At 68.4% G+C, this 110,304-nt stretch carries 106 protein-coding genes and 1 pseudogene (1 of these 107 only partly in view); 50 read left to right on the forward strand and 57 right to left on the reverse strand.

Going from position 1 to position 110,304, the window contains the following annotated elements; all coding sequences use genetic code 11:
- Positions 1–201 precede the first annotated feature (201 nt).
- The 3 genes from AC3WQY_RS05100 to AC3WQY_RS05110 all read right to left on the reverse strand — a co-directional run bounded on the left by AC3WQY_RS05100 (position 202) and on the right by AC3WQY_RS05110 (position 2,290).
- Positions 202–597, reverse strand: a complete 396-nt coding sequence (locus AC3WQY_RS05100; RefSeq protein WP_492706359.1) for a barstar family protein — start codon at positions 595–597, stop codon at positions 202–204.
- A 105-nt stretch (positions 598–702) separates the two neighbouring features.
- Positions 703–984 (reverse strand): hypothetical protein, encoded by a 282-nt coding sequence (locus AC3WQY_RS05105; RefSeq protein ID WP_492706362.1) that lies wholly within the window; start codon positions 982–984, stop codon positions 703–705.
- Between the two features lie 952 nt (positions 985–1,936).
- Positions 1,937–2,290 carry a hypothetical protein gene (locus tag AC3WQY_RS05110; protein ID WP_492706364.1) on the reverse strand — a complete coding sequence of 118 codons (354 nt, stop codon included), beginning with the start codon at positions 2,288–2,290 and terminating at the stop codon, positions 1,937–1,939.
- 270 nt (positions 2,291–2,560) lie between these two features.
- Between AC3WQY_RS05110 and AC3WQY_RS05115 the strand changes: the two genes are divergently transcribed.
- Positions 2,561–3,616 (forward strand): integron integrase, encoded by a 1,056-nt coding sequence (locus AC3WQY_RS05115; protein WP_492706625.1) that lies wholly within the window; start codon positions 2,561–2,563, stop codon positions 3,614–3,616.
- A 267-nt stretch (positions 3,617–3,883) separates the two neighbouring features.
- Here AC3WQY_RS05115 and AC3WQY_RS05120 read toward each other — a convergent pair whose 3' ends face one another.
- Together AC3WQY_RS05120 and AC3WQY_RS05125 are read right to left on the reverse strand one after the other, a co-directional pair.
- On the reverse strand, positions 3,884–4,684 hold the full coding sequence (locus AC3WQY_RS05120) for a glutathione S-transferase family protein (protein ID WP_492706366.1): 801 nt from the start codon (positions 4,682–4,684) through the stop codon (positions 3,884–3,886).
- Between the two features lie 70 nt (positions 4,685–4,754).
- Positions 4,755–6,413 (reverse strand): aminotransferase class III-fold pyridoxal phosphate-dependent enzyme, encoded by a 1,659-nt coding sequence (locus AC3WQY_RS05125; protein ID WP_492706368.1) that lies wholly within the window; start codon positions 6,411–6,413, stop codon positions 4,755–4,757.
- Between the two features lie 52 nt (positions 6,414–6,465).
- On the opposite strand from AC3WQY_RS05125, the gene asd reads away from it, so the two are divergent.
- Together asd and AC3WQY_RS05135 are read left to right on the forward strand one after the other, a co-directional pair.
- On the forward strand, positions 6,466–7,416 hold the full coding sequence (asd, locus tag AC3WQY_RS05130; RefSeq protein WP_492706371.1) for an archaetidylserine decarboxylase: 951 nt from the start codon (positions 6,466–6,468) through the stop codon (positions 7,414–7,416).
- A complete protein-coding gene (locus AC3WQY_RS05135; protein ID WP_285233640.1) occupies positions 7,385–7,882 on the forward strand; it encodes a 3'-5' exonuclease in 498 nt (165 codons plus the stop codon). The genes asd and AC3WQY_RS05135 overlap by 32 nt, the downstream gene beginning before the upstream one ends.
- On the opposite strand, the gene AC3WQY_RS05140 is transcribed toward AC3WQY_RS05135, so the two are convergent.
- Positions 7,860–10,496 carry a PAS domain-containing protein gene (locus tag AC3WQY_RS05140; protein ID WP_492706374.1) on the reverse strand — a complete coding sequence of 879 codons (2,637 nt, stop codon included), beginning with the start codon at positions 10,494–10,496 and terminating at the stop codon, positions 7,860–7,862. The two genes, AC3WQY_RS05135 and AC3WQY_RS05140, sit on opposite strands and share 23 nt — an antisense overlap.
- A 96-nt stretch (positions 10,497–10,592) precedes the next feature.
- Between AC3WQY_RS05140 and AC3WQY_RS05145 the strand changes: the two genes are divergently transcribed.
- Positions 10,593–11,027: a universal stress protein gene (locus tag AC3WQY_RS05145; protein WP_492706376.1), complete on the forward strand. Its 435-nt coding sequence runs from the start codon at positions 10,593–10,595 to the stop codon at positions 11,025–11,027.
- A 76-nt stretch (positions 11,028–11,103) separates the two neighbouring features.
- Here the strand turns inward: AC3WQY_RS05145 and AC3WQY_RS05150 are convergent, their stop codons facing one another.
- The 5 genes from AC3WQY_RS05150 to AC3WQY_RS05170 form a co-directional block, all read right to left on the reverse strand.
- Complete coding sequence (locus AC3WQY_RS05150; RefSeq protein ID WP_492706378.1) at positions 11,104–11,604, reverse strand: outer membrane beta-barrel protein; 501 nt, start codon at positions 11,602–11,604, stop codon at positions 11,104–11,106.
- A 133-nt stretch (positions 11,605–11,737) separates the two neighbouring features.
- On the reverse strand, positions 11,738–13,012 hold the full coding sequence (locus AC3WQY_RS05155) for an alanine racemase (RefSeq protein WP_285233636.1): 1,275 nt from the start codon (positions 13,010–13,012) through the stop codon (positions 11,738–11,740).
- Complete coding sequence (locus AC3WQY_RS05160; protein ID WP_492706380.1) at positions 12,999–14,411, reverse strand: D-arabinono-1,4-lactone oxidase; 1,413 nt, start codon at positions 14,409–14,411, stop codon at positions 12,999–13,001. The genes AC3WQY_RS05155 and AC3WQY_RS05160 overlap by 14 nt, the downstream gene beginning before the upstream one ends.
- Positions 14,408–14,749: a c-type cytochrome gene (locus AC3WQY_RS05165; RefSeq protein ID WP_492706382.1), complete on the reverse strand. Its 342-nt coding sequence runs from the start codon at positions 14,747–14,749 to the stop codon at positions 14,408–14,410. Before AC3WQY_RS05165 ends, AC3WQY_RS05160 begins: the two co-directional genes overlap by 4 nt.
- A 4-nt stretch (positions 14,750–14,753) precedes the next feature.
- Positions 14,754–17,177: a TonB-dependent receptor gene (locus AC3WQY_RS05170; protein ID WP_492706384.1), complete on the reverse strand. Its 2,424-nt coding sequence runs from the start codon at positions 17,175–17,177 to the stop codon at positions 14,754–14,756.
- A gap of 103 nt (positions 17,178–17,280) precedes the next feature.
- On the opposite strand from AC3WQY_RS05170, the gene AC3WQY_RS05175 reads away from it, so the two are divergent.
- The 3 genes from AC3WQY_RS05175 (at position 17,281) to AC3WQY_RS05185 (ending at position 18,767) form a co-directional block, all read left to right on the forward strand.
- Positions 17,281–17,976 (forward strand): TetR/AcrR family transcriptional regulator, encoded by a 696-nt coding sequence (locus tag AC3WQY_RS05175; protein ID WP_285233632.1) that lies wholly within the window; start codon positions 17,281–17,283, stop codon positions 17,974–17,976.
- Positions 17,977–18,051: 75 nt separating this feature from the next.
- The gene (locus AC3WQY_RS05180) at positions 18,052–18,528 is read left to right on the forward strand and encodes a VOC family protein (RefSeq protein ID WP_492706387.1); all 477 of its coding nucleotides are present in this window, start codon (positions 18,052–18,054) and stop codon (positions 18,526–18,528) included.
- Positions 18,529–18,560: 32 nt separating this feature from the next.
- Positions 18,561–18,767 (forward strand): hypothetical protein, encoded by a 207-nt coding sequence (locus AC3WQY_RS05185; protein WP_285233630.1) that lies wholly within the window; start codon positions 18,561–18,563, stop codon positions 18,765–18,767.
- Positions 18,768–18,786: 19 nt separating this feature from the next.
- Here the strand turns inward: AC3WQY_RS05185 and AC3WQY_RS05190 are convergent, their stop codons facing one another.
- Genes AC3WQY_RS05190 through AC3WQY_RS05205 form a run of 4 tightly spaced genes read right to left on the reverse strand, consistent with a single transcriptional unit; the run spans position 18,787 to position 22,861 of the window.
- On the reverse strand, positions 18,787–18,999 hold the full coding sequence (locus AC3WQY_RS05190; protein WP_492706389.1) for a cysteine-rich CWC family protein: 213 nt from the start codon (positions 18,997–18,999) through the stop codon (positions 18,787–18,789).
- Positions 18,996–20,537 (reverse strand): malonate--CoA ligase, encoded by a 1,542-nt coding sequence (locus AC3WQY_RS05195; RefSeq protein WP_492706391.1) that lies wholly within the window; start codon positions 20,535–20,537, stop codon positions 18,996–18,998. The genes AC3WQY_RS05190 and AC3WQY_RS05195 overlap by 4 nt, the downstream gene beginning before the upstream one ends.
- 7 nt (positions 20,538–20,544) lie before the next feature.
- Positions 20,545–21,540, reverse strand: coding sequence for a Bug family tripartite tricarboxylate transporter substrate binding protein (locus AC3WQY_RS05200; protein ID WP_285233627.1), 996 nt, complete (start codon positions 21,538–21,540; stop codon positions 20,545–20,547).
- Between the two features lie 28 nt (positions 21,541–21,568).
- Positions 21,569–22,861 carry a malonyl-CoA decarboxylase domain-containing protein gene (locus tag AC3WQY_RS05205; RefSeq protein ID WP_285233626.1) on the reverse strand — a complete coding sequence of 431 codons (1,293 nt, stop codon included), beginning with the start codon at positions 22,859–22,861 and terminating at the stop codon, positions 21,569–21,571.
- A gap of 121 nt (positions 22,862–22,982) precedes the next feature.
- Between AC3WQY_RS05205 and AC3WQY_RS05210 the strand changes: the two genes are divergently transcribed.
- Positions 22,983–24,539: a sigma-54 interaction domain-containing protein gene (locus tag AC3WQY_RS05210; protein ID WP_492706394.1), complete on the forward strand. Its 1,557-nt coding sequence runs from the start codon at positions 22,983–22,985 to the stop codon at positions 24,537–24,539.
- A gap of 124 nt (positions 24,540–24,663) precedes the next feature.
- Positions 24,664–26,214, forward strand: coding sequence for a methyl-accepting chemotaxis protein (locus tag AC3WQY_RS05215; protein WP_492706396.1), 1,551 nt, complete (start codon positions 24,664–24,666; stop codon positions 26,212–26,214).
- Here the strand turns inward: AC3WQY_RS05215 and AC3WQY_RS05220 are convergent.
- Positions 26,205–27,071: a hypothetical protein gene (locus AC3WQY_RS05220; protein ID WP_492706398.1), complete on the reverse strand. Its 867-nt coding sequence runs from the start codon at positions 27,069–27,071 to the stop codon at positions 26,205–26,207. The genes AC3WQY_RS05215 and AC3WQY_RS05220 overlap by 10 nt on opposite strands.
- A 273-nt stretch (positions 27,072–27,344) precedes the next feature.
- On the opposite strand from AC3WQY_RS05220, the gene AC3WQY_RS05225 reads away from it, so the two are divergent.
- From AC3WQY_RS05225 to AC3WQY_RS05250, 6 genes are all read left to right on the forward strand, one after another.
- Entirely contained in the window at positions 27,345–28,535 is a 1,191-nt protein-coding gene (locus AC3WQY_RS05225) for a substrate-binding domain-containing protein (protein WP_492706627.1), read from the forward strand.
- Positions 28,536–28,611: 76 nt separating this feature from the next.
- Positions 28,612–29,370 (forward strand): ABC transporter ATP-binding protein, encoded by a 759-nt coding sequence (locus AC3WQY_RS05230; RefSeq protein ID WP_492706400.1) that lies wholly within the window; start codon positions 28,612–28,614, stop codon positions 29,368–29,370.
- Positions 29,367–30,104, forward strand: a complete 738-nt coding sequence (locus AC3WQY_RS05235; RefSeq protein WP_492706402.1) for an ABC transporter ATP-binding protein — start codon at positions 29,367–29,369, stop codon at positions 30,102–30,104. Before AC3WQY_RS05230 ends, AC3WQY_RS05235 begins: the two co-directional genes overlap by 4 nt.
- A 9-nt stretch (positions 30,105–30,113) precedes the next feature.
- Positions 30,114–31,145, forward strand: coding sequence for a branched-chain amino acid ABC transporter permease (locus AC3WQY_RS05240; protein ID WP_492706404.1), 1,032 nt, complete (start codon positions 30,114–30,116; stop codon positions 31,143–31,145).
- Between the two features lie 11 nt (positions 31,146–31,156).
- A complete protein-coding gene (locus tag AC3WQY_RS05245) occupies positions 31,157–32,323 on the forward strand; it encodes a branched-chain amino acid ABC transporter permease (protein WP_492706406.1) in 1,167 nt (388 codons plus the stop codon).
- Positions 32,320–33,165 (forward strand): alpha/beta fold hydrolase, encoded by an 846-nt coding sequence (locus AC3WQY_RS05250; RefSeq protein WP_285233617.1) that lies wholly within the window; start codon positions 32,320–32,322, stop codon positions 33,163–33,165. The genes AC3WQY_RS05245 and AC3WQY_RS05250 overlap by 4 nt, the downstream gene beginning before the upstream one ends.
- 6 nt (positions 33,166–33,171) lie before the next feature.
- On the opposite strand, the gene AC3WQY_RS05255 is transcribed toward AC3WQY_RS05250, so the two are convergent.
- Positions 33,172–33,819 carry a calponin homology domain-containing protein gene (locus AC3WQY_RS05255; protein ID WP_285233616.1) on the reverse strand — a complete coding sequence of 216 codons (648 nt, stop codon included), beginning with the start codon at positions 33,817–33,819 and terminating at the stop codon, positions 33,172–33,174.
- A gap of 31 nt (positions 33,820–33,850) precedes the next feature.
- Positions 33,851–34,363 carry a response regulator gene (locus AC3WQY_RS05260; protein ID WP_285233615.1) on the reverse strand — a complete coding sequence of 171 codons (513 nt, stop codon included), beginning with the start codon at positions 34,361–34,363 and terminating at the stop codon, positions 33,851–33,853.
- Positions 34,364–34,678: 315 nt separating this feature from the next.
- Between AC3WQY_RS05260 and uvrA the strand changes: the two genes are divergently transcribed.
- Together uvrA and AC3WQY_RS05270 are read left to right on the forward strand one after the other, a co-directional pair.
- Positions 34,679–40,330 (forward strand): excinuclease ABC subunit UvrA, encoded by a 5,652-nt coding sequence (uvrA, locus tag AC3WQY_RS05265; RefSeq protein WP_492706409.1) that lies wholly within the window; start codon positions 34,679–34,681, stop codon positions 40,328–40,330.
- Positions 40,323–41,159 carry an SIR2 family NAD-dependent protein deacylase gene (locus AC3WQY_RS05270; RefSeq protein WP_492706411.1) on the forward strand — a complete coding sequence of 279 codons (837 nt, stop codon included), beginning with the start codon at positions 40,323–40,325 and terminating at the stop codon, positions 41,157–41,159. The genes uvrA and AC3WQY_RS05270 overlap by 8 nt, the downstream gene beginning before the upstream one ends.
- Here AC3WQY_RS05270 and AC3WQY_RS05275 read toward each other — a convergent pair.
- Together AC3WQY_RS05275 and AC3WQY_RS05280 are read right to left on the reverse strand one after the other, a co-directional pair.
- A complete protein-coding gene (locus AC3WQY_RS05275) occupies positions 41,153–41,449 on the reverse strand; it encodes a hypothetical protein (RefSeq protein ID WP_285233612.1) in 297 nt (98 codons plus the stop codon). The genes AC3WQY_RS05270 and AC3WQY_RS05275 overlap by 7 nt on opposite strands.
- A 148-nt stretch (positions 41,450–41,597) precedes the next feature.
- Positions 41,598–42,011 carry a hypothetical protein gene (locus AC3WQY_RS05280; protein ID WP_492706413.1) on the reverse strand — a complete coding sequence of 138 codons (414 nt, stop codon included), beginning with the start codon at positions 42,009–42,011 and terminating at the stop codon, positions 41,598–41,600.
- A gap of 151 nt (positions 42,012–42,162) precedes the next feature.
- Between AC3WQY_RS05280 and AC3WQY_RS05285 the strand changes: the two genes are divergently transcribed.
- The gene (locus tag AC3WQY_RS05285; RefSeq protein ID WP_492706415.1) at positions 42,163–44,847 is read left to right on the forward strand and encodes a S9 family peptidase; all 2,685 of its coding nucleotides are present in this window, start codon (positions 42,163–42,165) and stop codon (positions 44,845–44,847) included.
- 9 nt (positions 44,848–44,856) lie between these two features.
- A complete protein-coding gene (locus tag AC3WQY_RS05290) occupies positions 44,857–45,924 on the forward strand; it encodes an adenosine deaminase (protein WP_492706417.1) in 1,068 nt (355 codons plus the stop codon).
- Here the strand turns inward: AC3WQY_RS05290 and AC3WQY_RS05295 are convergent.
- Entirely contained in the window at positions 45,894–46,517 is a 624-nt protein-coding gene (locus tag AC3WQY_RS05295; protein ID WP_285233608.1) for a UPF0149 family protein, read from the reverse strand. The two genes, AC3WQY_RS05290 and AC3WQY_RS05295, sit on opposite strands and share 31 nt — an antisense overlap.
- 30 nt (positions 46,518–46,547) lie before the next feature.
- On the reverse strand, positions 46,548–46,787 hold the full coding sequence (locus tag AC3WQY_RS05300) for a hypothetical protein (protein ID WP_285233607.1): 240 nt from the start codon (positions 46,785–46,787) through the stop codon (positions 46,548–46,550).
- Positions 46,788–46,843: 56 nt separating this feature from the next.
- Between AC3WQY_RS05300 and AC3WQY_RS05305 the strand changes: the two genes are divergently transcribed.
- Positions 46,844–47,719 carry an ion transporter gene (locus AC3WQY_RS05305; protein ID WP_492706420.1) on the forward strand — a complete coding sequence of 292 codons (876 nt, stop codon included), beginning with the start codon at positions 46,844–46,846 and terminating at the stop codon, positions 47,717–47,719.
- Here the strand turns inward: AC3WQY_RS05305 and AC3WQY_RS05310 are convergent, their stop codons facing one another.
- From AC3WQY_RS05310 to AC3WQY_RS05320, 3 genes are read right to left on the reverse strand one after another with little or no spacing between them, the layout of a single operon-like run.
- Positions 47,720–48,058 carry an EF-hand domain-containing protein gene (locus AC3WQY_RS05310; RefSeq protein WP_492706422.1) on the reverse strand — a complete coding sequence of 113 codons (339 nt, stop codon included), beginning with the start codon at positions 48,056–48,058 and terminating at the stop codon, positions 47,720–47,722.
- Positions 48,055–49,599 carry a S10 family serine carboxypeptidase-like protein gene (locus tag AC3WQY_RS05315; RefSeq protein ID WP_492706424.1) on the reverse strand — a complete coding sequence of 515 codons (1,545 nt, stop codon included), beginning with the start codon at positions 49,597–49,599 and terminating at the stop codon, positions 48,055–48,057. The genes AC3WQY_RS05310 and AC3WQY_RS05315 overlap by 4 nt, the downstream gene beginning before the upstream one ends.
- Before the next feature lie 58 nt (positions 49,600–49,657).
- Entirely contained in the window at positions 49,658–50,596 is a 939-nt protein-coding gene (locus tag AC3WQY_RS05320) for a DUF808 domain-containing protein (protein WP_492706426.1), read from the reverse strand.
- A gap of 70 nt (positions 50,597–50,666) precedes the next feature.
- On the opposite strand from AC3WQY_RS05320, the gene AC3WQY_RS05325 reads away from it, so the two are divergent.
- From AC3WQY_RS05325 to AC3WQY_RS05335, 3 genes are all read left to right on the forward strand, one after another.
- Positions 50,667–51,146, forward strand: coding sequence for a thioredoxin family protein (locus AC3WQY_RS05325; protein WP_492706428.1), 480 nt, complete (start codon positions 50,667–50,669; stop codon positions 51,144–51,146).
- A gap of 90 nt (positions 51,147–51,236) precedes the next feature.
- Entirely contained in the window at positions 51,237–52,118 is an 882-nt protein-coding gene (locus tag AC3WQY_RS05330) for a transposase (RefSeq protein ID WP_285233601.1), read from the forward strand.
- Entirely contained in the window at positions 52,108–52,968 is an 861-nt protein-coding gene (locus AC3WQY_RS05335; RefSeq protein WP_492706430.1) for an amidohydrolase family protein, read from the forward strand. Before AC3WQY_RS05330 ends, AC3WQY_RS05335 begins: the two co-directional genes overlap by 11 nt.
- Before the next feature lie 3 nt (positions 52,969–52,971).
- On the opposite strand, the gene AC3WQY_RS05340 is transcribed toward AC3WQY_RS05335, so the two are convergent.
- The 12 genes and pseudogenes from AC3WQY_RS05340 to AC3WQY_RS05395 all read right to left on the reverse strand — a co-directional run bounded on the left by AC3WQY_RS05340 (position 52,972) and on the right by AC3WQY_RS05395 (position 64,956).
- Positions 52,972–53,502 carry an SRPBCC family protein gene (locus tag AC3WQY_RS05340; protein ID WP_285233599.1) on the reverse strand — a complete coding sequence of 177 codons (531 nt, stop codon included), beginning with the start codon at positions 53,500–53,502 and terminating at the stop codon, positions 52,972–52,974.
- A 359-nt stretch (positions 53,503–53,861) separates the two neighbouring features.
- A complete protein-coding gene (locus AC3WQY_RS05345) occupies positions 53,862–54,362 on the reverse strand; it encodes a hypothetical protein (RefSeq protein WP_492706433.1) in 501 nt (166 codons plus the stop codon).
- A gap of 142 nt (positions 54,363–54,504) precedes the next feature.
- Entirely contained in the window at positions 54,505–55,893 is a 1,389-nt protein-coding gene (glmU, locus tag AC3WQY_RS05350) for a bifunctional UDP-N-acetylglucosamine diphosphorylase/glucosamine-1-phosphate N-acetyltransferase GlmU (protein WP_492706435.1), read from the reverse strand.
- A 50-nt stretch (positions 55,894–55,943) separates the two neighbouring features.
- The gene (locus tag AC3WQY_RS05355; protein WP_285233596.1) at positions 55,944–56,564 is read right to left on the reverse strand and encodes a DUF4136 domain-containing protein; all 621 of its coding nucleotides are present in this window, start codon (positions 56,562–56,564) and stop codon (positions 55,944–55,946) included.
- A 71-nt stretch (positions 56,565–56,635) separates the two neighbouring features.
- A complete protein-coding gene (gene ttcA / locus AC3WQY_RS05360) occupies positions 56,636–57,586 on the reverse strand; it encodes a tRNA 2-thiocytidine(32) synthetase TtcA (RefSeq protein ID WP_492706437.1) in 951 nt (316 codons plus the stop codon).
- Positions 57,587–57,591: 5 nt separating this feature from the next.
- Positions 57,592–57,960 carry a dihydroneopterin aldolase gene (locus AC3WQY_RS05365; protein WP_285235524.1) on the reverse strand — a complete coding sequence of 123 codons (369 nt, stop codon included), beginning with the start codon at positions 57,958–57,960 and terminating at the stop codon, positions 57,592–57,594.
- Between the two features lie 231 nt (positions 57,961–58,191).
- Positions 58,192–58,947: pseudogene (locus AC3WQY_RS05370) on the reverse strand (FAD-dependent oxidoreductase); the annotation flags it as partial.
- 86 nt (positions 58,948–59,033) lie between these two features.
- Positions 59,034–59,654, reverse strand: a complete 621-nt coding sequence (gene msrQ, locus AC3WQY_RS05375; RefSeq protein WP_285233594.1) for a protein-methionine-sulfoxide reductase heme-binding subunit MsrQ — start codon at positions 59,652–59,654, stop codon at positions 59,034–59,036.
- Between the two features lie 3 nt (positions 59,655–59,657).
- Positions 59,658–60,641 (reverse strand): protein-methionine-sulfoxide reductase catalytic subunit MsrP, encoded by a 984-nt coding sequence (gene msrP / locus AC3WQY_RS05380; protein WP_492706440.1) that lies wholly within the window; start codon positions 60,639–60,641, stop codon positions 59,658–59,660.
- An 89-nt stretch (positions 60,642–60,730) separates the two neighbouring features.
- Positions 60,731–62,095: a c-type cytochrome biogenesis protein CcsB gene (gene ccsB / locus AC3WQY_RS05385; RefSeq protein WP_285233592.1), complete on the reverse strand. Its 1,365-nt coding sequence runs from the start codon at positions 62,093–62,095 to the stop codon at positions 60,731–60,733.
- On the reverse strand, positions 62,092–64,212 hold the full coding sequence (locus tag AC3WQY_RS05390; protein WP_492706442.1) for a cytochrome c biogenesis protein ResB: 2,121 nt from the start codon (positions 64,210–64,212) through the stop codon (positions 62,092–62,094). Before AC3WQY_RS05390 ends, ccsB begins: the two co-directional genes overlap by 4 nt.
- A 126-nt stretch (positions 64,213–64,338) precedes the next feature.
- Positions 64,339–64,956: a c-type cytochrome gene (locus tag AC3WQY_RS05395; protein WP_285233591.1), complete on the reverse strand. Its 618-nt coding sequence runs from the start codon at positions 64,954–64,956 to the stop codon at positions 64,339–64,341.
- Positions 64,957–65,025: 69 nt separating this feature from the next.
- On the opposite strand from AC3WQY_RS05395, the gene yihA reads away from it, so the two are divergent.
- Together yihA and AC3WQY_RS05405 are read left to right on the forward strand one after the other, a co-directional pair.
- Positions 65,026–65,826 (forward strand): ribosome biogenesis GTP-binding protein YihA/YsxC, encoded by an 801-nt coding sequence (gene yihA / locus AC3WQY_RS05400; RefSeq protein WP_285233590.1) that lies wholly within the window; start codon positions 65,026–65,028, stop codon positions 65,824–65,826.
- A 55-nt stretch (positions 65,827–65,881) separates the two neighbouring features.
- Positions 65,882–66,787 carry an alpha/beta fold hydrolase gene (locus AC3WQY_RS05405; protein ID WP_492706445.1) on the forward strand — a complete coding sequence of 302 codons (906 nt, stop codon included), beginning with the start codon at positions 65,882–65,884 and terminating at the stop codon, positions 66,785–66,787.
- Here the strand turns inward: AC3WQY_RS05405 and AC3WQY_RS05410 are convergent.
- The 4 genes from AC3WQY_RS05410 to AC3WQY_RS05425 form a co-directional block, all read right to left on the reverse strand.
- A complete protein-coding gene (locus AC3WQY_RS05410; protein WP_492706447.1) occupies positions 66,763–69,006 on the reverse strand; it encodes a patatin-like phospholipase family protein in 2,244 nt (747 codons plus the stop codon). The two genes, AC3WQY_RS05405 and AC3WQY_RS05410, sit on opposite strands and share 25 nt — an antisense overlap.
- A gap of 27 nt (positions 69,007–69,033) precedes the next feature.
- A complete protein-coding gene (locus AC3WQY_RS05415) occupies positions 69,034–71,019 on the reverse strand; it encodes a DUF1631 family protein (RefSeq protein WP_492706449.1) in 1,986 nt (661 codons plus the stop codon).
- Between the two features lie 121 nt (positions 71,020–71,140).
- Positions 71,141–72,787, reverse strand: coding sequence for a chaperonin GroEL (groL, locus tag AC3WQY_RS05420; RefSeq protein ID WP_285233586.1), 1,647 nt, complete (start codon positions 72,785–72,787; stop codon positions 71,141–71,143).
- 53 nt (positions 72,788–72,840) lie between these two features.
- Complete coding sequence (locus tag AC3WQY_RS05425) at positions 72,841–73,131, reverse strand: co-chaperone GroES (RefSeq protein WP_285233585.1); 291 nt, start codon at positions 73,129–73,131, stop codon at positions 72,841–72,843.
- A 234-nt stretch (positions 73,132–73,365) separates the two neighbouring features.
- On the opposite strand from AC3WQY_RS05425, the gene AC3WQY_RS05430 reads away from it, so the two are divergent.
- From AC3WQY_RS05430 to AC3WQY_RS05445, 4 genes are all read left to right on the forward strand, one after another.
- Complete coding sequence (locus tag AC3WQY_RS05430) at positions 73,366–74,283, forward strand: helix-turn-helix domain-containing protein (RefSeq protein WP_492706452.1); 918 nt, start codon at positions 73,366–73,368, stop codon at positions 74,281–74,283.
- Between the two features lie 220 nt (positions 74,284–74,503).
- Positions 74,504–77,230 (forward strand): TonB-dependent receptor plug domain-containing protein, encoded by a 2,727-nt coding sequence (locus tag AC3WQY_RS05435; protein ID WP_492706454.1) that lies wholly within the window; start codon positions 74,504–74,506, stop codon positions 77,228–77,230.
- Positions 77,231–77,232: 2 nt separating this feature from the next.
- On the forward strand, positions 77,233–79,047 hold the full coding sequence (locus AC3WQY_RS05440; RefSeq protein ID WP_492706456.1) for a M24 family metallopeptidase: 1,815 nt from the start codon (positions 77,233–77,235) through the stop codon (positions 79,045–79,047).
- On the forward strand, positions 79,044–79,913 hold the full coding sequence (locus AC3WQY_RS05445; protein ID WP_492706459.1) for a hypothetical protein: 870 nt from the start codon (positions 79,044–79,046) through the stop codon (positions 79,911–79,913). The genes AC3WQY_RS05440 and AC3WQY_RS05445 overlap by 4 nt, the downstream gene beginning before the upstream one ends.
- A gap of 22 nt (positions 79,914–79,935) precedes the next feature.
- Here the strand turns inward: AC3WQY_RS05445 and gshA are convergent, their stop codons facing one another.
- The 7 genes from gshA to AC3WQY_RS05480 form a co-directional block, all read right to left on the reverse strand.
- Positions 79,936–81,399: a glutamate--cysteine ligase gene (gene gshA / locus AC3WQY_RS05450; RefSeq protein WP_492706629.1), complete on the reverse strand. Its 1,464-nt coding sequence runs from the start codon at positions 81,397–81,399 to the stop codon at positions 79,936–79,938.
- 145 nt (positions 81,400–81,544) lie between these two features.
- On the reverse strand, positions 81,545–82,519 hold the full coding sequence (locus AC3WQY_RS05455) for a GlxA family transcriptional regulator (RefSeq protein ID WP_492706461.1): 975 nt from the start codon (positions 82,517–82,519) through the stop codon (positions 81,545–81,547).
- Between the two features lie 27 nt (positions 82,520–82,546).
- Complete coding sequence (locus AC3WQY_RS05460) at positions 82,547–83,116, reverse strand: isochorismatase family protein (protein ID WP_492706465.1); 570 nt, start codon at positions 83,114–83,116, stop codon at positions 82,547–82,549.
- A gap of 98 nt (positions 83,117–83,214) precedes the next feature.
- Positions 83,215–83,772, reverse strand: coding sequence for a DUF1415 domain-containing protein (locus tag AC3WQY_RS05465; protein ID WP_285233578.1), 558 nt, complete (start codon positions 83,770–83,772; stop codon positions 83,215–83,217).
- Positions 83,769–84,896, reverse strand: a complete 1,128-nt coding sequence (locus AC3WQY_RS05470) for a M14 family metallopeptidase (protein ID WP_285233577.1) — start codon at positions 84,894–84,896, stop codon at positions 83,769–83,771. Before AC3WQY_RS05470 ends, AC3WQY_RS05465 begins: the two co-directional genes overlap by 4 nt.
- A complete protein-coding gene (locus AC3WQY_RS05475) occupies positions 84,893–86,089 on the reverse strand; it encodes a M20 aminoacylase family protein (RefSeq protein ID WP_492706470.1) in 1,197 nt (398 codons plus the stop codon). Before AC3WQY_RS05475 ends, AC3WQY_RS05470 begins: the two co-directional genes overlap by 4 nt.
- Positions 86,090–86,167: 78 nt before the next feature.
- Positions 86,168–87,295: an ABC transporter substrate-binding protein gene (locus tag AC3WQY_RS05480; protein WP_492706472.1), complete on the reverse strand. Its 1,128-nt coding sequence runs from the start codon at positions 87,293–87,295 to the stop codon at positions 86,168–86,170.
- Between the two features lie 116 nt (positions 87,296–87,411).
- Here AC3WQY_RS05480 and AC3WQY_RS05485 point away from each other — a divergent pair, with 116 nt between their 5' ends.
- Genes AC3WQY_RS05485 through AC3WQY_RS05495 form a run of 3 tightly spaced genes read left to right on the forward strand, consistent with a single transcriptional unit; the run spans position 87,412 to position 90,855 of the window.
- A complete protein-coding gene (locus AC3WQY_RS05485) occupies positions 87,412–89,457 on the forward strand; it encodes a molybdopterin-containing oxidoreductase family protein (RefSeq protein ID WP_492706474.1) in 2,046 nt (681 codons plus the stop codon).
- Positions 89,454–90,551: an aminopeptidase gene (locus AC3WQY_RS05490; protein ID WP_492706476.1), complete on the forward strand. Its 1,098-nt coding sequence runs from the start codon at positions 89,454–89,456 to the stop codon at positions 90,549–90,551. The genes AC3WQY_RS05485 and AC3WQY_RS05490 overlap by 4 nt, the downstream gene beginning before the upstream one ends.
- The gene (locus AC3WQY_RS05495; RefSeq protein ID WP_285233573.1) at positions 90,526–90,855 is read left to right on the forward strand and encodes a polyhydroxyalkanoic acid system family protein; all 330 of its coding nucleotides are present in this window, start codon (positions 90,526–90,528) and stop codon (positions 90,853–90,855) included. Before AC3WQY_RS05490 ends, AC3WQY_RS05495 begins: the two co-directional genes overlap by 26 nt.
- A 30-nt stretch (positions 90,856–90,885) precedes the next feature.
- Here the strand turns inward: AC3WQY_RS05495 and AC3WQY_RS05500 are convergent, their stop codons facing one another.
- Positions 90,886–91,137, reverse strand: a complete 252-nt coding sequence (locus AC3WQY_RS05500; RefSeq protein ID WP_285235520.1) for an acyl-CoA-binding protein — start codon at positions 91,135–91,137, stop codon at positions 90,886–90,888.
- A 55-nt stretch (positions 91,138–91,192) separates the two neighbouring features.
- On the opposite strand from AC3WQY_RS05500, the gene AC3WQY_RS05505 reads away from it, so the two are divergent.
- A complete protein-coding gene (locus AC3WQY_RS05505) occupies positions 91,193–92,662 on the forward strand; it encodes a wax ester/triacylglycerol synthase family O-acyltransferase (RefSeq protein ID WP_492706479.1) in 1,470 nt (489 codons plus the stop codon).
- Positions 92,663–92,667: 5 nt separating this feature from the next.
- Here AC3WQY_RS05505 and AC3WQY_RS05510 read toward each other — a convergent pair whose 3' ends face one another.
- The 4 genes from AC3WQY_RS05510 to AC3WQY_RS05525 form a co-directional block, all read right to left on the reverse strand.
- On the reverse strand, positions 92,668–93,015 hold the full coding sequence (locus AC3WQY_RS05510; protein ID WP_285233571.1) for a hypothetical protein: 348 nt from the start codon (positions 93,013–93,015) through the stop codon (positions 92,668–92,670).
- A 179-nt stretch (positions 93,016–93,194) separates the two neighbouring features.
- The gene (locus AC3WQY_RS05515; protein WP_492706481.1) at positions 93,195–93,614 is read right to left on the reverse strand and encodes a hypothetical protein; all 420 of its coding nucleotides are present in this window, start codon (positions 93,612–93,614) and stop codon (positions 93,195–93,197) included.
- Between the two features lie 247 nt (positions 93,615–93,861).
- On the reverse strand, positions 93,862–94,635 hold the full coding sequence (locus tag AC3WQY_RS05520) for a tetratricopeptide repeat protein (RefSeq protein ID WP_285233569.1): 774 nt from the start codon (positions 94,633–94,635) through the stop codon (positions 93,862–93,864).
- A 12-nt stretch (positions 94,636–94,647) separates the two neighbouring features.
- Positions 94,648–95,304 (reverse strand): TetR/AcrR family transcriptional regulator, encoded by a 657-nt coding sequence (locus AC3WQY_RS05525; protein ID WP_285233568.1) that lies wholly within the window; start codon positions 95,302–95,304, stop codon positions 94,648–94,650.
- 139 nt (positions 95,305–95,443) lie between these two features.
- On the opposite strand from AC3WQY_RS05525, the gene AC3WQY_RS05530 reads away from it, so the two are divergent.
- The 17 genes from AC3WQY_RS05530 to AC3WQY_RS05610 all read left to right on the forward strand — a co-directional run bounded on the left by AC3WQY_RS05530 (position 95,444) and on the right by AC3WQY_RS05610 (position 107,583).
- Positions 95,444–96,346 carry an ABC transporter ATP-binding protein gene (locus tag AC3WQY_RS05530; protein ID WP_285235519.1) on the forward strand — a complete coding sequence of 301 codons (903 nt, stop codon included), beginning with the start codon at positions 95,444–95,446 and terminating at the stop codon, positions 96,344–96,346.
- Positions 96,343–97,113: an ABC transporter permease gene (locus tag AC3WQY_RS05535; RefSeq protein ID WP_285233567.1), complete on the forward strand. Its 771-nt coding sequence runs from the start codon at positions 96,343–96,345 to the stop codon at positions 97,111–97,113. The genes AC3WQY_RS05530 and AC3WQY_RS05535 overlap by 4 nt, the downstream gene beginning before the upstream one ends.
- Positions 97,114–97,139: 26 nt before the next feature.
- Complete coding sequence (locus tag AC3WQY_RS05540; RefSeq protein WP_285233566.1) at positions 97,140–97,409, forward strand: BolA family protein; 270 nt, start codon at positions 97,140–97,142, stop codon at positions 97,407–97,409.
- Between the two features lie 99 nt (positions 97,410–97,508).
- A complete protein-coding gene (gene hisG / locus AC3WQY_RS05545; protein WP_492706484.1) occupies positions 97,509–98,147 on the forward strand; it encodes an ATP phosphoribosyltransferase in 639 nt (212 codons plus the stop codon).
- 5 nt (positions 98,148–98,152) lie between these two features.
- Positions 98,153–99,466, forward strand: coding sequence for a histidinol dehydrogenase (gene hisD, locus AC3WQY_RS05550; RefSeq protein ID WP_492706486.1), 1,314 nt, complete (start codon positions 98,153–98,155; stop codon positions 99,464–99,466).
- Between the two features lie 53 nt (positions 99,467–99,519).
- On the forward strand, positions 99,520–99,738 hold the full coding sequence (locus tag AC3WQY_RS05555) for a CopG family transcriptional regulator (protein ID WP_492706488.1): 219 nt from the start codon (positions 99,520–99,522) through the stop codon (positions 99,736–99,738).
- Positions 99,735–100,175: a PIN domain-containing protein gene (locus tag AC3WQY_RS05560; protein ID WP_285233562.1), complete on the forward strand. Its 441-nt coding sequence runs from the start codon at positions 99,735–99,737 to the stop codon at positions 100,173–100,175. The genes AC3WQY_RS05555 and AC3WQY_RS05560 overlap by 4 nt, the downstream gene beginning before the upstream one ends.
- A 5-nt stretch (positions 100,176–100,180) precedes the next feature.
- Positions 100,181–101,257 (forward strand): histidinol-phosphate transaminase, encoded by a 1,077-nt coding sequence (gene hisC / locus AC3WQY_RS05565; RefSeq protein ID WP_492706490.1) that lies wholly within the window; start codon positions 100,181–100,183, stop codon positions 101,255–101,257.
- On the forward strand, positions 101,254–101,844 hold the full coding sequence (gene hisB, locus AC3WQY_RS05570; RefSeq protein WP_492706492.1) for an imidazoleglycerol-phosphate dehydratase HisB: 591 nt from the start codon (positions 101,254–101,256) through the stop codon (positions 101,842–101,844). The genes hisC and hisB overlap by 4 nt, the downstream gene beginning before the upstream one ends.
- A gap of 1 nt (position 101,845) precedes the next feature.
- Positions 101,846–102,493, forward strand: coding sequence for an imidazole glycerol phosphate synthase subunit HisH (gene hisH / locus AC3WQY_RS05575; RefSeq protein ID WP_492706494.1), 648 nt, complete (start codon positions 101,846–101,848; stop codon positions 102,491–102,493).
- A 69-nt stretch (positions 102,494–102,562) separates the two neighbouring features.
- Positions 102,563–103,306, forward strand: a complete 744-nt coding sequence (gene hisA, locus AC3WQY_RS05580) for a 1-(5-phosphoribosyl)-5-[(5-phosphoribosylamino)methylideneamino]imidazole-4-carboxamide isomerase (RefSeq protein WP_285233558.1) — start codon at positions 102,563–102,565, stop codon at positions 103,304–103,306.
- Positions 103,306–104,085, forward strand: a complete 780-nt coding sequence (gene hisF, locus AC3WQY_RS05585) for an imidazole glycerol phosphate synthase subunit HisF (protein ID WP_492706496.1) — start codon at positions 103,306–103,308, stop codon at positions 104,083–104,085. The genes hisA and hisF overlap by 1 nt, the downstream gene beginning before the upstream one ends.
- A complete protein-coding gene (gene rsmD, locus AC3WQY_RS05590) occupies positions 104,082–104,729 on the forward strand; it encodes a 16S rRNA (guanine(966)-N(2))-methyltransferase RsmD (protein ID WP_492706498.1) in 648 nt (215 codons plus the stop codon). The genes hisF and rsmD overlap by 4 nt, the downstream gene beginning before the upstream one ends.
- Before the next feature lie 8 nt (positions 104,730–104,737).
- Positions 104,738–105,244, forward strand: a complete 507-nt coding sequence (gene coaD / locus AC3WQY_RS05595; RefSeq protein ID WP_285233556.1) for a pantetheine-phosphate adenylyltransferase — start codon at positions 104,738–104,740, stop codon at positions 105,242–105,244.
- A gap of 4 nt (positions 105,245–105,248) precedes the next feature.
- A complete protein-coding gene (locus AC3WQY_RS05600) occupies positions 105,249–105,503 on the forward strand; it encodes a YfhL family 4Fe-4S dicluster ferredoxin (RefSeq protein ID WP_492706500.1) in 255 nt (84 codons plus the stop codon).
- A complete protein-coding gene (locus AC3WQY_RS05605; RefSeq protein ID WP_492706502.1) occupies positions 105,500–106,447 on the forward strand; it encodes an MBL fold metallo-hydrolase in 948 nt (315 codons plus the stop codon). Before AC3WQY_RS05600 ends, AC3WQY_RS05605 begins: the two co-directional genes overlap by 4 nt.
- 80 nt (positions 106,448–106,527) lie before the next feature.
- Positions 106,528–107,583: an ankyrin repeat domain-containing protein gene (locus AC3WQY_RS05610; protein ID WP_492706504.1), complete on the forward strand. Its 1,056-nt coding sequence runs from the start codon at positions 106,528–106,530 to the stop codon at positions 107,581–107,583.
- Here the strand turns inward: AC3WQY_RS05610 and AC3WQY_RS05615 are convergent.
- The 4 genes from AC3WQY_RS05615 to AC3WQY_RS05630 all read right to left on the reverse strand — a co-directional run.
- Positions 107,580–108,101, reverse strand: coding sequence for a histidine phosphatase family protein (locus AC3WQY_RS05615; RefSeq protein WP_492706506.1), 522 nt, complete (start codon positions 108,099–108,101; stop codon positions 107,580–107,582). The genes AC3WQY_RS05610 and AC3WQY_RS05615 overlap by 4 nt on opposite strands.
- Before the next feature lie 82 nt (positions 108,102–108,183).
- On the reverse strand, positions 108,184–108,972 hold the full coding sequence (locus AC3WQY_RS05620; protein WP_492706508.1) for an adenosylcobinamide-GDP ribazoletransferase: 789 nt from the start codon (positions 108,970–108,972) through the stop codon (positions 108,184–108,186).
- A gap of 24 nt (positions 108,973–108,996) precedes the next feature.
- On the reverse strand, positions 108,997–109,833 hold the full coding sequence (locus tag AC3WQY_RS05625; protein ID WP_492706510.1) for a sensor histidine kinase: 837 nt from the start codon (positions 109,831–109,833) through the stop codon (positions 108,997–108,999).
- 7 nt (positions 109,834–109,840) lie between these two features.
- Positions 109,841–110,304, reverse strand: the 3' end of a protein-coding gene (locus AC3WQY_RS05630) for a DUF3369 domain-containing protein (protein WP_492706512.1). Its footprint extends 1,084 nt past the window's final position; only the last 464 of its 1,548 coding nucleotides appear in the window; the start codon falls outside the window, past its right edge; its stop codon occupies positions 109,841–109,843.

Genomic DNA, 110,304 nt, shown 5'->3' on the forward strand with positions numbered 1-110,304 from the left:
GCCACGCAAGACGCTCGGCTTCCAAACGCCCGCTGAGCGATTCAGCGAATGTGTTGCGATGACCGGTTGAATCCGCCAGCGACAGCAGCCATACGACTGGACGGGATCGACGCCCGAAACCGGTCGCTCAAGGTTGAAGCTGAGCCGCGAGCGGCGGCTTGCCGACGCGAGTCGGCTCGAGCGACTGGTTAGGCCACAGTTTCATGCAAGCTCCAAGTGGACTTGGTCTTCCGCCTCTGGGCCGCCTGGGCCATGCTCTTGGATGACTTCAATGAGCCAGTCAAAGACCGTTGGCCCTCTGTTTTGGCGCGCTGCCTCCAACTCAAGCACAACAGCAGGTCTGTTGGATGGATGGCATCGGCTCAGCTTGAGCTCAAGTTGGCGCACAGTTTCCTCATGCCCTAGGCGCTGACTGGAAATTGCATGATTCTTCCATCGAAGAATGAAGCAATTTGGAGTACCGAAGCCACCGCGCAAGACATCGTTGAACGAGTCCAAATTCGTACCCCACGGGGCCGTAAGCGCACGCTCGCCGAAATGAAAGAAGAACTCCTCCAACGTCGCGAACTGTGAGCCATCGATTTCGACAATCTCCACTGGGTGCTTTCTGTGGCCTAACGTTGAAGCTGAGCCGCGAGCGGCGGCCTGCCGACGCGTGTCGGCTCGAGCGACAGGTTAGGCCTGTGATTTTTATGCATGCGCTCACCAGAAGCTGAAGACGCCTAGGAAGATGGGGACGAGCAACCCAGCCAAAACAACAAGCAGCGATATCCCGCACACTGCACGATCGCGGCCCTTAAACCAGGCAAATCTCAGCAGCAGCACTTGTAGCAGAGGCATGCCAACCATAAGTGCCGTCCCGCCAACTAGCGAAAGGAAGAAGAATCCCGGCCCACTGCGACCAATGATCGCAAGTGCAACTAGGGCAATCGCGAGCAAAGGACCAGCCATCCAAAGCACGATTCTTTCGGTGCGCAGCGACATGCACATGCCTAACGTTGAAGCCGAGCCGCGAGCGGCGGCCTGCCGACGCGAGTCGGCTCGAGCGACAGGTTAGGCCTCCGGCTGACTAGCACTGCATTCTTGCCTTTGCGGGCGAGCGTTCTCATAGCTCCCTCTCAGGTTTGTCCTGTCCGTTCTCGGATTCGCGCGAGTAGTTGAATTTGCTGCCTCGCCCCACTAGCCAAGCAAGCAGCATCGCGACGCCTGCACCCCCATAAGTAGCCAGATCAAGCCAAATCGGAGTGAAGCCAAGAATGAGCTTGTAGGCGACTGCCCAGCAGATCCACAAGGCGGCGATGACCGCGAGCGCCAACCGCAGGCCTCTGCCTAGCATTTGAGTCGCTTTCCGGAGCCATTTCATAGAGGCCTAACGTTCTAGCTAACCGGCACGCGGAGGCATGCCGTTGCGTGTCCGGTTGAGCGCTGGGTTAGGCTGAAAATACCGAAACCCACAGTGCAAAGACGACAGAAGCTACTTTGCATACAGAAGTGCCAGCACGATCACCCAGACAACGAATCCGAGAAGCAGGCCCGCTTTGACTGCAGAGTAGTTCGCAAGCCACTTTGAGTTTGGGTTTAGCTTCCGCAAGTCCTCGAGTTCTCGTTGCGCCAGGATTGCCCGAGACTCACCCATGTAGGGGCGCTTTGGTAGCTCCTTGACTAGTGGACCGAAGGCCTCGCCCATAAGAACAATGCACCCTAGCGGATAGACGAGGCAGGCCGCCAAGAATGAGCCGTTCTTCTGACCAACGGTGTATAGCCAAAACGAGCCTGCAATCAGCGCGATGACTGAAAGCAAGCAGAACACGCGCATAGCTTTGGACATAAGGCCTAACGTTGAAGCTAACCGGCCCGCGAAGGCAGGACGCCGAAGGGCCAGAATGAAATGAGGCCCGGAGGTGGCATGCCGTTGTGGGTCCAGTTGAGCGAATGGTTAGGCCTGTGGTGGAAAGAGCCTGAATGCACGCCAGGTACACCACGCAAATAGTGAAACGAACAGCACAGACAGCAACTCTTGACCTGACAAGATTCCGTAGTCCAGCGAACCAAGCAGCCACAGGACCGGAAGGCTCGAGCAAAGGCTCAGCATTGCCTGAGAGCCCCAAGAGGGCAGCCGCGCAAGACGCGCCAGCGCCAGAAATGCGGTGATCGCCAAGAAGACCGCCGTAACACCGGCACCGATGACACGTGCCTTTGCAGGAGCCTCAACTTCGAACGCGGACGACGCAAACACTGCAATGGCGGCACAGTTCAGGAGCATTGCGATGAGCCAACCGATTGTTCGCATGGCAGAAGGCCTAACTTGGATATATGGAGACAGCAGTGACGCATAACTTGGCGCACTGTCTCCCTAACATGTCCGAGGCGTCACGGCTGCAAGCGGCTTGCAGCTTGGCTTTGGGTGGCATAAGCTGTACAAAACAACAGTATTAAATAACAGTCAAACGCAGCACCGAGATTCTGAGCTGCACTTCATGCTGGATTGCTTGGTAGCAACCCACAGTGGGGGCAGCTTTGCGCATTGGAGATGCACATGCGCGACCCGTCTATCGCACCGATGGGGGAAATCAGGAGCAAGGCGCCTCGCCCAGCCGTCCGCTCGGCTGACCTGCCTCCGCTAACGTCGCCGCGGCTATTGGATCAGCTGCGCGAACGCATCCGTTTCCTGCATTACAGCCCCAGCACCGAGGATGCCTATGTGTTCTGGGCCCGAGCCTTTATCCGGCATCACGGGCTGCGGCATCCACGAGACCTTGACGGCACTGCTGTTGAGTCCTTCCTCAGTTGGCTGGCCAGCGAACGCCAAGTGGCGCCGGCCACACACCGACAAGCCTTGTCTGCCCTTCTATTTCTTTACGGGAAAGTGCTTGGGGTGCAACTGCCATGGATGTCGGAGATTGGTCGCCCGCGCCCCCAGCGACGTTTGCCGGTGGTCATGTCGCGCGACGAGGTCGCCCATGTCCTGTCCAGGCTGGACTCCGAGTGGAGGCTATTCGGGCAATTGCTGTACGGCACTGGCATGCGCATCACCGAAGGCCTGCACTTGCGTGTCAAGGACGTGGACTTCTCGCACGGCGCCATTATTGTGCGCGAGGGCAAAGGGGCAAAAGACCGAGTGGTGATGCTGCCAAAGTCACTGGAGCCTGGCTTGCGTGAGCAGTTGGCCAAGGCCCACGCGGTGTGGCTGCAAGATCAACAAGAGCAGCGAGGCGGCGTCGAGATGCCGGATGCCCTCGACCGGAAGTATCCACGCGCCGGGTCAACCTGGGCGTGGTTCTGGGTATTTCCTCAAGACCATCACTCGGTGGACCCTCGCAGTGGGATCGTTCGGCGGCATCACATGTACGACCAGACTTTCCAGCGGGCGTTCAAGCGTGCAGCCAACGCCGCCGGCGTGACCAAGCCAGTGTCACCGCACACGCTCAGACGCTCATTCGCAACGCATCTTCTTCAGTCTGGCTACGACATTCGAACGGTCCAGGAGTTGCTCGGCCATTCTGATGCCGCCACAACCATGATCTACACCCACGTGCTCAGGGTTGGAGGCGGCGCCGTGCGCAGCCCCATAGACGTTCTACCCAGCACTGTGATGCCGCAAAGCGGCCGTTCATGAACTTCGCCTATCAGCCTAGAACTGTCTCCTGCATCGGATGAGCGAACTTCCGCTCCCGGCCGCAAGCGCCCATCCGGTCCCAGGCCAGAAAGCTGCAGCTAGCGGCTTCCCCCACCCCGGCCCTCATGCAGGGGCGGCCGGTCATCCTCATGGCCAGCGCTCTGCCTGCTCGGTGATCTCGAGGGTCTCGCCCACCTCGATGCCAACATGCCGCTCCGCCGCCGCCAGCCTGGCCCGAAGGTCCTTGACGAGCGGCTCGCCTGAGCATCAGGCGAGCCCGAGATCCGCGTCCGTCGCTGCAGGGCGCGGCTTGCCGCGCGGTGGCCAGGGCCGGTTGCGCCAGTCGGGCTGGAACACGAAGGAGGAATGCTGCCGCCCCGCCGGCAGCGCGCCATTGCCCACGCCGAGCGAATAGTCGTAGTAGAGCTTCACGATCTCCTCGGCCGTGACTTGCTGGGCGGCCGGGTGTGCCTGACAGGCTTCGCGCCAGGCGCGCACGCGCTCGAAGCGAGCGTCCGCTGGCAGTTCAAAGCCTTCGTAGTAGGGCAGGAACTCGAAGCGCCAAAAGAATGGCGTGTAGACCGTCTCCGCCCAGCCGAACGAGTCGAACAGGAAGGGGCCGTCCGGCGCGTGCTCGAGCAGGGCTCCGTTCAGCTTTGCGTATTGCTCGAGCATGACCTCGCGCAGGGCCGCGCGTTGCGTTTCGTCCTGCGCCATCAGCAGCCGATACCCCGCCGCCACGAAGTCGCCTTCCAGGCGCACGAGCTGGTGCTCGATCGCGTGCTTCCACGGATCACGCTGCGCGACGGGCGGGCCGTCCAGCGTGTCCTCGAGGTAGCGCAGGATCACCAGGCTCTCCTTCAGGATGCGGCCGTCGGCGAGTTCCAGCACCGGCAGTGCCGTGACGTTGCGCGTCTTGGCGAGCAGGCCCGGATCACGCGGCTTGGTGATGTCGACGACGCGGAATTCGAGTGCGTCGGCCGCGCCCTTCAGCCTGAGCAGGATCTCCAGCCGCTGGCTGAAGGGGCAGATGGGGATGTGATGAACAATGGGACGGACCTGCGTCATGCGCTGCTCCCGATGCGGCGGCGTTCGATGTCGTGCTGCACAACATTCTGGCAGCGTGGCGGCGCTGCGATCAGAACATGCGCGCCAGCACCTCCCTGAGCAGCTGGCGCTTGATGCGCTTGTCGGTCTGGCCGGGCGGCGCCCACCACCAGCCATCGGCCTGCATGGCCCTGCCAGCGGCGACGAAGCGCTGCAGCACCGCGTCGAACTGGGCCTCGCTGTAGTCGAGGCTGAAGATCAGCCGGCCGGTGCCGACCCAGCTCAGCGCCAGGCCTTGGGCGCGCAGATAGAACTGCAGCATCCAGTTGTAGCGCGAGGGCGCCGTGTAGACGACGGTCCAGATCGATGAGAGGTTGGCCACGCGCAGCGGCAGGCCGGCCACCTGCAGGGCCGCGTTCATGCGGGCGGCGCGCGCATCCTGGCGAGCGTCCAGCCCCTCGTAGATCGCGTCGGCCTCGGGCGTTTCCAGATAGTCGAGAAAGCTCGCCATCGCGCCCATCACATAGGGGTGGGCGTTGAAGGTGCCGCGCGCAAAGCAGATGTCGGCCGGGCGCTCCTCGCGAAAGCGCTTCATCAGCGCGGCGCGGCCGCACAGCACGCCCACCGGCAGGCCGCCGCCCAGGGTCTTGCCATAGGTGACCATGTCGGCGCGCACGCCGAAGTACTCCTGCGCGCCGCCGCGCGCCAGCCGGAAGCCGACGAAGATCTCGTCGAAGATCAGCACGATGCCGCGCTCGCTGCAGACCTGGCGCAGCTGCTGCAGCCAGGCCGTGTAGGCGGCGCGCTGGGCAGGGTCTGCGCCGGCGCGGCGCGAGCTGTCCAGCAGCGCGCTGTCGCCCGGCGCGCCGCGGTTGGGGTGCAGGGCCTGCAGCGGGTTCACCAGCACGCAGGCGATGTCGGTGCGCGTGCGCAGCACCGCCAGCGCGCGCGGGTCCAGGTCGGCCAGCGTGTAGGTGTCGCGCGGCGGTTGCGGGTTGCCGGGGCCCGGCTGCACATCCTCCCACCAGCCATGGTAGGCGCCGCAGAAGCGCACCAGATGGCTGCGGCGCGTGTGATAACGCGCCAGCCGCACGGCCTGCATCACCGCCTCGGTGCCCGACATATGGAAGCTCACCTCGTCCAGGCCGGAGATGCGGCGCAACCGCGCCACGTTCTCCGCCACCACCGGATGCAGGCCGCCCAGCACCGGGCCCAGCGCCGCCACGCGCGCGCTGCCCTCGGCGATGCAGCGCTTGTAGCGCTCGACGCCGAACACGTTCACGCCATAAGAGCCGCTGAGGTCGTAGAAGGCCTGGCCGTCCAGATCGCGCAGCAGCACGCCGTCGCTGGCGGCGTAGAAGGCGCCCAGCTTGAGATGGCGGCGCAGGAAGGGGCTGAACTGGAAGGGCACGCGGTAGGCGCCGGTGAACTGCAGGTCCGAGAGACCCTCGCGGGCCTCGTCGTTGAGGGCGATCGAGCGCGGGTGCTGGGTCTGCAGCCATTGCGCCAGCGCCATGAAGCCGGCGCGGCGCTGCGCCGCGACCTCGGGCGGCGCGCCGTCGGCGGCGAAGAAGCGCGCCTCATCGTAGGCATAGCCGGGCAGCCACGCCGCCACGCGCTTGGCCATGCGCGCGTGGCCGGCCAGCGAGCGGTGCTTGGCGCGCGAGAGCTGCAGGCGGCGCCAGGCCTTGGGGGCCAGCGCGCCCAGGGCCAGCGCGCCGAAGAGGTAGAGGGGCAGGGTCTCGTCCATATGTCACATGCAGTGGGCAGACTGCATGGAACCGCAATCAGTTGACGCTCTGATGAAAAAGCAAGCAAAAAGCCCTTGGCGCAATGCCCTGCTGCAGCAGGAGGATCTGAACTTCCTGCTCACCAACCGGGTGCCGCGCATCGCGCTGACCCGCGCGATGGGCTGGTTCAGCCAGCTGCGCAGCCCGCTGCTGGCGCGGCTGTCGATCCGCGTGTGGCGGCTCTTCACCGAGCTGGATCTCAGCGATGCCAAGCAGCCCCCGGGTGGCTACCGCAGCCTGCACGACTGCTTCATCCGCGAGCTGCAAGCTGGCGCGCGCCCGCTGGATGCCGACCCGCTGTGCCTCACCAGCCCCTGCGACGGCATCGTCGGCGCGCATGGCCGGGTGCGGGCGGGCCAGCTGTTCCAGGCCAAGGGCTACCCCTATCGCATCGAGGAGCTGTTCGGCAGCGCGGCGCGCGCCACGCCCTTTGTGGACGGCAGCTACCTGACGCTGCGCCTGACCTCGGCCATGTACCACCGCTTCCATGCGCCGGCGGATCTGCGCATCGAGCATGTGACGCACATCGCCGGCGATACCTGGAACGTGAACCCGATCGCGCTCAAGCGCGTCGAGCGCCTGTTCTGCCGCAACGAGCGCGCCGCCATCCATGCGCGGCTGCGCGCCAGCGCGCTGCCCGAGCTGCCCATTGCCATCGTGCCGGTGGCCGCCATCCTGGTGGCCAGCCTGCGCCTGCATTGTCTGGACCTGCTGCTGCATCTGGGCTGGCGCGGCCCCAACGAACTGCCCTGCCAGGCCAACGCGGCCAAGGGCGAGGAGCTGGGCTGGTTCCAGCATGGCTCCACCATCATCGTGTTCCTGCCGCCGGGGCTGGCGCTGCTGCCCGGCCTGCGCGAGGGTCAAGTCTTGCGCATGGGCACGGCGATCGCCCGCTACACTGAGGGCTCCCCCCATCAGCGAGCGCGCGACCATGCCGTGGCCTCCTGCGATCCTGGATCTTGAAGCCTCGGGTTTCGGCCGCGGCAGCTACCCGATCGAGCTGGGCTTCGTGGCGCCGGACGGCAGCTGCTTTTGCACCCTGATACGGCCCGACCCCGACTGGCTGCACTGGGACGAGCGAGCCGAGGCCCTGCACGGCATCAGCCGCGAGCTGCTGCTGCAGCATGGCCGGCCGGCGGCCTGGGTGGCGCGCGAGGCCAACGAGCGCCTGGCCGGCCAGACCGTCTACTGCGATGCCTGGGCGCACGACTATCCCTGGCTGGCGCGGCTCTTCGATGTGGTGGACCTGGTGCCCAGCTTCCGCCTCGCCGATCTGCGCAGCCTGCTCTCCGAGGCCGAGACGGCCTGCTGGCAGCGCGTGCTGGACGAGGTGCGCGCCGAGTTGCAGATCAGCCGCCACCGCGCCAGCAGCGACGCGCGCGTGCTGCAGCTGGCACTCTTGCGCGTCAGGCAGGTGGCGGCGCACTGAGGACTTCGCCGCGCGCGCGTCCGCGCCCCTCGCGCTTGGCCTGGTAGAGCGCCGCATCGGCGCGCGCCACAAGGCCGTCCATCTCAGCCTGCACCGCCGGCACCACGCAAAAGCCCACGCTGGCGCCGATCTGCAGCTGCAGATGGCCCAGCGTGAAGAGCTGGCCGATCGCATGCACGAGCTTGTCGGCGATCAGCTGGGCGTCGCCGGTATGGGCCAGGTGCGGCAGGAACACCGCGAACTCGTCGCCGCCCAGGCGCGCCACGATGTCCTCGCCGCGCAGGGCATGGCGCAGGCGCCCGGCCACCGCCTTCAGCAGCGCATCGCCGATCGGGTGGCCATGGCTGTCGTTGACGGGCTTGAAGCGGTCCAGGTCCAGGTAGAGCAGGGCCACCCAGTCATCCTGCTCATGCGCCTGGGCGAGGCGCTCCTGCACCTGGGCGGCAAAGCCGCTGCGGTTGAGCAGCTGGGTCAGCGGGTCGGTGCGCGAGGCATCGCGCAGGCGCTGCTCCTCGCGCTTGATCTCGCTGATGTCGTGCGAAATGCCGATCACGCCCTCGATCTCGCCATCCGCGTTGCGCAGCGGCGCGTACTGGATCTGCAGGTACTGCGCCTCGCCCGGCTCGCCATGGCTGCGCTCGAACTGGCCGCGCTGGCCCTGCAGGGCGGCGCGGATATAGGGCAGGGTGTGCTGGAAGGCGGCCGCGCCGATCACCTCGGCCACCGGCCGGCCCAGGCAATCGGCCAGCCGCACGCCATGGGTGCTGGCGAAGGCGTCGTTGAAGAAGCGCACCTTGTAGTCGGGGTCGATGACCGAAATCAGCGCCTGCGAGTTCTGCGCCACCGCCTGCAGGATCGCCTCGCTGCGGCTGCGCTCGCGCTGCGTCTGCAGCTCGGCGCTGATATTGCGCAGAATCATCGAGATGGTCTCGGCCGCGCCGGCGCTGTTGCGGTGCATCAGCACGGTGGTCTCCACCGGCACCACCTGGCCGGCGCCGTCCAGCAGTTCGCCGCGGCCGAACCAGTAGCCCTCGCCCTGCAGCGCCGGCAGCACCTCTTGCTCGTAGCGGGCACGGCTTTGCGGCGGTAGGTACTGGGCGATGTGCAGGCCCTGCAGCGGCGCCTCGGGCGCCAGCCCCAGCAGGCGGCGCACGGCAGGGTTCAGGTAGATCAGCCGCCCCTCGGCATCGCTTTGCAGCACATAGTTGGGCGTCAGGTCGAAGATCGCGGTGAGCGTCTGGGCGGCCTGCTGCTGCTGTGCCGCGCGGGTGATGTCGGTGAAGGTGCCGACCTGCCCGACCACGCGCTTGCCCACGCGCAACGGCGCGGTGCGGATCGAGACCAGATGCTGCTGGCCCTCGCGCAGCGGCAGCGAGCGGATCAGCTCCTGCGGCTCGCCGCGCTCGATGCCGCCGCGCCAGCGCTGCAGCGCGGCGGCGCGCTCGGCCTCGGGCACCAGCTTCAGCCAGCCGAAATCCTGCTCGCTTTCGGACACGCCGATCAGCTCGCGATAGGTCTGGTTGGCATACACCACCCGGCCCCGCATATCGCAGCGGAACAGGCCTAGCGGCAGGGCATCGCTGGTGGCGCGCAGCTCGGCGTCGTAGAGATTGCTGCGCGCCCGCGCGCGCTGCAGCAGCACCGTCAGCAGGGTGGCGCCCAGGCTCACCGCCAGCGCCACCGCCAGCAGGGCCAGGCGTTGCGCGTGGAACTCCGCCAGGCTGGCGTCCACCGACTGCGAGATCACCAGCCTGAGCGCATAGTTCTCGAAGGCGCGGAACGAGAACAGGCGGTCGTGGCCGTCCCAGCCCAGCTGGCGGAAGCTGCCCTTGCGCTCGGCCAGGCGCGCGCGCAGCGCCGGGCGCTCGTCCAGCACATTGATGCCGGGCTGGGCGCGCTCGTCGTCGAGGCGCGGCAGGCGCAGCATCAGCAGGCCGTCGTCGCGCAGCAGGCCGACGGCGGTGTCGCGCGGGTTCAGGTCGGGGTGGCCGAGGTCGGGGCGCTGCTGCTCGGCCAGCAGCTCCAGATCGATCATCGCGAGCAGATGGCTGAATGCGCCGATCGGTGCGCTCAGCCGCAGCGCCATCGGCATCAGCTCGCGGCCATTCGGCTTCAGCCGCACCGGGCTGCCGATCAGCAGGCTGCCGCCCGGCGGCTGCGCCGCCAGCTCGCGCATCAGCGCATGGTGGGCCAGGTCGGCCGAGGCATGGCTGCTGGTGGTGGGAATGCGGAACACGCGGCCATCGCGCGTCACCAGCATCAGCTCCATCAGCCCGGCCGAGCTTTCCTTCAGGCCATCGGCCATCAGGGCCACGGTGGCGTCGTTGGCGGGGCTGTCCTTGGCGCGGGTCAGCAGCAGCAGATCGATGGAGCGCAGCGCGCTTTCAGCCTGGCGCAGCGAGCTTTCCATGTTCTGGCTGGTCACCAGCACCGCGTCGTGCATGGTCTGCTCCCAGGTCTCGAGCTGCTGGCGCGGGTAGACCAGCGCAAACCAGCCCCAGGCGGCCCAGACGATGCCCAGGGCCAGCAGCAGGGCCACGTAGGGGCTGACCGTCGCGATGCGCGCGAGCAGGCGTTGTTCGGGCTCGGGCGGCGGCTTCAATTCCTCGCTCATGAGACTCCCGGGATTTGCGCTTCATTGTGCCCAGCGCCGCCGGGGCCGCAAGTGCGGTGGCATGATGGTAAAGCCATCATTGCCAAGGAGGATTCCATGTTCAAACGCATCCTGCTCCCCACCGACGGTTCCGAGCATGCGGCGCGCGCCGCCGCGGTGGCCTGCGACCTGGCCAAGCGCTATGGCGCGGCGCTGGAGATCGTCAGCGTGATCGATCCGGTGCCCTTCGTGAGCTTTCCCGAGGGCGGCGGCGAGGCATTGGCCTATTACCTGGATGCGGCCGAGGAAGGTGCCAAGCAGGGCATCGCCGCGGCCGAGGCGGCGGCCAAGGCGGCCGGCGTGGCCTGGGTCTCGCATGTGCTGCGCGAGCATGGCCCGGCGCAAAGCATCGTCGAGCATGCCAAGGCCTACGGCGCCGACCTGATCGTGATGGGTTCGCACGGCCGGCGCGGCCTCGATGCGGTGCTGCTGGGCAGCGTGGCGCACAAGGTGCTGACCCTGGCCAAGGTGCCGGTGTTCGTGGTGAAGTGAGCGCGGCGCATGAAAGAAAAGGCCGGCAGCTTGCGCCGCCGGCCCTTGGCCTGATCGCGAATCGGGACGTGCTTGTTTAGAAGCGGATGTCGGCGCCGACGGTCAGCACATTGGTGCTGCTCTCGGGCTTCTGGAACTCGGCGCGCAGGCCGAATTCCTTGCTGACGGCATAGCGCAGGCCGATGCCGAACAGCGCCTTGGTGGTGCTGTCCTTGGCCGAGTTGCCGCCGGCCGTGGCCTTGGCCTCGATGCGGTTCACGCCCAGGCGGCCGTACACGCCGAATTCCTTGGACAGGGGCAGCGTCGCCAGCAGCGAAGCCTGCAGGGCGTCGGCCTTCACGTCGACCTTGGTGTTGGCCACGGTCACGCTGTCGCTGCCGAGCCGGCGATAGCCCAGCTCCAGGCCCAGGTTCTCGTTCAGCTGGTAGCCACCGAAGATGGACGCGCCGGTGCCGCTCCACTTCATGTCGTCGTCGGAGATGCGGGTGCGGCCCACATCGGCGCCGATGTAAAAGTCGCCGGCGAAGGCGGGAGCCGCGCAGGCGGCGGCGATGGCGAGTGCCACGAGTTTCTTCATAGGAGATCCCTCTGTATGGTGTTGTAGGCGCCCGGACCGGTGCCGAGCGCGGCCGCGAGCATAGCGGCCGCGGACGCTCGTGCTGCAAGCCATGTAGGCAGCCTCGCCACACCCTTTGGAGGGGTACAAGCGCTCAGGCGGAAGCGGGTAGCACCGGCCAGCGCGCCGCGATCTGCTCGCCGTCGAACACCAGCAGATCGCCGAACTGCAGCAGCAGGGCCTCGCTCTGGCGCGGGCGCAGGAACACCAGATCGTCGGGCCGCAGGTCCACGCGCGCCGAGCTCACCATCACCTGCTGGTTGGACGAGCTGCCGTACAGGCCGCTCGCGGCCAGGCCGGCCGGCGAGGCCGGCTCGGCCAGCCAATGGCCGCCGTGGATGGCATAGCCGCGCGCCTGGTTGCGGTCCCAGCCCTGGGCCAGGCGGCTCAGCCAGGTGGCGCCCTCGGGCAGGCGGAAGGTCTCGAAGCGCTTCAGCACCGGGGTGGCGATGAAGGCGGCGGCCCGCAGGTCGGCCAGCAGCGGCTTCTCGAAGTCCAGCGGCAGCAGCGCGGCCGAGCCCACCGAGACCTCGTTGGGCACGCTTTTCCCCTCGTGCAGGCGGAAGGTGGGCGAGCCGGCGGTGTTGAGGGTGAGGGCCTCACGCGGCTGTGGGCCCAGGGCCTCGCCCGCGATCTGCCAGGCCTGCTGGTAGCGTGCCTGCGCCGTGGCCCAGGCCGTTTCGCGCATGCCCAGGGCATCCGGCAGGGCGGCCACATGGGCGTCGTAGCCCATCAGGCCGCTCCAGCGCAGGGATGGGTCGCTCTTGAGGCTGGCCAGGGCCTGGCCCAGCTGGGCCTGATCCTCGAAGCCGCCGCGGTGCAGGCCCACGTCGATCTCGAAGTTCACGCGCAAGACCTGGCCCCGCTGGCGCGCCACCTCGCGGTACTGCGCCAGGCGCTCGGGCGTGTCGATCAGCCATTCGATGCCGGCGCCGATCTCGGCCGGCAGGGCCTGCAGCAGCTGCGCCGCCGCGGCCGCCGGCAGCGGTTTGCCCAGCAGCACGTTCGCCTGCGGGCGCGCCTGCAGCAGCTGCAGGGTCTGGGCGGCGTTGAAGGCCATCACGCGCTGGCTCTGCCAGGCCTTGGCCACCTCGTCCATCAGCGCCAGGCAGGGCAGGGACTTGAGCACCGCGCGCAGCGCCATGCCGGTCTTGGCACGGTGGCTGCCGATGGCTGAAAGGTTGGCGCGCAGGCGCGGCAGGTCGATCACCAGGCTGGCCTGGGCCACGCCGGCCGCCCTCAGCGCGGCCGAGAGCTTCTGGAAATAGGCATCGTGCGGCCCGCCCTGCTCGGCCGGGCGTGCCAGCCAGCCAGCCAGGGGCAGGGCGGCGGCGGCGCCGAGCAGCAGCCTGCGCTTATTTGCTGCCATGCTTGACTCCAAAGAGTTGCGCGAGGTGGGCGTTGAGCATGCGGCCCTGCGGATCGATGGCCTGACGCAGGCGCTGGAAATCGGCGAAGCGCGGGTACAGCGCCGCCACCTGCCTGGCGTCCAGATCATGCAGCTTGCCCCAGTGCGGCCGGCCGCCATGGCGGCGGAACACCGGACCCAGCTCCTTGATGAGGTACTCGTGCGCCTCGCCGGCGGCGGCATGGGCGGCCACCGAGCAGCTGTCGCGCTCGAAGAAGGGGCTCAGCCAGGCGGAGTCGGCGCGGATGAAGCGGAATTCGATCGGGAAGAACACCTCGTTGCGCTGCTCCAGCGTGCGCAGCACGTCCTTCAGGCAGGCGATGCCGGCCTCGCGCGGCAGGTGGTATTCGCTCTCGTTGAAGCGCGTCGGGCGCACCGTGCTGAGCAGGCGGTGCGACCAGTCCTGCGCATGCTCCACCTGGGCCGGATCGATCAGCTTGGCGGCGGCCCAGCGCCGCATCTCGGGCCAGCGGCCCAGCCAGTCTCGCAGGCGCCGCAGGTCGCGCAGCACGTCCTCGTCGGCACTGTGCGGGCGTTCGGGGGTGCTGCCGGCCACCTCGTCGTGCAGGATGCCGGCGCTGTAGCCGGTGAAGGGCAGCACATAGAGCTCGAAGTGGCGATGCTGGCGCGCCAGCTCGGGCGCCTTCTCCAGCAAGGCCTCGGTGCGCTCCAGCCAGACCTTGCGGCGCAGCATGTAGCGCGGCCGCACCCGCAAGGTGTATTCGGTGATCACGCCCAGCGCCCCCAGCGAGACGCGCGCGGCGTCGAACAGCTCGGCGTTCTGGGTGGCGCTGCATTCGCGCAGCTCGCCCTGGGGCGTGACCAGGCGCAGCGCCTGCACCTCGGCATGCAGGGCCGGCAGGGTGAGTCCGGTGCCATGGGTGCCGGTGGCGAGCGCGCCGGCCAGGGTCTGCACATCGATGTCGGGCTGGTTGTGCAGGGCCAGGCCATGGGCGTCCAGTTCGCGCGCCAGCTGGGCCAGCCGGGTGCCGGCGCGCACCTTCACGGTGGCGGCCGCCTTGTCGACGGCGACGATGCCGCTGAGCTTGTCCAGCGAGACCAGATTGGCATCGGTGGGTACCAGGGCGGTGAAGGAATGGCCGGCGCCGACGCAGCGCAGCGTGCCCTGGCTGCCGGGCAGCAGGGCCTGCAATTGCGCCTCGCTCTCGGGTATCAGCCAGGCCTTGGGTTCGCAGCGCTGCAGGCCGGACCAGTTCTGCCAGGGGCGCACGGCGGCGGGGGCCGGCGCGGGGCCAGGTCTTGCCTGGGCGGCCATTAGCAGGCCCGCACCCAGGCCGGCACCCAGGGCGGCGCCTTGTTTCAATACCTTGCGGCGGGCCTGGTTTTTTTTGCTGTTCATAGCGGGGCGCTCATGAAGCGGGTCAGTTGTTCGAGTTCGGCATCGCTGCAGTCCGGGCACAAGCCCATCGGCGGCATGCTGGCCAGGCCGTTCTTGACGCTGGCGACGAGCGCCGGCATGCCGCGCCTGAGGCGCGGCGCCCAGGCGGCCTGGTGGCCGGTGAGTGGCGCCGTGCTCTCGGCGCGGCTGTGGCAGTTGAAGCAGGCGCGCTCGTAAAGCCCGGCCAGGCGCGCATCGGCGGGGCGGTGGCGCTCCAGCTGCGCCGCCGTGGGCGGCGGCGCCTCGGCACCGCAGGCGGCCAGCAGCAGGGCGAGGATCGGTGTCAGGGCGGATCGCATGGGATCAGTAGGCCAGGCGCAGTTCCACAGACAAGGTGCGCGGCTTGGCCAGCGTGGCGTAGGCGGAGCCCAGCGGTGCGGACTCGTACCAGAGGCGGTTGATGTACTGCTTGTCGAGCAGGTTGGTGCCCAGCAGGCTCAAACCCCAGCGCTGGTCGGCGGCATCCCAGCCAATGCGGCCGTCCAGGCGCTGGCGCGCACCGCCGACGCGGAAGTTGGGCGTCTGCAGGCACAGGCCCTGGATCACCGATTCCTCGTTGCAGCGCGTGGCGCCCACATGGCTGGCCTGCAGGCTGGCGTGGGCCTGGCCGCTGAACGCGTTCCACAGCAGTTCGGCGCCCAGCGTGGCCTGCAGCCGCGGCGCGCCCGCGGGCTGGCCGGCCAGGTCGTGGCCGGCGCTGCTGCTGCCACGCCGGTAGGTCTGGTCCAGCCATTCGAGGTTGCCGTAGAGCTTGAGCGCGCGCGTCGCCTGCCAGCGCAGGTCGAGGTCCAGGCCATGGGCCTGCTGGTCGCTGATGCTGACCTGGTAGGCCGGGATGCCGCCGCCGGCGTCGGGCACCAGCTGCAGGGTCTGCAGATTGTTGTAGCGGTACTTGAACAGCGAGGCGCTGTAGCTCAGCCCGGTCGCCGGCCAGCCGCCCTTGGCGCCCAGCTCCAGGCTGGTGACCTTCTCGGGCGCGTAAAGCGAGTTGACCTGCAAGGTGTTGAAGCCGCCGGCCTGGTAGCCGCGCGTGAGCGAGCCGTAGAGCAGCAGGTCGCGATCGACGCGGTGGTCCAGCACCAGGCGCGGGCTGGCGTCGGTCCAGGCCTTCTTGCGCGTCAGTGCCGCGGCGCTGGCGCCGCTGGTGGCCACCAGCGCGTTGTTGCGCAGCGCGAACTGCATCAGGTCGGCCTGCTCCTGGCTGAGGGCGCCGGCGGCCACCATGGCCGGGAACAGCTGGGTGGCATCGAGCAGGGCGAGCTGCTCGTCGAGGGCGGCGGCGCTGCGCAAGGGGTTGAACCAGCTGAAGCGCTTGTCGTCGCGCGTCAGGCGCGCGCCGGTGGTGAGGCGGGTCTGCGGGCTCAGCTGCCAGATCACGTCGCCATAGAGGGCGATGGCCTTGAAGCGGCCCTCGTTGGTCATGGCCTCGCCCCAGGGCTTGCCCAGCACATCGACGCCGGGGATGCCGGCGGCCTCGGCCAGGGCATTGACGGTCTGGAACAGCGGCAGGCCGGCGACGTTGCCGAACAGCGTGTCGAGCGAGCTGGTGCTGGCGTCGACGAAGGCGGTCTGGCGCGCGCGCTCGCTGTAAAGGCTCAGGCCGGCCAGCCAGTCGGCCATGCCGCGCTTGCCGCTGAGGCGGAACTCCTGCTGCCAGCTGCTGTTGGCCTCCTCGTTGGTGGTGCTGAGGTAGAGCAGGGGGTTGGCCGTGCCGTCGTTGTCCTGCCGGTTGCGCGACGTGAAGTGGCGGTAGGCGGTGGTGGAGCTGAACTCGGCCCAGGGCAGCGAATGCTCGATGCGCAGGGTGGCGCCGTTGAAGTCGCGCGCCTCGCGGTCGCCAACCACGTCGTTGCGCAGCGCCGCCCGGCGCGGGTCGATGAAGCCGGCCGGGTCGGCCGGGAAGGTGGGCACCGTGCCGGCCTGGCCTTCTCGCACCACGCCAAAGGCCGGGCGGGCGCGCTGGTCCAGCTTCTCGTGCTCCAGGCTCAGCTGCGCCTTGGTGTCCTCGCTGGCGCGCCAGAGCAGGGCGGCGCGCAGGCCCCAGGCGTTCTCGCCGCCGGCGCGCTCGCCCGTGCCGGCATCGCGCCAGGCGCCATCGCCGCGCTGCGACACCAGGTTCACGCGCAGGGCCAGGTCTTGCCCGAGCGCGGTATTGCCCAGCAGCTCGGCGTGGCGCAGGCCATGCTCGCCCAGGCGTAGCGCCGCCTTGGCGCGGGTCGCGAATTCGGGATCGTTGGTGACGATGGAGATCGCGCCGCCGGCGCTGTTGCGGCCGAACAGCGTGCCCTGCGGGCCCTTCAGCACCTCGATGCGCTTCACATCGTTGAAGTTCAAGAGCGCACCGCCGGTCTTGCCGGTGTAGACCCCGTCCACATAGATGCCCACCGGCGAGTCGGTGCCGATGCCGAAGTCCTCGGTGCCGATGCCGCGCAGCGAGATGCGCGGCTGGGTGGCTTGCGTGGCGTCGATGGCAAGACCCGGCACATGGCTGGCCACGTCGCCGAGATTGGCCGCGCCCAGCTTCTTGAGCTGGTCGCCGCCCATCACCTGGATGGCGATGGGCACGCTCTGCAACTGCTGCACGCGCCCCTGGCCCGACACCACCACCTGCTCCAGCTGGGTGGGGGCGGCGTCGCCGGCCTGCTGGGCGCGGACCTGCGTCAGGCTCAGCAGGCCGAGCACGGCCAGGGCGATGTGACTGGGGCGATGGATTCCGGCTGTGCGCATCGAAGGTCTCCTGTTGTCATTTAATATAGCGATGACTATATTCATTCGACGCGACCCGCAGATGCGGGGAATCCCTGTCATTGGAGGAGGCTAGACTCCCGCCATGTCCACCGCCGACACCCTGTCCAAGCGGCGTGCCAAGCCGGCCCAAGAAGCCAGCGTTGGCGCTGCCCTACCCGATCTCGAGCTCAAGAAGGCGCCCTCGCAGCAGCGTGCCGTCGAGACCTATGAGCGCATCCTGGCCGCCTGTGCGGAGCTGCTGGGCGAGGTGGGCATCGAGCGGCTTTCCACCAATCTGGTGTGCCAGCGCGCCGGCATCTCGCCGCCGGCGCTGTATCAGTATTTCCCCAACAAGTACGCCATCCTCCACGAGCTGGGCATGCGCCTGATGACGGTGCAGAACGAGCTGCTCACGCCCTGGGCGGTGCCGGCGACCTTCATGCTGCCGGAGCCGGCCTTTGCCGGTAGCGTGGCCGAGCTGTTCCTGCAGACTATGGAGCTCACCGCCCATATGCCGGCCGGCGTGTGGGTGACGCGCGCGCTGCGCGCCGTGCCCTCGCTGCAGCATGTGCGCAACCGCTCGCACGACTTCGTCACCGACATGCTGCTCTTGCCCTTCATGGACGCGCACCCGCGTGCCAACCGGGCCCAGGCGCGCCTGACGATTCGCCTGGCCATCGACGCGCTCTACGCGGCGCAGGAGCTGTTGTTCGACGACCCCAGCCTGGACCCGCAGGCGGTGGCCGCCACCATGGCGGAGATGGTGGCGGGGCAGATGATGAGGCTGCGGCGCGGCTGAGCGCGCGCGGCGGCTGTTGTCGAAAGCGGCAGGCCTGGATCGTCGTGCCGAGACCATAGCCCGAAAGGATCTCCCATGGACAAGATCTCCCCTTGCCTCTGGTTCAACGGCGAGGCCGAAGCCGCGATGAACTTCTATCTCTCGGTGTTCAGGCGCAGCCGCTGCACCAACATCCTGCGCTGGGGCGAGGGCGGGCACGGCGTGCCGGGCTCGGTGCTGCTGGCCACCTTCGAGCTGGAGGGCCAGACCTTCAGCGCGCTGAACGGCGGGCCGCAATACCAGTTCACGCCAGCCATCTCGCTGTTCGTCAACTGCGACGACCAGGCCGAGGTGGACGAGGTCTGGGGCAAGCTGGTGGCGGCCGGCGGCCAGCCGGTGCAATGCGGCTGGATCACCGACCATTTCGGCGTCTCCTGGCAGATCGTGCCCCGGCAGGCCATGGCCCTGATGCACGACCCCGACCCGGCCAGGGCGGCGCGCGTGTTCCAGGCCATGATGCCCATGATCAAGCTGGATCTGGCAGACTTGCAGCGCGCCTACGACGGCGGCTGAGGCCGCGCCATGAGATCATGGGCGCGCAGCCCATGGAGGTCCCATTCATCATGCAGACCCTGGACGAAATGCTCGCGCTGAGCCTGCTCACGCCCGACCAGCATGCCGAGATCCACGCCTGGACCCGCCACGCCCGCTCGCCCGAACGCATCATGCAGATGCCGGCGCATCTGTGGCGGGCGCTGGAGCTGGCGGCGGTGCTGATGGACTTCGATGTGAGCCTGGCCAGCCACCAGTGAGGTAAAGGCCCGGCGCCCCTCAGCCCGCCGTGTGGCCCTGCTCGGCCTGCAGCTGCCTGAGGCAGGCGATGCACAGGCAGCGGCTGTATTGCTGCGCCAGCTGCTGGCGCAGCGCCTCGCCGAGCTTGAGCTCGAAGCAGTCGCAGTGCGCCTCCTGCGCACCGCAGTGAAAGGGCTGGCCGCAGCGCGGGCACCGATCGTCCAGCGCGGGGGGCGGTGTCGCGGCGCTCACGCGAACAGCCCCTTGTGCTGCTCGCGCAGCAGGTTCTTCTGCACCTTGCCCATGGTGTTGCGCGGCAGTTCGTTCACCAGATAGAGCTGCTTGGGCACCTTGAAGTTGGCGATCATGCGCTTGAGCTCGCCGATCAGCGCCGCCGGCTCCAGCTGCGCGCCGGGCTTGGGCACGACGATGGCGATCACGCCCTCGCCGAAGTCGGGATGCGGCACGCCCACCACGGCGGATTCGGCCACGCCGGGCATGTCGTTCAGATAGCCCTCGATCTCGGCCGGGTAGACGTTGTAGCCGCCGCTGATGATGAGGTCCTTGCTGCGGCCGACGATGTGCAGATAGCCGCGCGCGTCCTGCTTGCCCACGTCGCCGGTCTTGAACCAGCCGTCGGCGGTGAACTCCTCCTTGGTCTTCTCCGGCATGCGCCAGTAGCCTGCGAACACGTTCGGGCCCTTGACCTCGATATTGCCGATCTCGTCCACCGCGCAGAGTTCACCCGCGTCACTGTGCACGCGCACGCCCACGCCCGGCAGCGCCTGGCCCACGGTGCCGCCGACGCGTTCGCCCTCGTCGGGGAAATAGGGATTGGACGTCAGCATGATGGTCTCGCTCATGCCGTAGCGCTCCAGGATGGTGTGGCCCGTGCGGGTCTGCCAGTCGCGGAAGGTCTCCAGCAGCAGCGGCGCCGAGCCGCTGATGAAGAGCCGCATGTGCCGGCAGGCCTCGCGATCGAGTGCCGCTTCGGCCAGCATGCGCACATAGAGCGTGGGCACACCCATGAAGACGGTGGCCTCGGCAAAGCGCGCGATCACCGCCTTGGGTTCGAACTTGCCGTTGAACCACAGCATCTTGCTGCCGTTCAGCAGCGCGCCATGCGAGGCCACGAACAGGCCGTGCACATGGAAGATCGGCAGGGCGTGGATCAGCACGTCGTCGGCCTGCCAGCCCCAGTAATTCTTCAGCGTCAGCGCGTTGCTGAGCATATTGCCGTGCGAGAGCATGGCGCCCTTGCTGCGCCCGGTGGTGCCGCTGGTGTAGAGGATGGCGGCCAGCTCGTCGGCACGCTTGGTGGCGGGCGCGTGGCGGTCGCTCATCTGGCTGGCGCGGTCCAGCAGGGTGCCGCTGCGGTCGTCGTTGAGCGAGAACACGTAGCCGACGCCGGCCTGGAAGGCCAGCTTGCTGACCCAGCCGAACTGCTTGCCGGTGCACACCACCACCGCCGGCTCGGCGTTGGCGATGAAGTACTCGAGCTCGGCGGCCTGGTAGGCGGTGTTGAGCGGCAGATAGACATAACCCGCACGCAGCACGGCCAGGTAGAGCATCAGCGCCTCGACGCTCTTTTCGGTCTGCACCGCGACGCGGCTGCCCGGCGGCAGCTCCAGCGAGCCGAGCAGATTCGCCAGCATGGCGGTGCCGCGCTCGAGATCGCGCCAGCTGTAGCTGAGCCCCTCGCCATCGGCACATTCGATCGCCACCGCGTCGAGATCGGCGGGGAAGGCCGCGCGCAGGGCGGCAAAAAGGTTCGCGTTCTTGGTCTTCATGTCCGCTTCAATCCAGTTTCGCTCCAGAGGACTTCACCACCTCCGCCCAGCGCAGGGTTTCGCTGTGCACGAACTTTCCGAAGGCGTCGCCATAGAGGGTGGGCAGTTCGGCGCCGAGGCCGGTCCAGGTGGCCTTGATCTCGTCCGCCGCATAGGCCTTCTTCAGCTCGGCCTGCAGGCTGGCCACCACCTCCTTGGGCGTGCCCTTGGGGGCCCACAGGCCGTACCAGGTGGCCACCTGGTAGGTGGGCACGCCGCCCTCGGCCGCGGTGGGCACGTCGGGGAAGCCGGGGGCGCGCTTGGCCGAGGCCACCGCCAGCGCCTTCACGCGGCCGTTCTTGATATGGGCCGCGGAGCTGCCCAGGCCGTCGAACATCAGGTCCACCTGGCCGGCGATCAGGTCCTGCAGGGCCGGGCCGGCGCCGCGGTAGGGGATGTGGGTGATGAAGGTCTTGGTCTGCAGCTTGAACAGCTCGCCCGCCAGATGGTGCGAGGTGCCGTTGCCGGCGCTGGCGTAGTTGAGCTTGGCGGGGTTCTTGCGGATGAATTCCAGCAGGCTCTTGAGGTCGGTGGCGGGCACGTTCTTGGGGTTCACCACGATCACCTGGGGCACGCTGGAGACCAGGGCCACCGGCACGAAGTCCTCCTCCAACCGGTATTCCAGCTTCGGGTACATGGCCGGCGCGATCGCATGGTGCACCGCGCCCATGAAGAAGGTGTAGCCATCGGGCGCGGCCTTGGCGGCCAGGGTGGCCCCGACGGTGCCGCCGGCGCCGCCCTTGTTGTCGATGATGAACTGGCGGCCGGTCTGCTTGGTCAGCTGCGCCGTCAGCGGGCGCGCGAAGGCGTCGGTGCCGCCGCCGGCGGGGAAGGGCACGACGATGGTGACCGGCTTGGTGGGCCAGGTCTGCGCCTGTGCCGCCGGGCCGAACGTGCCAAGAACGCCAACAGCGCCCAGCCCCAGCGCCTGCAGCAAGCGTGCAAGGAAAGTGATCCTGATCATCTTGTCTCCTGTCTCGGTCTTGTTGGAATCAGAGCAGCGCCGCGACGGCGCGCGAGTACGCGATCTCGCCCTGGGTGAAGGCCTCGTGATGGCCCTCGATCTTGGCCAGGTCGTAGAGATAGTTGACCATCATGCCGCAGGATTGCTGCAGGCCCTTGGGTGCGCGGTTGCCCATCCAGTTGATGCGTTCGAGCCTCGCACCGTTGTCGAGGTGGAAGCGCGCCACCGGGTCGCCGTCGGGCAGGGCGGTGCAGGCCAGCAGGTAGGCGGCGCACAGGCGTTGCAGGGCCGCTTGCGCCTCGCCGTCCAGCGCGGCCAGGGGCTGCAGCTGGCTCAGCCGGGCCCACTCGCCGCCGCAGGCCTGGCGCAGCAGCTCGCGCGCCGCGCGCAGCCGCTCGAGCTGGGGCTTCTTCAGCAGCGGCGCGAAGGCCTCCAGCGCCGGCTCGGTGCGCAGCCAGGCCAGCAGGCCGGGGATGGGCGAGAGCGTGCAGAAGGTCTTGAGCCTGGGGATCTCGCGCTGCAGATGCTCGGCCACGCGCTTGATGAGGAAGTTGCCCAGCGAGACGCCGCGCAGGCCGGGCTCGCAATTGCTGATCGAATAGAACACCGCGACCTTGAACTTGCTGGGCTCCATGGTGGCGCTGGCCTTGTCGATCAGCGGCGCGATGCCGGCGGGCATGTCGGGCAGCAGGGCCACCTCGACGAAGATCAACGGCTCCTCGGGCAGCTGCGGATGGAAGAAGGCGAACAGGCGGCGGTCGGGCTGCAGGCGGCGGCGCAGATCGTCCCAGCCGTCGATCTCGTGCACGGCCTCGTGGCGGATGATCTGCTCGAGCAGCTGGGCCGGCGAGTTCCAGTCGACCTGGCGCATCTGCAGAAAGCCGGGGTTGAACCAGGAACTGAACAGATGCAGCAGGTCGGCCTCGACGCAGCGCCACTCGGGGTGGCTGCTCAAGCCCCCGAGCAGGCTGCGGCGCAGGCGCACCAGCAGACCGGTGGCGCCGGGCGCGCGATTGAGGCGCCGGAACAGCTCCTGGCGCGGCGGCTCGCTCACGCGCGTGAGCTGCAGCAGGGCGCGCGCGTTGGGCGTGGCCGCATAGGCCTGGGCGGCCGCCAGCACCGCCTGCGGGTCGGGGTTGAAGTCCTGCGCCAGGCGCTCGAACAGCTGCGCCAGCGCATCGGGCGGCAGGCGCGCAATCTTGCCGAGCAGCTCGCGCGCCAGCGCCAGGCTGTTGGCCTCGCCGCGTTCGCTCAGCAGTTTGTGGGCCAGGATCAGCACCTGGCGCTGCGCCCTCGGGCTGGCGGGTGGCAATGCGCTCATGAGCGCATTTATAGAGGAAGGTGCGCGGCGGCGGCTACGGGCTGATACGGTGGCCGCGCTGTCCATGTGGCTGCTACATTGAATGCCCGCTGTAAACCCGCTGTAAATCCACCTCTCCGCCATGAGCCTGAACGCGCCCGTCGCCACGTTTCCCCAGGATGCCGATGGTGTGCTGAAGCTGGCCGCGCAGTCCATGTTCGAAGTGCTGGCCGGCGCCACCGAGGGCATGATGGTGGTGGACCGCCAGCACCGCATCGTCTGGATCAGCGATGGCTACAAGCGCTTTCTGCCCGCGCTGGGTTTCGGCAGCGAGACCGAGTTCGTCGGCCGCCGCGTCGAGGAGGTGGTGCCCAACAGCCTGATGGGTCAGGTGATCGACAGTGGCAAGCCCATCCTCGTCGACCTGATCAGCAACCAGTCGGGCACTTTCCTGGTGAGCCGCCTGCCGCTGCGCGACGAGGCCGGCGCCGTCATCGGCGGCCTGGGCTTTGTGCTGCTGGACCATCCCGAGACCAATATGCAGCCGCTCATGAGCAAGTTCGGCCGCATGCAATCGGAGCTGGAGGAAACGCGCCGCCAGCTGGCAGCCGAGCAGAGCAAGGCGCGCCGGCCCAAGCACACCATCGCCAGCTTCATCGGCGCCAGCCCGGCGGCGCTGGAGGTCAAGCGCCAGGCGCGCCGTGCGGCGCAGAGCCAGGCCACCGTGCTGCTGCTGGGCGAGACCGGCACCGGCAAGGAGCTGCTGGCCCATGCCATCCATGCCGCCTCGCAGCGCAGCCACAAGCCGCTGGTGAGCATCAATATCGCCGCCGTGCCCGACACCTTGCTGGAGGCCGAGTTCTTTGGCGTGGCGCCGGGCGCCTACACCGGCGCCGACCGCAAGGGCCGCGACGGCAAGTTCCGCCTCGCCGACGGCGGCACCCTGTTCCTGGACGAGATCGGCGATATGCCGCTGCCGCTGCAGAGCAAGCTGCTGCGCGTGCTGCAGGAGCAGGAGTTCGAGCCGCTGGGCAGCAACCAGGTCATCAAGGTGGATGCGCGCGTGATCGCCGCCACCAGCCGCGACCTGCAGGCGATGGTGGCACGCGGCGAGTTCCGCGCCGACCTGTACTACCGCCTCAATGTGCTGCCCATCCTGGTGCCGCCGCTGCGCGAACGCCTGGGCGATCTGGAGGCCCTGGTCGACACCTTGATGGACGACATCGCGCGCCGCAGCGGCATGGCGCACAAGATGCTCAGCGCGGGCGCGCTGGAATGGCTGCAGCAGCGGCCCTGGCCCGGCAATATCCGCGAGCTGCGCAATGTGCTGGAGCAGGCCAGCCTGATGAGCGACGAGAGCGTGCTGGACGAGGCCAGCTTCGCCGCCTATGCCCAGCCCGGGCCCCTGCCGCTGGGCGGGCCGGCGCAGGCACCATCCGCGCCGGCAGCGCCCGCGGCACGGACGGCGGCCGCCGAGCCCGCGGCGCGCGCTGCCGCTGCCGGCGAGACCCTGCGCCCCTTGCCCGAGCTGATCGCCCAGGTGGAGCGCGACGCCATCGCGCAGGCGCTGAGCCTCACCGGTGGCAACCGCCTCGCCGCGGCCCGCCTGCTGCAGATCTCGCGGGCCTCTCTTTACGAGCGCCTGACGCGCTGGCCGGAGCTGGGGCTGGCGTGGAAAAACACCGCAATTGCCCAATAGATTAGCGCCCGCTGATTAAAGCATTCCTGCACCGCGGGTGCTTGTTCCGTAGCCACGGTTGGAGCGATAGTTGTCTGGTCGCTCAAGCGGCGTGACGAGCTCCAACCACAAGCAGGAGACGGATATGGGCAAGCTGATGTTGGCGACGCGTCTGCGTCTGGCCGTGGTGTTGGTGCTGATGGCTTTCGTGCTGGTGATCGGGCTGCTCAGCTCGCGTGCCGCGGACAGCCTGCTCTCGGTCAAGATGACCACCACGGTGGAGCAGGTCAACGCGGCCGAGAAGATCGCGCGCAGCTATGCCGACAAGGCGCGGGCCGGCGCGCTCGGCGAGGCCGAGGCCAAGGCCGCCGCGGCGGCCGAGATCGGCAAGATCCGCTACTCGGGCAACGAGTACATCTGGATCAACGACATGGGGCCGCGCATGGTCATGCACCCCATCAAGCCCGAGCTGAACGGCCAGGATCTCGGCAGCAACAAGGACCCCAAGGGCAAGCTGCTGTTCGTCGAGTTCGTCAAGACGGTGCGCGCCGAGGGCGCCGGCTATGTCAACTATCTCTGGCCCAAGCCCGGTGCCAGCGAGCCCGAGCCCAAGCGCTCCTATGTGATGGGTTTCGAGCCCTGGGGCTGGGTGCTGGGCTCGGGCGTCTATGTGGACGACGTGGCCGCGGTGAGCCGCCGCGACGCCATCTTCACGCTGGGCCTGGTGGTGGTGGCCGGCGTGGCCGCGCTGCTGGGGGTGGAGGTGTTCGTGCGCAGCCTGCGGCGGCGGCTGGGCGCGATGCGCGACCTCATGCATGCGGTGGCCGGCGGCGACCTGAGCGGCCATATCGACGCCGGCCAGGCCGACGAGATCGGCCAGGTGCTGGGCGAGGTGCTGGCGATGCAGCGGCGCCTGACCGAGCTGGTGCAGGGCATACGCGAGGCCACCGCCTCGATCGGCACCGCCTCCAGCGAGGTGGCGCTCGGCAGCCAGGATCTCTCCACCCGCACCGAGCAGGCGGCGGCCAATCTGCAGCAGACCGCAGCCTCGATGCAGGAGCTGGTGCAGCAGGTGCGGCATTCCACCGAAGCGGCGCAGCAGACCAATGCGCTGGCCGATCAGGCCGCCGGGCAGGCGCGCCAGGGCGCGGCGGTGATGAGCGAGGTGGTGTCCACCATGGACGGCATCTCCAGCGCCAGCCGCAAGATCTCCGACATCATCGCGGTGATCGACGGCGTGGCCTTCCAGACCAATATCCTGGCGCTGAATGCCGCGGTGGAGGCGGCCCGCGCCGGCGATCAGGGGCGTGGCTTCGCGGTGGTGGCCTCGGAGGTGCGCAGCCTGGCGCAGCGCTCCGCGCAGGCGGCCAAGGAGATCAAGAGCCTGATCATGGATTCGGTCGAGCGCGTCAACTCCGGCACCCAGCAGGTCGGGCGCGGCGGCCAGTCCATGGACGACATCCTGCATGCGGTGCAGCGCGTCAGCACCACGGTCAACGAGATCAGCGAGTCCAGCCTGGGCCAGGCCGACGGCATTGCCCAGGTGAATCAGGCAGTCGCCAATCTCGACACCATGACGCAGCAGAACGCCGCGCTGGTGGAGCAGACCGCGGCCGCGGCGGAGTCGCTCAAGCAGCAGGCGGCCTCGCTCACCGAGCTGGTGTCGGTGTTCAAGATCGCGCCCGCCTACTCCTGATCGCGCAAGTCCATCGCGCGGCGTACCGTGGCGGCCTTGAAGCGGGCCCAGCCCGCCGCATCCATCGGACGGCTGGCGATGCGGCTGAGCCGGAAGCTCTGCCAGTCGGGGTTGTCGGGCAGCGCATGCTCGAAGCGCTCGATCAAGCGGTCCTTGGCATTCACCCACAGCCAGCCCTGGATGCCGCGGAAGGCGGGGCCGCCGACCTCGTACTTGAGGCAGGGCACCTCGTCGAGCCGCTCCTCCCCGAGGTAGCGGAAGCTGGCCCTGCCCTTGTCGACGAAGCCGCCCTCCTGCACGCCGCCCTCGGGCTTGAAGCGAGTCTTGAGGAAGTCGAAATCGGGGTCGATGATGCCGACCTCGAAATCGCGCCGCGGGTTCTTCAAATGCGGCAGCGTCGCATTGAAGCCGCTCAGGTCGAAGTTGTAGAGATGCGCCGGCAGGTGGCTGAGCTGCACCGGCAGCTGCGCCTTGGCCACGCCGGCCACCAAGCGCCGCGGGCCCTCGGCCTTGAGCGCCATCTGCAGGCGCGGCGCGCCCTGCTCGAGGCGGTTGTAGGAGCGCATATGCGTCTCGGTGAGGGTGCGCGCATCGAGCTCGGCCGCTACCAGGGCCAGGTATTGCCCATCGGCCTCGACCTTCAGCACCTCCAGCTTCAGCGGTGTGGCGAAGTGGATGGACAGCAGCAGGCGCTTGCTGCCGTCGAGATTGGACTTCAGGTAATGCACGACGCGGTTGCGCGGGCCCTGGGTGGGCTGGTAGGCGTAGTCGGCCAGCGAGTCGCCGCCTTCCTGGGCGCGGATCGTGGCACTGCAAGCCAGCAGCAGGGCGGCCAGACAGGTTTGGAATGCTTTCATGGGTAGTTGTATGAAAGTAAGGCAGTGTCTGGATTCGAGGCAAAACACCGCACCTGCGGCTGTCGATATTCCGGTCAACCGGCCCGGCGACCGGCCAGGCGGTGCACTGTTCGCACAATATCCGCTGCCGGCCGATGCCGGATGCGCTTTTTGCGCCTGCTTTCTAAGTGTTTGCCCGGGGCGTGCTTCCATGGGCATGGGGCTTGCAATACAAGCGGGTACCGAGCCATCAACAAGGCCCCGCAGCGGGCACAGGAGACAAGCAGCATGCCGATGATCACGCGACGAGTGTTGGGCCTCTCGGCCATGGGTCTGGCTTGCCTGGCCAGCCCGGTATGGGCACAGGCCGGCAAGGAAATCCGCATCGCCCATGTCTACAGCAAGACCGGGCCGCTGGAAGCCTATGGCAAGCAGACCCAGATCGGTTTCATGATGGGCCTGGACTACGCCACCCAGGGCACCATGACGGTGGCCGGCAAGAAGATCGTGGTGATCGAGAAGGACGACCAGGGCAAGCCCGATGTGGGCAAGAGCCTGCTGGCCGCCGCCTATGGCGACGACAAGGCCGACCTGGCCGTCGGCCCCAGCTCCTCCGGCGTGGCGCTGGCGCTGCTGCCGGTGGCCGAGGAATACAAGAAGATCCTGCTGGTGGAGCCGGCCGTGGCCGACGCCATCACCGGCGAGAAGTGGAACAAGTACATCTTCCGCACCGGCCGCAACAGCTCGCAGGACGCGATCGCCAACGCGGTGGCGCTGGACAAGCCGGGCGTGACGATCGCGACGCTGGCGCAGGACTATGCCTTTGGCCGCGACGGCGTGAAGGCCTTCAAGGAGGCCCTCAAGACCGCCAAGATCACGCATGAGGAATACCTGCCCACCAGCACCACCGACTTCACCGCCGGTGCGCAGCGCCTCATCGATGCGCTCAAGGACAAGCCGGGCCGCAAGGTCATCTTCATCATCTGGGCCGGCGGCGGCAACCCCTTCAAGATCGCCGACCTGGACCTGAAGCGCTATGGCATCGAGATCGCCACCGGCGGCAACATCCTGCCGGCGATGACGGCCTACAAGCAGTTCCCCGGCATGGAGGGCGCGGCCTACTACTACTTCGGCATGCCCAAGAACCCGGTCAATGAATGGCTGGTGGCGAATCACTACAAGCAGTTCAAGGCGCCGCCCGACTTCTTCACCGCCGGCGGCATGAGTGCCGCCATCGCGGCGGTGGAAGCGCTGAAGAAGACCGGCGGCGACACCAACACCAACAAGCTCATCAAGTCCATGGAAGGCATGAGCTTCGAGACGCCCAAGGGCAAGATGAGCTTCCGCGCCGAGGATCACCAGGCCATGCAGTCGATGTACCACTTCAAGATCAAGGTGGATCCGGCCTTTGCCTGGGGCGTGCCCGAGCTGGTGCGCGAGATCAAGCCGGAAGAGATGAACGTGCCGATCCGCAACAAGCGCTAGGCCTTCGTTCAACCGCCCCATGCTGTACCGGTGGCCGGCCTGGCTGCCGGCCCCCTCACGCCCCGACGGACTTGCCGTGCTTGAAACCCGTGACCTCACCATCCGCTTCGGCGGCCATGTGGCGGTGGACCATGTGTCCTGCGCCTTCGCGCCCGGCAGCCTGACGGCCATCGTCGGCCCGAATGGCGCCGGCAAGACCACCTACTTCAATCTGATCTCGGGCCAGCTGCGCGCCACCGAGGGTCAGGTCTTGCTGGACGGCGAGGACCTCACCGCGCTGAGCGCGCCGCTGCGCACCCGGCGCGGCCTGGGCCGGGCCTTCCAGCTCACCCAGCTGTTCCCGCACCTGCCGGTGCTGGAGAACGTGCGGCTGGCGGTGCAGGCGCGGCGCGGCATCGGGCTGAAGATGCTGTCGGTCTGGCTGCACCATCGCGACCTCATCGACGAGGCCATGGCCATCCTGGCCCAGGTGCGGCTGGCGGAGAAGTCATCGGCCATCGCCGCGGCCCTGCCGCATGGCGATCAGCGCAAGCTCGAGGTGGCGATGCTGATCGCCCTGCAACCCAAGGTCTATATGTTCGACGAGCCCACCGCCGGCATGAGCGTGGACGAGGTGCCGGTGATCCTGGACCTGATACGCGAACTCAAGGCCCAGGGCCAGCACACCATCCTGCTGGTGGAGCACAAGATGGACGTGGTGCGCGAGCTGGCGGACCGCATCATCGTGCTGCACAACGGCCAGCTGGTGGCCGATGGCGACCCCGCCGAGGTGATCGCCTCGCCGGTGGTGCAGAACGCCTATCTCGGCGTCGCTCCGGAAGAGGTGGCGGCATGACGTCCTCCTTGCTCAGCCTGCAAGGCGTCCATACCCATATCGGCGCGTATCACATCCTGCATGGCGTCGATCTCGAAGTGCCGGCCGGCCAGCTCACCATGCTCTTGGGCCGCAATGGCGCGGGCAAGACCACCACGCTGCGCAGCATCATGGGCCTGTGGCAGGCCAGCCAGGGTCAGGTCCTGTTCGATGGCCAGCCGATCCAGGCGCTGGCCACGCCCGAGATCGCGCAGCGCGACATCGCCTATGTGCCCGAGAACATGGGCATCTTCGGCGACCTGACGGTGCGCGAGAACCTGCTGCTGGCGGCGCGCCGCGCGCGTTCGCTCAAGGAGCTCGACACCACGCGCCTGGACTGGCTGTTCACGCTCTTCCCGGCGCTGAAGAAGTTCTGGCTCTATCCGGCCGGCAAGCTGAGCGGCGGGCAGAAGCAGATGCTGGCGATCGCGCGCGCGCTGATCGAGCCACGCCGCCTGCTGCTGATCGACGAGCCCTCCAAGGGCCTGGCCCCGGCCATCATCCTGAACCTGATCGCGGCGCTCAAGGAGCTCAAGGCCACCGACACCACGGTGCTGCTGGTGGAGCAGAACTTCATGGTCGCCAAGGCGCTGGGCGACCGCGTCGCGGTGATGGACAACGGCCGCGTCGTGCATGCCGGCGCGATGGCCGAGCTGGCCGCCGACGAGGCGCTGCAGCAGCGCCTGCTGGGCCTCTCGCTGGCCGCACACCAATAAGGGCTTGCCATGATTACCCGTACCTTGCCCACCACCCCTGCCCAGGCCGCTGAACCGGTGCCGCAGGCGCGCTTCGACAAGCTGCCCCTGCTGCTGCTGGCCGGCCTGATGCTGGCCGCCCTGCCGCTGATCGGCAGCGCCAGCAGCTGGGCCACGCTGACCGTGGCCGGCCTGGCCATGGGCCTGATCATCTTCATCATCGCCTCGGGCCTGACCCTGGTGTTCGGTCTGATGGACGTGCTGAACTTCGGCCACGGCGTCTTCATCGCCCTGGGCGCCTTCGTGGCCACCACGGTGATGGGTGCGATGGGGGCCTGGACCGACAACCCCTCGCTGCTGGCGAACCTGGTGGCGGTGGGCACGGCCTGCCTGGCCGGCATGCTGGCCGCCGCGGCGCTGGGCCTGGTGTTCGAGCGCGTGATGGTGCGGCCGGTCTACGGCATGCACCTGAAGCAGATCCTCATCACCATGGGCGGCATGATCATCGGCGAGGAGCTGATCAAGGCCGTCTGGGGGCCGCAGCTGATCGCGATGCCGCTGCCGGAAGGCCTGCGCGGCTCGCTGCTGTTCGGCGATGTCGCGGTCGAGAAGTTCCGCCTCGTCGCGGTGGTGCTGGGCCTGCTGGTGTTCATGGCCCTGCTGCTGGTGCTCAACCGGACCAAGCTGGGGCTGCTGATACGCGCCGGCGTGCAGGACCGCGAGATGGTGGAGAGCCTGGGCTATCGCATCAAGCGCCTGTTCGTGGGCGTGTTCGTGGGCGGATCGGCGCTGGCGGGGCTGGGCGGCGTGATGTGGGGCCTCTACCAGCAGGGCGTGACGCCGCAGATCGGCGGCCAGGTCAACACCCTGATCTTCATCGTCATCATCATCGGCGGCCTGGGCTCCACCCTGGGCTGCTTCGTCGGCGCGCTGGCGGTGGGCCTGATGGCCAACTACTGCGGCTTCCTGGCGCCCAAGGTGGCGCTGTTCTCCAATATCGCGCTGATGGTGGCGGTGCTGCTGTGGCGGCCGCAGGGCCTCTATCCCGTCACCAACCGTTGAGGCCCGCCGTCATGTTCAAAGCCCTCCTGTCTCACGATCTGCCGCGCAGCAAGCTGCTGGCCCTGGCCCTGGCCATCGCGGTGCTGGGCCTGGCGTTCACGCCCTTCATCTTCCCGGGCACCAAGGCGCTCAATGTGGCGGCCAAGATCATGGTCTTCATCGTGCTGGTGGCCAGCTACGACCTGCTCCTGGGCTACACCGGCATCGTCAGCTTTGCCCACACCATGTTCTTCGGCATCGGCGCCTATGGGGTGGCGATCGCCAGCACCCGCATGGGGCCGGGCTGGGAGGCGGTGGCCCTGGGCCTGGGTGGCGCGCTGCTGGCCTCGCTGCTGCTCTCGCTGGTGATCGGCCTGTTCTCGCTGCGGGTGAAGGCGATCTTCTTTGCCATGATCACGCTGGCGGTGGCCTCGGCCTTCATGACCCTGGCCTCGCAGCTCTCTGACTTCACCGGCGGCGAGGACGGCCTGAGCTTCAAGGTGCCCGAGGCCCTGCAGCCCGGCACCGAGTACCTGGAAGAGCCCTTCCTCGGCGCCAGCATCGACGGCCGCTTCCTCAGCTACTACCTGCTCTTCGTCGCCACCGTGGCGCTGGTGCTGCTGATGCTGCGCATCGTCAACTCGCCGTTCGGCCGCGTGCTGCAGGCGATACGCGAGAACGATTTCCGCGCCGAGGCGATCGGCTACCGCAGCGTGGTCTACCGCACGCTCTCGAACGTGCTGGCGGCCCTGTTTGCCTGCGCCGCCGGTGCGCTGTTGGCGCTCTGGCTGCGCTACAACGGCCCCGACACCTCGCTGGCCTTTGAGCTGATGCTGGACATCCTGCTGATCGTGGTGATCGGCGGCATGGGCACGATCTACGGCGCGGTGATCGGCAGCGTGCTGTTCGTGCTGGCGCAGAGCTATCTGCAGGACCTGATGAAGCTGGGCGCCGACCGGCTCGTCGACGTGCCGCTGCTCTCGCAGCTGATCTCGCCGGACCGCTGGCTGCTCTGGCTGGGCCTGCTGTTCGTGCTCTCGGTCTACCACTTCCCCAGCGGCATCGTCGGGCGGCTGCGCCTGCGCGCGATGCTGCATGAGCCAACGACGGGCCGTTCCCGAGTTGGCTCAACCCCCCCGGGGGGCGGCGGCGGGCCTTTGCCGCCGCCTGGGGGCTCGGTCAACAAGGAGTCCTCATGAGCGGCTTCAGTTCCAACTACCTGCGCTGCGCCGGCCGCGAGATCCACTACACCGAATGGGGCAGCGAGCATCAGGAGGTGGTGATCGCCTGGCATGGCCTGGCGCGCACCTGCCGCGACATGGACGAGCTGGCCGCGCACCTGAGCCGCCGCTACCGCGTGATCTGCCCCGACACCATCGGCCGCGGCCTCTCGGAGTGGAGCCCGGAGCCCGGGCGCGAGTACTGCCTGGCGTTTTATGTGCGCGTCGCGCTGGAGCTCATTGATCAGCTCGGGCTGGGCCAGTTCCACTGGGTCGGCACCTCGATGGGAGGCGCCATCGGCACGCTGGCCGCGGCGGGGCCGCTGCGCGGCCGCATCCGCCGCCTGGTGCTGAACGACAACGGCCCCTCGCTGGCCGCGCCCGCGCTGGAGCGCATCAAGTCCTATGCCGGCAATCCGGCGGCCTTTGCCACGGTGAGCGAGCTGGAGCAGTATTTCCGCTCGGTCTACAAGCCCTATGGCTGGCTCAGCGATGCGCAATGGCGCCGCCTCACCGAGACCTCGACGCGGCGCCTGCCCGATGGCCGCGTGACCCCGCATTACGACCCGGCGATGGTGCGCCAGTTCATCGACCATCCCGACGACTACGAACTCTGGGAGGCCTGGGACAGCCTGGACCTCCCGGTGCTGTGCCTGCGCGGCGCGGACTCCGACCTGCTGCTGGCCGAGACCGCCGAGGCCATGCGCAGCCGCGGCCCGCGCGCGGTGGTGGCCACCATCGCGGGTTGCGGCCATGCGCCGGCGCTGAATGTGCCGGCCCAGCTCGATCTGGTGGAACGCTTTCTCGACGCCGGGGCCTGAGAAAGCTCAGCTGCCGTTGACGTTGACCTTGCCCTCGGCCTGGCACATCGCCACCGGCTGCGGCACCTGGCCATCGAACTTGGTGAGCCAGCAGTCGTCGAACACCGAGCAGTAGCAGGCTTCGGCGCTGAGGTGCTGGCGAGCTGCGTCGGTTGCAGCCCACAGCCGCTGCCCCGCTGCGTTGCTTTTGTCGGGAAGCACCCAGTTGAACAACTCGCGCACCCGCCCAGCCACCAGTACGTCGCCAGCAATCGAGCCGGTCATGGTGCTGTTGAGGTTGATCGAGTCGACGCCGATGTCCTTGGCCGCTGCCTTGATGACATCGCGCGCACTCTTGAGCGGCTCGCCCTTGTAGCGCAACTCCATCCAGACCACTCGTGCCGGCCCGGTGCCGGCGTTCTCCACCGTGTAGATGAGGGTGGCATTGCCCTTGCCGTCCGAGTTGCTGGTGCCCCATTGCAGGATCGGCGTCGACCCCGCCCGCACCAGCTTGGCGTTCTGCTCCACCAGCGCGCTCATGGTGGCACTGGTGCGGAAGGCCGAGACCAGGGCGGCGCCGGCGCTCAGCACCATGCTCAGGGCCACGGCAATCTGGAACCAGCGTGGGCCCTGGTCGGCGCCGGGCGGTTTGGGAATCTTGGGCAGCTCGATCACATCCACTCCTCATCGGGAGCGGCGATGATACTCAGCTGCTTTGCGGCATCGCGACCCAGCGCCCCAGGCGCAGGCGCAGCGACACGAAGTCCAGCGGCTTGGTGAGATGCTCGTCCATGCCGGCAGCCAGGCTGGCCTGCACATCGCTGTCCAGCGCATGGGCGGTGAGCGCCAGGATGGGGAAGCGCGCCAGCTCGCCGGCGCCCTGCAGGGCGCGCAGGCGGCGTGCACATTCCAAGCCGTCCATGCCGGGCATCTGGATGTCCATCAGCACCAGATCGGGCGCGGCCTCGGCGCACAGCTGCAGCGCCTCCAGGCCGTTGTTGGCGAGCCGGGTCTGCAAGCCCATCAGGGCCAGGAACTCCAGCGCCACCACCTGGTTGATCGGGTTGTCTTCCACCAGCAGGATGGTGGGCACCGTCCGCGCGGGCGCGGGCTCGTCCAGCCCCGAGCGCTCCGTGTCGGCAAAGCCGTCGCCGCCGTCCTGCTGCATCAGCAGGATGGTTGCGGGCTCAGCGGGCAGGGAGGGAATCGCTGATGTCATGACAGATGGCCTACTGCATGCCAGCGGTCGGGCTGGCCGTTGTTTGTTTTTTTGCTTGCTACGCTTCCCGGAAGGCCTGGAGGCAGGGTCCGTGTTTACCCTTGATTGTCGTCCAGAACCGCCGGGGCCATTGTTGCCCCCGCCCGGGCCCGCTGGCAATGCACGCGAAGGCCTTCAAGAAGGGGTCTTGACAGACGGTCTTGCAGGGCCGCCGAGCGGCAAATTGTGTTTTGAAGGGTATTCGGCCTCCTGACATTTTCGTGTCGCCTGCCTCCATAGAATGTCCGGTCCCCATCCCTAGCAGGCTGCTCCAGCATGTCCGAAGGCACGATCCGAATCCGCGGCGCCCGCCAGCACAACCTCAAGAACCTCGACCTGGATCTGCACACCGGCGAGCTGACGGTGGTGACCGGGCCCAGCGGCTCGGGCAAGTCCAGCCTGGTGTTCGACACGCTCTACGCCGAGGGCCAGCGCCGCTATGTGGAGACCTTCTCCGCCTATGCGCGCCAGTTCCTCGACCGCATGGACCGCCCGGCGGTGGACAAGGTGGACGGCGTGCCGCCCGCCATCGCGATCGACCAGACCAACCCGGTGCGCACCTCGCGCTCCACGGTGGGCACGATGACGGAGCTGAACGATCACCTCAAGCTGCTGTTCGCGCGCGCCGCCTCGCTTTACGACCGCAAGACCGCGCTGCCGGTGCGGCACGACACGGCGCAGACGATTTACGCCGAGCTGATGGCCCGAACGGCAACGTCTGACCCCCGCCTGGTGCTGAGCTTTCCGGTCGAGCTGCCAGCCAACACCAGCAGCGAGCAGGTGCAGCAATGGCTGTCGGCCAGCGGCTTCACGCGCATCCAGGCCGAGCGCCAGGTGGGCGATCGCAAGATCCTCGACGTGGTGGCCGATCGCTTCCGTATGCAGGGCGCCGACAAGCAGCGCGCGATGGAGGCGATCGAGCTTTCGCTCAAGCGCGGCGGTGCGCGCCTGAATGTTTATGTCATGCCGGCGGAGGAGGGCGTCGAGCCCGAGCTCTGGCGCTACTCCACCGGCCTGCATTGCCCCGACAGCGATCTGCGCTACCAGGAGCCGCAGCCGCCGCTGTTCTCCTTCAATTCGGCCATGGGCGCCTGCGAGACCTGCCGCGGCTTCGGCCGCGTGATCGGCGTGGACATGGGTCTGGTGATTCCCGATGAGCGCAAGACCCTGCGCAATGGCGCGATCAAGCCGCTGCAGACGCCGGCCTGGAAGGAATGCCAGGACGATCTGATCAAGTACGCCGGCGAGGCCGGCATCCCGCGCGACACCGCCTGGAGCCAGCTCAGCGAGGCCCAGCGCGACTGGGTGGTGGGCGGCACGCCCAACTGGAAGGGCAGCTGGAACAAGCAGTGGTATGGCGTCAAGCGTTTCTTCGAGTACCTTGAGAGCAAGGCCTACAAGATGCACATCCGCGTGCTCTTGTCCAAGTACCGCAGCTATACCGAATGCCCGGCCTGCCGCGGCGCGCGCCTGAAGACCGAATCGCTGCTCTGGCGCGTCGGCTCCAAGGCGCTGGCCGATGCCGCCCTGCCGGCCGCGCAACGCGTGATGCCCGCGGGCGTGGATTGGGACCGCGGCCAGCTTGAGGCCCTGGAGGGCCTGTGCCTGCACGACCTGATGCAGCTGCCCATCCACCGCCTGCGCCGCTTCATGGACGAGCTGCAGCTGCCCAGCACCATGCTGGACGAGGCCTTGAAGCTGCTGCTGGACGAGATCCGCAACCGCCTCAAATACCTCTGCGATGTGGGCATCGGCTACCTGACGCTGGACCGCCAGAGCCGCACGCTGTCCGGCGGCGAGGTGCAGCGCATCAACCTCACCACCGCGCTGGGCACCTCGCTGGTGAACACCCTCTTCGTGCTGGATGAGCCCAGCATCGGCCTGCATCCGCGCGACATGAACCGCATCGTGCAGGCCATGCAGCGCCTGCGCGATGCCGGCAACACCCTGGTGGTGGTGGAGCATGACCCGGCCGTGATGCTGGCGGCCGACCGCCTCATCGACATGGGCCCGGGCCCGGGCGAGAAGGGCGGCGCCATCGTGTTCGACGGCACGCCCGAACAGATCCGCTCGGCCGACACCCTCACCGGTGCCTACCTGGGTGCGCGCAAGCAGGTCGGCATGGGGCTCAAGCGCATCGTCGAGGCCAGCACGCCGCGGCTGATCCTGGAAGGCGTGCGCGAGCACAACCTCAAGAACGTCAGCGTCGAGTTCCCGCTGCAGCGCATGGTGGTGGTGACGGGCGTGTCGGGCTCGGGCAAGAGCTCGCTGATGCAGGACGTGCTCTACCCGGCGCTGGCGCGCCATTTCGGCCAAGCCACCGAGACGCCCGGCGCGCACGACCGGCTGCTGGGCGCCGATTGGCTCGCGGACGCGGTGTTCGTCGACCAGTCCCCCATCGGCAAGACCGCGCGATCCAACCCGGCGAGTTATGTCGGCGCCTTCGACGAGATCCGCAAGCTGTTTGCGGATGCGCCGGTGGCGCGCGAGCGCAGCTACAGCGCCGGCATGTTCAGCTTCAATGCCGGCGATGGCCGCTGCGCCACCTGCGGCGGTTCGGGCTTCGAGCATGTGGAGATGCAGTTCCTCTCCGACGTCTACCTGCGCTGCCCCGATTGCGACGGGCGCCGCTACCGCGCCGAGATGCTGGATGTGAAGCTGTCGCTTGGCGAGCGCGAGTTGAGCGTCGCCGATGTGCTGGACCTCACCGTCAGCGAGGCGGTGCAGCTCTTCAAGGACAGCCGCGAGGTGCTGGTGAAACTGCAGCCCATCGTCGACGTGGGCCTGGAATACATCAAGCTGGGCCAGCCCGTGCCCACGCTCTCGGGCGGCGAGGCGCAGCGTTTGAAGCTGGCCGGCTTCCTGGCCGAGGCGGCCAGCGGCAAGGCGCGCCAGGCGGTCGCCAGGAAGGGCACGCTGTTCCTGTTCGACGAGCCCACCACCGGCCTGCATTTCGACGACATCGCCAAGCTCATGCGCGCGATGCGCAAGCTGCTCTCGGCCGGGCATTCGCTGATCCTGATCGAGCACAACCTCGACGTGATACGCGCGGCCGATTGGCTGATCGACCTCGGCCCCGAGGGCGGCGAGGACGGTGGCGAGCTGGTCTGCCAGGGCACGCCCGAGGAGGTGCGCGAGCACCCGCATTCGCACACGGCCCAGGCCCTGCGCGAGTACGCCCTGCACATGGACCGCCCGGCCATGAAGGTCGAGGAGGGCCGCCCGCTGCAGAGCCTGGTGCGCGCCAAGCGCCGTGCCACGGAAGAGGCGATCCGTATCGTCAACGCGCGCGAGCACAACCTCAAGTCGCTGGACGTGAGCATCCCGCGCGGCAAGTTCAATGTCATCACCGGGGTCTCGGGTTCGGGCAAATCGACCCTGGCCTTCGACATCCTCTTCAACGAGGGCCAGCGCCGCTACCTGGAGTCGCTCAATGCCTATGCGCGCTCCATCGTGCAGCCGGCCGGCCGGCCCGAGGTCGATGCGGTGTGGGGCATCCCGCCCACGGTGGCGATCGAGCAGCGCCTCTCGCGCGGCGGCCGCAAGAGCACGGTGGCCACCACCACCGAGGTCTGGCATTTTTTACGCCTGCTCTATGTGAAGCTAGGCGTGCAGCATTGCGTGCACGACGGCATGCCGGTGAAGCCGCAGAGCGTCGAATCCATCGCCGCCCAGCTGCTGCGTGACTACCGCGGCCAGCACATCGGCCTGCTGGCCCCGCTGGTGGTGAACCGCAAGGGCCTTTACACCGACCTGGCCAAATGGGCCAAGGCGCGCGGCCACAGCCATTTGCGCGTGGACGGCGAGTTCCTGCCCACCGCCCCCTGGCCGCGCCTGGACCGCTTCAAGGAGCACACGCTGGAGCTGCCGGTGGGTGATCTGATCGTCAGCGTGGACAAGGAGGCCGAGTTGCGCGAGCTGCTCGCCAAGGCGCTGGACCATGGCAAGGGCGTGCTGCATGTGCTGGCGCCGCTGGACGAGCTGAAGGCGGCCATTGCCGGCGGCCGCTCCACCGCGGCGATCGGCCAGGTGAAGGTGTTTTCCACCAAGCGCGCCTGCCCGGCCTGCGGCACCAGCTATCCCGAGCTGGACCCGCGCCTGTTCTCCTACAACAGCAAGCATGGCTGGTGCGGCAGCTGCGTGGGGACAGGTCTTGCCCTCACGCGCGAGCAACGCAAGGCGCTGGACGAGTCGCTGCAGGACAAGGACAACCGCGGCCGCGAGCAGAGCTTCCCGGCCGAGGAGGCCGAGATCGAGGGCCTGGCCGACCAACCCTGCCCGGACTGCCAGGGCTCGCGCCTGAACCCGACCGCGCGTTCGGTCACCTTCGAGGCCCAGGCCATCTCCACGGTGGCCTCCTGGAGCGTGGGCGAGGCGCGCGCCTGGGTCGAGGGCCTCACGCTTCATGGCCGTGATGCCGACATCGCCCGCGACGTGGTGAGCGAGATCAAGGGCCGGCTGGAATTCCTGGAAGAGGTGGGCCTGGGCTATCTGACCCTGGACCGCGCCGCGCCCACGCTCTCGGGCGGCGAGGCGCAGCGCATCCGCCTGGCGGCGCAGCTGGGCTCGAACCTGCAGGGCGTCTGCTATGTGCTGGACGAGCCCACCATCGGCCTGCACCCGCGCGACAACCAGATCCTGCTCAAGGCCCTGGGCACGCTGGGCGACAAGGGCAACACCCTGGTGGTGGTGGAGCACGACGAGGACACCATACGCCGCGCCGACCACATCATCGACATCGGCCCCGGCGCCGGCAAGCGCGGTGGCCATGTGGTGGCGCAGGGCACGGTGGCCCAGCTCTCGGCGGCGGCCGATTCGGTCACCGGCCGCTTCCTGGCGCGGCCGCTGATCCACCCGCTGCAGGCACGTCGCGAGATTGACCCTGCAGCGCCCAAGCTCAGCATCCTGAATGCCAGCCTGCACAATCTGCGCCGCGTCACCGTGGATGTGCCGCTGCACCGGCTGGTGGCGGTGACGGGCGTGTCGGGCTCGGGCAAGAGCACGCTGGCGCGCGATGTGCTGCTGGCCAATATGGCCCAGGCCGTGCCGCTGCGGCGCGCGCCGAATGCCTGGATCGGCTGCGAGGGCATCGAGGGCCATGCGCAGGTGGACCGCGTACTGGAGGTGGACCAGACCCCGATCGGCAAGACCCCGCGTTCCTGCCCGGCCACCTATATCGGTTTCTGGGACGCGATCCGCAAGCTCTTCGCCGAGACCCTGGAGTCCAAGGCGCGCGGCTATGCGGCCGGGCGTTTCTCCTTCAACACCGGCGAGGGCCGCTGCCCCGGCTGCGAGGGCCAGGGCATGAAGACCATCGAGATGAGCTTCCTGCCGGATGTGAAGGTGCTGTGCGACCAATGCCATGGCCAGCGCTTCAACCCCGAGACGCTGAACGTCAGCTGGAAGGGCAAGAGCATCGGCGATGTGCTGGCCATGGAGGTGGACGAGGCGGTGGAGTTCTTTGCCGCCATGCCCTCCATCGCCCATCCGCTGCAGCTGCTCAAGGATGTGGGCCTGGGCTATCTGACCTTGGGCCAGCCCTCGCCCACGCTCTCGGGCGGCGAGGCGCAGCGCATCAAGCTGGTGAGCGAGCTGGTCAAGGTGCGCGACGATGTGGCGCGCCGCGGCCAGAAGGCGCCGCACACCTTGTACGTGCTGGACGAGCCCACCGTGGGCCTGCACATGGCCGATGTGGAGCGCCTCATCCGCGTGCTGCACCGCCTGGTGGCGGGCGGGCATTCGGTGGTGGTGATCGAGCATGACCTGGACGTGATCGCCGAGGCCGACTGGGTCATCGACCTGGGCCCCGAGGGCGGCACGGCCGGCGGCGCGGTGGTGCTGGCCGGCACGCCCGAGGCGCTGGTGCGAAGCGGCAGCCATTCGGGTGTGGCGCTCAAGCCGGTGCTGGCGCGCGTGGCGCATGCCTGAGGAGGCCTTGCTGGCCCACGCGGCCGAGCTGGTGGAGCAGGCCGATCTGCTGGTGATCGCCGCCGGCGCCGGCATGGGCGTGGATTCCGGCCTGCCGGACTTCCGCGGCACGGCGGGCTTCTGGCAGGCCTACCCGGCCTTGTCAGCGGCCGGCATCGATTTCTACAGCATCGCCAACCCGGCCAGCTTTGCCGCGCGGCCGCGTCTGGCCTGGGGCTTTTACGGCCACCGGCTGGCGCTGTACCGGCGCACCCGGCCGCACGAGGGCTTCCAGATCCTGCGCGAATGGGGCGCGCGCACCGAGCGTGGCGCCATCGTCTACACCAGCAATGTGGACGGGCAGTTCCAGCAGGCCGGTTTCGAGCCCGGCCAGATCTGGGAATGCCATGGCTCGCTGCTGCAGCTGCAATGCACGCGGCCCTGCGGCGCGGCGATCTGGCCGGCCGAGGGCTTTGTGCCCGAGGTCGATGAGGCGCGCTGCGAGCTGCTCAACGAGCTGCCGCTGTGCCCGCATTGCGGTGCGCTGGCGCGGCCGAATGTGCTGATGTTTGGCGATGAGGCCTGGGTCGATGCGCGCGAGCGGGCACAGGCCCTCGAGGTGGGGCGCCGGCTTGCGGCGGCCAGGAAGCCGCTGGTGATCGAGCTCGGCGCCGGCACGGCGGTGCCCTCGGTGCGCCAGTTCGGCCAGCATGTGCTGCAGCGCCTGCGCGGGCGTTTGCTGCGCATCAATCTGCGCGAGCCACGGGTGCCAAGTTCGGCGGATGTGGGCCTGGGCATGGGCGCGCTGCAGGCCTTGCGCCTGATCGCTGCGCGCATCGGCGCTCAGTGAGGCTTGCTGGGCGGCTTGCCGTTGAATTCCTTGGGCCGGTAGACATTGCCGTCCCAGAGATCGTCGTCGGTGGTGCGCTTGGCGCGGTTGATCGCATCCATCGCGGCCTCATGGGCGGCACGGCGGCGTTCGCGGGAATTGAAGCGGCGTGAGCCCAAGGCGAACAGGCGGTCGCGGTAGCCGCTCAGCCAGGCTTCGAGCCGCCGCTGCTGCGCCCGCCCCAGGCACATGTGCAAGGCCAGTGCGAGGCAGATGAGCAGACCGACGCTGGCAACGAGCTTGGCAAACATGGATGGGCTGAGCGCACGGGCTCGAGCCCCGGCGCGGGGCTCGATGGACGCAGTGTGCCACCGGCGGGTGGCCTTGAGTCGCGATGCTAGGCCCCCCGTCCGGGGGGCGCATCGGTATTAGTGCGCGGGTTCGGGCTTGTCGACCGGCTTAGTCGCGGTGTTTGCCGTGGCCATGACCCTTGCCATGATCCTTGCGGCCATGTTCGGGCTCGCCGCGGTAGTCGTCGCCGCCGCCACCGTATTGGCGCGCATACCAGTCTTCCTTCACGAAGTAGACCGGCACGCCGCAGGCGTCATAGCGCCCGCAATGCTTGGCCCAGTTCTTCTGGTGGCCCGGCGGCACGCGCAGATAAATGGGCTGCACCACGCGCCCGGGCGCGCGCTGCACCCAGACCGGCTGCGCCACCACCACCTGCGGCGGCTGCGGCATGTTGCCGATGTCGATGCGGCCGTAGAAGCCGGGTTGGCCGATGCTGACGGATACGCCCACATCGGCTGCCGAGGCCATGCCGGCCAGCAGGGCCAGGCCCAGGGCGCCCAACGATTTTTTGTTGATGATCATCATGTTCCTCCGGTTCGATCAGACCTAGAGCATACGTCCGGGATTGCCCGCCCCTGCCTTTCGCCATGTAGCGTTTTGTGACGTCCCACCTAGAATCCCGCGCCCGGCACTGCAGCCGGTGGAGTCGACGAGCGTGCGAGCAAAGCGAAGCGTGAGCGGAAGTAAGAAAGCGGCGATCCTGGCCGGATCGACCTGGATCATCCTGATGGCCGCCCTGTCCGGTATTGCACCCTGGGCCTGGGCGCAGCCCAAGCCGGCGCCCAGCCTGGAGCAGGTGTTCCGCGAGCAGCCCTACCGCGGCGAGCCCGCCAAGCAGCCGGAGTTCAGCCACAGCGGCCGCTACCTGGCCTATCTGTGGAGCCCCTATGGCGAACCGGGCAGCGATCTGCATGTGGTCGATACGCGCAGCGGCAAGACCCTGCGCCTGAGCTCGCCGGCCCTGATGCAGGCCTTTGACGCGCCCGAGGACCTGGCGCGCTTCGACAAGAAGCTGCTGCAAAAGCGCAGTGAAATGGCCGAGCGCCAGGCGCGCGAGGAGGCGCAGGCCGCCTATCTGCGCGGCGCGGCGGTGGACCTGAACCAGTGGGACGATGCCGCCCTGGCCAGGCTCAAGATCGAGCTGGCCGACAAGAAGACGCGCGACGAGGCCCAGAAGGCCGCCGACAAGGCCGAGGCCGAGGCCGAGAAGCGCGCCGCCGAGGCCCTGGCCGCCCGGCGTGCCGGCAAACCTGCGCCGACATCCGCGCCCGAAGCACCGGCCTCGGCCGCCTCGGCCGTGTCCGCGCCCGCCAAGCCGACCGACAAGGAACTCTGGGAGCTGCGCGACGAGCTCGCGAAGAAGCGGGCCAAGGACAAGCTCAAGCCCGAGGATCTCTATCCGGGCGTGACGCAGCTGGTGTGGGCGAACCAGCGCGATGAGCTGATCCTGCAATACCGCGGCAGCCTGCTGCGCTGGCAGGCCGGGCAGGAGAAGCTGCAGCCCCTGCTGAGCACGCAGCGCCAGCTGCGCGTGGTGGCCTACACGCCCGACGACCAGGGCTTTGTCTTCATGGACGAGAAGCGCGTGTTGCGCGCCCGCTTCGCCAGCGCCGCCGTGCAGGTGCTCAACCGCGAGCTGATCCACCCCGATGACGAGGACAAGAAGTACCGCATCGACGAGACCGTGATCAGCGAGGACGGGCGCTGGATGAGCCTGCTGGCGCGCGCGCCGCTGACCGCGCCCGATGGCAAGAGCCCGCCGCCCAAGCCCGGCCGCCAGGTCGAGATCATGAATTACGGCGAACGCTTCGCCAGCGCCAAGAAGGTGGACCGCGAGGTCTCGGACGACAAGCGCATGGAGCGCCCGCTGGCGCTCTACATCCGCAAGGTGCCAGGTCTTGATAGCGCACCCGCCAAGCAGCCGCAGCCGGTGTTCACGCACAAGGGCGGCGATGGCTGGTTCGAGATCAGCCCGCTGGCCTGGGCGCGCGATGGCAGCCACTACGCCTTCGCCACCTGGGAGCGCGAGAAGGAGCTGTTGCGCGTCTACCTGGGTGGGCCGGACGAGAACGCCAGGCCCGAGCTGGTGCTGGAGCGCCGCGGCGACGTGCACCATGAGCTCGTGAGCGTGCTCAAGCCGCAGTTCACGCCCGATGGCAAGCGCCTGGTGCTGGTGCTGGCCGAGAACGGCTGGCGCCAGCCCCATGCCTACGAGCTGGCCACGCGGCAATGGCAGCCGCTGCTGAAGGGCGAGTTCGAGGCCCACCAGGTGCTGGGCTTCACGCCCGACAGCCAACAGATGTTCGTGCAGTCCAACAAGGACGACCTGGCGGCCATGAACCTCTACCGCGTCGAGCTGAAGAGCGGCGCGATGCAGGCGCTGGGCCAGGCGCCCGATTACCACCGCGGCGGGGTGGTTTCGCACGATGGCCAATGGCTGGCCGCCAATGCGGGCCACTGGGCCCAGCGCCCCGAGCTCAAGCTGCTGCGGGGCCAGGGCAAGCCGGCCGAGCCCAGGGTGCTGACGCAAAGCCATGACCCCGCCTGGGCCGAGGTGGACGTGCTGCAGCCCGAGCGCTTCAGCTACCTGAACCGCCATGGCGACAGCATCCCGGCCTATGTCTTCAAGCCGGCGGGCTGGCAGGCCAGCGACCGGCGCCCGGCCGTGGTCTATACCTACGGCGGCCCGCTGAACGACCGCCATCCGGTCGAAACCGACAGCTTCCAGTCCACCGGTTATCTGTTCGCCATGTATATGGCGGCCAAGCATGGCTATGTGATGGTGACGGTGGACCCGCGCGGCCATTCCAACTATGGCAAGCGTTTCGCCGACGCCAACTTCGAGCAACCCGGCGTGGCCCAGAGCGAAGACCTGGAAGACCTGGTGGCCTATATGAAGGCCAAGCTGGGCGTGGACGCTGCGCGCCTGGGCCTGAACGGCTGGAGCTTCGGCGGCTTCCAGACCCAGCACACGCTCTATACCAAGCCCGATCTGTTCGCCGCCGGCATCGCCGGTGCCGGCCCCACCGAATGGGAGAACTACAACAGCTGGTACAGCGGCCGCACCATCGGCAAGGTGGATCGCACGAAGCCGGTGCTGCGCAAATACTCGCTGCTGCCCCTGGCCAGGAATCTGAAGAAGCCGCTGCTGCTGGTGCATGGCATGCAGGACCCGAACGTGCTCTACCAGGACACGGTGAACGTCTACCGCGCGCTGCTGGAGTCGGGCAAGGAGGCGCTGGTCGACCTGTTCCTGGACCCCGACGGCGAGCATGGCCTGGGTGGCGCGGTCAAGACGGTGGGCTGGCATCGCAAGTACGAGGCCTTCTGGCTGCAGCATCTCGGCAAGGTGCAGTAAGCTGGGCTCATGCCCGGCCCATCAGACTTCGCCTCCATCCCCCGCTCGGCCTTGCCCGCGCTCTTGCGCGCGGCCCCCAAGGCCGAGCTGCACATCCATATCGAGGGTTCGCTGGAGCCCGAGCTGATCTTCCGGCTCGCGCAACGCAACGGCCTGAGCCTGCCCTATGCCAGCGTGGACGCGCTGCGCGCCGCCTACGCCTTCAGCGACCTGCAGTCCTTTCTGGACATCTACTACGCCGGTGCCAGCGTGCTGCTGCAGGAGCAGGACTTCTTCGACATGGCCTGGGCCTATCTCGAGCGTGCCGCCGCCGATGGCGTGGTGCATGCCGAGATCTTCTTCGACCCCCAGACCCATACGGCGCGCGGCGTGCCCATGGGCACGCTCATCCAGGGCCTGCGGCGCGCCTGCCGCCGCGCCGAGGCGGAACTGGGCCTGAGCGCCGTGTTGATCCTGTGCTTTCTGCGCCACCTCAGTGAAGACGAGGCCCTGGCCACGCTGGAGGCGGCGCTGCCCTGGCGCGCCGACTTCATCGGCGTGGGCCTGGACAGCAGCGAGCTGGGCCACCCGCCCGAGAAGTTCGCGCGCGTGTTTGCGCGTGCCCGCGCGCTCGGCCTGCACCTGGTGGCGCATGCGGGCGAAGAGGGGCCGCCGGCCTATGTGTGGAGCGCGCTCGATGTGCTGAAGGTGCAGCGCATCGACCATGGCGTGCGCAGCCTGGAGGATGCCGCCCTGGTGGCGCGCCTGGCCGCCGAGCGCATGCCGCTCACCGTCTGCCCGCTCTCCAACATCAAGCTCCGCGTCTTCAAGACCCTGGCCGAGCACAATCTGCCGGCCCTGCTGGACGCCGGCCTGTGCGCGACGGTGAATTCAGACGACCCGGCCTACTTCGGCGGCTATCTGAACGACAACCTCGAGCAATGCTTCGAGGCGCTGCCGGCCCTGCATGGCGGCCATGCCTGGCAACTCTTGAGCAATAGCTTCGAGGCCAGCTTCGTGGCACCCGAACGGAAGCGCCGCTGGCAGGCGGCGCTGGATGCCGCTTTTCAGTCAGCCTTGAGCGCAGCGGCGAGCTGAAGCACCGCCTCCGGCACCTCGCGGCTGAGCGCGTCGTGCAGGGCCTCGTCGTTCAGGCGCGCCTGGTCTTCGGGCGTGAGCTGCGATTCATCGCCGCCCAGCAGGGCGATCGGCGCCAGCGCGGCGGCCAGCTCGGCGTCCCGGAAGCGCGGTGCCCAGGCATCGGCGGCCTGGTCCACGCCCAGCATGAAGCCGATGCACCAGTCCTCGGCGTCGGTGAGCTCCTGCTCGTCCTCGGTGACGGCGATGCTGAAGATCGGCTCCCAGGCGTCCGGGCGCTCGCTGAGCTGCACCGCGATGCTGCGCAGATGGCGCAGCACCAGCATCATCACGCGCTTCTTCTGCTTGCCGCTCACAAAGGGGGCGGTGCCATCGGCACCGTCGCCACCCCAGACCAGGGGCAGCCAGTCGGCGCCGGGCAGCTCCGCCAGGGCCTTGGGGCTGAGCAGCAGGGCGGTGAGGTAGCCGTCCATGGCCTCGATATTCATCGCCGCCTCGCTGGGCAGCTTGGTCAGCATGTCGTCCAGCGTCGAGAGTTCCTCGTCGTTGAGCGGCAGGTAGTCGGAGGCGGGGTTGTAGCTGGGGTATTCCATGGGGCGTGTTCGCTGGGATTCTTTTTCTGCTCAACCGTGTCGGCCATGCCGACTCTTGGGCTTCTTGGCGTCGAATTCGGCGATCTGCGTCTTCAGCAGCAGCATCAGCACGCGGGCGTTGGCCTCGGTCATGGTGATCACGCTGCTGGGCTCGATGCCCTCGACCGGTTGGCGCGGATTGATGATGGCGTCGATCTTGAAGATGACTTCGCCATGGCCGGTGGTGGTCGCGGCCTTGAATTTCTGGATTTCGACGGTGTGGGTTTTCATGGGCCGGCAACACTTGCGGGAAAGCCCGAGGTTATCAGCTGCGCTAGGCTTGGCGAATGCGTGCACATCAAAGAAATCAGGCGGCGACCGAGCTCGGCAAGCCGCTCAGCGGCTGGCGCCTGCGCTGCTACACCATCATCTTCGAGGCCGACACCCGTGCCGGCCGGGCCTTCGACATCGCCCTGGTGCTGCTGGTGCTGGCCAGCGTGGCCCTGGTGGTGGCCGAGAGCGTGGCCGGCATCCGCGCCCGCCATGGCGCTTGGCTGAACGCGGCCGAGCTGCTCTTCACCGGGGTGTTCACGCTCGAATACCTGCTGCGCCTGGCCTCGGTGCGCCACCCCTGGCGCTACGCGCGCAGCTTCTACGGCATGGTGGATCTGCTGGCGGTGCTGCCCACCTATCTGGCCCTGATCGTGCCCGAGCTGTTCGTGCTGGTGGACGTACGCGTGCTGCGCCTGCTGCGCGTGTTCCGCATCTTCAAGCTGCACGCCTATGTGGCCGAGTTCAGCGGGCTGGCGTTGGCCCTGCGCGCCAGCGCGCGCAAGATCATGGTGTTTCTGTCGGTGGTGCTGATGGTGGTGCTCATCATGGGCACGCTGATGTATGTGGTGGAGGGCCCCGAGCATGGCTACACCAGCATTCCCACCGGGGTCTACTGGGCCATCACCACCATGACCACGGTGGGCTTTGGCGACATCACGCCCAAGACCGACCTGGGCCGGCTGATCGCCTCGCTGATGATGATGCTGGGCTGGGGCGTGCTGGCCGTGCCCACCGGCATCGTCACCGCCGAGATGACGGCGCAGCGCCAGGGCCGGCCCAGCACCACGCGCAGCTGCCATGAATGCCTCAGCGAAGGCCATCTGCCCGAGGCGAACTTCTGCCGCCAATGCGGCGCCAGGCTGCCCCCCTACCAGCGCGACGCGCTCTGATCAGAGGCTTTGCTGGCGCAGCAGATAGGCCTGCACCTCGGCCAGGCTGACCTCGCCGCGGCCGCTGCCGTCGATGCGGGCGAAATGCTGCACCAGCCAGCCGAAGCCGGCCGCGCGCGCCTCGGCCAGCGTGAGGGCGCCGCGGCGCCGCACATCGGCCTGCTGGAATTGCGTGGCCAGCTTGGCCTGCACCTGGGCGCGCAGCGCCTGGCCGCGCGTGGGCGGCGCCAGCGGCGCCTGGCGTGCGGCCGGCGGCAGCCAGGGATCGGCCAGCGTCGGGGCCTGGGCCAGGCTCAAGCCCTGCGCAAGGGCCAGCGCCAGCGGCAGCATGCTTCTCATGGGGCACCCCCGAGGCTGGTGAGGAAGCCGGCCAGATCGGCCCGCAGGGCGGGCCGCACCTGGTCGTCCAGATAGGTCATGTGGCCGCCCACATAGCGCCTGAGCTGGAGGCCGGCGGGCTGTGGCGCCAGCCTTGCCAGGTCTTGCTCGGTGAGCCGGAAGGGGGTGGCGAGGTCGTGGTAGCCGCCTATCACCAGCAGCTTGAGCGTGGGCCTGAGGCCGAAGGCGAGCGCCAGGTCGGGGATGGCGTCGGGCAGCTCATGGCCATCGTGGCGCCATTGCCATTGCTCGATCACCTCGTTGTTGACGAGGCGGTAGTTCACGCTCGCCTGGTACTTGAGGTTGCCGCGCAGGTGCTCGGCGATGCTGCTGACGAAGGCGGCCGTGAGCACGGTGCTGGACGGGTCGCCCTCGCTGGCGAGCGCGTCGTTGACGCCGGCGGCCACGCGGGCGTCGTAGCGGCCGATCAGCTGGCTGGGCAGCAGCAGGCGCCGGAAGCGCTCGGGATAGAGCAGCGGCTCGGCCTGCCAGGTGCTGGCGGCCAGGCCGCTGTAGTCGCCCAGCTGCTGCGCGATCGGTGCCGCCAGCGCCAGGCGCTGCGTCAGCCAGGCCTGCGCGGCCGGCTCGTACTGCGCCTCGGCATAGGCGATCACCTGCTGCTCGAAGCTGGGCAGCTCGGTGGGCACCGGCCGGGCGCGCTGGAACCAGGCCGCCGCCGCCGCGTAGCTGGGCACGAAGGCGCTGCAGCTGAGCCGGCCGGGGTCGAGCACGGCGCAGTTGCTGTTGTAGTTGAGGATGGCCGATTGCAGCACCACGCCCTGCAGCGGCGCACCGGCGGCGAGCAGGGCCGCGGCCAGGATGGGCGAACGCAGGCCGCCATAGGATTCGCCGAACAGCACCAGGGGCGAGGCCTGGCGCTGGAACTTGGCGGTGTAGCGCAGCACGAAGTCGCGGAACAGCAGGGCGTCGGCATCCACGCCCCAGAAGCTGCGGTTGCTGTTGGGGGCGATGGCCTGCGAATAACCGGTGCCGACCGCGTCGACGAACACCAGATCGGCCTCGCGCAGCAGGGTCTGGGGGTTGTCCACCATGCGGTAGGGCTGGGGCACCGTGGTGGCCGGCATGGGGGCGGCCAGGCGCTTGGGCGCGTAGGAGCCCAGGTGCAGCCACACTGAGGCCGAGCCCGGCCCGCCGTTGTAGAAGAACACCAGTGGCCGGTTCGCGCTGGCCACGCCCTTGCGGGTGTAGGCCACGTAGAAAATGCTGGCCTTGGCGGCGCCGCTCACTGGGTCGCTGGCGGTGAGGTGGCCGGTGTCGGTCTGGTAATCGATCGGCGTGCCGTCCAGGCTCAGCTGCTGGCTGGTCTGCACCGAGCTTTCGGTGGCGCTGGGCAGCGCGGCGTTGGCGTCCAGCGCATAGCGCACCGGGTCATTCAGCAGGCCGCCCTCGACGCCGGGCGGCACATCCGACGCCGCCGTGCCGCCGCCGCCGCCACCGCAGGCAGCCAGCAGCAAGGCCAGCAAACTGGCCCATCCGGTCATCCGCCTGGCGTGCAGCATCTGGGGCCCTCCCGAGTGGCTGCACTATGCCACCCGCGCCTCAGCGCCTCAAGTGGCGCCAGACACCCTGGCCCAGGCTCAGGCCGCCCAGCACCAGCGCGCCCGCGAGCACGCCCAAGAGGCCGTTCAGCAGCATGCCGCCCAGGCTCTGGGTGAGGGCGGCAAAACCTGACCCCGAAGCCTCGGCCAGGCGCGCCAGCAGGGCCTCGGCGGGGTGGCTCAGCACCGGCAGGCCATGGGCCAGGATGCCGCCGCCCACCAGGAACATCGCCGCGGTGCCGGCGACCGACAGGCCGCGCATCAGCCAGGGGGCTGCCGCCAGGATGGCGCGGCCAAGCTGCTGCGCCAGCGCGGCGGGGCGGCGCTGCAGGTACAGGCCCAGATCGTCGAGCTTGACGATGCCGGCCACGAAGCCGTACACGCCCACCGTCATCAGCGCCGCCACCCCGGCCAGCACCAGCAGCTGGGTGCCCAGGCCGGCCGCGGCCACGGTGCCCAGGGTGATGGCGATGATCTCGGCCGAGAGGATGAAATCGGTGCGGATCGCGCCCTGGATGCGCTCGCGCTCCAGCGCCAGCAGGTCGACGGCCGGGTCCATCAAGGCCTCGGCCAGCGCGCGCTCATGCGCCATATCGTCCTCGCCATGCAGGAACTGGTGGGCGATCTTCTCGAAGCCCTCGAAACACAGGTAGGCGCCGCCCACCATCAGCAGCGGCGTCACCGCCCAGGGCAGGGTGGCGCTGATCGCCAGTGCCGCCGGCACCAGGATGGCCTTGTTCCTGAGCGAGCCCTTGGCCACCGCCCAGACCACCGGCAGCTCGCGCTCGGCCGCCACGCCGCTGACCTGCTGGGCGTTCAGCGCCAGATCGTCGCCCAGCACGCCGGCGGTCTTCTGCGCCGCCATCTTGGAGAGGAAGGCCACATCGTCGAGCAGGGTGGCGATGTCGTCGATCAGGGTCAGCAGGCTGGATCCGGCCATGGTGTCGGGGCTTTCAGGGGGATTCTGGCAAGGCCGCAGTTGTACCTCATGACGATGGCACACTGGCGGCATGAAGCTACGCCAATCCCTGATCTCCTGCGGTCTCATGCTGGCCGCCTGCCTGAGCCCCCTGACCGCGGCTGCCCAGGGCAGCGCCAAGCCGGTCTACAACGAGCAGGCCGATGCGCGCGCCGAGCTGAATCTGGCGCTCAGCCAGGCGAACGCCCAGCGCAAGAATGTGCTGGTGGTGTTCGGCGCCAACTGGTGCAAGGACTGCCTGGCGCTGGACGCCAAGCTGGCCGAGGGCAAGCTGCAGGCCGAAAGCAGCCGGCGCTTCGTGACGCTGAAGGTCAATGTCGGGCGCTTCGACCGCAACACCGACCTGGCCGCGCAGATGGGCGTGCCGCTGAAGAAGGGCATCCCGGCCGTGGCGGTGCTGGGCGCCGACGGCCAGGTGCTCAGCGCCACCGGCGGCGGCGAGCTGGCCGACGCGCGCGGCATGGGCGACGAGGCCGTGCTCAAGGTGCTGGACGGCCTCAAGACGCATTGAACTCGGCGGGGTTCAGACTTGACCCCCGGCCACTCGCAAGCTTGGGGGTCAGGCCTTGCCTTTTGGGCATGGGTGGCCTAAGTTGCCAGCATGGCCAGACCTCTACGCATTGAAATTCCCGGTGCTGTCTACCATGTCGCCTCCAAGGGCGATGCTGGCGCAGCGGTGTTCCACGACGACGCGGACCGCCGCGCCCTGCTGGCGGTGATCGCCCAGGCCATGGAGCGCTTCGACGCCCAGGTGCTGGCCTATCACTTCGGGCATGACGGTTACGAGCTGTTGCTGTTCACGCGCCAGGCCAACCTCTCGCGCCTGATGCGCCATCTGAACGGCGTCTATACCCAGGGTTACAACCGCCGCCACGGCGGCTCCGGCAATCTGTTCCAGGGCCGCTTCAAGGCGGTGCTGGTGGACCGCGAGGCCATGCTGCTGGAGGTCTGCCGGCATGTGGATCAGGCCGCCGTGCGCGCCGGCCTGGCCAAGACGCCGCAGGGCTGGCCCTGGTCCAGCTATGCCGCCCATGCCGGCGCCGCGGCGGCGCCCGAGTGGCTGGAGGTGCAGGGGCTGTGGTCCTACCTGATCGGCAAGCCGGCCCAGGCCGCGGCCGACCGCAAGCGCGCCGCCCAGCGCTACGAGCGCCTGCTGGCCGAGGGTGCCGGCCCCGATGTCTGGCAGCAGTTGCGCCACCAGATCTTTCTGGGCGATGAGGCCTTTGCGGCGCGCATGCAGCAGCTGGCGCCAGCGCCCAAGCGCGCGTCGGCGGGCAGTGGCCGCGCCGCGGGCCTGCGCGCGCGCCTCTGGCGCCCATGGCGGGATTGGCTGCGCGAATGCGGCAGCCGCGAGGAGGCGCTGTACCGCGCCCACACCGAGGGCGGGCTGTCGATGACCGGGCTGGCGCATGAGCTGGGCCTCTCGGTCTCGCGCGTCAGCCGCCTGATCGCCGGGCACGAGCGCAGCCTGCATGCGCATTGAGCGCCTGCCGGTCCTGCTGGCCCTGCTGAGCCTGGCCGGCACGCTGCCGGCCCAGCCCTACCAGGGCCCCTTGTTCGACGCCCATCTGCACTACAACGTCGAGGCTCAGCAGCCCCATCCGCTGGCCGATGTGCTGGGCCGCATGCAGCGCAGCGGGGTGCGCGCCATCGTCGCCAACAGCCGGCCGAATGCCGGCACCCTGAGCCTGGCGACGGCGCTGGACGCGACGCGTGCGGCCGGCGTGCGCGTCGTGCCCTTTGTGCGCCTGTACCGCGACCGCGCCGACTACGGCGGCTGGTTTGCCGACGAGAGCATCTACCAGATGGTGCTGGACGAACTGGCCCGCGGCACGCCGGCCGGGCCCTATCGCGGCCTGGGCGAGTTCCATCTCTACGACAGCGCCAACGCCGACGGGCCGGTGACCATCAAGCTGATGCGCCTGGCCGAGCAGCGCGGCCTGCTGGTGCTGGCCCATGTGGACGAGGTGGCGATAGGCAAGCTGATGGCGCATGCGCCCAAGGCGCGCCTGATCTGGGCCCATACCGGCATCGGCGGCGCACCGATCGCGCGCGTGCGCGAGCTGCTGCAGCGCTATCCGGGCCTGCTGGCCGAGCTGTCCTACCGGCCAGGGCTCACCGAGGCGGGCGGCCATCTGAGCCCGGCCTGGCAGGAGCTGCTGAGCCAGCAGCCCGAGCGCTTCCTGATCGGCTCGGACACCTGGATCAACCAGCGCTGGCAGTATTACGAGGGCCTGATGGACGAGGCCCGGCTCTGGCTCGGCGATCTGCCCGCGCCGGCAGCGCGCCTGATTGCCTGGGGCAATGGCGCGCGCCTGTTCGGCCTGGATTGAGGTTCAGGGCGTCTCGGCCACCGTCTTGAGCTTGGCGAGGCCGGCCTCGAAGTCCTTGCCCACCATGCCGTCGGCGAACAGCGCCATCCAGTGGAACAAGGGGTTCTTGCCCATGTCGCCGTTCATCACCCAGCTGACCTGGGTGCCGCCGTTCGCGGCCTGGAAGCGCAGCTCGCCGCCCGAGGTGGTGCCGAAATCGGGGAAGTAGAGGTCGTAGGCCACGCGCAAGCCGGGTTCGGCGGCGGTGAAGCTCATGCGGCCGTCACCCTCGGTCTTGCTCTTCCAGGCCCAGACCGCGCCGACGCCCGACTCGGGGCCGCTGTAGTCGATCTGCATCTGCGGGTCGCGTGCGTTCCACACCGACCATTGCTTCCAATGCCTGGGGTTGGCCACCAGGGCATAGACCTTGTCGGGTGGGGCCTGGATCTGCAGGCTGCGCGAGACGGTGAATTTGGACGACAGCGCCAGCCCGCCAGCGTAGAGCAGGGCGATCAGGCCCACGATGACGATCAACAGCCACTTGAGGATCTTCATGCCGCACCCCAGAAATGTTGGTGCGCGCAGCATGCGTTAGCCGCGTCTGTCGACGCAAGCGGGCAAGACCCTAGGAGTCTGGGCGGCAGAGGGCGTGGCCCGCGTTGGGCCTGCAAGGGGGTGCAGGCAAGGCGCGAAGCGCAGTCGGGTTGGGCACCCGGCGAGCATTCGCAACGCCGTATGCGCCCCCTTGCAGGCCCAACCCGAAGGGCCGGGGCGATTTGCGACGCCATGCGGCGTTGCCCGCTCGTTGTGGGGCTCGGCCCCACGGCCTCGCGGGCGCCTTGCCTGGCACCGCAACTCACCCCGGCGCGGGCCACGCCCTCTGCCGCCCAGGCTCCTAGGAGCTCGCCAGGCTCCTAGTGCAGCGCGTGCGCCGGTGCGGTGGGGCAGGCGGCGTCGGTGAGTTCGCTTTGCTCGGCCTGATCCCAGGCGGCCTGCGTGAGTTCGCGCGCGGCGGCGAGCTGGTGGCAGAGTTCGAACACGCCCAGCCCGTCGGTCTCACCCACCGGCTCGGCCTGGGCGCTGGCGCCCAGATCGGCGGGCAGATCGGCCAGCGCACCCAGCAGCTCGAACAGCAGCTCCAGCGTGGGCTCGCCGGGCTCCTGCTGGCGTGCCAGGCCGAGGCTGCGGCAGAGGTAGTAGCAGGCCTTGGCGGCGTCATCGCACTGGGCGTGATAGAGGGCCAGATGCTCCAGGGTCTCGCTGCGCGCGGCCTGGTCCTGCTGTTCACGCTGATCCGCGGCCTGGTCCAGGCCTGTTTTCAAGCTGTCGATGACGATGCCTTCGGGCGCATTGCCGCATTCACCCCCCAGCGCCTGAAGCTGCTGCTGTTGGGTCGATCTGCTTTTTCGCGCCATGGTGGTCTTCCTGTCCGACTGCTTGAGCCTGAATGCTAGGCCAAGCCGCTCGGCTTGCTGCCCCCCGTTCCGGTGGCAGGCGGGCCCATGCTAGGTGCAGGGCGGGAATTTGTCACGCGCGCAAGCCCCTAGACGCTACAGATCAGCGCTTCTTGGCCGGGCGCTGCCAGCCGCTGATGGCCACCTGTTTGCCGCGCGCCACACTCAGCTCGCCCTCGCCCACATCCTTGGTGATGGTGGAGCCACCGCCAATGGTGGCGCCGGCGCCGATGCTGACCGGGGCCACCAGCACGCAGTTGGAGCCCACGTGCACGTCGGCACCGATGACGGTGCGGTGCTTGTTGGCGCCGTCGTAGTTGGCGGTGATGGAGCCGGCGCCGTAGTTGACGCGCTCGCCCACCGTGGCATCGCCCAGATAGGCCAGGTGGTTGGCCTTGGCGCCCTTGGCCAGGGTGGAATTCTTGACCTCGACGAAGTTGCCGATGTGCACCTCTTCGCCCAGCTCCGCACCCGGGCGCAGGCGCGCGAAGGGGCCGATCAGCGCGCCCGCGCCGATCTTCACGCCGGCGCTCTCGCCATCGATATGGGTGAACTCGTGGATGCGTGCGCCGGCCGCGATGCTGGCGTTGCGGATCACGCAGTTGGCGCCGATGCGCACGCCGTCGCCCAGCGAGACCTGACCCTCGAACACGCAGTTGACGTCGATCTCCACGTCCTGGCCGCAGCTCAGGGACCCGCGCAGGTCGAAGCGCGCCGGGTCGGCCAGGCGCACGCCGGCTTGTTCCATCAGCGCCTCGGCCTGCTCGCGCTGGTGGCGGCGCTCCAGGTCGGCCAGTTGCAGGGGGCTGTTGACGCCCAGCACCTCGGTCTCGTTGGGGGCGGCAATGCCCACCACCGGCACGCCCTCGGCCACCGCCATCGCGACGATGTCGGTCAGGTAGTACTCGCCCTGGGCGTTGTTGTTGTTCAGCTGCGCGACCCAGCGCTTCAGCGCGCCTGTGGGGGCGGCCATCATGCCGGTATAGCCCTCGCGGATCTGGCGCTGCTCCGGCGTCGCATCCTTGTGCTCGACGATGGCCTGCACGGCGCCATCAGCACCGCCGCCGGCGCGCACGATGCGGCCGTAGCCGGCGGGATCGGCCAGCACGATGGTGAGCAGCGCGAGGCGCTCGCCGGCGCAGGCCTGCACCAGGCGGTTGGCGGTCTCGGCCTTGATGAGGGGCACGTCGCCATTCAGGATCAGGGTGGTGCCCTCGCCCTGCAGCGCCGGCACCACCTGCTGGATCGCATGGCCGGTGCCCAGCTGCGGCAGCTGGCGCACGAAGCTGATGCCGGGTGCCGCCACGGCGCGCTCAACCTCGTCCGCGCCATGGCCGGTGATGACGATGCGCGCCTGCGCGTCGAGGCCCGCGGTGGTGCCCAGCACATGGGCCAGCAGCGAGCGGCCGGCCACCTTGTGCAGCACCTTGGGCAGTGCGGACTTCATGCGGGTACCCTTGCCCGCGGCCATGATCACCAGATTCAGCGCCATCGCGACTCCAATTTTTGAAGCCGCGATTATCGCGGCGCCGCTGACGGCGGCTATTTCGCGCCGACCTGCACCGTGATGCGATGCACTTCCGGTCGGGTTTGTGGGAAGTCGCCCATGGCCGCCTGCATCAGCCCGCCCACCAGGGCCGCATCGCCCTGGGTGATGCCGTCGTTGCTGGCGCGCGCTTCATACAGCGGTTCGCCGCTGGCGCGCTCGCGCAGCAGCAGGGCCACCTCGCGGTCATAGCGTTTCTCCGTCAGGTCCAGGCCGGCAAAGCCGCCCACGCGGCCGCGCCCGAAGCCATGGCGCCAATTCGCATAACCGATATGCCAGCGCCACCACAGCGGGTCGTCCCAGGGGGCGCGGTCCAGCGCGCTGACGCGCGCACCCAGGGTCACCAGGATGTCGGCGCTCTTGGCGTCGGTGGCGGGTCGGAAGCCGGCCTTCTCAAGCGCCAGGCGGGCGCTGTCCTCGAGCGCGTCCTGGCGCTTGTCGCCCTGCTGCGAGGGCAGGCGCTCGAAGGCATAGAGCCCGGGCTTGCGGCCCTCGGGCCAGGCGCCGAAGGTCTGCACATCGGCGCTGAGGGTGTAGATGCCGGAGCAGGCCGCCAGCGTGGCGAGGCCCAGGGCGGCGGCAGTGATGATGAGGGCGGTACGTCGCGTCGTTGTCATGGCAGGCCTCCTGTGCTGTTCTCAACAGCGCCATTGTGGCCCTTCCATGTTGACGCTTTGTAAAGCGCCGCTCAGTCGTCGTTGCGGTGCAGCTTGATCACCGAGGGTGCGGTCGGCGCGCCGCTGCCGCAGGCCTCGTCCTCGTCGAAGGCGATGTCGCCATCGGGCATGGGCGCGCCGGTGGCCTTGATGGTCTGGAAGGGGAAGAGCTCGCGGTCCATCATGTGCGAGGTGACGATATTGCTCATCGCGGTGAACATATTGTCGACCCGGCCCGGGTACTTCTTCTCCCACTCGCGGATCATGGCCTTGACCTGCACGCGCTGCAGGTTCTCCTGGCTGCCGCAGAGGTTGCAGGGAATGATGGGGAACTCGCGGTGCGCGGCCCAGCGCACCAGGTCTTCCTCGGCCACATAGGCGAGCGGGCGGATCACGACGTTTTTGCCGTCGTCGCTGACCAGCTTGGGCGGCATGCCCTTCATGCGGCTGCCGAAGAACATGTTCAGCAGCAGGGTCACGACGATGTCGTCGCGGTGGTGACCCAGCGCGATCTTGGTGGCGCCCAGCTCGCCGGCCACGCGGTAGAGGATGCCGCGGCGCAGGCGCGAGCACAGGCTGCAGGTGGTCTTGCCTTCGGGGATCAGGCGCTTGACGATGGCATAGGTGTCCTGCGTCTCGATGTGGAAGTCCACGCCGCGCGATTTCAGATATGTGGGCAGCACATCGGCCGGGAAGCCGGGCTGCTTCTGGTCGAGGTTGACGGCGACGATGTCGAACTTGATCGGCGCGCGCTGCTTCAGGTTGATGAGGATGTCCAGCAGGGCGTAGCTGTCCTTGCCGCCGGACAGGCAGACCATCACCTTGTCGCCGTCCTCGATCATGTTGAAGTCGCCGATGGCCTGGCCCACCTGGCGATGCAGGCGCTTGGAGAGCTTGTTGATCTCCAGCGCAGCCTTCTTTTCGGCTTGCTTGGCCGCTGCCGCGGCGTCCAGTTCGGGGGTGAGGGTGTCGGTCGTCGTCATGGGGTTCACCATTGGCCGCATTCGGCGCTGATTGCGACTTGGCAGTCGGGGAAGATTTCGAGCTTGGTCACCTTGATGCGCACGCCCACCACGCCGGGCAGCTTCATCAGCCGGGTGCAGAGCTTGCCCAGCAGGGCTTCGAGCAGGTCGGTGTGTTCGGCGGTGCACTCGTCGATGATGATGCTGCGCACGCGCCGGTAGTCCAGCACATGGCCGATGTCGGCGTCGCGCGAGACGATCATCTGGGCGCCCAGGTTGACCTCGGCGTCCACCTGGATGGGCTGGGGGCCTTCGCGCTCGAAGTCCAGCACGCCCAGGTTGGCGCCGAAGCGCAGCCCCTGCAGATTGATGACCTGGCGGTTGTTGCGGCGCAGGGCCAGCGGCACCTGGCCCTCGCGCAGGGGGCGCAGAAAGCTCTCCACCGCCTTGGCCGCCACCACGCCGTCGCCCAGCGCGGTCTGCACGCAGGGGTGCTGGCGGCCGCTGGCGTCGCCGGCCACGAACAGGCCCAGCGGCGCAAAGCGCGGCTCGTCGCGGAAGGGATGCGAGGGCGCGGTGATGCCGGCGCGCTGCAGCGCATCGCCCACCAGCAACCAGGCGCTGGGTTCGGCCTCGAAGCCCAGCAGCACCGCCACATGGTCGAAGCGCTCCTCGCCATGGGCCTTGGAAACGACCGTCACGCCTTGTTCGTCCGCCAGCAAGCGGCTGGGCATGGGGCTGCGCGCGCGCGTCTGGAGGGCGCCACCCAGCGCCTCGATGCGCTCCACCAGGGCTTGCTGGGCGCGCCAGTCGCTGCGCGACCAGAGCGTGACCTGGTGGCCGCGCGCCTGCAGAAAGAGCGCGTTCTCCACCGCGTTGTCGCCGCCGCCCAGCAGCAGCAGGCGGCCGGGGGGCAAATGTTCGCGCTGGGCCGTGAGGCTCAGCGCATCCAGCACTCGCGCTTGCGGCAGCGGGCCGGGGAAGAAGGCCTCGGGGCGCAGCGGTATCAGTCCGGTGGCCAGCAGCAGGGCACGGGCCGCGAAACCGCGCCCGTCCTCCAGCTGCAGGCGCCAGCCGCCACCGGGCTCAGTGGCGCTCCAATCCAGATGGCCGACGCTCTGGCCCAGCAGCAGGCGCAGGCCGGCCATGCCCTCGATCTGGCGGGCGTATTGCTGGCCCAGGGTGGCGAGATTCTGGCCGGGCGCGCCCAGCACCCAGTCCTGGCCGAACTGCAGGCCCTGCAGGCCGGCGCAGAGCTGGGGCGCGCGCTCGATCAGCGCGACGCTCAGGCCCAGCTGCGCGAGCCAGGATGCCGCCGAGCAGCCGGCCGGGCCGCCGCCGATGATGGCAACGTCGTACTGGGGCAGCAGGGAATCGGGCATGAACGGCGGGCGGGGTGTCGGGAACGAAGCCCGCGATTATCCCAGGGACGCGCGCCAGGCCCCGGGCCGGGGCTTTCAGGCGGCCATCAGGCGCGTGCCAGACTGCGCGCGGGCCAACGTTTCAGCAGGCGCCAGCCCAGCAGCACGGCCAGCACCAGGCCGTAGACGGCCGGTTCGGCAAAGTTGTGCTTGCCCGCCCGCATCCAGATGAAATGCGCCAGGCCCACCAGGGTCAGCAGGTAGACCAGCTTGTGCAGGGCCTGCCAGCGCCGCGCGCCCAGCGCCTTGATGGCGCGGTTGAAGGAGGTGGCGGCGAGTGGCACCAGCAGCAGCCAGGCCGTGAAGCCCATCAGGATGAAGGGGCGCTTGGCGATGTCATGGGCGATCTCGCCCAGCTCCAGCCCCATGTCCAGCCAGCCATAGGCCAGCAGGTGCAGGCTGGCATAGAAGAAGCTGAACAGGCCCAGCATGCGGCGAAAGCGCGCCAGCGCGGGCTGGCCGCTGATGACGCGCAAGGGCGTGATGGCCAGGGTCAGGCACAGGCCGCGCAGGGTCCAGTCGCCCAGCGAACGGATCAGGGTCTCGGCCGGATTCGCCCCCAGCTGGTCGGCGAAGGCGCCCCCCACCAGCCAGCCCAGCGGCAGCAGGCAGAGCGCGAACAGCGCCGGCTTGGCGGCCGGGTGCAGCCACAGCGATCGCTTGGCCATGGCTCAGAAATTCCGTTTCAGGTCCATGCCGGCATAGAGCTGGCCAACCTGGGCCTCATAGCCATTGAACATCAGCGTCGGGCGCTTCTTGGCGAACAGGCCATCCTCGCCGATGCGGCGTTCGCTCGCCTGGCTCCAGCGCGGGTGGTCCACCTGCGGATTCACGTTCGAGTAGAAGCCGTACTCCTGCTGCGCCGCCTTGGTCCAGCTGCTGGTGGGCTGCTTCTCGACGAAACGGATCTTGACGATGCTCTTGGCCGACTTGAAGCCGTATTTCCAGGGCAGCACCATGCGCACCGGCGCGCCGTTCTGGTTGGGCAGCACCTCGCCATACATGCCAAAGGTGAGCAGGGCCAGCGGGTGCATGGCCTCGTCCAGGCGCAGGCCTTCCACATAGGGCCAGTCCAGCACGCCGGAGCGCACGCCGGGCATCTGGGCCTTGTCGGCCAGGCTGATGAACTCGACGTACTTGGCCTTGGCCGTAGGCTCCACCTTCTTGATCAGCTCGGCGAGCGAATAGCCCACCCAGGGGATCACCATGCTCCAGCCCTCCACGCAGCGCAGCTTGTAGATGCGCTCTTCCATGGGGGCGAGCTTGAGCAGGCTGTCGAGATCGAACACGCCGGGCTTGCCGACCTCGCCCTCCACCGTCACCGTCCAGGGTCGGGTCTTGAGCGTGTGGGCAGCGCGCGCGGGGTCCGACTTGTCGGTGCCGAACTCGTAGAAATTGTTGTAGCTGGTGGCGTCGGCGTAGGCCGTGGGCTTGTCCATCGTCAGCGCGCCCGGCACGGCGCTCTTGCCGGCGGCCAGCTTGGCGAGCTTGCCGCTCTGCGCGATCGCCTCGCGGCCGGCAAAACCCGCCAGCGCGGCCCCGGCGGCGCCCGAGGCCATCAGGCGCAGCCAGTCGCGCCGGCCCTCATAGACGGCCTGGGGCGTGATTTCGCTCGAGGGGATGACAAGACCGGAGCGTTGGCGCAGCAGATGCATGGTGGTGGACGGCGTTGACGAAGGTGATGCCCATCAGTCGGGCTGATGGGCGCAACCTTACGTCAGCCGCGCAAATTCTGCTGGCGGGCTCAGAGAGTGCCGTAGGAATGCAGGCCCGAAAGAAACATATTGACGCCCAGGAAGGCGAAGGTCGTCACCACCAGGCCCACCAGCGCCCACCAGGCCGAGACGGCGCCGCGCAGGCCCTTCATCAGGCGCATGTGCAGCCAGGCCGCGTAGTTGAGCCAGACGATCAGGGCCCAGGTCTCCTTGGGGTCCCAGCTCCAGTAACCGCCCCAGGCCTCGGCGGCCCAGAAGGCGCCCAGGATGGTGGCGATGGTGAAGAAGGCAAAGCCCAGCGCGATGGCCTTGTACATCAGGTCGTCGAGCTGCTCGAGCGCCGGCAGGCGCGCGGTGAGCGGCTTGCGCAGGGCCACGGCGGCGATGAAGAAGACGAGCACGCCGGTCATCTTGCGCGCCCAGCCGTCCATGCCGGCCAGGGTGTCGGCGGGCAGCTCGGGCAGGGCGAAGCGGAACACCAGGATCAGCGCCACCAGGCCGGCCGGCACCGCCAGCAGGCCGATATAGAGCGCGCGCTGCGAGGCGGTCTTGAGCAGATATGCCAGCGCCACCATGGCCGAGAGCGCGAAGGTGCCGTAGCCGACGAAATTGGCCGGTACATGAATCTTCATCCACCAGCTCTGCAGGGCCGGCACCAGGGGCTGGATCTCATGCGCCTCGCGCGCCACCGTGTACCAGAGCAGAAAGCTCACCGCGCCGCTGACGGCCAGCATCACATAGGCGCCCAGGGCGCGGGTCTTGAAGCGGTCTTCGTAGTACAGGTAGAACAGCGTCGTCATCCAGCTGAACAGCACGAACACCTCGTAGAGATTGCTCACCGGGATGTGGCCGATGTCCGGCGCGATCTGGTGGCTCTCGAACCAGCGCACCATGGTGCCCAGCAGCGCCATGAAGACGGCGCCCCAGGCCAGGCGCGTGCCGATGTGCTCGGCCACGCTCGCGCCGCCGGCTTTGGCAAGGAAGCCGAGGCCGTAGAACAGCGTGCTCATGAACACCAGCACGCTCATCCACAGGATCGCGCTCTGGCTGGAGAGCGCGTACTTGAGCAGGAAGACCTTGTCGGCGGCGGCCAGGTCGGCGCCGAAGCCGTCGGTGTGCTGCAGATAGAGCTGGATCGCCAGCAGGCTGGCCGCGCCCACGCCCAGGCTCAGCACCCGCACCGGCTTCCAGAACCAGCCCAGCGCGATCAGCGCCGGCACGGCGAAGACGAGGATGCCCTTCTCGTAGCCGTCCATCGAGGCACCGTAGCGGCTGAAGGCGAAGCCGGCGCCGGCCACGATGAGGGCGGCAAACACCCAGTCGAACAGATCGCGCCGGGCCAGCAGGCCGCGGCGGCCCACGATCAGCGCGGGGGATGCGGTGGTGGTGTTCATGCTTGGCTTTCTTCCTCTTCCTTCAGCAGCGCCCGCTTGAGCTGGGCGAATTCGGTCTGGGTGTCGGGCGACTCGCGGGTGCTGGACAGCGCCATGCGCACGCGCGTGTGCTCCTGGCCGCCGGGCGCCGGCTCGAGCCAGATCCACAGGCGGCGCTCCTTGATGTAGAGCATCGCGAACACGCCGATGATGAGCAGCACCGCGCCCAGATAGACCAGATTCTGACCGGGCGCGCGCGCCACCTGGAACACGCTGGCCTGTAGCTGCTGGAAGTCCTCCAGCTGCAGCAGCACCGGGGCCGGGTAGAACATCGAGTCCGACAGCGAGAGCACGGCCTGGGTCATGAAGGCCTGGGTGGCGGCGTCGGCGGCCGGCGCCGCCAGGCCGGCCTGGGCGCGCTGCAGCTTGTGCAGCTCGAACAGGCTGCCGTTGAGAATGCGCAGCAGCACCTCGGAGACGCGGGCGCGCTCGGCCTCGGGCACCTCGCGGTCGATGAACTGCGAGAGCGCGGCCAGGCCGCCAATCTGTCCGGGCTTGCCGCCGTCCAGGCCGGCAAACAGGTCCAGCGCGCGCCGCGCCGTGGCCGTCAGCTGCGGCCGCATCTGCGGCTTGTCGGCGGGCGTGGCGCCATCGGCATAGCGGCCGGCGGCGCGCTCGCGCAGGCCGGCGTCGGCCAGGCCCTGGCGCAGGCGCAGCCAGCCGCTGAGGCCGCCCTGCTCGTCGGCCGGGATGCGCAGATAGCGGAAGGGCTCGTTGGGCGTCTCGCGCATGCCCATCAGGAAGACGCGCTGCCCGTCCAGCTCGACCGGCGCCATGTAGTTGTTGTACTCGCGCTTCTGGCCGCTCGCGTCCACCAGCTTGTAGCTGAAGCTGGGGCCGACGTTGTGCAGGTCCTTGTCGGCCTTGCCCTTGGCGCTGCTGCCCAGCCGGCCCTGCAGCGACTCGACCAGATCGACCTTGCGCACATCGGCGCCGCTGGCCGTGCTGTCGCCCATGTTCTCGACGTTGATGACGCGCAGGCCGGTGAACTCCAGCCCCAGCTTGGCCTCGCCATTGACGAGCTGGGTGCTGGCGCCGACCTTGCCCTCCAGCGTGAAGCCGTCGCCCTTGCCGGCGAGCGGCAGGGCGCGCAGCTTCAGGGTGGAGCCGCCATCGTCGAAGCTGCTCTGATAGATCGCCACGCCGCGGTGCGTGACCGGCTCGTTGACCTTGACCTTGGCCTCGCGCACCGCGCCGGTCTCGTGGTCGCGGATGACGATGTCGCTGGCGAACAGCTTGGGCATGCCGGTGGCGTAGTACTCGACGATGAACTTCTTCAGTTCGATGTCGAAGGGCAGCTCCTGCAGCAGCACGCCGGTGGGCATGCTCAGCACCGCCGTGCCGTTGCGCGCCCCCTCGGGCACCATCAGATTGCCGCGGAAGCTGGGCGTGCGCGCCGACAGGCGGTGCTGCGCCGGCACCTCGGAGATCAGGCCGCTGCCCTCGTAGACGCTCTTGCCCTGCGCCCACATCAGGCCGCGCACCAGCAGGTCGCCGTCGAATAGGCCGCCCAGGCAGACCAGCACGATGGCGGAATGCGCGCACAAGTAGCCGATCTTGTTGGCCGCGCCTTTGCGCGCCGCCACCATGATGCCGTTGGCGCGCACCTGGGCGCGCGCCTTCCAGCCCTGTTGGTCGAGGAAGGCCGACACCTGCTTGAGCGCGGCCTCGGGCGCCAGCGGCAGCTCGCCCAGGGCGCGGTGCTTGAAGAGCTGCAGCGACTGCTCGCGCACCTGCTCCTTGTAGCTCTTCAGGTCCTGGATGATCTTGGGCGTGTTGCGGGCGATGCACAGGCTGGTGGAGATCACCAGAAAGGCCAGGATCAGCAGGAACCACCAGGCGCCGTAGACGGTGTAGAGGTCCAGCTTGCCGAATACCTCGGACCAGAAGGGCCCGAACTGGTTCACATAGTTGTTGAGCGGCTCGCGCTGCTTCACCACCGTGCCGATCACCGAGGCGATGCAGATCACCGTCAGCAGCGCGATGGCAAAGCGCATCGAGGCCAGCAGGTCCAGCAATTCACGCCCCGCGCCATGGCTGGGGCGGGGCAGGGCGGAGGTCTCAGACGTCTCGGACATGGCGGAATTGTCGCGGCGAGCGGGCGCTCACCCGGGGGCAATGAAAAAAGGCCGGTGCGAACACCGGCCTTTGCTATGCGTCAAAGCTTGTGGCGGGGCCTTGCGGGCACCGCACAGCGCTGGAGTTCAGCGCAGGCCGGCCACGTAATCGGCCACGGCCTTGATTTCGCGGTCGTTCATCTTGGCGGCAATGCCGGTCATCTGGGCACTGTTGGTGCGCAGACCGCTGCGGAAGGCATTCAGCTGGGCTTCGGTGTAGTCGCTGTGCTGGCCGGCCAGACGCGGGTACTGGGCCGGGATGCCGGCGCCGTTGGGGCTGTGGCAGCCGGCGCAGGCCGGGATCTGGCGATCGGCGATGCCGCCGCGGTAGATCTTCTCGCCCAGGGCCACCAGGGCCTTGTCCTTGGCGAAGCCGGGCTTGGCCTGCTTGCTGGCGTAGAAGGCGGCGACGTTCTTCATGTCTTCGGGCGACAGCGTGCCTGCCATGCCCTTCATGATGGGGTTGTTGCGCTTGCCGGACTTGAATTCGTCCAGTTGCTTGGCCAGGTAGTCGGCGTGCTGGCCCTGCAGGATGGGATTGGCCGGGCTGCCGCGCGAACCGTCGGCGGTATGGCAGGCGGCGCACACTTGCGTGGAAGTGGCCTGGCCCTTGGCCAGATCGGGTTTGGCGGCGGCGGCAGGCTCGTTGGCCACCGCTGCGGCGGCGAACATCAGACCGGTCAACAGGATAGCGGCAGTCTTCATGAGTATTTAGGGTTCGGTAAGCGCAACCGGCGGATTTTACAATGGCAAACCAACGAGACCTGGAACTTCATGACTACCAACACCAAGCGCGGCACAAAAAACGATGCCGCAGGCCTGCAAAAGGCCTTGCCTGCCGAGGCGTCGGTGCCTGCTGACGGGGCCGCCGAAACGGCGTCGGACAAGGTGGTGTTGGGCTGGACCCACACCGCCCGCTTCCTCACCACCGCCAGCCAGCTGGTGCATCTGCCGGCCAACGAACTGCCCGAGATCGCCTTCGTGGGGCGCTCGAATGCCGGCAAGTCCACCGCCATCAACACGCTGGCGCAGCAGAAGCGGCTGGCCTTTGCCTCGAAGACGCCGGGGCGCACCCAGCACATCAACCTCTTCGAGGTCGGCCCCAAGGACGCGCCCAACGCGCTCTTCGCCGACCTGCCGGGCTATGGCTATGCGGCGGTGGCGCGCTCGGCCAAGCTGCGCTGGCAGAAGGTGATGGCCGACTATCTGGAGGTGCGCCGCAGCCTCTCCGGCGTGGTGCTGATGGTGGACTCGCGCCTGGGCCTGACCGATCTGGACAAGCAGCTGCTCGAATTCGTGGCGGCGCGCGTGGGCACCGGCGAGATCAAGCTGCTGGTGCTGCTGACCAAATCCGACAAGCTCAACCGCAAGGAAGCGAACGCGGCGCTGGCCGAATGCCAGGCCTTCCTGGCCGGCTTGGCCACGGAGGAGTCGGACGTCTCGGTGACGCTGTTCTCGGCGCTGAAGAAGCAGGGCGTGGCGGACGTCGCCCATATCCTGTACGACTGGATGCAGTCGGCCGTGGTGGCGCCCACCATGGGGGAAATTCCGCCCCCGGAGCTGTCGCCGGAGTGACAGGGCTGCCGCGAGGCGGCTCTCGATACTGAGGCTCCACAGGGAGGCCTCGGCCATGATCGAATGCTTTGACCAGGTGCTGCCGCATGGCATCACCCTGTCCTGCCGCGCTTGCGGCCCGGCCGCGGCGCCGCGCCTGATCTTTCTGCATGGCTTTCCCGAGGCCGCCTTCATCTGGGACGAGCTGATGCTGATGCTGGCGGACCGCTACCGCTGCATAGCGCCCAATCTGCGCGGCTACGAGCGCTCCAGCGCGCCGCGCGAGGTCGAGGCCTACCGCGCCAAGCATCTGGTGGCGGATGTTGCGGCCCTGGTGGCCGCCACCGGCGAAGGCCCGCTGACCGCCCTGGTGGCGCATGACTGGGGCGGTGCGGTGGCCTGGAATCTGGCGGTGCAGAAGCCCCAGCTGATGCAGCAACTGGTGATCATCAACTCACCGCATCCGGGCACCTTCTTGCGCGAGCTGCAGCTCAATCCGGCGCAGCGCCGCGCCAGCGCCTACATGAACATGCTGTGCCGGCCGGATGCCGAGGAGCGCCTGGCCGAGCACGACTTTGCCGGCATGTTTGCCTTCTTCACCGACTTTGCCGAGGGCGGCGCGCCCTGGCTCGACGAGGCCTTGCGCGCGCGCTACCGCGAGCTCTGGTCGCGCGGGCTCACCGGCCCCCTGAACTACTACCGGGCCTCGCCGATGCGGCCGCCCACGCCTGAGGATCCGGGCGCGATGGCGCTGGAGTTCGCGCCCGAGTTCGTCACCGTCAAGCTGCCCACCCTGGTGATCTGGGGCGAGGCCGACCGCGCCCTGCCACCCAGCATGCTGGAGGGCCTCGCGCATTTCGTGCCGCAGCTGCGGCTCGAGCGCGTGCCGGGCGCGACGCACTGGATCGTGCATGAGCAGCCGGCACTGATCGCCAGGCTGATCGCCGGGCTGATCCCTCAGGGTCTGCCGATGAAGAGGTAGAGCGCGCTGCCGCCCTGCGGCGCGTAGCCCAGGCCCACATAGAGCGGGCCCACCGTGGTGTCGGTGCCCAGGAACAGGCTGCTGGCCCAGCGCAGGCCCTTCAAGCTCATCTGGCGATGGTTGTCCCAGGTGTTGCCCGCCTCCAGCGAGCCGCCCACGAAGAAGCCGCGCGTCAGCACCGGCGTCTCGTTGAGCCGCATGTAGTAGCTGGCGCGCCCGAACAGCAGGGCCGCGCCGGTGAGCTGGCCCTGCTTGTAGCCGGACAGTTGCTGGAAGCCGCCCAGGCTGTAGGGCCCTTGCACCGAGCTCTCGGGCTCGCGCGCGGCAAAGCCGCGCAGATGCAGATTGAGCGTGTGGCGGCCCCAGCTTTGCACCCCTGTGGCCTGCAGCTCGGCGCGCGCGAAATTGCCGTTGTTCTCGCCGCGATTGACCTGGTAGCCGTACAGGCCCTCGAAGGTGTAGCGATAGCCGCGCTGCGGGAAATTGGCGAAGTCGAGCTGGTCCACCACGGCCTTCAGGCGCAGCGCGGTCTCGTTGGCATGGCGGTTGAAGTCAACGCCGGGCACGTCGATGGTCAGCAGGCTGGGGCTGAGCCGCCAGGCCTCGTGCAGCAGCCCGATGCGGATCTCGCCCAGGCGGCCCCAGGGCTGGCCGAGGTCGGCGCCGACGCTGGCGCCGCTGCGCTGGAAGCGCGCCAGGCCATGGCCCGTGTCGCGGTCGTAAATGGTGATCTGCCTGCGCTCCAGCTCGCCCCAGCCGGACACGAACCAATCGTTCGACACCCCCAGCCGCAGGCCCAGCGGATGGTAGAGCTCGGAGTAGAGCCTGGGCGTCTGCCCGAGCGTGAGCTGGTTGCGCCATTCGGTGCCATTGGGGGTGAGCCAGTGGCGGTTGTGCGAGATGCGCAGATTGAAGGAGCTGTCGCCGCTCAGGTCGGTGCTGAGATCGAGGCCGACACGGAAGTAGTTAGGCCCCCAGGACTTGTCTTCCATGCTGAACACCAGGGTGTCGCCGGCCTCGCGCGCCTCGACGTGGTAGTCGACGCGCTCGTAGTCGCCCGAGGAGGCGAGGAAGCGCGTATCGCGCTCCGCCTTGGCGAGGTCGAAGCGTTCGCCGGGCTTGGACTCGAGCTGATCGGCAAAGCGCTGGGGGTTGGCGATCTCGCTGCCCTCCATGCGCACCGCGGCCAGCAGCGGCTTGTCGAGCTGCGCACCGCCGCGCGCCTCGCGCCAGCGCCGGTAGCCGGGCGCGTCGACCGCGAAGGCGCGCAACTCCGGCAGCGCCGCCTCGGCCGCCTGCTCGCCGAGCTTGATGAAGTCGACGCCGCGCTCGAAGTCGCCGGATGTGAGCTTGCCCAGCTGCGGCTTGATCAGCACATCGCCTTCCCACAGGCTGGCCAGGCTGCGCTTGACGTTCTGCTCGGTGAGGATGTTGATCATCTGCGCCGTCACGCCCAGCAGCGAGCCGAGCGATTCGCGCCCGCCGATCGGCGTGCCGACGTTGACGGCGATGAGCCGCTCGGCGCCCATGCTACGGGCGATGTCCACCGGCAGGTTGTTGACCAGGCCGCCGTCGCCGAGGATGCGGTCCTCCCATTCCACCGGCGCGAACACGCCCGGCACGCTCATGCTGGAGCGGATCGCCAGCGCCAGGTCGCCCTCACTGAGCACCTGCTGCTCGCCCGACTCCATGTCGGTGGAAACGGCGCGGAAGGGCGTGGGTAATTCGTCGAAGCGGCGTATCTTGCGCACCGGCAGGGTGAAGCGGCGCAGCAGCGTTTCCAGCCCGCGGCTGGAGAGTGTGCCCTGCGGGGCGCGGAATTCACCATCGCGCATGCCGAACTCCAGCACCGCCGAGAACTCGAAGTCCTCCTCCTTGCGGCGCTGCGAAAGATCCTGCCGTTCCACCCGGCTGGCGAACACATCGCCCCAGGAGAGCCGGGTCAGCTCGCGCTCCAGCTGCGCGGCACTCATGCCGCTGGCGTAGAGGCCGCCGATGATGGCGCCCATCGAGGTGCCGGTGATCAGGTCCACCGGGATGCGCTCGCGCTCCAGCACCTTGAGCACACCCACATGGGCCAGGCCGCGCGCGCCACCGCCCGAGAGCACCAGGCCCAGCTTGGGGCGCGCCGCGCCGGCGGCCGGGGGCAGGTCTTGCCCCCAGGTCAGCGGGGGCAGCAGCAGCAGCGCGGTGAGGAGGTAGCGATGGGCTCGGGTCATGCGGTCTTGGGCGCGGACCCGGGGCGGCTAGGGATGCTCGTCCAGGTCCTGCATCAGCGAAGTCACCGCGCGTTGTACCAGGGATTCTTCCTCCAGCGCGGTGATCAGGCCGTTGGCCAGCAGCTGCTCGATGGCGCCGCGCGTGAGCGAATGGCGCTCGTCAGCGTCCTGGCCGACGAACAGGAAGAACTGGCGGCTTTCGCTGATCCAGGCGATCTGCGCCGTCATCCACTGGCTTTGCAGGAACAGGTGGTACCAGTTGCCGACCTGCAGCTGGTCCATCCAGGCCTCCAGCGCGGCGCGCGCCTTCTCGGCGTCCTGGCCCGAGTAGAGCGCCACCGGCACGGTGGGCAGGTGGCCGCGGTCGACGCGCGAATGCGCCCAGTGCGAGGGCAGTTGCGACTCGCGCTCGGTGAGCAGCTGCTGCAGCAATTCTTCGGGGCTGTACTCCTGGCCGGGCTTGGCCGGCCGTGCCGCCACCGCCTCGGCCAGCGCCGGCAGGCCGCGCAGGATGCGGCCGTGTTGCTGCATCAGCTCGGCCAGGATGTCCTGGCGCCTGGACGCATCCATCGCAATCGAGTCCATGCCGCGTTCCAGACGCGTGATCAGGGCCGGCAGGCTGGCGCGGAACTGCTGGCGCTGCGCCTCGGTCGCGGGCAGCTGCAGGCTGGCCAGCAGCTCGTCCACCAGCTCGATATAGGACTGGGCCTCGGGCGCATCGCGGCCATGCAGCACCATCGCCTGCACGATCACTTCCACCCAGCTGCTGAGCAGGAACTTGCGCAGGCTGGCGGTCAGCGGGGCATCGGCCAATTGCTCCTTGAGCTGCTCGCGCAGCAGCTTGAGCCAGTCGCCGCGCTCCTGCTCGCGCTCCAGCGCCGCCAGGGCCACGGCGCTGCGTTCGCTGCGCTGGTGGGCATGCTGGCGGATCTGCTGATCCACCGCGTTGAGGGCCTGCTGGAATTGCAGCGCGGTGGGCACGGGCGAGGCCACCAGCTGTTGCACCTGCGCGTCCATGAAGCCGAGGAATTCGCGCAGGCGCTCGTCGTTCGGGTTCTCGAAGGCCTGGCCATGGGCCGACACGCGATTCAGCAGCTGCCAGGTGGGATGGTCCTGCCGGCGCAGCAGGCTGCCATCGGTCTGCGCCAGCCGCGCCACCGCCACCTGCAGCCGCGCCAGCAGCTGCTTCACCGCGGGCAGCAGATTCGGGTCGGCCAGGATCTGGCCATACAGGCGCGACAGCAGATCGCCACCGCCCGCGGCGGCCGTCTTGGCACCTGCCGCGGCGCCCAGGCTCTGCGGCCGCGAGTTGTATTCGTCCACGCGGCGCGCCAGGGTGTCCAGCGAGGTCGGTATGGTCTCGGCATGGCTGGCGAACTGGCGCTGGCGCAGTTCCGATGCCTTGATGCCGGCGCCATGGCTGGCCACCATATTGATGAGGTCGGCCTCGCGCATTTGCTGGCACAGCGCGCTGTAGATCGCATGCACGCCATTGGCCAAGGGCTGGGCGGCCACGCGCATCAGCGCATAGCGCGCCTCGGGGTCCAGGTCCACGCCCTGCATGGCACGGTTCAGCGCCTGCGCAAACAGCGCCGGGCGCAGCGGGTTGTCGTTCTTCAGCGGGCGCGCAATGCCGCGCAGCGCAGCGAAGAAATTGCCCAGCTGATGCACCTCGGGCCGGCTGCGGTCTTCGATCACCGACACCGCATGCGCAATGGCCACGTCCTGCAGGGCCTGCTTCTCGTCCACCAGGCTGAGGGTGTCCAGGCGCGCCGGGCCGCTGCGCTGCAGCGGGTCCTTGCCCTCGCGGGCCGCCGCCAGCAAGGGGCGCAGCGAGGACTCAAAGTCGTTGACGAAGCGCGGGCGCTCGCGCAGCCAGCCGGCAAACAGCTGATGGTGCTGGGGCTTGTCCTTCAGCTCGTCGTGCGTCTCGTTCAGCACGGCAAGGCTCAGCGCCGGCACCCGGGCGACGACCTCGTCGACGAGTGACTGAAGCGTGGGTGCGTTGGGCATGATGTTCATGGGCGTTTGCCGCCATTATCGGCGGCGCCAAGCATGAAAAAGGGGGCCGCTGTTGCGGCCCCCTTTGTTTGAGCGTGACGGATCACGCGTCAAAAGTCTCGGTTTCCCGAGATTACATGTCCATGCCCATGCCACCCATGCCGCCCATGCCACCAGGCATGCCGCCGGCCGGAGCTTCGTCCTTGGGGGACTCGGCCACCATGCACTCGGTGGTCAGCATCAGCGAAGCGACCGAAGCAGCGTTCTGCAGCGCGGTGCGGGTCACCTTGGTCGGGTCCAGGATGCCCATTTCGATCATGTCGCCATAGGTGTCGTTGGCGGCATTGAAGCCGTAGTTGCCCTTGCCGGCCAGCACGGCGTTCACGACTACGGAGGCTTCGCCACCGGCGTTGTAGACGATCTCGCGCAGCGGGGCTTCGATGGCCTTCAGCACCAGCTTGATGCCGGCGTCTTGATCGGCGTTGTCGCCCTTGATCTCGCCAGCAGCTTGCTTGGCGCGCAGCAGGGCCACGCCACCACCAGCCACGATGCCTTCTTCAACGGCAGCGCGGGTGGCGTGCAGCGCGTCTTCCACGCGTGCCTTCTTTTCCTTCATTTCGACTTCGGTGGCAGCGCCGACCTTGATCACGGCAACACCGCCGGCCAGCTTGGCCACGCGTTCTTGCAGCTTTTCACGGTCGTAGTCGCTGGTGGCTTCTTCGATCTGGATGCGCACTTGCTTGACGCGGGCTTCGATGTCGGCAGCAGCACCGGCGCCATCGATGATGGTGGTGTTTTCCTTGCCCACTTCGACGCGCTTGGCTTGGCCCAGGTCGGCCAGCGTGACCTTCTCCAGGGTCAGGCCGACTTCTTCGGCGATGACCTTGCCGCCGGTCAGGATGGCGATGTCTTCCAGCATGGCCTTGCGGCGGTCGCCGAAGCCAGGCGCCTTCACGGCCACGACCTTCAGGATGCCGCGGATGGTGTTGACCACCAGGGTCGCCAGCGCTTCGCCTTCGACTTCCTCAGCGATGATCAGCAGCGGACGGCCGGCCTTGGCCACTTGCTCCAGCGTGGGCAGCAGGTCGCGGATGTTCGAGATCTTCTTGTCGAACAGCAGGACGAAGGGGTTGTCCAGCAGCGCGGCTTGCTTCTCGGGGTTGTTGATGAAGTAGGGCGACAGGTAGCCGCGGTCGAACTGCATGCCTTCGACCACGTCCAACTCGTTGTTCAGGCTCTTGCCGTCTTCAACGGTGATCACGCCTTCCTTGCCCACCTTGTCCATCGCCGAGGCGATGATCTGGCCGACGTCGGCATCGCTGTTGGCGGAGATGGTGCCAACCTGAGCGATTTCCTTGGAGGTGGTGGTGGCCTTGGAGGCCGCCTTCAGCTGGGCGACCAGGGCGGTCACGGCCTTGTCGATGCCGCGCTTCAGGTCCATCGGGTTCATGCCGGCGGCCACGTACTTCATGCCTTCGCGCACGATGGCCTGGGCCAGCACGGTGGCGGTGGTGGTGCCGTCACCGGCGTTGTCGCTGGTCTTGGAAGCCACTTCCTTGACCATCTGCGCGCCCATGTTCTGGAGCTTGTCCTTCAGCTCGATTTCCTTGGCCACGGACACGCCGTCCTTGGTCACGGTGGGGGCGCCGAACGAGCGCTCCAGCACCACGTTGCGGCCCTTGGGGCCCAGGGTCACCTTGACCGCGTTGGCCAGGATGTTCACGCCTTCAACCATGCGGGCACGTGCCTCGCCGCCAAAGATCACGTCTTTTGCTGCCATGTGTATTTCTCCGGATTCTTAATTGGGGTCAGATCTTGCGGGTCGCAGAAGGCTTACTTCTGAACCACGGCAAACAGATCTTCTTCGCGCATCACCAGCAGTTCGTCGCCGTCGACCTTGACGGCCTGGCCCGAATACTTGCCGAACAGCACGCGGTCGCCCACGGCCACGTTCAGGGCAATGAAGTCGCCCTTGTCATTGCGCTTGCCAGGACCCACGGCCAGCACTTCGCCCTGATCGGGCTTCTCGGCGGCGGCGTCGGGGATGACGATGCCCGAAGCGGTCTTGGTTTCTTGTTCCAGGCGCTTAACGATCACGCGATCGTGCAGAGGACGCAGTTTCATCACATCTCCTTCAGAGTGTCTTGGTGCTTGAATGGCAGGTGCTGCGTCAAGGTGAGCAACACCTTTTCACATGCTTGAGCCCCGCAAACCTGGGTTCCCGGGGCTGTTAGCACTCGGGGTGTATGAGTGCTAGCAGGAGGATTATATGGGTGCTTGCGCGGCTTTCAAGAGCCCGGGGTGGCGGGAGGCTAGGATCGCCATTTCGGCGCGGTGCCTTCCTTCCACCCCTGATATATGAGCTACCCCACCATCGACAGCGCTGCAGCATTGCAGGATTGGTTCCGCCGCAGTGGCGTGACCGGTCCGCTGGACGCCTGTGTGGGGCCCTTGCCGGGCACGGGCATTTCGCTGGCGCGCTGGTCGCGCCGGCAGCCGGATACCAGCGTGCAGGCGGTCTCGCCCCACCCGGGCTGCTACCGGATCGCCGTCATGCTCGAGCCGCTGGAGTCGCAGATCTGGACCGGCGAGCGGCCCATCTGGGGCGGCGTCATCGGCGCCAACCGATTTCGCATCTGCGCGCCTGGGGCGCCCAGCAGTTGGCGGCAGCTGAGTGGCTGCGACATCGTCAATCTCTTTGTTCCGGTCCAGACCGTCGACCGGCTGCGCCAGGAAGCGGGCTTGCCGGAAGGTTACGGCCTGAGCAGCACCGCCTATGTGTCGGATCGGCAGGTACTGGACCTGGTCTGGAAGATGCTCGACGCCGAAATGTCCGCGGGAGCGCTGGCGCCCCGCTATTGCGACGGCGTCGCGACTGCGCTGCTGTGCTATCTGCTCGAGCGGCATGCCGGCGCCGGCGCCGCTGGGGCGGGCAGAAACGGTTTGAGCGGCGCCAGGCTGCGGCGCGTGCTGGCCCTCATCGCCGACAACGTGAGCCGCGAGATCCCCATCGCGGAGATGGCCGCGCTGTGCGCGATGAGCGAGTCGCACTTCTCACGCGAATTTCACGCGGCCGCCGGGCTGCCGCCGCATCAGTACGCGCTGAAGCTGCGCTTGGAGCGCGCCTGCGAGGCGCTGACCCGCAGCGGCGACCGCATGGTCGACATCGCCTTGGATCTGGGGTTCAGCAACGCCAGCCATTTCTCGCGCGCCTTTGCGCGGCGCTATGGCATGCCGCCGGCGCGCTACCGCCAGTTGCATCGGGCGCAAGGCTGAGCTTGGGGCTTTCCCTTGCTGCCGGCGCTCCGGCAGCAGGCTTGTGCAAGTCGCGCAGGATTTGAGGCGCGCCGTCGCCGGCCCACTACCAGAATCGCGCCGCAAGCGCAGCACGCCAGGGTGGGAGGTCTACAGGCCTTGCCTTTCCCGGCCGCACGCTGTCACTCGACCCGTGTGACCCTGCCACGCCCCGGCCATGTCGGGCGCTGCCCCCCCATCCATGACGAGCCAAACTATGCCCAAAATCCGCCCGATTGTTCGCGCCCTTGCCATGGCCTGCGCGGGCAGCCTCAGCCTGCCCCTGCTCGCGCAGGGCGAGGCACAGACCCTGGAACGTGTCGAAGTGACGGGCTCGCGCATCAAGCGCCTGGAGGCCGAGACGGCCTCCGCGATCCAGGTCATCAGCCGCGACGACATCGCCCGCTCGGGCGCGCTCTCGGTGTCCGACGTGCTGCGCGACATCCCGGCCGGCAACACCGGCGGCATCGCGACCGACGGCCCGGTGGACGCCACCTTTGGCAGCGCGGGCATCTCGCTGCGCGGCCTGGGCGTCGGCTCCACGCTGGTGCTGATCAACGGCCGCCGCGTCGCCCCCTTCGGTTTCGGCACCGCCTCCTTCGTCGATACCAACTCGATTCCCGTCGATGCGGTCGAGCGCATCGAAACGCTGCTGGATGGGGCCTCCGCGATCTATGGCGCCGACGCGATCGGCGGCGTGGTCAACATCATCTTGCGCAAGGGCTTCGAGGGCCTGGTGGGCAGTGCCGGCTATGGACGGTCGAGCCGCAGCGATGGCGCCAGCAACAACGCCTCGCTGACCTACGGGCAGGGCGCCCTGCAGCAGGATGGCTACAACGTCTTCCTCACACTCTCGCACCGTGCGCAGGATCCGGTGCGCGCCGCGGACCGCGAGCGCACCAGGGATGCCGACTTCCGCCGCTTCGACCTGTCCGATCGGCGCTCCAGCTACTACCGCAATGTCTACCGGTTGACGCCAAGTTCGGGCTACTACAACAGCAGCGCCGCCAACTTCATCGGCCCGCTCACCGGCCTGGACGCGCCTTGCGTGCCGGCCAGCAACACGACGGCGACGCTCAATGGCCGCTGCCTGAACGACAACACCGCGGCGGTCAATCTGGTGGCCGGCTGGCAGACCGACAGCGTCTATGGCGCGGGCGTGCTGGCCCTGCCCGCGGGCTTCGAGCTGTTCGCCGATGCCGCCCTGACGCGCAGCCGCTACAACACCCGCAGCTTCAGCTACGGCACCGACTCCTATGGCTACTACACCTACAACCAGGTGGACAAGCTCGGCCAGTATGGCAACGCGCCGGGCGCGCAAGTGTCCTACCTGATCCTCCCGGCCGGGCATCCGCAGAACCCCCTGAGCAATGCCGAGGTGGGCGTGCGCTATCTGTTCAACGACGTCGCCAGCACCATGGACAGCGCAACGCTGAACCAGCGCTATACCGTTGGCGTGCGTGGCGAGCTGGCCGGTTGGGATCTGGAATCGGCGCTGATGCTCTCGCGCGCCCGGACCGACACCGGGCTGCGCGGCTTTTTGCAGGATGCCGTCTTCCTCAACGAGGTGCTGGACGCCAACGGCAAGGTGCGCCCCGGCTTCATCCTCGGCAACGCCGCGGCCAATGACCCCGGGCTGATGGCGCGCCTGTACCCGCAGATGCGCAGCACCGGCAGGACCGCCACCGATTCGCTCGACATCCGCGCCAGTCGCGAGCTCTGGGCCTTGCCCGGGGGCAAGCTGGGGGTCTCGGTCGGCGCGGAGTACCGGCGCGAGAAGGTCGAATCCGTGCCCGATGAACTGCTCTCGTCCGGCGCGATCTCGCTGTGGAATGTCCAGGGGGCGGCGGGCTCGCGCCGCGTCACCGCCGTCTATGCCGAGGCGGCCGCGCCGCTGCTGAAGGGCCTGGAGCTCTCGCTGGCTACGCGCATGGACGACAACAGCGACTTCGGCCGTTCTAACACGCCCAAGCTGGGCATCAAGTGGCAGGCGCTGCCGCAGCTGCTGCTGCGCGGCACCCATGCCGAGGGCTTCCGCGCGCCCACCCTGCCCGAGCAGCACATGGGCACGCAGACCTACTACGTCAAGGTGCAGGACCCCAAGCTCTGCGCCACGTTTGACACCAATAACCCCAACTGCGATCGCTATGTGGTCGGTGTCTACGGCAATGCGGGCGACCTGCGCGCCGAAACCTCGACCAGCCGTTCGCTGGGCTTCGTGTTTCAGCCCAGCCGCGATGTCAGCCTGGCGGTCGATGCCTATGACATCAAGCGCAAGGGCGAGGTGGCGTCCATGAGCACCAGCTACCTGCTGGCGCATGAGAACGAGTTTCCGGGCAAGGTCGTGCGCGGCGCGGCGTCCGGCCAGATCGACCAGATCTTCCTGACGGCGACCAATCTGGCCGAAACCCATGTGCGTGGCGTCGACATCGACGCTCGCCTGCAGTTCGACATGCCAGACGCGCTCGGCCGCGTCACGCTGAACGGCACCTACAACAAGCTGTCCAGGTACGAGCAGGCCAATGCGCCCGGCGCCGAGCTGAGCGACACGGCCGGCTACTACCTCAAGCCCAAGGAGCGCATGCACTTCGGGCTGGGCTGGAGCCGCGGCCCCTGGCAGGCCCATGTCAGCTGGAATTACAGCGGCGCCTACGCGCAGGCCGCCGATGCCACCGTGAGCTGCGGCTATGCCAGCCAGACCGTGCCGCATCCCGAGTACTGCCGCATCAAGGCCTGGCTGACCGCCGATGCCTATCTGGCCTACCGCGGCTTCAAGGATCTGGAGCTGAGCCTCTCGGTGCGCAATATTGATGACCAGGCCGCGCCCTTCGACGCCGACCGCATCGCCTATCTGCAGGGCTTCAACCCGGCCTATCACAACCAGCTCGGCCGCTACTTCCAGCTCGGCGCGAAGTACAAGTTCTGGTGAGCATGGTGAGCAGTGCATCCGTCTACCGGGCGCGGCTCGCGTGCCTGCGCACTCATCTGCAGGCGCGCGGCCTGGCCGCGCTGTGGATCCCGTCGTCCGACCCGCACCAGTCGGAATACCTGCCCGAGCGCTGGCGTGGCCGGGCCTGGGCCAGCGGTTTCACCGGCTCGGTCGGCCATCTGCTGGTGGCCATGGAGCGCGCCGCCTTGCTGGTCGATGGCCGCTATGCGTTGCAGGCCGGCGCCGAGCTTGCCGGCACGGGCATCGAGGTCGTGCCGACCGCGAACCCGCGCGCCACCGATGCCGCGGTGCTGGACTGGTTGCTGGCGCAGCTGCCCGCCGGCGCCGCGGTCGCCGTCGACGGCGAGGTGCTGGCGCTGGCAGCGGCGCGGCAGCTGTGGCAGGGGCTTGCCAAGGCGGGCATGACGCTGCACTGGCAGCAGGATCTGCTGGATGCGGTGTGGGCCGAGCGGCCGGCGCTGCCGAGCACGCCGCTGCATGAGCACCCACTGCCCGAAGCCGGCGCCGCGCGCGCCGACAAGCTCGCGGCGCTGCGGCAACGCATGGCCGCGCTGGGCGCGCACTGCCACCTGAGCTCCGCGCTGGACGAGATTGCCTGGCTGCTCAATCTGCGCGGCACCGACGTGCCCTTCAATCCGGTGTTTCTCGCGCACCTGCTGGTCGACGGCGATGGCTGCAGGCTCTTCGTGGGGGCGCAGCGCCTGCCGGCGGCGCTGCGCCGGCAGCTGGCGAGCGAGGGCATCGAACTTCAAGACTACGCGGCCATCGGTGGCGCGCTGGCCGCGCTGGCGCCGGGTACGCAGCTGCTGCTGGACCCGGCACGTGTCAGCCTGGCCCTGATCGAGCGGCTGAGCGCCGGGGTGCAACAGCTTCACGCCTCGAATCCGCTGCAGCTGATGAAGAGCCCGCGCGAGCCCGCACAGGCCGAGCAGTTGCGCGCCGCCATGGTGCAGGACGGCGTGGCGCTGTGCGAGTTCTATGCCGAGCTGGGCCCGGCGCTGGCCGCGGGCGCAGTCAGCGAACTGGATCTCCATGCCCGCGTCAGCGCATGCCGGGCGCGCCGTCCGGGCTTTCGGGGGCCGAGCTTTGACACCATCGCCGGCTTCGGCCCGCATGCGGCCATGCCGCATTACGTGCCGACGCCGGCCCAGGCTCTGCCACTGACGGGGCGCGGCCTGTTGCTGATCGACTCCGGCGGGCATTACCTCGGCGGCACCACCGACATCACGCGCGTCTGGCCGCTGGGCGGCCCGCCAAGCCCAGCGCAGCAACGCGACTACACACTGGTGCTGAAGGGCATGATTGCGCTGTCGCGGGTACGCTTTCCGCGCGGCACCCTGGCACCCATGCTGGATGCCGTGGCGCGCCTGCCCCTGTGGGCCGAGGGCCTGGACTACGGCCATGGCACGGGCCATGGCGTGGGCCATTACCTCAACGTCCACGAGGGCCCGCAGCTGTTCTCGCAGGCGCTGCCGCAGCCCGAGACGGCCTTGCTGCCCGGCATGGTGATCAGCGTCGAACCCGGGCTCTATCGCCAGGGCCAGTGGGGCATCCGGCTCGAAAACCTGGTGCTGTGCGTGCCGGCCGGCAGCACCGAGTTCGGCGAGTTCCTCGCCTTCGAAACGCTCAGCCTGTGCCCCTTCGATACGCAATGCCTGGAGACCTCGCTGCTGCATGCCGACGAGCTTGCCTGGCTCGATAACTACCATGCCACCGTGCGGCGGCGGCTCGGCCCGCTGCTCGAGGGCGCCGCGCTGGCATGGCTGCACGCGCATACGGAGCCTGTCAAACGATGACCCTCAGCAGCTTTCGCAAGCTGGCCGCCGCGCTCTGTGCGCTCACCCTGGCCGGCTGTGCCGGCATGGAGAACTCCGGCGCGCATGACAGCATGAGCGCCGAATGCCCGGTGGGCATGCATTACGCCGCCTTCGGCATGCCCGGCACGCCGCTGGCGCAGCTGCGCGCCATGGCATCCGCGCGCCTGGCGGTGCTGGGGTTGGAAGCGGCCTGGCAGGCCCCCGAGGGCGAGCCCTTCGATGATGGCGCCGAGGATCGCGAGCGCCTGCGCGGCCTGCTGGCGGTGGTGCTGCCGGCCTATGAGCGCTATCCGCCCGCGCTGCTGGCGCGCATCCAGCTGCGGCGGCTGGAGTTCGTCAAGAACCTGCGCGTCGGCGCGCAGCTGCGCCGCGCCATGCCGGCGGCGCAGCGCGACAGCGTGGCCTATGCCGACATCGGTGGGCCGCTGGGCGCTTGCGCGGCCGGCATCGAGGCGCGCGTGCATCACGAGCTTTACCATTTGATCGAGGCGCGGCTGTTCAAGGACTACTACTACCGCGATCCGCAATGGCTGGCGCTCAACCCGGCCGGCATCCGTTACGGCGCGGGCGGGAGCACCGCCTATGGCAAGGCGTTCTCCAACCTCGGACATCCGCAGGCCGGCATGGTCAGCGCCTATGCGCTTTACGGCCCCGAGGAGGACAAGGCCGAGGTGTTCGGCTGGATGATGACGCCCGGCTATGCCTCGCGGCTACGGCGCTGGGCCGAGCAGGACCCGGCGCTGGGCGCCAAACGCCAGTTCATGGGCGCGCTGTTGGCGCAACTCAGCGCCGGCGCGCTGGGCCCCGCCGATCTCGACTGGCTTGCTGCCAGGACGCAGCCCTGAACCGGCCCCGAAGCCGGGCGCTTCAGGCCAGCAATTGATCCGAGGCCAGATAGCGCTGCCGGAAGGCCTCGAAGGGCTCGTGCTCGGCGCGCTCGAGCGCCTGTTGCTCGGCGCGCGAGGCTTCTGCCACGCGCGCATAGTCGGCCAGGCGTTGCTGGCTGATGGGCAGGGCCAGCAGGCCGGCCTTGATGTGCAGCGAGTGCTCGCGCACAAAGCTCACATGCGAGCACTCATGCTCGCTGCGGATGCTTTGCAGCACGCGCGCCGAGGGCAGGCTGTCGAAATCGCTGAAGCTGGCGCGGGCGCGGTCGAGCGCGCCGCGGTAGGCCTCGCCGCCCAGGGCCTGGTCGAGCTTGGCGGCGATGGGGCCGAAGGCCTCCAGCAGTTCCTGGCCCCAGGCCTGCACCGTGATGCGCTCGCCGCCACGCTCCAGCGCCTGGCCGGGTTCGCGGCCGGCATGGGCCACGCGCTGCTGGTTGCGGGCCAGCGCGGCGATCTCCGCGGGGGTGTCGGGCGGGCTGTCGGCCAGCAGACAGTGCAGGAGGAAGATGTCGATGAAGCGCATGGTGTCGGCGTTGATGCCGACCGGCTCGAAGGGGTCGAGGTCCATGCAGCGCACTTCCACATACTCGACACCGCGCTCGCGCAGCGCATGCAGGGGGCGCTCGCCGCTCTGGATGACGCGCTTGGGGCGGATGGTGCCGTAGAACTCGTTCTCGATCTGCAGCAGGCTGGTGGAGAGCTGGTTGTACTCACCGCCCGGGTTGCGCACGCCGATCGCCTCGTAGGCCGGATAGGCCTGGGTCAGCGCGCCCTGCAGCGAGTGCGCATAGCCCTCCAGGCTGTTGTAGCTGACGGCCAGCTGCGATTGCGCGTCGCTCTGGTAGCCCAGCCGGCCCATGCGCAGCGAGGTGGCATGGGGCTGGTAGAGCGTGCCCGCGCCCATTTCCTGCAGCTCGTGCGGCCGGCCCTCGACAAAGCTCGAACACAGCGCCGGCGAGGCGCCGAACAGCACCAGCAGCAGGAAGCTGTGGCGGCGGAAGTTGCGGATCAGGTCGAAATACTGCTCGCTCGAGATGCCCGGCATCGACCAGTTGTAATGGATGCCCGAGATCGTCTGCATGCGCCGGCCATAGCGATGGCCCAGGCCCATGCGGTAGACGCTCTTGGCGCGGCCGATATTGGAGGAGCCGTAGTTGCCGATCGGGATGGTCTCGTCGGCCGGCAGGTAACAGGGCATGCTGGACGCCCACATCATCTCGCCGCCCAGGCTGTGCACCACCGCCTGGTGGATCTCCGTCAGCTCGGCCAGGCATTGCTCGGCCGAGGCATGCACGCCGGTGATCAGCTCCAGCTGCGATTCGCTGAAGTCGGTGGTGATGTGCGGGTGCTTGAGCGCAGAGCCCAGCGCCGCGGGGTGCGGGGTCAGGGCCAGCGAGCCGTCGGCATTGGCACGCAGGCTTTCCTTCTCCACGCCGCGACGCATGGCTTGCAGTCGGTCGGGGTCTAGCGCTTCCAGGCGCTGCAGCCAATTGTTCACTCGGTGCTCCTCGGGCAGGTCTCGTTGTTCTGGGCGAGCAAGTTAACAGATGTGCATGAACTCCGCTTGCCACAGGTTAGTGGCTTCTGTGTTAGCGCAATTCGAGCTTACGGCGGGTGCGCCGCAACTGCTGGTCGGAGCTGAAGCCGGCCTCCAGCGCCGCCTGCTGCAGCGAGGCGCCGCGCGCCTGGGCGCGCCGGGCGCGTTCCATGCGGATCGCCTGCAGATAGGCCAGCGGCGTGGTGTGGGTGTGGGCCGCGAACAGCCGGCTCAGGTGGCGCGGGGTCACATGGGCCACCTCGGCCATGCGCTCCAGGCTCCAGTCGCGCGCCGGATCGGCGCAGACGGCGTCCTGGGTGCGGTGCAGGGCCGGGTGCAGATGGTTGCGGTGCGCCAGCAGCGGCGAGAGCTCGGGGTCCAGCGGGCTGCGGCGCAGATAGACCACCATGGTCTGGGCCACCGCGGCACCGATGGCGTCGCCGCAATGCTGGGCGATCAGGTGCAGGCAGAGGTCGATGCCGGCGGTGATGCCGGCGCTGCAGGCCACCTGGCCGTCGATCACGAAGACGCGGTTGTCCACCACCTCGCTGCGCGGCGCCTGGCGGCGCAGCTCGTCCAGCAGCTCGTGATGGGTGGTGCAGCGGCGCCCCTCCAGCAGCCCCGCACGCGCCGCCAGCAGGGCGCCCGAGCAGATGCTCAGCAGCCGGCCCGCGGGGCGGCTCAGCAAGGCCTGGCCGCGCGCATGCAGCCAGTTCTGGGTGCGCAGCTGGTCGGCCAGCTCGGCGCTGCCGGGGGGCGCTTCGCCGGGCTGGGCATGGCGGCAGCCCACCAGCATCAGCCAGGCATCGGGCGGCAGCGTGTCGGGCAGGGGGGCCAGGCCGCCCAGCTGCAGGCCCACCGAGCTGCTGCAGCTCGGCTGCGCCGCGACAAAGCGCAGCCGGAAGGCGGGCGCCTCGCCGCGCCGCTGCAGGGCCTGGTTGGCGAGCCGGAAGGCTTCCGCCGGCCCGGCCAGGTCCAGCAGCAGCGAGCGCGGCTCGACCAGCATCACGACATCAATTTGAGACATGGCCCGAGTATCGCCCCAAGGGCGCGCTCACAGCCTTGCGGTGGCGGCCCGATCGAGCGCCTGCTCGACCGTGCAGACCTGCGCGAAGCGGTCCTGCAGCACGGTCTCGGTGCGCAGCTTGAGTTCGGCGGGCGAGAGCGTGACACCGCTGGCGTGGCGCATGGCAAAGGTCAGCGTGGCCTCGGTCACGTAGTCCACCAGCCAGCCCTCGTCGCTGGCGTTGCGGGTGGTGGTCTCGCAGCATTGCTCGGTGCGGATGCCGCTGACGATGAGGCGCTGGATGCCCTGCTGGCGCAGCCAGATGCCCAGGCCGGTGCCGGCCAGGGCGCTGTGGCGCTGCTTCACCACCTCGAAGGCGGGCGCATAGTCGCGCAGGCCGGCCAGCGGACGCACCTGGCCCGATGCCTTCGAGAAGGGGTTGTCCGGCGTTTCCGGGCCCTCGCTGTGGAACACCCGCACGATGGGCAGGCCGAGTTGCTCGGCGCCCGCGATCAGCGCATTGCTGCGGGCGAGGAAGTCGGGCAGATCCTGCTCGCTCCAGTAGGGGCGCAGGCGGAAGGATTCCTGGACGTCGATGACGAGCAATGCGGTTTTCATGGGGTGGGCCTCGGTTCGTGTTGAAGAGGTCTCCACTGTGCCCGGCGCGGGCCCGGCCGTCGCGCCGCTTGCGGACCGGCATCGATCAAATCAGGACATCACTCCCGGGTCTTCAGTCCGAGCGCCTTCCAGCCCTCGATGCCGAGCTTGTCGAGGGTCTCGAGGTTGGCCTCGTAGATCGCGTCGGTGTCGGCCATGGTGGCGACGGCGCGCTCGATGCTGCTCTCGCGCAAGAGGTGCAGGGTCGGGTAGGGCGAGCGGTTGCTGTAGTTGCTGATGTCCTCGGGCGCGGTGCCGGCGAACTGGTAGTCGGGATGGAAGCTGGCGATCTGCAGTTCGCCGTCCAGCTCCAGGTCTTCCACCAGCGCGTCCGCGGCACCCAGGAAGTCGTTGAAGTCCAGGAAGTCGGTCAGCACCTTGGGGTGGATCAGCAGCGTGGTCTCGATCTCGTCCGGATCGGCGCGGCGCAGCGCCAGCAGTTCGCGCGCCAGCTCCTTGAGCAGCTCTTCGGGCGTGGCCGCCTCGCTCACCACATAGCGCAGCCGCTGGTTGACATGCACGCTCTTGGCGAAGGGGCAGAGGTTGAGGCCGATCACGGCCTTCTCCAGCCAGTACTGGGTCTCTTGCTGGATGGTCTGGAGTTCGTCTGGGGTCATGTCTTGCTGCGGCCTTGCAGGGCCGAGGTGTTGGCCAGCCCTTGCAGGGCCTGGTGTGCGGCATCGAAGGCCTGGGCGAGGATGCTGGCCTTCCAACCCTCCTCGTCGACATAGAAGGCGTCGCGGATCTGGCGCTTGATGGCCTGCGCCTGGGCCGGCGCGGCCTCCGGATGGGCCTCCAGCCAATGATCGGCGCGCAGCGCCAAGATCATCGCCTCCAGCGGCAGGGTGCCGTATTCCAGCGCGATGCCGGTGTAGCTGGCCTGCGGGCATTCCTCGAGGGCGGCATTCCACATCAGGCCCTGCAGCGGCGCCGAGCTGGAGCTGCCCTCGGTGATGGCGGTGACCTCGGGGCCCCACCAGGCGCGCGCGCGCGCCAAGGCGGCCGGGTCATCGTGGCCGGCAAAGATGCGCTCGCCATGGCCGCTGGGGCCCAAGCCGGTGTGCAGGTCGATCCAGGCCAGGCGCGCGCAGCGCTGGCCATGGGCCTGCAGCACATGGCGCAGGGTCTGGTGGCTCCAGGTGGGCGCGCGGCCGCCATAGAACAGGCCCAGCTCATGCGCGTACTGGCCGCCGGTGATGGCGGCCTGCAGGGCGCGCTCGCCGTGGCGCTCGGCATAGGCCCTCAGATGGCGCTCGTCCTCGGCGGTGGGCGGCCAATGCGGCGGCACCAGGAAGCCGGCCAGCTCGTCATAGCCGGGGTTGGCCGGCAGTGGCGCGTGGAAATCGTGGAAATTGCGGTTCAGGTCCACGCCCTCCTGGGTGACGCGGCGCCACCAGGAGAAGCCATGCGGGTTGAGCGCATGGATGTAGAGCACCGCCAGCCCGCTGGCCGCCACCGCGGCGCGCCAGCCATCGTCCTGCAGCAGGGCCACTTGCACGCCGGAGCCGCAAAAGCCCTCCACGCCATGGCAGGCGCTGCTGATGATCAGCAGGCCGGCTGCGTCGGCCGGGCCCTGCAGCACCACGTCCATCGCCAGGCGTTCGCCATCGCGGCCCAGCAGCGGGTGCAGATGGGCCTCGTTGTCCAGCCCCGCGGCGTCGACGGCGGCCAGGAACTTGTCGCGCGCCTCGGCGTAGCTCTGCGCGAAGCACGAGGAAGAAGAGCGGGCGGCGGCGCTCATGGCCTCGGGTTGTTGAGCCAGGCCTCGGCCATGCGCACCCACAGGCTGCCGCCCAGCGGGATCAGCTCGTCATTGAAGTCGTAGCTGGGGTTGTGCAGCATGCAGGGGCCCAGGCCATGGCCGCCGATGCGGTGCTTGCCGTCGCCGTTGCCGATCAGGAAATAGCAGCCGGGCTTTTCCAGCAGGTAGTAGCTGAAGTCCTCGGCGCCCATGGTGGGCTCGAACTCCTGCACATTCTCCGCGCCCACCAGGTCTTCCAGCACGCCGCGCGCGAAGGCAGTTTCCTTGGGGTGGTTGATGGTGGGCGGGTAGTTGCGCCTGAACTCGAACTCCACCTGGGTCTCGAAGGCTTCGCCGATGGCGCGCGCCACCTGCTGCATGCGCTGCTCGATCAGGTCCAGCACCTCCAGCGTGAAGGTGCGCACCGTGCCCTGGATCTCGCAGCTGTCGGGGATCACATTGGTGGCCTCGCCGGCATGGATCATGGTCACCGAGATCACGCCCGCATCGATGGGCCGCTTGTTGCGCGTGATGATGGTCTGGAAGCCCTGCACCATCTGGCAGGCCACCGGCACTGGGTCCACGCCCAGGTGCGGCATCGCGCCATGGCCGCCCTTGCCGCGGATGGTGATCTTGAACTCGTTGCTGGAGGCGAACACCGGGCCCGACTTGATGGCGAACTGGCCGGCCGCCATGCCCGGCCAGTTGTGCGCGCCGAACATGGCCTCCATCGGGAACTTCTCGAACAGGCCGTCCTTGATCATCTCGCGCGCACCGCCGCCGCCTTCCTCGGCGGGCTGAAACACCAGGTAGACGGTGCCGTCGAAATTGCGATGGGTGGCCAGGTGCTTGGCGGCGGCCAGCAGCATCGCGGTATGGCCGTCATGGCCGCAGGCGTGCATCTTGCCGTGGTAGACGCTGGCATGCTCGAACTGGTTGTGCTCGGTCATGGGCAGGGCGTCGATGTCGGCGCGCAGGCCCACGGCGCGCGTGCTCGTGCCGTTCTTGACGATGCCCACCACGCCGGTCTTGCCCAGGCCGCGATGCACCGGGATGCCCCACGCGGTAAGCGTGTCGGCGATCAGGTCCGAGGTGCGCTCTTCCTTGAAGCAGAGTTCGGGATGGGCATGGATGTCTCGTCGCAGTTTGACGATGGCCGGCGCGTCAGCCAGGATGGGGTCGATGAGCTTCATGGCGGGCACTCCAAATGGGTCGGCGCGCCAGCCATGCTTGCATGGGCTGGGCGCGCCTGGTGCGAACGAGTTTACCGCTCAGCGCTTGACCTTGCCGTCGCCGGTGAGCATGGAGAGCTCGACGAAATTCGAGGCCACATGCTTGCCCGGCGCGAACTTCAGCGTGAAGCCGCCCGGGTTGTAGTTCTGCAGGCCCTCCAGCGCCGCCACCAGGCTGTCGCGGCTCAGCCGGCCCATGCGGCGCAGGCCCTCGCACATCACCTTGGCGGCCAGGTAGCCCTCCATGCCGGTGTAGTTGGGGCGCATGCCGCCGCCGGCGCGCTGCACCGCGGCCTGGTACTCGGCCACCAGGCCTGTGGCCGGGCCGAAGGGGTAGGGCACGACCTGGCTCACCACCACGCCGGCGGCGTCCTTGCCCAGCTCATCCGAGAGTGCCTGGGTGCCGACGAAGGAAACGTTGTAGAACAGGCCGCCGAAGCCGGCCCTGCGGGCCTCGCGGATGAAGGCGGCGCAGCTCTTGTAGGCGCTCACCAGCACGATGGCCTCGGGCTCGGTGGCGGCCAGCTCGCGCGCCGCCTTGGCCACGTCCACGCTGTTGCGTTCCACCGTGGCGATGCCCACCGGCAACAAGGCATGGCCCTTGAGCGCCCGCTGCACCCCCTCCAGCCCGGCGCGGCCATAGGCGTCGTTCTGGTGGAACACCGCCAGCTTGTTCATGCCCAGCTGGATGAACTGCCTGACGATCAGCGCGGTCTCGTCGAAGTAGGAGGCGCGCAAATGGAACACCCAGCGGCTGGCCGGCTCGCGCAGGGCCTCGGCACCGGAGAGCGGGGCGAAGAACGGGATCTTGTGCTGGTTCACCAGCGGCAGGGCCGCCAGCGCGGTGGGCGTGCCCACATAGCCGAACAGCGCAAACACCTCCTCCTCGATGAACTTCTCGGTATTGGCCTTGCAGCGCTCGGGCTCGTAGCCATCGTCCAGGGTCTTGAGCTCGACGGCCATGCCGTTGATGCCGCCCGCCGCGTTGATGGCGTCGAACTGCAGCCTGGCGCCGGCCTGCATCTGCAGGCCCAGCTGGGCGGCGGCGCCCGTCAGCGGGGCCGACTGGCCCAGCACGATGCGGCGGCGCTCCTGCGCGCGTAAGCAGGCAGGGCTGCCCAATGCGGCCAGGGCGGCCAGACCGGTGAGGCAATGGCGTCGATGCAAGAAGGGCTCCGGGTGTGGTGCTTGGAGCGGGCAAGGGTAGCCGCAGATCCCTGGGGCGCGCCCGGCTGTTGGGGTGTCGCAAGGCAGGCGGGCCGGCACTGTGCAATAGTTCGCGGATGAATTCCGTCATCGCTGTCACCCCCTTGCCACAGAGCGGCGTCGTCAAGGGCGCCTGCCCGCACGATTGCCCCGATACCTGTGCCTTGCGCATCACCGTGGAAGACGGCCGCGTCACCAAGGTGCAGGGCCAGGCCGAGCATGGCTCCACCCATGGCGCGCTGTGCACCAAGGTCTCGCGCTACGCGGAGCGCAGCTACCACCCCGAGCGCGTGCTGCACCCGCTCAAGCGCGTCAGCGGCAAGCAGGAGGCGCCGCGGTTCGTGCGCGTCGGCTGGGCCGAGGCGCTGCGCGACATCGCCGCGCGGCTCAAGGCCATCGCGGACCCGCAGGCCATCCTGCCCTACAGCTATGCCGGCACCATGGGCCTGTTGCAGGGCGAAAGCATCGCGGCGCGTTTCTTCAACAAGCTGGGCGCCTCGCAGCTGGAGCGCACCATCTGCGCCTCCGCCGGCGGCGCGGCGCTGGCGGCCACCTATGGGCACAAGGTGGGCATGCATCTGCGCTTCTTCGCCGAGAGCCGGCTGATCCTGATCTGGGGCAGCAATTCGATCGCCTCCAATCTGCACTTCTGGACCTTTGCCAACCAGGCCAAGCGCGCCGGCGCCAAGCTGATCTGCATCGACCCGCGCAAGACCGAGACGGCCGACAAATGCCATCAGCACATCGCCCTGCTGCCGGGCACCGACGGGGCGCTGGCGCTGGGCCTGATGCACGAGCTGATCGCGCATGACTGGCTGGACCACGACTACCTGGCCCGCCATGTGGACGGCTGGCAGGAGTTGCGCGAGCGCGCCCTGCAATGGCCGCCCGAGCGGGTGGCCGAGGTCTGCGGCATCACGGCCGCGGAGGTGCGCGGGCTGGCGCGCGACTACGGCACCATCGCGCCGGCCGCGATCCGCCTCAACTACGGCATGCAGCGCGTGCGCGGCGGCGGCAATGCGGTGCGCTTGATCGCGCTGCTGCCCTGCTTGACAGGCGCCTGGCGCCAGCGCGCCGGCGGCCTGCTGCTCTCCAGCTCGGGTTGGTTCGCGCCGCACAAGAATGTCGATGCGCTGGAGCTGCCCCAGCTGCGCGCCGGCCAGCCGTCGCGGCTGATCAATATGAGCACCATCGGCGACGCGCTGCTGCGCGAGGCTGGGCCGGAGTTTGGCCCCAAGGTCGAGGCGCTGATCGTCTACAACAGCAACCCGGTGGCGGTGGCGCCCGAATCGCCCAAGGTCGTGCAGGGCTTCCAGCGCGCCGACCTGTTCACCGTGGTGCTGGAGCATTTCATGACCGACACGGCCGACCTGGCCGACTATGTGCTGCCCGCCACCACCCAGCTGGAGCACCTGGACCTGCACACCAGCTATGGCCACACCGATGTACTGATCAACGAGCCGGCGATCGCGCCGTTGGGCGAGGCCAAGTCCAACACCCAGATCTTCCGCGAGCTGGCCGCCGCCATGGGCTTCAGCGACGCCTGCTTTGCCGATACCGATGAGCAGCTGGCGCGCCAGGCCTTCCGCGACAGCGTCGACTTCGAGGCCCTGCGCGCCCAGGGCTGGTGGAGCCTGCCGCTGGCCGAGGCGCCTTTCGCCGAGGGGCAGTTCTTGACCCCCAACGGCCGGGCCCAGGCCACCGGGGCGGATTTCGTGCCCAACTACGAGAGTGCGCGCTCGGCGCCGGCGCTGGCGGCGCGCTATCCGCTGGCGATGATCTCGCCGCCGGCGCGCAACTTCCTCAATTCCAGCTTCGTGAACGTGAAGAGCCTGCGCGACATCGAGGGCGAGCCGCTGCTGGAGATGCATGCCGACGACGCGGCGGCGCGCGGCCTGGCCGATGGCACCATGGTGCGCGCCTTCAACGACCGCGGCAGCTACCTGTGCCGGCTGGCGGTGAGCGCGCGCGCACGCCCCGGCGTGGTCAACGGCCTGGGCGTGTGGTGGCGCAAGCTGGGTGCGGGCGGCAGCAATGTCAACGAGGTGACGCACCAGGGCCTGACCGATATGGGCCATGCTCCGGTGTTCTACGACTGCCTGGTCGAGGTGGCCGCCGCGTGAGGCGCGGGCTGCTGGCGCTGGCCGCCGCGGCCGCGATGGCGCTGCTGAGCGGCTGCGCCGAGCTGGGCTATCTGAGCCATTCGGTGGCGGGCCACCTGCGCCTGGTCAATGCCGCCAGGCCGGTGGACGAATGGCTGGCCCAACCCGAGCTCCAGCCCGCGCTGCGCGAGCGCATGCGCTTGAGCCAGCGCATGCGCGAGTTCTCGGTGCGCGAGCTCAAGCTGCCCGACAACAACAGCTACCGCCGCTATGCGGAGCTGGGCCGCAGCGCCGCGGTCTGGAATGTGGTGGCCACGCCCGAGTTCAGCCTCAACCTGCAGACCTGGTGTTTTCCCCTCATGGGCTGCGTGGGCTATCGCGGCTATTTCGAGCAGGCCGAGGCCGAGGCCTTTGCGGCGCCGCTGCGCACCCAAGGCCTGGAGGTCAGCGTGTACGGCGTGCCGGCCTATTCGACCCTGGGCTGGAGCAGCTGGCTGGGCGGCGATCCCCTGCTGAACACCTTCATCGCCTATGCCGAGGGCGAGCTGGCGCGCATGATCTTCCATGAGCTGGCGCACCAGGTGGCCTATGCCAAGGACGACACGGTCTTCAACGAGAGCTTTGCCGGCGCGGTGGAGCGCCTGGGCGCCGAGGCCTGGCTGCGCCAGCAGGGCTCGGCGGCGGCCTTGCAGATCTATCGCCAGGGCGATGCAAGGCGGCGCGACTTTCTGGCGCTGAACCTGCGCTACCGCGAGCGGCTGGCCCAGCTCTATGCCGGCGCGCAGGATGACGCGGCCAAGCGCGCCGCCAAGCAGGCCCTGTTCGCCGCGCTGCGCGCCGACTACGAGCAGCTCAAGCGCGAGGCCTGGGGCGGCTATGCGGGCTACGACGGCTGGTATGCGCGCGCCAACAACGCCAGCCTGGCGGTGCTGGGCGCCTACAACGAGCTCACGCCGCAGTTCGAGCGCCTGCATGCCCGGCTGGACGGCGACTGGTCGCGCTTCTATGCCGAGGTGCGACGCCTGGCGGCGCTGCCCAAGCCGCAGCGTCGCTTAGAGTTGCAGGCATTGTCAGAACAAGGAGCCACCGATGGCCGACATCCGCATTCACCGTGAACATGCCCTGGGCCTGAAGAAGGCGCGCGAAATTGCCTGGGCCTGGGCCGAGCAGGTGGAGGACAAGTTCGACATGGAATGCACGGTGCTGGAGGGCGAGACCAGCGACACGGTGGAGTTCACGCGCTCGGGCGTGAAGGGCGAGCTGATCGTGGCGGCCGATCATTTCGATCTGCATGCCAGGCTGGGCCTGCTGCTGGGCGCCTTCAAGTCCACCATCGAGGGCGAGATCCAGAAGGAGCTGGACCAGTTGCTGGCCAGTGCCGCTGCCAAGAAGGCGGCGGGCAAGAAAAAGCCGGCCTGAGCAGGCCGGCCTGGCGCGTACAGCGCGGCTTTACTGCAGCGATTCGATCAGGTCGATGTACTGCTGCTTGGCCTCGTCGGCCGCGGTGCCCTTGAGGGCGGCCCAGGCGTCGTACTTGGCGCGGCCCACCATGTCGGTGAAGCCGGGGCGCGAGCCCTCCACGTCGCCGCTGCTGCCCTGCTTGTAGAGCGCGTAGAGCTTCAGCAGGGTCATGTTGTCGGGGCGCTCGGGCAGTTGTTTGGATGCTGCAACAGCGGCTTCGAATTGCTCATTCAGGCTCATCATGGCTCCTCAGTACTGGTGACAATCGGTATGGACGCAGCGGATGTTAACCAGCATGGTCTGGTGCGCAAACTCTAGAAGCAAGAAGCAACAGGAGAACAAATTGGCACTGGCCGCACAACGCATGTCCAAGGTGGACACCGCCTGGTTGCGCATGGACACCGAGGCGAATCTGATGATGATCGTCGGCGTGTGGTTCATCCGCCCCGGCATCACGCTGGAAGCCCTGCGCCAGCGCGTGGAGGAGCGCCTGCTGCAGTACACCCGCTTCCGCCAGAAGGTGGTGGAAGACACGCTCGGCGCCCAATGGGTGGACGACGAAGACTTCGACATCCGCCAGCATGTGCTGACCACCACCCTCACGCCCGCCAAGGGGCAGACACGGCAGGCGGCGCTGCAGGAGCGCGTGGGCGAGCTGGCGGCCGAGCCGCTGGATCACCGCCGGCCGCTGTGGCAGTTCCAGCTGGTCGAGGACATGGACGGCGGCAGCGCCCTGATCGCGCGCATCCACCATTGCATCGCCGACGGCATCGCCTTGATTGCCGTCATGCTCTCGATCACCGATGGCGGCAAGCCGCCGCCCAAGCGCAAGCAGCAGCCGCGCGACGACCAGGACTGGCTCACCGACGCCCTGCTCAAGCCCATCAGCGACCTGACCATCAAGGCCATCGGCGTGGCCGGCGCTGGCATGGCCAAGTCGGTGGACATGGTGATGCAGCAGGAGCATCCGCTCGACAGCTCGCTGCATGCCGCCCGCATGGGCTACCAGGCGGTCAGCGATGTGGCGGCCTTTGCGCTCATGAGCGACGACTCGCACACCCGTCTCAAGGGCAAGCCCGGCACGCACAAGCGCGTGGCCTGGGACGACGCCCTGCCGCTGGACGCGGTGAAGGCGGTGGGCAAGGCGCTCAATTGCTCGATCAACGATGTGCTCTTGTCCTGCGTGGCGGGCGCGATCGGCCGCTACCTGATCGACAAGGGCGACGATGTGGCCGGGCAGGAGATCCGCGCCATGGTGCCGGTGAATCTGCGGCCACTGGAGAAGGCCTACCAGCTGGGCAACCGCTTCGGCCTGGTGCCGCTGGTGCTGCCGATCGGTATCGAGAATCCGGTGGAGCGGCTCTACGCGGTGCGCACGCGCATGCAGGAACTGAAGGGCAGCTTCCAGCCCATCATGGCCTTCGGCCTCTTGAGCGTGGCCGGCCTGCTGATCAAGCCAGTGCAGCATGCGATGCTGAACATCTTTGCCAAGAAGGCCACCGCGGTGATGACCAATGTGCCCGGCCCGGCCGAGGCGCTGAAGTTCTGCGGCTCGACGGTGGAGCGGGTGATGTTCTGGGTGCCGCAGTCGGGCGACATCGGCATGGGCGTCAGCATCCTCACCTATGCCGGCCATGTGCAGTTCGGCCTCATCACCGACAGCAAGCTCTGCCCCGACCCCGAGGCCATCATCGAGCGCTTTGCGCCCGAGTTCAACAAGCTGCTACTCCTCGCCCTGATGCTGCCCTGGGGCGAGGAGGGCTGAGCTTCTTACTTGCCGTTCTTGGCCGCTTCGGCGGCCAGGTTGGGCTTGATATTGGGCTTGATATTCGGGCGGCCGGCGGCGGTCGGGTTGGCCGACATCACGCGCGCCGGGTCCGCGCTGGCCAGGTAGGTGTTGTATTGCGAGTCCGAGCAGCCCACGACCTTGCCGTTGTGCTTCTCGCCGCGGTAATCGCCCTTCTTGTAGACGAACTGATACTCGTTCGATGCCGTGGCCTCGGCCACCGGGCTGTACTTGGCGGCGCACTCGGCGCGCAGGGCGTTGGCTTCCTGGTTGCTGGCCCAGGAGGCAGCGGCCAGGGGAGCCAGGATCAGGGCAATCAGGGTGCGCTTCATATTCAACCTTGTCTCGCGGTGAGTGAACGGGATGCCGTTGCATTGAGGCCCGGCACATGGCGCGTAGCTTAGCCCCGCAGCCAGCGGATTGCCATCCGTGACTGCGGGGGTGGATCGCGAGATCAGTCGGGTGAAAACGTGAATTAATGCGCTTGCGTCAAACGCCCGCTTGCGGCAGTTCAGAGCGGCGTCTTCATGGGCAGGCCCATTTCCAGGTCCGCCCAATTCAGTTCGCCGGCCTGGCGCGCGCGCTGCAGTTCGCGGATCACCAGGGCGCGCTCCTGGGCTGGGCTGCTGCGGCCCGCGGCCGACGGCGATTCGCGCAACATGCGGGCCGGGTCGAACATGCTCTTGTACTCGCTGTACTCGGCATCGCTGCAGGGCGAGTATTCGTAGTTCGGGTTGTCGTAGTCGGTGGCTTCGGTATTCATATAGCCGCGCGGCCTGGGGGCATCGGGCCGGGTGCCGGCGTGCTTGCTGATCGCGCAATCGACCCGTTGCCTGGCCTCGATGGCGGCGTCGGAACTGGTGCTGCTGCCTGTGCCGGTCTGTGCCATGGCGCTGCCGGCCAGCAAGATCATGAGAACGATGGGCTTCATTTGCGGCTCCCCGTACTGCTGGAGGGTGGGTCCGCAAGCGCCGCTCAGGGCGCCGGCAAAGAGCGAGGGGGCTCAGGGATTGCTGCCTGGCTCGATCGAGCTGTGCGTGCCCTGTGGGCCAGCAGCCCCGGGTAAGGGTCGCATGGCGTTACAAGCGCTTGAGGGTGATCAAGGTTAGCGCCGCGCCCGGCCAATTGCTACGGGGCCGCCCTCGTCCGGGATCTTCAGACTAGGGACTGGCCCTCGCTCAGTCCTCCAGCTCCTCGCGCGCCAGTTCCACATCCAGGCATTCCATCGCATCCATGGGGGTGCAGGCGGCGGCGTCGGCATAGAGGGCCTCGGCCTGCTTCATGCGCTTGTCGCCCTCCAGCATGATGAGGCCGTTGGCGCGCTCGATCATCGCAATCGCGCTGCTCGGGTTGAGCTTGAGGGCCTGCTCGAACATCTTCAGGCCGGTGGCGGTATCGGCGCCCTGGGTCCTACCCAGCAGCTTGCCCACCTTGTCGATCACCTCGGCATGGAAGGCGCCGAGGGCGATGTGCGCGTCGGCGTGCTTGGGTTGCAGCTCGATGGCCTTCTCCAGCGCGTTCTTGACCTTGCTGCCCAGGCCCTGCGCCAGCGCCTTGGCCACGCTGATGCCCTGGCCATAGCGGCCGATGGCATAGGCCTGCCAGTAATAGGCATTCGGGTTCTTGGGCTCGGTGCCCTGCTGGATGTCGGCGCGCTCGGCCACTTCCAGGAACATCTCGAGCTTGGTCTTTTCCTTCTTCTCCAGATAGTTGGCGTAGATGGCCTGGGCCTTGTTGGCCACGGTGATGCCGGCACCTTCCGCAGCAATGCCGGCCTCATAGGCCTTCTGGAATTCGCCTGCGTGGAAGTGGATCCAGGCCTGCACCACGGCCGCGTCCTTGGGCCAGGGCTCGGCATCGCCGGCATGCAGGCGTGCCCAATGCTTCTTCAGCGATGCCGCGTCGTAGATGAAGGCGGCGTTGTCGTAGGGAAATGCAGTCCACTTGGCCATGGGTCGTCTCCTTCAGGATTGTTGGTATGAGTCGGCGAGTGCAAACAGATGCTCGCGTGAGGCCGGCTCCAGATAGGGCAGCAGCAGGCTCAGCACATGGAAGGCGCCGCGCATCAGCGCCGCGCCGGCACGCTCGGGTTCCAGCGCATGGCGCGGGTCGCGCACATATTCGTAGCTGAGCCAGTAGCTCAGCAGCACCACCATGGAGTTGGCGGCGGGGCCGGCCTCGCGCGCATCCATGCGCAGCGCGCCGCCATGCTGCAGGCCGGCCAGCACGGTGCGCATGGCCTGACCCTTGTGCTGCAGCACGCTCTGGAAATGCGTTTCCAGCTTGCGGTTCTTGGAGAGCAGGTCGTTGAGGTCGCGGTAGAGGAAGCGGTGCTTCCAGATCAGCTCGATCAACATGTGGAAGAACAGCCAGGCGTCTTCCACATTGCGCACGTTGTCGGCGGCGCTCAGCAACTCCTCCAGTTCGCGCTCGTAGCGCATGAAGAGCGCATTGATGAGCTCGTCCTTGGCCGGGTAGTGGTAGTAGAGATTGCCCGGGCTGATGTTGAGCTCGGCCGAGATCAGCGTGGTGGATACATTGGGTTCACCGAAGCGGTTGAACAGGTCCAGCGTGACTTCGAGGATGCGTTCCGCGGTGCGGCGCGGCTTCTTGGTGGCCATGGGCGGGTGATCTCCTGCGCCGATTCTGGCATCAGTTCAGCCGCGCTCTCCAGGGATTTGGCCAAGGCCCAGCAGGAAAAGAGCGGCCTCCCTACAATCGCCGCCCATGCATGCCAGCCCCCCAGCCCTGCCCGCGGGCATTCCCGCGATCCGTTTTGACCAGGTCAGCAAGACCTACCGAGGGGGCCAGGTCCGCGCCCTGGACAGCGTCTCCTTCGACATCCAGCAGGGCGAGTTCTTCGGCCTGCTGGGCCCGAACGGCGCCGGCAAGACCAGCCTGATCAGCATCCTGGCCGGGCTCTCGCAGGCCAGCGGCGGCAGCGTCTCGGTGCATGGCCACGACGTGGTGCGCAACTACGCCGAGGCGCGCATGTCGCTGGGCATCGTGCCGCAGGAGCTGGTGTTCGACCCCTTCTTCTCGGTGCGCGAGGCGCTGGAGATCCAGAGCGGCTACTTCGGCGTGCGCAACAACGGCGCCTGGATCACCGAACTGCTGGAGTGCCTGGGCCTGGCCGACAAGGCAAAAGCCAATATGCGCCAGCTCTCGGGCGGCATGAAGCGCCGCGTGCTGGTGGCCCAGGCCCTGGTGCACCGCCCGCCGGTGATCGTGCTGGACGAGCCCACCGCCGGCGTGGACGTGGAGCTGCGCCAGACCCTCTGGCAGTTCATCGCGCGCCTGAACCGCGAGGGCCACACGGTGCTGCTCACCACCCATTATCTGGAGGAGGCCGAGGCGCTGTGCCAGCGCATCGCCATGCTCAAGCTGGGCCGTATCGTGGCGCTGGACCGCACCTCCGACCTGCTGGCCGGCCGCGCCTCCACCATGTTGCGCTTCAAGACCGACGCGGCCCTGCCGCCGCAACTGGCTGCCCAGGCGCGTGTGACCGGGCGTATCGCCCAGATCAAGGCGCACGACGCGGCCGAGGTCGAGACCATCCTGGCCACCCTGCGCGCCGCGAACTGCCCGGTGGAAGACCTGGAGATCGGCCGGGCCGATCTGGAAGACGTGTTCCTGGAAATCATGCAAGGAGCTCAGGCATGAGCGCGATTCGACTGCAAGGCGCTCGCACGCTGTTCTACAAGGAGATCCTGCGCTTCTGGAAGGTCAGCTTCCAGACCGTGGCGGCGCCGGTGCTCACCGCCGTGCTGTACCTGCTGATCTTCGGCCATGTGCTGGAGAACCATGTCAAGGTCTACGGCTCGGTGGGCTACACCAGCTTTCTGATCCCCGGCCTGGTGATGATGAGCGTGTTGCAGAACAGCTTTGCCAACAGCAGCTCCAGCCTGATACAGAGCAAGATCACCGGCAATCTGGTGTTCCTCCTGGTCACGCCGCTGTCGCACTGGGCCTGGTTCGTGGCCTATGTCGGTGCCTCGGTGGTGCGCGGCCTGACGGTGGGGACGGGCGTGTTCATGGTGACGGTGTGGTTCGGCCCGCCCAGCTTTGCCGAGCCCTGGTGGATCCTGGTGTTCGCGGCGCTGGGCGCGGGCATGCTGGGCGCGCTGGGCCTGATTGCCGGGCTCTGGGCCGAAAAGTTCGACCAGATGGCGGGCTTCCAGAACTTCATCATCATGCCCATGACCTTTCTCTCGGGCGTGTTCTATTCGGTGCACAGCCTGCCGGCCTTCTGGCAGGGCATCAGCCACCTGAATCCCTTCTTCTACATGATCGACGGCTTCCGGCGCGGCTTTTTCGGCGTCAGCGATGTCTCGCCCTGGATCTCGCTGGCCATCGTGGCCACCAGCTTTGTGGTGGTGTCAGGTATTGCCCTGGAGCTGCTGCGCCGGGGCTACAAAATCAGGGGTTAACCCAGGGCCCTTAGAATCCTCCCACCATGGCCGATCCCACCCCCGCCGAAGTTCAGCAATACATCGCCAACGGACTTGACTGCCAAGTGCTGCAAGTCGAGGGCGATGGCCGCCATTTCTTTGCCACCATCGTCTCCACCGAGTTCGAGGGGCTGAACCGGGTGCGCCGCCACCAGCGCGTCTACCAGGCGCTGGGCGAGCGCATGCGCGAGCAGATCCATGCGCTGTCGATGAAGACGCTCACGCCCGCCGAGCATGCGGCCGCGGCCGCCGAGCCGCAGCACCACCATCACTGAACACCCCATCCGCTGTTGAGGGCGGGTGGCTGTTGGTGCCACGTCTGTGAACCCGCTGCCGTCCGCTGAACCGAATTCAGATTCAAAGGACGACGCATCATGATCACGCTGGCACTCTCCAAGGGCCGCATCTTCGAAGAGACCCTGCCGCTGCTGAAGGCCGCCGGTATCGAGGTGCTGGAAGACCCGGAAACCTCGCGCAGGCTCATCCTCAGCACCAACCGGGCGGATGTGCGCGTGGTGCTGGTGCGTGCCACCGACGTGCCCACCTATGTGCAGTACGGCGGCGCCGATATCGGCGTGGCCGGCCGCGACGTGCTGATCGAGCATGGCGGCGCGGGCATGTACCAGCCGCTGGACCTGAACATCGCGCGCTGCCGCATGAGCGTGGCCACGCGCGACGATTTCGACTACGCCGCCGCGGTGAAGCAGGGTTCGCGCATCCGCGTGGCCACCAAGTACACCGAGATCGCGCGCCAGCACTTCGCCGACAAGGGCGTGCACGTGGACCTGATCAAGCTCTATGGTTCGATGGAGCTGGCGCCGCTGACCGGCCTGGCCGATGCCATCGTCGACCTGGTCTCCACCGGCAACACCCTGAAGGCGAACCGCCTGGTGGAGGTCGAGCACATCATGGACATCTCCTCGCGCCTGGTGGTGAACCAGGCCGCGCTCAAGCTCAAGCGCGAGCCGCTGCGCCAGATGATCGACGCCTTTGCCTCCGCCATCCCGGCCTGATCATCATGACGCTCAAGCTTCGCCAACTCAACACCGCGGCCACCGACTTCGAGGCCGAGTTCCAGCGCGTGCTGCACTGGTCGGCCGAGACCGATGCCGCCATCGAGACCCGCGTGGCCGAGATCCTGGCCGATGTGCGCGCCCGTGGCGATGCCGCGGTGCTGGACTACACCGCCCGCTTCGACCAGCTGAGCGCCGACAGCCTGAACGCGCTGGAGCTCACGCGCGATGAATTGAAGGCCGCCTTCGACGCCATCAGCCCGGCCCAGCGCGCGGCCCTGACGGCCGCCGCCGCCCGGGTGCGCAGCTACCACGAGCGCCAGCTGGAGGCCTGCGGCCGCAGCTGGAGCTATCGCGACGAGGACGGCACCCTGCTGGGGCAAAAAGTGACCCCGCTGGACCGCGTGGGCATCTATGTGCCCGGCGGCAAGGCCGCCTATCCGAGCAGCGTGCTGATGAATGCCATTCCCGCCCAGGTGGCGGGCGTGCCCGAGATCGTCATGGTGGTGCCCACGCCCAGGGGCGAGAAGAACCCGCTGGTGCTGGCCGCCGCCTATGTGGCCGGCGTGCACCGCGCCTTCACCATCGGCGGCGCACAGGCAGTGGCGGCGCTGGCCTATGGCACGGCCACGGTGCCGCGCGTGGACAAGATCACTGGCCCCGGCAATGCCTATGTGGCCAGCGCCAAGAAGCATGTGTTCGGCCAGGTCGGCATCGACATGATCGCCGGCCCCAGCGAGATCCTGGTGCTGGCCGACGGCACGACCCCGCCCGACTGGGTGGCGATGGACCTGTTCAGCCAGGCCGAGCATGACGAGCTGGCACAGAGCATCCTGCTCTGCCCCGACGCGGCCTATATCGAGCAGGTGCGGGCATCGATCGAACGACTCCTGCCGACCATGCCGCGCGCAGCCGTGATCCGCGCCTCGCTGGAAGGCCGCGGCGCGCTGATACAGACCCGCTCGATGGACGAGGCCTGCTCTTTATCAAACCGCATCGCACCCGAACACTTGGAGGTCAGCAGCGCCGAGCCGCATCGCTGGGAGCCGCTGCTGCGCCACGCCGGCGCGATCTTCCTGGGTGCCTACACCAGCGAAAGCCTGGGCGACTACTGCGCCGGCCCGAATCACGTGCTGCCCACCTCGGGCACGGCGCGCTTTTCCTCGCCGCTGGGCGTCTACGACTTCCAAAAGCGGTCGAGCCTGATCGAGGTGAGCGAAAAGGGCGCGCAGAAGCTTGGGCCCATCGCGGCCGAGCTGGCCTATGGCGAGGGTCTGCAAGGCCATGCCCGGGCCGCCGAAATGCGATTGAAGCGCTAAGCATGAAATCACACGAAGTTCGTGCTGCACGAACTTCGTGTACCATCGCGCTCATGAAGAACGTCACCGTCACCATGGAAGACAGCGTGGCCGAATGGGCCCGGCTCGAAGCCGCGCGGCGCAATACCAGCGTGTCGCGCCTGGTGGGTGAGCTGCTGGCCGAGAAGATGCGGCACGACGACGCCTACGAGCGCGCCATGCAGGACTGGCTGCACCGCGAGCGCAGCTGGGCCTCGGCGGGCAAGACCTATCCCAAGCGGGGCGCGAAGTGAGCCCGGTATTCGTGGACACCTCGGTGCTGATCCTGAGCGAGGACGGCGCCCATGAGGCCAAGCGCGAGCAGGTCATGGCCTGGCTCAAGCTGCTGTGGCAGCAGCGCCTGGGGCGTGTGTCGACCCAGGTGCTGAACGATTTCTACCGCCTCGTCACCACCCGCATCGAGCCGCCCATGCCCAACGGCGACGCGCGTGCCGAGGTGCGCCGCTACCAGCGCTGGCATCCCTGGGCGGTGGACCATGCGACGGTGGAGAGCGCCTGGTCGATCGAAAGCCGCTTCGGCCTGGCCTATCTGGACGCCCTGGTCGTGGCCGCCGCCAAGGCCCAGGGCTGCGAGTGGCTGCTGAGCCTGGAGCTGCCGCACGAGGCGCAGTTCGACAGCGTGCGCGTCATCAACCCCCTGCAATGCGGCCCCGAGCTGCTCACGGCCTGAACCCCATGGACGAACTCGACACTGCCCTGAACTGCCTGCGCGAGGACCTGCGCGCCACCAAGGCCTACCCGGTGCAGAGCGCCGCCGGGCTGGTGAAGCTGGACGTGATGGAGAACCCCTACCGCCTGTCCGAGGCCTTGCAGGCCGAGCTGGGCCGGCGCCTGGGCGCGGTGGCCATCAACCGCTACCCGGCCGAGCGCACGCGCGACCTGGCCGCCGCGCTGGCGGCGCATGCCGGCATGCCCGCGGGCTGCGCCATCACGCTGGGCAATGGCTCGGACGAGCTGATCGGCCTGCTCAGCATGGCGGTGAGCCGCCCCGGCGCGGTGGTGCTCGCGCCCCTGCCCAGCTTCGTGATGTACGAGATCTCGGCGCGCTACCAGGGCCTGAAGTTCGTCGGTGTGCCGCTGCACGCCGACTTCGAACTCGACGAGGCCGCGATGCTGGCCGCCATTGCCGAGCACCGGCCGGCGCTGATCTACCTGGCCTATCCCAACAACCCCACCGGCAACCAATGGGACGAGGGCGCGATCCGCCGCATCATCGCCGCCGCGCCCGGCCTGGTGGTGCTGGACGAGGCCTACCAGCCCTTCGCCGAGCGCGACGGCATGGCCCTGCTGCGCGAACACCCCAAGGTGCTGGTGATGCGCACCATGAGCAAGTTCGGCCTGGCCGGCGTGCGCATCGGTTACCTGATCGGCGCCGCGGCGCTGGTGAACGAGATCGAGAAGCTGCGCCCGCCCTTCAATGTGAGCGTACTGAACGCCGAGGCCGGGCTGTTCGCGCTGGAGCATGCCGAGGTCTATGCCGAGCAGGCACGGGCCTTGCGCGCCGAGCGCGAGCGCGTGCTGGCGGCCCTGCAGCAGCTGCCGGGCGTGCGCCCCTTTCCCAGCCAGGGCAATATGGTGCTGGCGCGCGTGGCCGATGCGGCCAAGACCTTCGAGGCCATGAAGGCGCGCGGCGTGCTGATCAAGAACGTGTCGGCCATGCACCCCTTGCTGGCCAACTGCCTGCGCATCACCATCGGTACCCCGGATGAAAATGCGGCCATGCTGGCCGCCCTGAAAGAGAGCCTGTCATGACTCGCGTCGCTGAAGTCACCCGCAACACCAAGGAAACCCAGATCCGCGTGCGCGTCAACCTGGACGGCACGGGCGAGGCCAAGCTCTCCACCGGCATCGGCTTCTTCGACCATATGCTGGACCAGATCGCCCGCCACGGCCTGATCGATCTGGAGGTCGACGCCAAGGGCGACCTGCACATCGACGGCCACCACACGGTGGAAGACGTGGGCATCACCCTGGGCCTGGCCGTGGCCCAGGCGATCGGCGACAAAAAGGGCATCACCCGCTACGGCCACAGCTATGTGCCGCTGGACGAGGCGCTCTCGCGCGTGGTGATCGATTTCTCCGGCCGGCCCGGCCTGGTGATGGACGTCAAGTTCACGGCCGGCGCGATCGGCGCCTTCGACACCCAGCTGACCCATGAATTCTTCCAGGGCTTTGTGAATCACGCGCTGGTGAGCCTGCATGTGGACAACCTCAAGGGCCACAATGCGCATCACCAATGCGAAACCATGTTCAAGGCCTTCGGCCGCGCGCTGCGCATGGCCGCCACGCTGGACCCCCGTTCGGCCGGCGTGATTCCGTCCACCAAGGGAAGCCTCTGAGATGACACGCACTGTGGCCGTCGTCGATTACGGCATGGGCAATCTGCGCTCGGTCTCGCAGGCCGTGCAGCATGTGGCGCAGGACTCCGGCCTGGCCGTGCTGATCACCGCCAATCCCGACGAGGTCTATGCCGCCGAGCGCGTGGTGCTGCCGGGCCAGGGCGCGATGCGCGACTGCATGCGCGAGCTGCAGGACTCCGGCCTCAAGGAGGCGGTGCTGCATGCCGCCGCCAACAAGCCGCTGATGGGCGTGTGCGTGGGCATGCAGATGCTGCTGGACCACAGCGAGGAGCAGAACACGCCGGGCCTGGGCCTGATCCCGGGGCAGGTCAAGCGCTTCCAGCTGGAGGGCCGCCTGCAACCCGACGGCAGCCGCTACAAGGTGCCGCAGATGGGCTGGAACCGCGTGCGCCAGAGCCTGCCGCATCCGATCTGGGCCGGCGTGCCCGACGAGTCCTGGTACTACTTCGTGCACAGCTACTACGCGCAACCGTCGGATGCCCGCCACAGCGCCGGCGAGACCGATTACGGCTTGCGCTTTACCTGCGCGGTGGCCCGGGATAATATTTTTGCCACCCAATTCCATCCCGAGAAAAGTGCCGCGCTGGGGCTTGCCCTGTATCGCAACTTCCTGCACTGGAAGCCTTGAGGACAGCCTCGTCCTCGGCGGCCCGTTTTCTCTTCTCCCCAATCTCCCACCACCACCTGCAACTCGGCCATGCTGCTGATTCCTGCGATTGACCTGAAAGACGGTCGCTGTGTCCGCCTCCAACAGGGCGACATGAATGCCTCCACCACCTTTGGTGAAGACCCCGCCGCGATGGCGCGCCGCTGGCTGGATGCCGGCGCCCGCCGCCTGCATCTGGTGGACCTGAACGGGGCCTTCGCGGGCAAACCGGTCAATGAAGCGGCCATCAAGTCCATCCTGCGCGAAGTGGGCGACGAGATCCCGGTGCAGCTGGGTGGCGGCATCCGCGACCTCGACACCATCGAGCGCTACCTGGACGCGGGCATCTCCTACATCATCATCGGCACCGCCGCGGTGAAGAGCCCGGGCTTTCTGAAGGACGCCTGCTCGGCCTTCGGCGGCCACATCATCGTGGGCCTGGACGCCAAGGACGGCAAGGTGGCCACCGATGGCTGGAGCAAGCTGACCGGCCACGAGGTGGTGGACCTGGCCAAGAAGTTCGAGGACTACGGCGTCGAGGGCGTGATCTATACCGACATCGGCCGCGACGGCATGCTCAGCGGCATCAATATCGACGCCACCGTGAAGCTCGCGCAGGCGCTCAGCATCCCGGTGATCGCCTCGGGCGGGCTCTCCAATATGCAGGACATCGAGGCGCTCTGCGCGGTGGAGAGCTTCGGCGTCGAGGGCGTGATCTGCGGGCGCGCCATCTACACCGGCGATCTGGACCTTGCTGCCGCCCAGGCTCGTGCCGACGCGCTGGCCGCACAGTGATGCTGGCCAAACGCATCATTCCCTGCCTGGACGTCACCGGCGGCCGCGTCGTCAAGGGCGTCAACTTCCTGGAACTGCGTGACGCGGGCGATCCGGTGGAAATCGCCGCGCGCTACAACGAGCAGGGCGCCGACGAGCTCACCTTTCTCGACATCACCGCCACCAGCGACGGGCGCGACCTGATCCTGCACATCATCGAGGCGGTGGCTTCCCAGGTCTTCATCCCGCTGACGGTGGGCGGTGGCGTGCGCGAGGTGGCCGATGTGCGGCGCCTGCTGAATGCCGGCGCCGACAAGGTCAGCTTCAACTCGGCGGCGGTGGCGCGGCCGGCGGTGATACGCGAGGCGAGCGAGAAATACGGCGCGCAGTGCATCGTCGTGGCCATCGACGCCAAGCGCCGCCAGGGCGACGAGATCGCCGCGCGCGGTGAGGGCTGGGATGTCTACACCCATGGCGGGCGCAAGAACATGGGCCTGGACGCGGTGTCCTGGGCGCGCCAGATGGCCGAGTACGGCGCCGGCGAGATCCTGCTCACCAGCATGGACCGCGACGGCACCAAGATCGGCTTCGACCTCGAACTCACCCGCGCCGTCAGCGATGCGGTGAGCGTGCCGGTGATCGCCTCGGGCGGCGTGGGCACGCTGGAGCATCTGGTGGACGGCATCAAGATCGGCGGTGCCGATGCGGTGCTGGCGGCCAGCATTTTTCATTACGGCCAGCACACCGTCGGCGAGGCCAAGGCCTTGATGGCGTCACGCGGCATCGAGGTCCGGCTGTGAGAGCCAAGCACCAACGCATTTTTGATTCCCCCCACGCCGAAGAGCCCCGCCGCAAGCCGGCCAAGCCCGTCACACCCGGCGCGCCGCGCAATGCCCCACGCGAGGTGCGCATCATCGGCGGCGACTGGAAGCGCTCCAAGCTGCCGGTGGCCGACAAGCCCGGCCTGCGCCCCACGCCCGACCGCGTGCGCGAGACCCTGTTCAACTGGCTGGGCCAGGACATGAGTGGCTGGCGCGTGCTGGATGCCTTTGCCGGCAGCGGCGCCTTGGGCTTCGAGGCGGCCTCGCGCGGCGCCGCCGATGTGCTGCTGCTGGAGCGCGATGCCGAGCTGGCCAAGAGCCTCAACGCGAGCCGCGCCCGCCTCAAGGCCGAGGCGCGCCTGCGCGTGGAATGCAGCGATGCGCTGAGCTGGATGGGGCGCTCGGCCCCCGGCCGCTTCGAGCTGGTGCTGCTGGACCCGCCCTTCCAGCAGGGCCTTGGCGAGCCGGCGCTGCGCGCTGCCGCGCCGCTGCTGGTGGCAGGCGGTTTTGTCTATGTCGAGTCGGCCGAGGCCGTCGTCGCGCCGCCCGAGCTGGAACTAGAGCCCTGGCGCGAGGGGCGTGCCGGCGCGGTGCACTACGCGCTCTGGCGTCGCAAGGGATAATCCGCGCCATGACCTCCGTGACCGTCCTCACCGCCGTCTATCCCGGCACCTTCGATCCCATGACCCTGGGCCATGAGGACTTGATGCGCCGCGCCAGCCGGCTGTTCGAGCGGCTCATCATTGCGGTGGCGGCCGGCCATCACAAGCGCACCATGTTCACCATCGAGGAGCGCCTGGAGATCGCCAAGGAGCTGGCGGCCAAGTACCCGAACGTGGAGGTGATCCCCTTCCGCGGCCTGCTGCGCGACTTCGTGGTCCAGCATGGCGGCAAGGTGGTGGTGCGCGGCCTGCGCGCCGTGAGCGACTTCGAATACGAATTCCAGATGGCCGGCATGAACCGCAAGCTCATGCCCGAGGTCGAGACCGTCTTCCTCACGCCCAGCGACCAGTACCAGTTCATCTCCGGTACTTTTGTGCGCGAGATTGCCACCTTGGGCGGTGATGTCTCCCAGTTCGTGTCACCCTCGGTGCGCGAGCGCCTGCAGGAGCGCATCAGCAAGGGCCGACCGGAGTAGCACCATGGCTTTGATGATTACCGACGAGTGCATCAACTGCGATGTCTGCGAGCCGGAATGCCCCAACCATGCGATCTCGATGGGCGAGGAGTTCTACCAGATCGACCCCGACAAGTGCACCGAATGCGTGGGCCATTTCGATGAGCCGCAATGCGTGCAGCTCTGCCCGGTGGCCTGCATCCCGGTGAACCCGGCCCATGTGGAGAGCCGCGAGACCCTGATGCAGAAGTACCTGCGGCTGACGGCCGTCAGCGCATGAAGGCAGGCTGGCTGCTGGGCCTGGCGTGGGTGGGCATGCTGGCTCACGCGCAGGAGCCGCCGGCGGCCCTTCCTTTCAAGCTGGAGCCACTCGCTCCGGGCGTCTATGCCGCCATCGACCAGGGTGGGCGCGCGGGCGCGAATGCCGGCGTCATCATCGGCAGCGAGGCGATCGCCATCGTCGACAGCTTCTACCGCCCCGAGGCCACGCGGGCGCTGCTAGCCGAGGTGCGCAAGCTCAGCCCCTTGCCGCTGCGCTACCTGATCAACACCCATCACCATATCGACCATGTGGCCGGCAATGCCCAGCTGGTGGCCGCCGGTGCCCTCGTCATCGCGCATCGCAATGTGCAGGCCTGGCAGCACGGCGAGAACCTGCGCCTGCTGGGCGGTGAGGAAAAGGCCAGCGCCGCGGCACGTGAGCTGCTCGCCACGCTGCCCCAGCCGCAGCTGAGCTACCAGCAGGCCCTGGAGCTGGAACTGGGCGGCCGCAAGCTGCTGCTGCGCCATTACCCGGGCCACACCGGTGGCGATACCGTGGTGGCCGTGCCGGATGCACAGCTGCTGTTCACTGGCGACCTGTTCTGGCGGCGCTCGATCCCCAATCTGATCGACGCGCGCAGCGGCGACTGGATCGCCACCCTCGAGCGCCTCACGCGCGGCCGCGCCCAGGCGCGCTTCGTGCCCGGCCATGGCGAGGTGGGCGACAGTGCCGATGTGCAGGCCTTCCGCGCCTATCTGACGACCCTGCGCGAACTGGCCGGGCAGGCCTGGGCCCAGGGCCTGCGCGGCGAGGAGGCCCAGGCCCAGGTGCTCAAGGCCCTGGCCGAGCGCTTTGGCGACTGGGCCTATTTCAAGGGCCTGGCGGCGGCCAATGTGCGCGACGCGCTGGCCGAGCAGGCCGGCAGCAAGCGCGTGCCGACGCCCCTCGTCGAGCTCGACTGAACTTCCGGCACTGCGCGCGCCGCGGGCGCCTCGGCATGATGGCAGGCCGGCCGCCCTGGCCGGCTTCCTGGAGTGCCCCGATGCGTGCCCTGCTGCTTGCCCTTGCCCTGACCGCCGCCGCGGCCAGCCATGCCAGCCCCTACGAGGAACTCACGGCCGCGATCCGCGCCGGCGAAGCGGGCCGCGTGGCCGAGCTGCTGGCCGGCGGGGTCTCGGCCCAGGCCACCGACCAGCCGGCCCAGTCGGCGCCGCTGCTGATCGCGGCCTCGCGCGGCAAGCACGAGATTGCCGCGCAGCTGCTCGCGCATGGTGCCGCGCCCGATCCGCGTTATGCGGCTTACTACAACGCCAGCGCGCTGATGCTGGCCGTCAACAACCGCGACCTGCGCATGGCCGAGCTGCTGCTCAAGGGCGGTGCCGAGGTCAATCTGCTCGACAGCTTTGGCGACCCGGCGCTCAACTGGGCGATCTTCTACGGCGATCTGCCGCTGGTGAACCTGCTGCTGGCGCATGGCGCGCGCACCGATCTGGTGGGGCATGGCAATGCCGTCGAGGTGGCGATGCGGCGCGGCCACCAGGCCGTGCTGCTGCGCCTGCTGGAGCACCGCGGTGAGCGCCTGACCCCGAGCCCGGCCATGCAGGCCCTGCTGCGCGCGCTGCAGGACGACGATGCCGCGGCGGTGCGCAAGGCGCTGGCCGCGGGGGCGGACGCGAACGGCCTGGACGAGACCCGCCGGCCCGTGCTGGCGCGCGCCGCGCGCGAAGGGCGCGCGCGGGCGCTGGCGGCCCTGCTGGATGCCGGCGCCGCGGTGGAGGCGCTGGACGGCATCGGCTTCTCGGCGCTGATGGAAGCCACGCGCGAGGGCCATCTCGCGATCGTCCAGGCCCTGCATGCGCGCGGTGCCAGGCTCGACCACCAGGCCAGGCCGCGCGGCCTGGCGATGAGCGCCCTGCACCTGGCGGCCGCGGGCGGCCACCTGGAGCTGATCCGTTGGCTGGCCGCGCAGGGCGCGCCGCTGGAGGCCAAGGACAGCGAGGGCGCCACGCCGCTGGCCTGGTGCCGCGGCGCCGACCAGAAGGCGGCGTTCGAGCTCTTGCTGAGCCTGGGCGCCAAGCCCTTGCCGGCCGCTGGCTAGAGCCGCCAGCAGCGGCCATAGCCGGGCGCCGCCGGCCATGTGGCGGCCTCGGGCAAGACCTGGCCCTGTTGCTGCCGCCAGCGCCGCGCCAGCATCCAGCCGCCATGGCTCACCACCAGGCGGGCCTCGGCGGGCTGCCAGCCGGCGGCGCGCGTCAGCAGCGCCTGCAGCGCTTCGCCGCCGCCCGGCGCGTGCGCGGCGAAGTCGGCGATCCAGGCATCCAGCGCCGCGGCGCCGATCTCGTCCCAGCGCTGCCCCTCCCAGCTGCCGAAGTCCAGCTCCAGCAGGGCGGTGTCGAGCCGGTGCTGCCAGCCCCAGCGGCGCAACCAGCGCCCCACGTCGGCGCAGCGCCGCAGCGGCGAGGTCCAGACCCGATGCGGCAGGCGCTTGCGCCTGGCGAGCGCCTGGATGCGGCGCGCCAGGCGTTTGCTGCGGCGCCAATGCACCGGCAGATCGCTGCCCGCGCCCACGCACAGGCCGGCTGCGCCCTCCGGCCTGGGGTGGCGCCAGACGTGCATGTCACAAGGAAGCGCCGGGCCGCCCCAAGCTTCCTTGACCCCCTCGGGGGGCGGACGACGTACGTCGTCGGCCTGGGGGCGCTTAGAAGACATTCCAGAGCGCCAGGAAGGCCAGCAGGCTCACCAGTTCCACCAGCTGCTGAGTGGCGCCGAGGTTGTCGCCGGTGTAGCCGCCCAGGCGCCGCTCCAGCCAGCTCTGCATCCACAGGCAGGCGGCCACGGCGGCCAGGCAGACCCCGGCCAGCACCGGCACCAGCTCGGGGCTGAGCCAGGCCGCGCCCAGGCTGGCCAGCAGCACCCAGGCCAGGCAGGTGGCAAGACCCGGCCCCGTGATCTGGGTGGCCAGGGGCTTGGCCTTGGCATGCTCGGCGTCGCCGGCATAGGGCAGGGCATGCATCAGCCATACCGGCGCGGCGCGTGAGGCGATATGCGCCCACACCAGCACGATCAGCACGCCGTCGGGCGAGGCATCGGCCAGCGCGATCAGGCAGGCCGCCTTCAGGCCCAGCATCAGGATCAGCCCGAGCGCGCCATAGCTGCCGATGCGCGAGTCCTTCATGATCTGCAGCGCGCGCTCGCGGCTCACCGCACCGCCCAGGCCGTCGCAGCTGTCGGCCCAGCCGTCCTCGTGGAAACCGCCGGTCAGCCAGACGCTCGCGGCCATGCTCAGGCCGACGGCCACGCTGCTGGGCCAGATCCATTGCGCGGCGTAGAGCACCAGCGCGGCAAAGCCGCCCACCACCAGGCCGACGAGGGGGAAGTAGCGCGCGCATTGCTGCAGCCACTGGGGCTCGAAGCCCACCCAGCGCGGGATCGGCACGCGCGTGAAGAACTGCAGGGCGATCAGGAACAGGCGCAATTGATGCAGCATCGTCGGGCGCTGCAAAGGCCTTGTTCAGCTCAGCGCGGGGGAGTTCAGAGGGAGGTCGATGATAAAGCCCAGGCCGGGCCCGGGCGCCTCGTCCAGCCGCACCGAACCGCCCAGGCGCTGGCACAGATTCATCACGATGTTGAGGCCCAGGCCGCGCCCGCCCGAGCCGCGCTGGCCGGTGTAGAAGGGCTCGAACACATGCGCGCGCTGCGCCGGTGCGAGGCCGCGCCCGTTGTCGCGCAGTTGCAGGCACAGGCGCTCGCCCTCGGCCTGCAGATGGATCGCGATGCGGCGCTCGCGCCGACCCTCGAAGGCATGGCTGACCGCATTCAGCAGCAGGATCGAGACCAGCTGCGCCAGCAGGCCCACCGCCATCACCGCCGGCACATGCTCCGGGCCGCTGATGTCGACCTGCACCTGCGCGTTCTTGAGCGCGGGCGCATGGGCGCGCACCAGCCTGCGCAGGTAGTCCGGCAGGTCCACCGCCTGCACCTGCAGATGGCTGCAGTCTTCGGCCAGGGTGCGGAAGTTGCAAAGCAGATCCGAGGCGCGCTGCAGATGGGTGTTGGTGAACTGCGCCGCCTGCAGCAGCTTGCCGGCCAGGGCCTGCAGTTCCTGGCGCGTCGGCCGCTCGCTGTTCAGCTTGCCCTGCAATTCCCGCGCGAATTCCTCCAGGCCGGAGGCCGCCGTCACCGCCACGCCCACCGGCGTGCTGACTTCATGGGCAAAGCCCGCCACCAGGCCGCCCAGGCGGGCCAGGCGCTCCTGCTCGATCAAGCGCGCCTGCAGCAGCAATACCTCCTCGCCGCGCTCCTGCAGCATGCGTGCAAGTTCGGGGCGGTCGGCTTGCGCTGCGCTCATGGGCCACTCAGTTGTCGGGGTAGCGCTCGTAGATGCTGCGCACCTGATCCAGACGGTCCAGCAGCATCTGCACCAGCTTGGGATCGAACTGCTTGCCGGCCTGCTCGCGCACATAGGCCAGGGCCTCGTCGAAATTCCAGGCCTCCTTGTAGCAGCGCTTGCTGACCAGCGCGTCCAGCACATCCGCCAGCGCGACGATGCGGCCCGCCACATTGATCTGTTCGCCCGCCAGGCCGCGCGGATAGCCCAGGCCGTCCCAGCGCTCGTGGTGCTCGTAGGCGATGGTGGCGCCCAGCTGCAGGATGCGCTTGTCGGACTTGCTGAGCAGCTCGAAGCCGATGCGGGCATGGGTCTGCATGACCTCCCATTCCTCGGCGTCGAGCTTGCCGGGCTTGTTGAGCACGCGGTCAGGGATGCCGATCTTGCCCACGTCGTGCAGCGGCGAGGCCTGGCGCATGAATTCGACATCGC

It is taken from the genome of Roseateles sp. FW301-B2, assembly GCF_058788955.1.

Coding starts and splice junctions, on each gene's coding strand:
- hisC (WP_492706490.1), top strand. CDS start 100,181: ATGGACGAACTCGACACTGCCCTGAACTGCCTGCGCGAGGACCTGCGC.
- hisA (WP_285233558.1), top strand. CDS start 102,563: ATGCTGCTGATTCCTGCGATTGACCTGAAAGACGGTCGCTGTGTCCGC.
- AC3WQY_RS05505 (WP_492706479.1), top strand. CDS start 91,193: ATGGTCTGGTGCGCAAACTCTAGAAGCAAGAAGCAACAGGAGAACAAA.
- AC3WQY_RS05525 (WP_285233568.1), bottom strand. CDS start 95,304: ATGGCCACCAAGAAGCCGCGCCGCACCGCGGAACGCATCCTCGAAGTC.
- AC3WQY_RS05315 (WP_492706424.1), bottom strand. CDS start 49,599: ATGACCGGATGGGCCAGTTTGCTGGCCTTGCTGCTGGCTGCCTGCGGT.
- AC3WQY_RS05495 (WP_285233573.1), top strand. CDS start 90,526: ATGGCCGACATCCGCATTCACCGTGAACATGCCCTGGGCCTGAAGAAG.
- AC3WQY_RS05150 (WP_492706378.1), bottom strand. CDS start 11,604: ATGAAGAAACTCGTGGCACTCGCCATCGCCGCCGCCTGCGCGGCTCCC.
- AC3WQY_RS05195 (WP_492706391.1), bottom strand. CDS start 20,537: ATGAAGACCAAGAACGCGAACCTTTTTGCCGCCCTGCGCGCGGCCTTC.
- asd (WP_492706371.1), top strand. CDS start 6,466: ATGAAAAAGCAAGCAAAAAGCCCTTGGCGCAATGCCCTGCTGCAGCAG.
- AC3WQY_RS05310 (WP_492706422.1), bottom strand. CDS start 48,058: ATGAGAAGCATGCTGCCGCTGGCGCTGGCCCTTGCGCAGGGCTTGAGC.
- AC3WQY_RS05245 (WP_492706406.1), top strand. CDS start 31,157: ATGTTCAAAGCCCTCCTGTCTCACGATCTGCCGCGCAGCAAGCTGCTG.
- gshA (WP_492706629.1), bottom strand. CDS start 81,399: ATGCGTCGCGGCGTGGAGAAGGAAAGCCTGCGTGCCAATGCCGACGGC.
- AC3WQY_RS05340 (WP_285233599.1), bottom strand. CDS start 53,502: ATGAAGATCCTCAAGTGGCTGTTGATCGTCATCGTGGGCCTGATCGCC.
- groL (WP_285233586.1), bottom strand. CDS start 72,787: ATGGCAGCAAAAGACGTGATCTTTGGCGGCGAGGCACGTGCCCGCATG.
- hisD (WP_492706486.1), top strand. CDS start 98,153: ATGACGCTCAAGCTTCGCCAACTCAACACCGCGGCCACCGACTTCGAG.
- AC3WQY_RS05445 (WP_492706459.1), top strand. CDS start 79,044: ATGACCCTCAGCAGCTTTCGCAAGCTGGCCGCCGCGCTCTGTGCGCTC.
- AC3WQY_RS05235 (WP_492706402.1), top strand. CDS start 29,367: ATGACGTCCTCCTTGCTCAGCCTGCAAGGCGTCCATACCCATATCGGC.
- AC3WQY_RS05290 (WP_492706417.1), top strand. CDS start 44,857: ATGCCCGGCCCATCAGACTTCGCCTCCATCCCCCGCTCGGCCTTGCCC.
- AC3WQY_RS05210 (WP_492706394.1), top strand. CDS start 22,983: ATGAGCCTGAACGCGCCCGTCGCCACGTTTCCCCAGGATGCCGATGGT.
- AC3WQY_RS05600 (WP_492706500.1), top strand. CDS start 105,249: ATGGCTTTGATGATTACCGACGAGTGCATCAACTGCGATGTCTGCGAG.
- AC3WQY_RS05250 (WP_285233617.1), top strand. CDS start 32,320: ATGAGCGGCTTCAGTTCCAACTACCTGCGCTGCGCCGGCCGCGAGATC.
- AC3WQY_RS05455 (WP_492706461.1), bottom strand. CDS start 82,519: ATGTCTCAAATTGATGTCGTGATGCTGGTCGAGCCGCGCTCGCTGCTG.
- AC3WQY_RS05140 (WP_492706374.1), bottom strand. CDS start 10,496: ATGAGCGAGGAATTGAAGCCGCCGCCCGAGCCCGAACAACGCCTGCTC.
- AC3WQY_RS05540 (WP_285233566.1), top strand. CDS start 97,140: ATGGCCGATCCCACCCCCGCCGAAGTTCAGCAATACATCGCCAACGGA.
- AC3WQY_RS05105 (WP_492706362.1), bottom strand. CDS start 984: ATGTCGCTGCGCACCGAAAGAATCGTGCTTTGGATGGCTGGTCCTTTG.
- ccsB (WP_285233592.1), bottom strand. CDS start 62,095: ATGAACACCACCACCGCATCCCCCGCGCTGATCGTGGGCCGCCGCGGC.
- AC3WQY_RS05435 (WP_492706454.1), top strand. CDS start 74,504: ATGACGAGCCAAACTATGCCCAAAATCCGCCCGATTGTTCGCGCCCTT.
- AC3WQY_RS05185 (WP_285233630.1), top strand. CDS start 18,561: ATGGAGGTCCCATTCATCATGCAGACCCTGGACGAAATGCTCGCGCTG.
- AC3WQY_RS05345 (WP_492706433.1), bottom strand. CDS start 54,362: ATGGCGCGAAAAAGCAGATCGACCCAACAGCAGCAGCTTCAGGCGCTG.
- AC3WQY_RS05145 (WP_492706376.1), top strand. CDS start 10,593: ATGTTCAAACGCATCCTGCTCCCCACCGACGGTTCCGAGCATGCGGCG.
- msrQ (WP_285233594.1), bottom strand. CDS start 59,654: ATGGCCAAGCGATCGCTGTGGCTGCACCCGGCCGCCAAGCCGGCGCTG.
- uvrA (WP_492706409.1), top strand. CDS start 34,679: ATGTCCGAAGGCACGATCCGAATCCGCGGCGCCCGCCAGCACAACCTC.
- AC3WQY_RS05625 (WP_492706510.1), bottom strand. CDS start 109,833: ATGAGCGCAGCGCAAGCCGACCGCCCCGAACTTGCACGCATGCTGCAG.
- AC3WQY_RS05535 (WP_285233567.1), top strand. CDS start 96,343: ATGAGCGCGATTCGACTGCAAGGCGCTCGCACGCTGTTCTACAAGGAG.
- AC3WQY_RS05430 (WP_492706452.1), top strand. CDS start 73,366: ATGAGCTACCCCACCATCGACAGCGCTGCAGCATTGCAGGATTGGTTC.
- AC3WQY_RS05620 (WP_492706508.1), bottom strand. CDS start 108,972: ATGCTGCATCAATTGCGCCTGTTCCTGATCGCCCTGCAGTTCTTCACG.
- yihA (WP_285233590.1), top strand. CDS start 65,026: ATGACTACCAACACCAAGCGCGGCACAAAAAACGATGCCGCAGGCCTG.
- AC3WQY_RS05300 (WP_285233607.1), bottom strand. CDS start 46,787: ATGAAAACCCACACCGTCGAAATCCAGAAATTCAAGGCCGCGACCACC.
- AC3WQY_RS05170 (WP_492706384.1), bottom strand. CDS start 17,177: ATGCGCACAGCCGGAATCCATCGCCCCAGTCACATCGCCCTGGCCGTG.
- AC3WQY_RS05270 (WP_492706411.1), top strand. CDS start 40,323: ATGCCTGAGGAGGCCTTGCTGGCCCACGCGGCCGAGCTGGTGGAGCAG.
- AC3WQY_RS05615 (WP_492706506.1), bottom strand. CDS start 108,101: ATGCACGTCTGGCGCCACCCCAGGCCGGAGGGCGCAGCCGGCCTGTGC.
- hisH (WP_492706494.1), top strand. CDS start 101,846: ATGACACGCACTGTGGCCGTCGTCGATTACGGCATGGGCAATCTGCGC.
- AC3WQY_RS05260 (WP_285233615.1), bottom strand. CDS start 34,363: ATGACATCAGCGATTCCCTCCCTGCCCGCTGAGCCCGCAACCATCCTG.
- AC3WQY_RS05485 (WP_492706474.1), top strand. CDS start 87,412: ATGAATTCCGTCATCGCTGTCACCCCCTTGCCACAGAGCGGCGTCGTC.
- hisG (WP_492706484.1), top strand. CDS start 97,509: ATGATCACGCTGGCACTCTCCAAGGGCCGCATCTTCGAAGAGACCCTG.
- coaD (WP_285233556.1), top strand. CDS start 104,738: ATGACCTCCGTGACCGTCCTCACCGCCGTCTATCCCGGCACCTTCGAT.
- AC3WQY_RS05275 (WP_285233612.1), bottom strand. CDS start 41,449: ATGTTTGCCAAGCTCGTTGCCAGCGTCGGTCTGCTCATCTGCCTCGCA.
- msrP (WP_492706440.1), bottom strand. CDS start 60,641: ATGCATCTGCTGCGCCAACGCTCCGGTCTTGTCATCCCCTCGAGCGAA.
- AC3WQY_RS05415 (WP_492706449.1), bottom strand. CDS start 71,019: ATGCCCAACGCACCCACGCTTCAGTCACTCGTCGACGAGGTCGTCGCC.
- AC3WQY_RS05175 (WP_285233632.1), top strand. CDS start 17,281: ATGTCCACCGCCGACACCCTGTCCAAGCGGCGTGCCAAGCCGGCCCAA.
- AC3WQY_RS05125 (WP_492706368.1), bottom strand. CDS start 6,413: ATGGACGAGACCCTGCCCCTCTACCTCTTCGGCGCGCTGGCCCTGGGC.
- AC3WQY_RS05355 (WP_285233596.1), bottom strand. CDS start 56,564: ATGACAACGACGCGACGTACCGCCCTCATCATCACTGCCGCCGCCCTG.
- AC3WQY_RS05475 (WP_492706470.1), bottom strand. CDS start 86,089: ATGAAGCTCATCGACCCCATCCTGGCTGACGCGCCGGCCATCGTCAAA.
- AC3WQY_RS05115 (WP_492706625.1), top strand. CDS start 2,561: ATGGGGGAAATCAGGAGCAAGGCGCCTCGCCCAGCCGTCCGCTCGGCT.
- AC3WQY_RS05110 (WP_492706364.1), bottom strand. CDS start 2,290: ATGCGAACAATCGGTTGGCTCATCGCAATGCTCCTGAACTGTGCCGCC.
- AC3WQY_RS05220 (WP_492706398.1), bottom strand. CDS start 27,071: ATGAAAGCATTCCAAACCTGTCTGGCCGCCCTGCTGCTGGCTTGCAGT.
- AC3WQY_RS05425 (WP_285233585.1), bottom strand. CDS start 73,131: ATGAAACTGCGTCCTCTGCACGATCGCGTGATCGTTAAGCGCCTGGAA.
- AC3WQY_RS05335 (WP_492706430.1), top strand. CDS start 52,108: ATGCGCATTGAGCGCCTGCCGGTCCTGCTGGCCCTGCTGAGCCTGGCC.
- AC3WQY_RS05440 (WP_492706456.1), top strand. CDS start 77,233: ATGGTGAGCAGTGCATCCGTCTACCGGGCGCGGCTCGCGTGCCTGCGC.
- AC3WQY_RS05405 (WP_492706445.1), top strand. CDS start 65,882: ATGATCGAATGCTTTGACCAGGTGCTGCCGCATGGCATCACCCTGTCC.
- AC3WQY_RS05155 (WP_285233636.1), bottom strand. CDS start 13,012: ATGGCAGCAAATAAGCGCAGGCTGCTGCTCGGCGCCGCCGCCGCCCTG.
- AC3WQY_RS05470 (WP_285233577.1), bottom strand. CDS start 84,896: ATGAGCGCCGCCGCCCGCTCTTCTTCCTCGTGCTTCGCGCAGAGCTAC.
- AC3WQY_RS05280 (WP_492706413.1), bottom strand. CDS start 42,011: ATGATCATCAACAAAAAATCGTTGGGCGCCCTGGGCCTGGCCCTGCTG.
- AC3WQY_RS05305 (WP_492706420.1), top strand. CDS start 46,844: ATGCGTGCACATCAAAGAAATCAGGCGGCGACCGAGCTCGGCAAGCCG.
- AC3WQY_RS05330 (WP_285233601.1), top strand. CDS start 51,237: ATGGCCAGACCTCTACGCATTGAAATTCCCGGTGCTGTCTACCATGTC.
- AC3WQY_RS05225 (WP_492706627.1), top strand. CDS start 27,345: ATGATCACGCGACGAGTGTTGGGCCTCTCGGCCATGGGTCTGGCTTGC.
- AC3WQY_RS05200 (WP_285233627.1), bottom strand. CDS start 21,540: ATGATCAGGATCACTTTCCTTGCACGCTTGCTGCAGGCGCTGGGGCTG.
- AC3WQY_RS05205 (WP_285233626.1), bottom strand. CDS start 22,861: ATGAGCGCATTGCCACCCGCCAGCCCGAGGGCGCAGCGCCAGGTGCTG.
- ttcA (WP_492706437.1), bottom strand. CDS start 57,586: ATGACGACGACCGACACCCTCACCCCCGAACTGGACGCCGCGGCAGCG.
- AC3WQY_RS05135 (WP_285233640.1), top strand. CDS start 7,385: ATGCCGTGGCCTCCTGCGATCCTGGATCTTGAAGCCTCGGGTTTCGGC.
- AC3WQY_RS05390 (WP_492706442.1), bottom strand. CDS start 64,212: ATGTCCGAGACGTCTGAGACCTCCGCCCTGCCCCGCCCCAGCCATGGC.
- AC3WQY_RS05605 (WP_492706502.1), top strand. CDS start 105,500: ATGAAGGCAGGCTGGCTGCTGGGCCTGGCGTGGGTGGGCATGCTGGCT.
- AC3WQY_RS05465 (WP_285233578.1), bottom strand. CDS start 83,772: ATGACCCCAGACGAACTCCAGACCATCCAGCAAGAGACCCAGTACTGG.
- AC3WQY_RS05500 (WP_285235520.1), bottom strand. CDS start 91,137: ATGAGCCTGAATGAGCAATTCGAAGCCGCTGTTGCAGCATCCAAACAA.
- glmU (WP_492706435.1), bottom strand. CDS start 55,893: ATGGCGCTGAATCTGGTGATCATGGCCGCGGGCAAGGGTACCCGCATG.
- AC3WQY_RS05410 (WP_492706447.1), bottom strand. CDS start 69,006: ATGACCCGAGCCCATCGCTACCTCCTCACCGCGCTGCTGCTGCTGCCC.
- AC3WQY_RS05215 (WP_492706396.1), top strand. CDS start 24,664: ATGGGCAAGCTGATGTTGGCGACGCGTCTGCGTCTGGCCGTGGTGTTG.
- AC3WQY_RS05325 (WP_492706428.1), top strand. CDS start 50,667: ATGAAGCTACGCCAATCCCTGATCTCCTGCGGTCTCATGCTGGCCGCC.
- AC3WQY_RS05515 (WP_492706481.1), bottom strand. CDS start 93,614: ATGAAGCCCATCGTTCTCATGATCTTGCTGGCCGGCAGCGCCATGGCA.
- AC3WQY_RS05165 (WP_492706382.1), bottom strand. CDS start 14,749: ATGCGATCCGCCCTGACACCGATCCTCGCCCTGCTGCTGGCCGCCTGC.
- AC3WQY_RS05395 (WP_285233591.1), bottom strand. CDS start 64,956: ATGAAGACTGCCGCTATCCTGTTGACCGGTCTGATGTTCGCCGCCGCA.
- AC3WQY_RS05610 (WP_492706504.1), top strand. CDS start 106,528: ATGCGTGCCCTGCTGCTTGCCCTTGCCCTGACCGCCGCCGCGGCCAGC.
- AC3WQY_RS05520 (WP_285233569.1), bottom strand. CDS start 94,635: ATGGCCAAGTGGACTGCATTTCCCTACGACAACGCCGCCTTCATCTAC.
- AC3WQY_RS05180 (WP_492706387.1), top strand. CDS start 18,052: ATGGACAAGATCTCCCCTTGCCTCTGGTTCAACGGCGAGGCCGAAGCC.
- AC3WQY_RS05460 (WP_492706465.1), bottom strand. CDS start 83,116: ATGAAAACCGCATTGCTCGTCATCGACGTCCAGGAATCCTTCCGCCTG.
- hisB (WP_492706492.1), top strand. CDS start 101,254: ATGACTCGCGTCGCTGAAGTCACCCGCAACACCAAGGAAACCCAGATC.
- AC3WQY_RS05160 (WP_492706380.1), bottom strand. CDS start 14,411: ATGAACAGCAAAAAAAACCAGGCCCGCCGCAAGGTATTGAAACAAGGC.
- AC3WQY_RS05555 (WP_492706488.1), top strand. CDS start 99,520: ATGAAGAACGTCACCGTCACCATGGAAGACAGCGTGGCCGAATGGGCC.
- AC3WQY_RS05295 (WP_285233608.1), bottom strand. CDS start 46,517: ATGGAATACCCCAGCTACAACCCCGCCTCCGACTACCTGCCGCTCAAC.
- AC3WQY_RS05320 (WP_492706426.1), bottom strand. CDS start 50,596: ATGGCCGGATCCAGCCTGCTGACCCTGATCGACGACATCGCCACCCTG.
- AC3WQY_RS05120 (WP_492706366.1), bottom strand. CDS start 4,684: ATGACGCAGGTCCGTCCCATTGTTCATCACATCCCCATCTGCCCCTTC.
- AC3WQY_RS05510 (WP_285233571.1), bottom strand. CDS start 93,015: ATGAAGCGCACCCTGATTGCCCTGATCCTGGCTCCCCTGGCCGCTGCC.
- AC3WQY_RS05240 (WP_492706404.1), top strand. CDS start 30,114: ATGATTACCCGTACCTTGCCCACCACCCCTGCCCAGGCCGCTGAACCG.
- hisF (WP_492706496.1), top strand. CDS start 103,306: ATGCTGGCCAAACGCATCATTCCCTGCCTGGACGTCACCGGCGGCCGC.